Annotated in this window: 89 protein-coding genes, 1 tRNA gene, 4 pseudogenes and 1 riboswitch (1 of these 95 cut by a window edge); of the genes and pseudogenes, 16 read left to right on the top strand and 78 right to left on the bottom strand. The window is 47.3% G+C overall.

All coding sequences use genetic code 11. The features are described from left to right. Together DWZ45_RS09935 and DWZ45_RS14445 are read right to left on the bottom strand one after the other, a co-directional pair. Positions 1-1,950, bottom strand: partial view of a hypothetical protein gene (locus tag DWZ45_RS09935; protein ID WP_118468916.1) — the 5' portion only. The gene continues 657 nt to the left of window position 1, outside the view; the window shows 1,950 of its 2,607 coding nt (coding positions 1-1,950); the start codon lies at positions 1,948-1,950; the stop codon falls past the left edge of the window. Positions 1,951-2,320: 370 nt separating this feature from the next. Beyond that, positions 2,321-2,929 (bottom strand): hypothetical protein, encoded by a 609-nt coding sequence (locus DWZ45_RS14445; RefSeq protein ID WP_147353108.1) that lies wholly within the window; start codon positions 2,927-2,929, stop codon positions 2,321-2,323. Positions 2,930-3,703: 774 nt separating this feature from the next. Between DWZ45_RS14445 and DWZ45_RS09940 the strand changes: the two genes are divergently transcribed. Continuing rightward, entirely contained in the window at positions 3,704-7,090 is a 3,387-nt protein-coding gene (locus tag DWZ45_RS09940) for a hypothetical protein (RefSeq protein ID WP_147353109.1), read from the top strand. A gap of 74 nt (positions 7,091-7,164) precedes the next feature. Here the strand turns inward: DWZ45_RS09940 and DWZ45_RS09945 are convergent, their stop codons facing one another. From DWZ45_RS09945 to DWZ45_RS10000, 12 genes are all read right to left on the bottom strand, one after another. Continuing rightward, positions 7,165-7,758, bottom strand: a complete 594-nt coding sequence (locus tag DWZ45_RS09945; RefSeq protein WP_118468920.1) for a YHYH domain-containing protein — start codon at positions 7,756-7,758, stop codon at positions 7,165-7,167. A 155-nt stretch (positions 7,759-7,913) separates the two neighbouring features. Then, entirely contained in the window at positions 7,914-8,597 is a 684-nt protein-coding gene (locus DWZ45_RS09950) for an RloB family protein (RefSeq protein WP_118468922.1), read from the bottom strand. A 2-nt stretch (positions 8,598-8,599) separates the two neighbouring features. After that, the gene (locus tag DWZ45_RS09955) at positions 8,600-9,793 is read right to left on the bottom strand and encodes an ATP-binding protein (protein WP_118468923.1); all 1,194 of its coding nucleotides are present in this window, start codon (positions 9,791-9,793) and stop codon (positions 8,600-8,602) included. Positions 9,794-10,151: 358 nt separating this feature from the next. Then, positions 10,152-10,838: a bifunctional phosphoribosyl-AMP cyclohydrolase/phosphoribosyl-ATP diphosphatase HisIE gene (gene hisIE, locus DWZ45_RS09960; protein ID WP_227589461.1), complete on the bottom strand. Its 687-nt coding sequence runs from the start codon at positions 10,836-10,838 to the stop codon at positions 10,152-10,154. A gap of 270 nt (positions 10,839-11,108) precedes the next feature. Then, complete coding sequence (gene hisF / locus DWZ45_RS09965) at positions 11,109-11,867, bottom strand: imidazole glycerol phosphate synthase subunit HisF (protein WP_117796566.1); 759 nt, start codon at positions 11,865-11,867, stop codon at positions 11,109-11,111. 84 nt (positions 11,868-11,951) lie between these two features. After that, a complete protein-coding gene (gene hisA, locus DWZ45_RS09970) occupies positions 11,952-12,662 on the bottom strand; it encodes a 1-(5-phosphoribosyl)-5-[(5-phosphoribosylamino)methylideneamino]imidazole-4-carboxamide isomerase (RefSeq protein ID WP_022360500.1) in 711 nt (236 codons plus the stop codon). A 78-nt stretch (positions 12,663-12,740) separates the two neighbouring features. Then, a complete protein-coding gene (gene hisH / locus DWZ45_RS09975) occupies positions 12,741-13,358 on the bottom strand; it encodes an imidazole glycerol phosphate synthase subunit HisH (RefSeq protein WP_022360499.1) in 618 nt (205 codons plus the stop codon). Between the two features lie 108 nt (positions 13,359-13,466). Then, complete coding sequence (gene hisB / locus DWZ45_RS09980) at positions 13,467-14,063, bottom strand: imidazoleglycerol-phosphate dehydratase HisB (protein WP_022360498.1); 597 nt, start codon at positions 14,061-14,063, stop codon at positions 13,467-13,469. 109 nt (positions 14,064-14,172) lie between these two features. Then, positions 14,173-15,288 carry a histidinol-phosphate transaminase gene (gene hisC, locus DWZ45_RS09985; protein ID WP_118468925.1) on the bottom strand — a complete coding sequence of 372 codons (1,116 nt, stop codon included), beginning with the start codon at positions 15,286-15,288 and terminating at the stop codon, positions 14,173-14,175. 6 nt (positions 15,289-15,294) lie between these two features. Next, the gene (hisG, locus tag DWZ45_RS09990; RefSeq protein WP_118468927.1) at positions 15,295-16,002 is read right to left on the bottom strand and encodes an ATP phosphoribosyltransferase; all 708 of its coding nucleotides are present in this window, start codon (positions 16,000-16,002) and stop codon (positions 15,295-15,297) included. Further along, complete coding sequence (locus DWZ45_RS09995) at positions 15,996-17,168, bottom strand: ATP phosphoribosyltransferase regulatory subunit (RefSeq protein ID WP_118468929.1); 1,173 nt, start codon at positions 17,166-17,168, stop codon at positions 15,996-15,998. The genes hisG and DWZ45_RS09995 overlap by 7 nt, the downstream gene beginning before the upstream one ends. Positions 17,169-17,429: 261 nt before the next feature. Next, positions 17,430-18,197, bottom strand: a complete 768-nt coding sequence (locus tag DWZ45_RS10000; protein ID WP_107000889.1) for an NAD(P)-binding domain-containing protein — start codon at positions 18,195-18,197, stop codon at positions 17,430-17,432. A 364-nt stretch (positions 18,198-18,561) separates the two neighbouring features. Between DWZ45_RS10000 and DWZ45_RS10005 the strand changes: the two genes are divergently transcribed. From DWZ45_RS10005 to DWZ45_RS10025, 5 genes are read left to right on the top strand one after another with little or no spacing between them, the layout of a single operon-like run. Beyond that, positions 18,562-19,902, top strand: a complete 1,341-nt coding sequence (locus DWZ45_RS10005; protein ID WP_118468931.1) for a potassium transporter TrkG — start codon at positions 18,562-18,564, stop codon at positions 19,900-19,902. A gap of 13 nt (positions 19,903-19,915) precedes the next feature. After that, positions 19,916-20,563 (top strand): TrkA family potassium uptake protein, encoded by a 648-nt coding sequence (locus DWZ45_RS10010; protein ID WP_118468933.1) that lies wholly within the window; start codon positions 19,916-19,918, stop codon positions 20,561-20,563. A gap of 17 nt (positions 20,564-20,580) precedes the next feature. Continuing rightward, on the top strand, positions 20,581-20,865 hold the full coding sequence (locus DWZ45_RS10015) for a hypothetical protein (protein ID WP_147353110.1): 285 nt from the start codon (positions 20,581-20,583) through the stop codon (positions 20,863-20,865). A 51-nt stretch (positions 20,866-20,916) separates the two neighbouring features. Next, complete coding sequence (locus DWZ45_RS10020) at positions 20,917-22,899, top strand: DUF4118 domain-containing protein (protein WP_243023470.1); 1,983 nt, start codon at positions 20,917-20,919, stop codon at positions 22,897-22,899. Next, complete coding sequence (locus DWZ45_RS10025; protein ID WP_022360489.1) at positions 22,892-23,593, top strand: response regulator transcription factor; 702 nt, start codon at positions 22,892-22,894, stop codon at positions 23,591-23,593. The genes DWZ45_RS10020 and DWZ45_RS10025 overlap by 8 nt, the downstream gene beginning before the upstream one ends. A 176-nt stretch (positions 23,594-23,769) precedes the next feature. On the opposite strand, the gene DWZ45_RS10030 is transcribed toward DWZ45_RS10025, so the two are convergent. The 25 genes from DWZ45_RS10030 to DWZ45_RS10155 all read right to left on the bottom strand — a co-directional run bounded on the left by DWZ45_RS10030 (position 23,770) and on the right by DWZ45_RS10155 (position 54,997). Next, on the bottom strand, positions 23,770-24,258 hold the full coding sequence (locus DWZ45_RS10030) for a MogA/MoaB family molybdenum cofactor biosynthesis protein (protein ID WP_118468937.1): 489 nt from the start codon (positions 24,256-24,258) through the stop codon (positions 23,770-23,772). Positions 24,259-24,287: 29 nt separating this feature from the next. Further along, positions 24,288-24,725, bottom strand: coding sequence for an MOSC domain-containing protein (locus DWZ45_RS10035; RefSeq protein WP_022360487.1), 438 nt, complete (start codon positions 24,723-24,725; stop codon positions 24,288-24,290). Positions 24,726-24,857: 132 nt separating this feature from the next. Then, the gene (gene moaA, locus DWZ45_RS10040) at positions 24,858-25,838 is read right to left on the bottom strand and encodes a GTP 3',8-cyclase MoaA (RefSeq protein WP_118468939.1); all 981 of its coding nucleotides are present in this window, start codon (positions 25,836-25,838) and stop codon (positions 24,858-24,860) included. Further along, entirely contained in the window at positions 25,835-26,311 is a 477-nt protein-coding gene (gene moaC / locus DWZ45_RS10045; protein WP_022360485.1) for a cyclic pyranopterin monophosphate synthase MoaC, read from the bottom strand. Before moaC ends, moaA begins: the two co-directional genes overlap by 4 nt. After that, positions 26,286-27,275 carry an NTP transferase domain-containing protein gene (locus DWZ45_RS10050; RefSeq protein ID WP_182426659.1) on the bottom strand — a complete coding sequence of 330 codons (990 nt, stop codon included), beginning with the start codon at positions 27,273-27,275 and terminating at the stop codon, positions 26,286-26,288. The genes moaC and DWZ45_RS10050 overlap by 26 nt, the downstream gene beginning before the upstream one ends. A gap of 22 nt (positions 27,276-27,297) precedes the next feature. Then, complete coding sequence (locus DWZ45_RS10055; protein ID WP_118468943.1) at positions 27,298-28,386, bottom strand: sulfate/molybdate ABC transporter ATP-binding protein; 1,089 nt, start codon at positions 28,384-28,386, stop codon at positions 27,298-27,300. Continuing rightward, positions 28,383-29,162, bottom strand: coding sequence for a molybdate ABC transporter permease subunit (gene modB / locus DWZ45_RS10060; protein ID WP_118468945.1), 780 nt, complete (start codon positions 29,160-29,162; stop codon positions 28,383-28,385). The genes DWZ45_RS10055 and modB overlap by 4 nt, the downstream gene beginning before the upstream one ends. A gap of 263 nt (positions 29,163-29,425) precedes the next feature. Next, positions 29,426-30,286 (bottom strand): molybdate ABC transporter substrate-binding protein, encoded by an 861-nt coding sequence (modA, locus tag DWZ45_RS10065; RefSeq protein ID WP_118468947.1) that lies wholly within the window; start codon positions 30,284-30,286, stop codon positions 29,426-29,428. 390 nt (positions 30,287-30,676) lie between these two features. Further along, the gene (locus DWZ45_RS10070; RefSeq protein ID WP_182426660.1) at positions 30,677-31,753 is read right to left on the bottom strand and encodes an XdhC/CoxI family protein; all 1,077 of its coding nucleotides are present in this window, start codon (positions 31,751-31,753) and stop codon (positions 30,677-30,679) included. A gap of 69 nt (positions 31,754-31,822) precedes the next feature. Next, positions 31,823-32,842, bottom strand: coding sequence for a molybdopterin-binding protein (locus tag DWZ45_RS10075; RefSeq protein ID WP_118468950.1), 1,020 nt, complete (start codon positions 32,840-32,842; stop codon positions 31,823-31,825). Positions 32,843-32,863: 21 nt separating this feature from the next. Further along, positions 32,864-34,549: a DVU_1551 family NTP transferase gene (locus DWZ45_RS10080; RefSeq protein ID WP_118468952.1), complete on the bottom strand. Its 1,686-nt coding sequence runs from the start codon at positions 34,547-34,549 to the stop codon at positions 32,864-32,866. Between the two features lie 11 nt (positions 34,550-34,560). Next, positions 34,561-34,962, bottom strand: coding sequence for a NifB/NifX family molybdenum-iron cluster-binding protein (locus DWZ45_RS10085; protein WP_022360477.1), 402 nt, complete (start codon positions 34,960-34,962; stop codon positions 34,561-34,563). Between the two features lie 130 nt (positions 34,963-35,092). Continuing rightward, positions 35,093-36,982, bottom strand: a complete 1,890-nt coding sequence (locus tag DWZ45_RS10090; protein ID WP_118468954.1) for a DVU_1553 family AMP-dependent CoA ligase — start codon at positions 36,980-36,982, stop codon at positions 35,093-35,095. Between the two features lie 29 nt (positions 36,983-37,011). Then, positions 37,012-38,538, bottom strand: coding sequence for a radical SAM (seleno)protein TrsS (gene trsS / locus DWZ45_RS10095; protein WP_207663862.1), 1,527 nt, complete (start codon positions 38,536-38,538; stop codon positions 37,012-37,014). 168 nt (positions 38,539-38,706) lie between these two features. Beyond that, a complete protein-coding gene (locus DWZ45_RS10100; RefSeq protein ID WP_022360474.1) occupies positions 38,707-38,943 on the bottom strand; it encodes a DVU_1557 family redox protein in 237 nt (78 codons plus the stop codon). 5 nt (positions 38,944-38,948) lie between these two features. Then, positions 38,949-41,243 carry a pyridine nucleotide-disulfide oxidoreductase/dicluster-binding protein gene (locus DWZ45_RS10105; RefSeq protein WP_182426661.1) on the bottom strand — a complete coding sequence of 765 codons (2,295 nt, stop codon included), beginning with the start codon at positions 41,241-41,243 and terminating at the stop codon, positions 38,949-38,951. Positions 41,244-41,657: 414 nt separating this feature from the next. Next, on the bottom strand, positions 41,658-44,579 hold the full coding sequence (locus DWZ45_RS10115; protein WP_022359117.1) for a molybdopterin cofactor-binding domain-containing protein: 2,922 nt from the start codon (positions 44,577-44,579) through the stop codon (positions 41,658-41,660). Between the two features lie 85 nt (positions 44,580-44,664). Beyond that, positions 44,665-45,105 carry a DVU_1555 family C-GCAxxG-C-C protein gene (locus tag DWZ45_RS10120; protein ID WP_118468960.1) on the bottom strand — a complete coding sequence of 147 codons (441 nt, stop codon included), beginning with the start codon at positions 45,103-45,105 and terminating at the stop codon, positions 44,665-44,667. Between the two features lie 193 nt (positions 45,106-45,298). Then, a riboswitch (molybdenum cofactor riboswitch) is annotated at positions 45,299-45,418 on the bottom strand. Between the two features lie 585 nt (positions 45,419-46,003). Continuing rightward, positions 46,004-46,711, bottom strand: a complete 708-nt coding sequence (locus DWZ45_RS10125) for an FCD domain-containing protein (protein ID WP_118468962.1) — start codon at positions 46,709-46,711, stop codon at positions 46,004-46,006. Between the two features lie 257 nt (positions 46,712-46,968). After that, entirely contained in the window at positions 46,969-48,657 is a 1,689-nt protein-coding gene (locus DWZ45_RS10130) for a peptide ABC transporter substrate-binding protein (protein WP_227589458.1), read from the bottom strand. A 193-nt stretch (positions 48,658-48,850) separates the two neighbouring features. Beyond that, the gene (locus DWZ45_RS10135) at positions 48,851-49,789 is read right to left on the bottom strand and encodes an ATP-binding cassette domain-containing protein (RefSeq protein ID WP_118468966.1); all 939 of its coding nucleotides are present in this window, start codon (positions 49,787-49,789) and stop codon (positions 48,851-48,853) included. Continuing rightward, positions 49,786-50,865: an ABC transporter ATP-binding protein gene (locus DWZ45_RS10140; protein ID WP_118468968.1), complete on the bottom strand. Its 1,080-nt coding sequence runs from the start codon at positions 50,863-50,865 to the stop codon at positions 49,786-49,788. Before DWZ45_RS10140 ends, DWZ45_RS10135 begins: the two co-directional genes overlap by 4 nt. Before the next feature lie 11 nt (positions 50,866-50,876). Next, complete coding sequence (opp3C, locus tag DWZ45_RS10145) at positions 50,877-52,001, bottom strand: oligopeptide ABC transporter permease (protein ID WP_227589457.1); 1,125 nt, start codon at positions 51,999-52,001, stop codon at positions 50,877-50,879. An 11-nt stretch (positions 52,002-52,012) separates the two neighbouring features. Then, a complete protein-coding gene (locus DWZ45_RS10150) occupies positions 52,013-52,948 on the bottom strand; it encodes an ABC transporter permease (protein ID WP_022359124.1) in 936 nt (311 codons plus the stop codon). 105 nt (positions 52,949-53,053) lie between these two features. Next, the gene (locus DWZ45_RS10155; RefSeq protein ID WP_118468970.1) at positions 53,054-54,997 is read right to left on the bottom strand and encodes a beta-L-arabinofuranosidase domain-containing protein; all 1,944 of its coding nucleotides are present in this window, start codon (positions 54,995-54,997) and stop codon (positions 53,054-53,056) included. A 446-nt stretch (positions 54,998-55,443) separates the two neighbouring features. Here DWZ45_RS10155 and DWZ45_RS10160 point away from each other — a divergent pair, with 446 nt between their 5' ends. Beyond that, the gene (locus DWZ45_RS10160; RefSeq protein ID WP_118468972.1) at positions 55,444-56,361 is read left to right on the top strand and encodes an AraC family transcriptional regulator; all 918 of its coding nucleotides are present in this window, start codon (positions 55,444-55,446) and stop codon (positions 56,359-56,361) included. Positions 56,362-56,578: 217 nt separating this feature from the next. Next, positions 56,579-56,818, top strand: a complete 240-nt coding sequence (locus DWZ45_RS10165; RefSeq protein WP_022359127.1) for a helix-turn-helix transcriptional regulator — start codon at positions 56,579-56,581, stop codon at positions 56,816-56,818. 194 nt (positions 56,819-57,012) lie between these two features. Here the strand turns inward: DWZ45_RS10165 and DWZ45_RS10170 are convergent, their stop codons facing one another. The 3 genes from DWZ45_RS10170 to nrdD form a co-directional block, all read right to left on the bottom strand. Continuing rightward, positions 57,013-57,987 carry a hypothetical protein gene (locus tag DWZ45_RS10170; protein ID WP_118468974.1) on the bottom strand — a complete coding sequence of 325 codons (975 nt, stop codon included), beginning with the start codon at positions 57,985-57,987 and terminating at the stop codon, positions 57,013-57,015. A 209-nt stretch (positions 57,988-58,196) separates the two neighbouring features. Continuing rightward, positions 58,197-58,694 carry an anaerobic ribonucleoside-triphosphate reductase activating protein gene (gene nrdG, locus DWZ45_RS10175; protein WP_118468976.1) on the bottom strand — a complete coding sequence of 166 codons (498 nt, stop codon included), beginning with the start codon at positions 58,692-58,694 and terminating at the stop codon, positions 58,197-58,199. Positions 58,695-58,741: 47 nt separating this feature from the next. Further along, entirely contained in the window at positions 58,742-60,931 is a 2,190-nt protein-coding gene (nrdD, locus tag DWZ45_RS10180) for an anaerobic ribonucleoside-triphosphate reductase (RefSeq protein ID WP_118468978.1), read from the bottom strand. Positions 60,932-61,666: 735 nt separating this feature from the next. Here nrdD and DWZ45_RS10185 point away from each other — a divergent pair. Next, positions 61,667-61,739 (top strand) — tRNA-Lys (locus DWZ45_RS10185). Positions 61,740-61,999: 260 nt separating this feature from the next. Here DWZ45_RS10185 and trxA read toward each other — a convergent pair. From trxA to trmB, 3 genes are all read right to left on the bottom strand, one after another. Further along, positions 62,000-62,317: a thioredoxin gene (trxA, locus tag DWZ45_RS10190; protein ID WP_118468980.1), complete on the bottom strand. Its 318-nt coding sequence runs from the start codon at positions 62,315-62,317 to the stop codon at positions 62,000-62,002. Positions 62,318-62,378: 61 nt separating this feature from the next. Further along, positions 62,379-62,522: a hypothetical protein gene (locus tag DWZ45_RS14520; RefSeq protein ID WP_182426662.1), complete on the bottom strand. Its 144-nt coding sequence runs from the start codon at positions 62,520-62,522 to the stop codon at positions 62,379-62,381. A gap of 217 nt (positions 62,523-62,739) precedes the next feature. Further along, positions 62,740-63,375 (bottom strand): tRNA (guanosine(46)-N7)-methyltransferase TrmB, encoded by a 636-nt coding sequence (trmB, locus tag DWZ45_RS10195; RefSeq protein WP_118468982.1) that lies wholly within the window; start codon positions 63,373-63,375, stop codon positions 62,740-62,742. A 576-nt stretch (positions 63,376-63,951) separates the two neighbouring features. Here trmB and DWZ45_RS10205 point away from each other — a divergent pair. After that, positions 63,952-64,854: an SH3 domain-containing protein gene (locus DWZ45_RS10205; RefSeq protein WP_118468986.1), complete on the top strand. Its 903-nt coding sequence runs from the start codon at positions 63,952-63,954 to the stop codon at positions 64,852-64,854. A 139-nt stretch (positions 64,855-64,993) separates the two neighbouring features. On the opposite strand, the gene DWZ45_RS10210 is transcribed toward DWZ45_RS10205, so the two are convergent. Further along, a complete protein-coding gene (locus DWZ45_RS10210) occupies positions 64,994-65,656 on the bottom strand; it encodes an HAD family phosphatase (protein WP_107000922.1) in 663 nt (220 codons plus the stop codon). Between the two features lie 440 nt (positions 65,657-66,096). On the opposite strand from DWZ45_RS10210, the gene DWZ45_RS14825 reads away from it, so the two are divergent. Continuing rightward, positions 66,097-68,466: a TIGR01906 family membrane protein gene (locus tag DWZ45_RS14825; RefSeq protein ID WP_338126547.1), complete on the top strand. Its 2,370-nt coding sequence runs from the start codon at positions 66,097-66,099 to the stop codon at positions 68,464-68,466. A 158-nt stretch (positions 68,467-68,624) separates the two neighbouring features. On the opposite strand, the gene DWZ45_RS10225 is transcribed toward DWZ45_RS14825, so the two are convergent. Continuing rightward, positions 68,625-69,608 (bottom strand): 3'-5' exonuclease, encoded by a 984-nt coding sequence (locus DWZ45_RS10225; RefSeq protein WP_022359138.1) that lies wholly within the window; start codon positions 69,606-69,608, stop codon positions 68,625-68,627. Positions 69,609-70,021: 413 nt separating this feature from the next. Here DWZ45_RS10225 and DWZ45_RS10230 point away from each other — a divergent pair, with 413 nt between their 5' ends. After that, positions 70,022-71,311 (top strand): RelA/SpoT domain-containing protein, encoded by a 1,290-nt coding sequence (locus tag DWZ45_RS10230; protein ID WP_118468988.1) that lies wholly within the window; start codon positions 70,022-70,024, stop codon positions 71,309-71,311. Positions 71,312-71,501: 190 nt separating this feature from the next. On the opposite strand, the gene DWZ45_RS10235 is transcribed toward DWZ45_RS10230, so the two are convergent. Continuing rightward, a complete protein-coding gene (locus DWZ45_RS10235; RefSeq protein WP_118468990.1) occupies positions 71,502-72,692 on the bottom strand; it encodes an iron-containing alcohol dehydrogenase in 1,191 nt (396 codons plus the stop codon). 489 nt (positions 72,693-73,181) lie between these two features. Here DWZ45_RS10235 and DWZ45_RS10240 point away from each other — a divergent pair, with 489 nt between their 5' ends. Together DWZ45_RS10240 and DWZ45_RS10245 are read left to right on the top strand one after the other, a co-directional pair. Then, positions 73,182-74,990, top strand: coding sequence for a phosphatidylglycerol lysyltransferase domain-containing protein (locus DWZ45_RS10240; RefSeq protein ID WP_118468992.1), 1,809 nt, complete (start codon positions 73,182-73,184; stop codon positions 74,988-74,990). A 71-nt stretch (positions 74,991-75,061) separates the two neighbouring features. Further along, a complete protein-coding gene (locus DWZ45_RS10245) occupies positions 75,062-76,015 on the top strand; it encodes an alpha/beta hydrolase (RefSeq protein ID WP_118468994.1) in 954 nt (317 codons plus the stop codon). Between the two features lie 135 nt (positions 76,016-76,150). Here DWZ45_RS10245 and DWZ45_RS10250 read toward each other — a convergent pair whose 3' ends face one another. From DWZ45_RS10250 to DWZ45_RS10390, 29 genes and pseudogenes are all read right to left on the bottom strand, one after another. Further along, positions 76,151-76,987, bottom strand: a complete 837-nt coding sequence (locus DWZ45_RS10250; RefSeq protein WP_118468996.1) for a Tim44-like domain-containing protein — start codon at positions 76,985-76,987, stop codon at positions 76,151-76,153. 26 nt (positions 76,988-77,013) lie between these two features. After that, positions 77,014-77,499, bottom strand: a complete 486-nt coding sequence (locus DWZ45_RS10255; RefSeq protein ID WP_118468998.1) for a YbaK/EbsC family protein — start codon at positions 77,497-77,499, stop codon at positions 77,014-77,016. A 308-nt stretch (positions 77,500-77,807) separates the two neighbouring features. After that, positions 77,808-79,448: a hydroxylamine reductase gene (hcp, locus tag DWZ45_RS10260; protein WP_118469000.1), complete on the bottom strand. Its 1,641-nt coding sequence runs from the start codon at positions 79,446-79,448 to the stop codon at positions 77,808-77,810. Positions 79,449-79,479: 31 nt separating this feature from the next. After that, positions 79,480-79,653 carry a hypothetical protein gene (locus DWZ45_RS14525; RefSeq protein ID WP_182426663.1) on the bottom strand — a complete coding sequence of 58 codons (174 nt, stop codon included), beginning with the start codon at positions 79,651-79,653 and terminating at the stop codon, positions 79,480-79,482. 74 nt (positions 79,654-79,727) lie between these two features. Further along, positions 79,728-80,960, bottom strand: coding sequence for an ATP-binding protein (locus DWZ45_RS10265; protein ID WP_117796787.1), 1,233 nt, complete (start codon positions 80,958-80,960; stop codon positions 79,728-79,730). A 151-nt stretch (positions 80,961-81,111) separates the two neighbouring features. Continuing rightward, entirely contained in the window at positions 81,112-81,333 is a 222-nt protein-coding gene (locus tag DWZ45_RS10270; protein WP_227589456.1) for a calreticulin, read from the bottom strand. A 120-nt stretch (positions 81,334-81,453) separates the two neighbouring features. Then, entirely contained in the window at positions 81,454-82,515 is a 1,062-nt protein-coding gene (locus DWZ45_RS10275) for an FUSC family protein (RefSeq protein WP_118293334.1), read from the bottom strand. Between the two features lie 31 nt (positions 82,516-82,546). Continuing rightward, a complete protein-coding gene (locus tag DWZ45_RS10280) occupies positions 82,547-83,590 on the bottom strand; it encodes a HAMP domain-containing sensor histidine kinase (protein WP_118469002.1) in 1,044 nt (347 codons plus the stop codon). Then, on the bottom strand, positions 83,590-84,261 hold the full coding sequence (locus DWZ45_RS10285) for a response regulator transcription factor (protein WP_118469004.1): 672 nt from the start codon (positions 84,259-84,261) through the stop codon (positions 83,590-83,592). The genes DWZ45_RS10280 and DWZ45_RS10285 overlap by 1 nt, the downstream gene beginning before the upstream one ends. Before the next feature lie 18 nt (positions 84,262-84,279). Next, on the bottom strand, positions 84,280-85,713 hold the full coding sequence (locus DWZ45_RS10290; RefSeq protein ID WP_118469006.1) for a phospholipase D family protein: 1,434 nt from the start codon (positions 85,711-85,713) through the stop codon (positions 84,280-84,282). Between the two features lie 116 nt (positions 85,714-85,829). Next, positions 85,830-86,102 (bottom strand): annotated as a pseudogene (locus DWZ45_RS10295) (antirestriction protein ArdA); the annotation flags it as partial. 573 nt (positions 86,103-86,675) lie between these two features. Next, positions 86,676-86,834 (bottom strand): rubredoxin, encoded by a 159-nt coding sequence (locus DWZ45_RS10305; RefSeq protein ID WP_107000935.1) that lies wholly within the window; start codon positions 86,832-86,834, stop codon positions 86,676-86,678. A 90-nt stretch (positions 86,835-86,924) separates the two neighbouring features. Then, positions 86,925-87,299: a desulfoferrodoxin family protein gene (locus DWZ45_RS10310; protein ID WP_107000936.1), complete on the bottom strand. Its 375-nt coding sequence runs from the start codon at positions 87,297-87,299 to the stop codon at positions 86,925-86,927. 27 nt (positions 87,300-87,326) lie between these two features. Then, positions 87,327-87,626: pseudogene (locus DWZ45_RS10315) on the bottom strand (L-lactate dehydrogenase); the annotation flags it as partial. Between the two features lie 16 nt (positions 87,627-87,642). Then, on the bottom strand, positions 87,643-88,824 hold the full coding sequence (rbr, locus tag DWZ45_RS14750; RefSeq protein WP_107000937.1) for a rubrerythrin: 1,182 nt from the start codon (positions 88,822-88,824) through the stop codon (positions 87,643-87,645). After that, positions 88,817-89,224: a transcriptional repressor gene (locus DWZ45_RS10325; protein ID WP_107000938.1), complete on the bottom strand. Its 408-nt coding sequence runs from the start codon at positions 89,222-89,224 to the stop codon at positions 88,817-88,819. Before DWZ45_RS10325 ends, rbr begins: the two co-directional genes overlap by 8 nt. 127 nt (positions 89,225-89,351) lie before the next feature. Beyond that, positions 89,352-90,101 carry a peroxide stress protein YaaA gene (gene yaaA / locus DWZ45_RS10330; protein ID WP_107000939.1) on the bottom strand — a complete coding sequence of 250 codons (750 nt, stop codon included), beginning with the start codon at positions 90,099-90,101 and terminating at the stop codon, positions 89,352-89,354. Beyond that, positions 90,101-90,556: a thioredoxin-dependent thiol peroxidase gene (gene bcp / locus DWZ45_RS10335; protein WP_118293336.1), complete on the bottom strand. Its 456-nt coding sequence runs from the start codon at positions 90,554-90,556 to the stop codon at positions 90,101-90,103. Before bcp ends, yaaA begins: the two co-directional genes overlap by 1 nt. Before the next feature lie 3 nt (positions 90,557-90,559). After that, complete coding sequence (locus DWZ45_RS10340; protein WP_118293337.1) at positions 90,560-90,769, bottom strand: DUF6219 family protein; 210 nt, start codon at positions 90,767-90,769, stop codon at positions 90,560-90,562. A 264-nt stretch (positions 90,770-91,033) separates the two neighbouring features. Further along, positions 91,034-91,336, bottom strand: a pseudogene (locus tag DWZ45_RS10345) (NifB/NifX family molybdenum-iron cluster-binding protein); the annotation flags it as partial. After that, positions 91,330-91,665, bottom strand: a pseudogene (locus tag DWZ45_RS10350) (AAA family ATPase); the annotation flags it as partial. The pseudogenes DWZ45_RS10345 and DWZ45_RS10350, both read right to left, overlap by 7 nt. Further along, a complete protein-coding gene (locus DWZ45_RS10355) occupies positions 91,583-92,197 on the bottom strand; it encodes a ParB/RepB/Spo0J family partition protein (protein WP_227589455.1) in 615 nt (204 codons plus the stop codon). The gene DWZ45_RS10355 and the pseudogene DWZ45_RS10350, both read right to left, overlap by 83 nt. Positions 92,198-92,948: 751 nt before the next feature. Further along, positions 92,949-93,254, bottom strand: a complete 306-nt coding sequence (locus DWZ45_RS10360; protein WP_002304425.1) for a hypothetical protein — start codon at positions 93,252-93,254, stop codon at positions 92,949-92,951. An 85-nt stretch (positions 93,255-93,339) separates the two neighbouring features. Then, positions 93,340-94,713, bottom strand: a complete 1,374-nt coding sequence (locus tag DWZ45_RS10365; RefSeq protein WP_002304423.1) for a site-specific integrase — start codon at positions 94,711-94,713, stop codon at positions 93,340-93,342. Positions 94,714-94,717: 4 nt separating this feature from the next. Further along, entirely contained in the window at positions 94,718-95,341 is a 624-nt protein-coding gene (locus DWZ45_RS10370; RefSeq protein WP_002304420.1) for a helix-turn-helix domain-containing protein, read from the bottom strand. 117 nt (positions 95,342-95,458) lie between these two features. Next, positions 95,459-95,695 carry a helix-turn-helix domain-containing protein gene (locus DWZ45_RS10375; protein WP_002304418.1) on the bottom strand — a complete coding sequence of 79 codons (237 nt, stop codon included), beginning with the start codon at positions 95,693-95,695 and terminating at the stop codon, positions 95,459-95,461. Positions 95,696-95,701: 6 nt separating this feature from the next. Next, positions 95,702-96,109: a type II toxin-antitoxin system PemK/MazF family toxin gene (locus tag DWZ45_RS10380; RefSeq protein ID WP_002578938.1), complete on the bottom strand. Its 408-nt coding sequence runs from the start codon at positions 96,107-96,109 to the stop codon at positions 95,702-95,704. A gap of 514 nt (positions 96,110-96,623) precedes the next feature. Further along, the gene (locus DWZ45_RS10385) at positions 96,624-96,929 is read right to left on the bottom strand and encodes a helix-turn-helix transcriptional regulator (protein WP_002304413.1); all 306 of its coding nucleotides are present in this window, start codon (positions 96,927-96,929) and stop codon (positions 96,624-96,626) included. Positions 96,930-97,191: 262 nt separating this feature from the next. Further along, positions 97,192-97,755 (bottom strand): hypothetical protein, encoded by a 564-nt coding sequence (locus DWZ45_RS10390; protein WP_002304412.1) that lies wholly within the window; start codon positions 97,753-97,755, stop codon positions 97,192-97,194. Positions 97,756-98,041: 286 nt separating this feature from the next. On the opposite strand from DWZ45_RS10390, the gene DWZ45_RS10395 reads away from it, so the two are divergent. Together DWZ45_RS10395 and DWZ45_RS10400 are read left to right on the top strand one after the other, a co-directional pair. Then, complete coding sequence (locus DWZ45_RS10395; RefSeq protein ID WP_002304411.1) at positions 98,042-98,491, top strand: helix-turn-helix transcriptional regulator; 450 nt, start codon at positions 98,042-98,044, stop codon at positions 98,489-98,491. A gap of 51 nt (positions 98,492-98,542) precedes the next feature. Continuing rightward, a complete protein-coding gene (locus DWZ45_RS10400; protein ID WP_002304410.1) occupies positions 98,543-99,097 on the top strand; it encodes an ImmA/IrrE family metallo-endopeptidase in 555 nt (184 codons plus the stop codon). Positions 99,098-99,259: 162 nt separating this feature from the next. On the opposite strand, the gene DWZ45_RS10405 is transcribed toward DWZ45_RS10400, so the two are convergent. After that, positions 99,260-99,637, bottom strand: coding sequence for a helix-turn-helix transcriptional regulator (locus tag DWZ45_RS10405; protein WP_002578940.1), 378 nt, complete (start codon positions 99,635-99,637; stop codon positions 99,260-99,262). Positions 99,638-99,858: the final 221 nt, after the last annotated feature.

Here is a 99,858-nt window from a genome sequence, read left to right on the forward strand (position 1 = left end):
CCTATGAGCAATATCCCTTTGTATTTTTTTACCAATTTCCTCTTCATTAGTCTCATAATTTGCTTGTGATTCCATTGCTGATCTAAGACGTCTTTCTTTATGCTTTTTCTTAACCGCCTTTTCAAAGCTATCATACATCAAATTGACCTCTGCTTCTATCTGTTCATCCACCTTGTTTTCCATATAAATCATTTTAAATAGTTCAGTAAACATTTCCTTCGTCGTTTTTTCATTCGCTTTAGAAACATACCAAATCATTCTGCTTTCATCAACATTTCTTTCCAATAATTCCGGCAAGTTAAATTCACAAGACATAAACACCACAAAAAATATATAAAACTCTGATATCACAGATTCAATCATCATCACTTTACTCGTTCCATTTTGGGAAAATAACTCGTACCCGTTCATTACATTTTCCATTTGTCTTAATATATCCAAGTTTATCCATTGTGAATTTTCAGCAAGAATATTCAAATAGTCTAGGAATGCATCTTTTATCTTCGGATCTTCCCAAATATTCCTTGCTGAATGTCTGATTTTTTCCGTAACACAATCATCATTTTCTCGTACTGCCAAGTAATATACATAGCAATGTACCGTCAGATAAAGCAGAAACTGGTATTTATTCGACGTAAGAACTTGTTTCATCCCCTGAAGATATAAACCTTGTTTTACAACCTCCTCCTGTCCATTCACCAGCATTCCATAACAATATCCAAAATATATCGAAAGCTTTGATTTTAAGTAAATCTCCTGTCGTTCTTCTGGAATGTTATATGCAGAAAAAAGATTCCTGTATTTTAAATCCACCGACCACAAACGATAATTCACAGTATTATTTTTGTTTTGCTGCTTCCCCAAATAATATCCCACATATCTGGCAAAGGAATTCAACTCTATAATCTCACTAGAAAACTTATATTCTAACCGCTTGTTCTTGGTTTCATTCTCACAATCCTTATTCTCTTCTTTATTCCCAAGCCATAGTGCAACTCTTTGTACTGTATCTGTAAAATGACCGAACATCATTCTTCTTTCAAGACTTTCAATGCTCAGCTCATCCATATTTTGCATTAAATCGGCACCTATTTGTGAAAATAGCGAGAATTCTTTTCTATATTTTCCCGAAAAGCCTTGATTCTTTACGTTACATTTATAAATACATCCCCAAAGTATATCATACACATCTTGTATAAACTCAATTCCTCTTTCTTTAACAAGCACCTTCTCTGACCCCAGAAGACTATATGCCATATTATAAGACTGCTGCTCTATTGCTGACATGCATTTATCCATTCCACAGTCCCACAAAACCAACATGCATCTTTTAAAGATTTCATAATACTTTTCATAACTTTGTTTATCCTGGGAATCTAACTCCCTCTTCCAATCAAGAACAAACTTTTGATATACATCTAATTTACAATCTATCTTTGTATCGCTATCCAACACATAGTTGATATATGCTTCTATATCCTGATTCTGTTTATTTCTTCCCTCAAAGGCAGAGTACATTTCTAGTATAGATAATAATATTACTGCTAACGTAGCCACAAAGACGCCAAATACACAGTTATACAGTTTGAGCACATGAAAAAGTGCTCCTATCAATTCAAATCCAAGCAGAATGAAAATAAGCATTTTTTGCTTCAATTTCCACGGTTTTATGTTTAAATAAAAATCACTTACGGATACTCCCATATACGAATCAGAAATATTTCCTGTTATTAATGCAATTATTGCAATTATCAAGGTTGCCGTAGATGCCTGTATCTGTAATATAGTTAACGAAAATGCATCTATATCATTTATAAAAATCCAGGCTTTTTCTTTTACAAGCGCATTCCAGTCACACCATCCACCCAACAAAAAACAGGCTGCTATGATTATCAATATCATACTCTCAAGGTTCCTATTTTGTTTACGCATTCTATTCCATTCACTCATAAGCCGTTCCTTCTCCATGTCTTTCCATTCTTAATTCAATCTGCATACTATTCAAATTTAGCTGTCAGGCACCTCGTGGATTCCCGTATAATTATTATTTACGGCCGCTAATATTGACTATACTTATTCTCTGTAATACTACAATTCTACAATACAATAAACAGCATATATCAGCAACATAGAAATTCATTTTTCCTCATGAAGAATTCCTTGCCTTTGTCAGTAACCGTAAAAATTTGAAAGAAGGCAAAGCAATCGGTGCTTCATCCAAAGACAAAACACCGTTCTCTATTATTGATTCAACCATTCCCCTTCCTCTCCCCCTCTCCCTATGCTACAATACCCTTATCACACCACCCAAAGGAGGCTCTCACCCCTGATCCCACAAACATCCGTCAACTGGAACGCATTTAACTATAAATACTCCACCAATCCCCAACACGCCTTCGAATCCCTCACCTACTATCTCTTCTGCCATGAATTCCAGCAGCCCTACGGTATTTTCCGCTACTTCAACCAGCCCCATATTGAAACAAATCCCATTCATGTGGGCGATCGCTATATTGGCTTCCAGTCGAAATACTATGCGGACAGTGTTACCATGTCTTCCAAAGAACAGGAACTGATCGGTGCTGTCAAGGGAGCCGTACAGAGATATCCAGGTATTACAACGCTTTATTTTTATATCAGCCGTGAGTTTTCTCCCAGTTCTAAAACGGACGATATCATGCCCTCCTATCAGAAAAAGGTGGAAGCGGTCGCTGAAGAGCTTGGCATTGAACTTGTCTGGCGGGTTCCCAGCAATCTGGAAGCGCAGCTGATGCAGGATAAGCAGCTTACCATTTGCCGCAATGTGTTTTTTCAGGTGGACTCTGCCGTACAGACCTGCTGTGAAAATCTTGTAAAACATAAAAGAGAGATATTTGATCACATTCACACCAGCGTAAGATATAGAGAAAACGATATTACTCTGGAACATATCCAACTAGACCTTAACTCGTTTCTAAATTCTGATGCGGTCATTTTGCTCATTGACGGAGCTGCCGGTTCCGGAAAATCGGCTCTGGTAAAACAACTTACGGATGGACTTACAAATGACTGCGCATTCCTCGCTTTTAAAAGTACCGATCTGGATGTGAATGATATCCTAAATTTTTTAACCCCTTATGGCGAATTAAATTTGGATGAAGTGATCGATGTATACAAAATGGCTGACACCCGTGTGCTCTATATCGATGCAGCCGAAAAGTTTTTTATTTGTGAATATCAGGAAACGTTTGAGGATATCCTGAACCGCTTTATGGCGGCTGGATGGAAAATCATTCTGACACTCCGAACCGCGTACCGGGATTCTTTTCAAAACTCCCTATTACACGGCAGCAAGGTTCAGACCTATCATGTCGAACCGGTTGACTCTGATAAACTGTCCACTTTATCCCATACCTATGGTTTTCAGCTGCCACAGGACAAGCGGCTGCTAGATCTGCTCTGTGCGCCTTTCTATCTGGGCTTATATCTGGCTCTGGGAAACCTCGAGGATGAATCGATGCGTTCTTTGAACCGTGAGGCATTCGAGGAAAAGATCTGGAATGATATCATCCGTAACAACCGGAAGCGGAAAGACAATCTGCCAACCAGAAGGGAAACGGCTCTTATTTCTTTGACCACGAAAATGCTTCAAAATGAGATTTATTATTATGAGATTCTCGCAGAGGATGATTCCGAGGCACTTTCTGAGCTGGAGAAAAGTGGTGTGCTGTTCCAGAGCGACGATGCCAGAAGATATTTGCACAGCCATGATGTATTTGAAGAGTTGGTTGTCGGTCATATTTTTACTGAACGCTACCGGCATGATACCCTGAATGAGCAGTTTTTTGCCGATTTCCACCCTTCTCTCCGCATCCGAAAGCTATTTCGCGGATGGCTGGCTGATTTTGCCGCTGTTCCAACCCATCAGGAGCTTATTTTCCACCTTCTCGACTGCGAACAGGTAGAGCGGATATGGAAAGATGAGATTCTCTTAACGGTTATCAGCACGGAATCTTTAAAAGAAGTTTATCAAAAGCTGACACAAAAGATGGCTGCAAACAACTATGAGCTGTTACGAAAACTTGCCATTTTAATCAACACCTGCTGCCGCGCCGCAGAAAACTGGGAACAATACTGGAGTACTGGAAATCTGATTCCGTTTCGCCTTTCCAAGCCGTCCGGCTATGCCTGGCAGGCTTTGTTTGCTTTTTTGTTAGAGCAGAAAGAGACAATCCTCTGGGATGAACGTCTGATTTCCACCATCATTGAGGTACTGGATTCCTGGACCAAACACCTGGATCATGCCAAATCAGAAAATACCCGCATGGCGGGAGAAATCGGAGTATTTTTGTTTCAAAAAATAGCCAATGACAAGGATCTGCGGTATACCTTTGAAAAAGGGCAGGCAGAAAAGCTGCAGGATGTATTGGTAAATTCTGCATGGATGATTCAGGAACCCTTAAAATCCCTTTTTCAAATGGTAATAGATGAAAAAAAAGGCGATGAAAATCATCCTCCTCTTCCCCGTATGTATACGGACCTGGCAAAATGTGCTGTATCGGATATTTATCATTATGGAATGGTTCCAGCTGCAATGCCTGAAATCACGCTTCATCTGATGGCAAAATTGTGGGTTCGCTCCAATATGACTCTTCGTACCCATTACGCCCATCCTGATGTTGAAGAAGATTTCGGTTTAAATCCTCATCTGGACTTTTGGTATCAAACCGCAAGCGCTTATGCAACACCAATTATCCCATTACTGCAAGCCGAACAAAATCTTGTAACCGATTGGTTAATTGATTTTTGCAATCAAGCTGGTAATTCCTACGCACATTCATCTTTAAATGAGGATTATGGGGAATGTACAAACATTACTATTTATGTAAACGATATACCTGTAGAACAAATTGCATCTGACCGACTCTGGAAAATGTACCGCGGAACTTCGGTTGGTCCAAATCTTCTGATTAGTCTCTTGATGGGGTTTGAAAAATGGCTTCTTATGGTTATCGAGCATTCAGAAACTCATATTGTTGTTAATTATTGCCGCTATATCCTGCAAAAGTCCCGCAATGTTATGTTGACTTCCGTGATCGTCAGCGCCGCAGAAGCTCATCCAGATAAACTATTTGAGATTGTCTGCAAGCTTCTTCGCACAAAAGAGCTGTTTCATCTGGATTCACATCGATTCACCGCCGAATCCTCCGCTTCCTTTTTGCTGTCGGGAAAAGATCTTCTTGAAAAAGAACGGCTGGAGAGTAACCGCCTTTCCTTCAGAAAAAAGCGGCTGGAAGAGGTTATTTTATCGTATCAAACCAACGCCAGCGGTCTATCAAAAGAAGCCCTCGACTTGCGGAAGCAAACGCTGTATCAGGCGATTGACCGAGCGGCTGCCGATATCGATACCTGGTCATCCAATGACAAATTTGCCTATTACCGGATGGATTTACGGCGTTATCAGGAAATTGTTGATGTTCGGGAAAATGAGCACGGGCAGACACTCTGTACGGTTCTCCCTGATTTTACAGAAGACATGAAAGCATTAAGCCAGAAGAGCGTTGTCGCCTATGAACCTCATCTGAAATATATGGATTTACAGTTATGGAGCGATTATAAATTCCACCATGATGTTAAATTCCGGAAATATAAAAAGTATGAGAATGTCCGCACCATTTGCTCAGAGCTGAACGAAATCTGGGCATATATTGACGCTGAAGTTCGCAATGAGGAACTCTCTTCCGACGATATATCTGTGATCGTGCACCGCTTTACCGCGATCGCATCTTACACCAGTGCTGTTTTACTTCGGGATTTTAAGGAAACATTGTCACATGAAGATCAGACATTATGCGAAAGTATCATTTTCTCTATTGGCGATTTATTTGCACACGCTTCTCACTTTGAAATTGTTCAGGCTGGCAATGGGATCGATGCGGTTGCCGTTGGACTGGTTCTTTTAAGCAATGAAGATAATATAAAAACTGCAAATGACGGAAATCCTCTGTACCTGCTTCTTAAACTGGCACTGAATGACCGGAGTTACAACAGCCGTATCGTGAACGGAATCGCGTCAACCATCTGGGCGCACAGCCAGAATGCTGCGTGGCATTTCCTGTATCTGTTTTCACTCCTCGCCGATTCTTATGAAGACGCGCTTTTGAAAAATGAGTCATTTTCCAGCGATGACTTTTTCAAGCGGAATGAGGATGTGATTGCCCGTGCGCTTGCGAAAGACTCAGTTGATATAACCGACTTTGATTTTTCCAAGCTCCAGAATATGACGATTTTCACGCTTCTTTCCTTGGTCTCTCCCCAAGCAGCAGAGGCATTTAAATTCGCGGACGCAACGAAAGCTCTTGTCATGGAACTTGTTTTTACAGATAACAGGGATTTACGCGCCGAACGCAGGGAACTTTCTGGATATACAATAAACTATGTTTCCTGGCTGGCAGATGTTCTGCTTCATTGTGAACAGGCAGAACAAGCAGGTCTGATCGATGCATTTTTCCAATATGCAGATTTGACTCGAAATGATAACTCAGGATATCTGCTCACCGAGCTCATCCGGATACAGGATATCAACGGGAAAACAGATGCTTTCTGGAATGTATGGGAATTACTGAAACCTTACCTTCTTGCATTAAGCAGCAAACCACAGGGTTCTTTTGATGACCGCCATCCTTATGGACTGGACAAGGTGATTATCAGCTATTTATTTGGCAATTCTCCCTGGAGATCCGATGTTCACCGATGCGCCTTCCTTCCAGAAGGAAACGCGGCTTTCTTTGACGATTTTATCGACAAATCAGGAAGTCTCAAAGCCCTGTTCTACGCGATTTCCCGGCTGCTCTATACCGTTGGGCGGGAACCTTATCTTGAAAACGGGATCGACTGGATGTATAAACTGGTCACGCGCGATCCTGACTGCCAGTTACCGCTTTATCAGCAAACCTTGTATTATATGGAAGAGTACGTCGGTCTTTTTGTATCACGCCATCGCATGGATTTCAGGAACGATGTGGAACTGGCTATGAAGACTCAGACGGTGCTGGAGTATATGGTAAATCGGGGATCGCAGATTGCTTTTTTCTTGCGGGAGTTGATTTAGAAGGATGAGGCGAGAAAAACCATGCAATTGTCTTTGTGAGACTAATACATGGTTTTCTCTTCCATCACCTATTTTTATTTACAAACCCGATTCTCCAACTGCCCACTCTGCACATAATGTGTATAATAAGCCTTCAAATCATCTCCAAACACTGCCACCAGATCCGGGTTATTTGCCTTATACACACTAACATCGAAGTTCTCCGATGCCCTACGTCCTTCTGCCATACCACATGTATAGAAATGCTCAAATAACTTCTGCGAATCAGAGCCAACGACCGACTGCAAATCTGGATTATTCATATAATAATAATTTGCATCAAACACCGGCTGATACGTGTTCATCTGTTCCGTTACCTGATTCTGATTACCTGCGGACTGTGTCTGAGTCTGCGTCTGTGTCTGACCGGACGTATTTTCATTCGAAACCGCCCCATTCTTATACGGGCAGACTCCATTTGGATGAAGATGTGCCTCATGGTCGCCACAATGATAATGATAACTTCCCAGACCGCTCTTATTCTTGTAGTCATGATGTCCGCCCTGTGCATCCGTCCGTCCCGGATGCGCCTCAACTGTAATCATCGTCATGTTTGAGACAGTCGCGAACGATGCCGTCAGCATCATGCAGGATAAAAGCGCGGTTCCAAACTTTTTAAAACGTTTCATAATAACTCCCCCTTGTAACTGTAAAATGAAATGCTCTCCGTTTTGATTGTAACATTTCCATACAGAAAACACAAGGAAATCACCCTCATATCGTGTTTATTTCGTCATACAACGCAATGCAATTGCTATCACACAGTCGGCACACAGCTTGTCCCTCACTCCTCCAAATACCCCATCAACTCCTCAACCACCTTATACACCGTCGTCCCCGGATCATACTCTGATGGCACATCTTTCCCCTCACGAAATCCATCCATACGTCTCTTAGCATTTTTGATCGCTATATTGACGCCGTCATATTGATTTACTAAATCGAAAATCTCTTCACAATTTTTATGGTAGGTTCCATCCCCCAAATTATATTGCTTGAATATCTCATTGAGTTTTTCACACCAATCATCCCTATGAAGCGCAGTATCCGCATAATTGAAATGTAAATAAAGCCAATATTCGAATGACTGATTGCTCCAAGCAATTTTATATCCCTTTTCTTTTCCCAGCCGGATTGCCTCATCAAAATCTTTAAAATCGTCTTTATCAAAAACCACCCATATATTCTGATAAAACACCTTTGAATCTTTTACTATCTCTTCAGTTGCTTCTATCAACCGACTGGTGCTGCACCCTTGTCCGAATATATCTATAACCGGACTTTCGACGATATCAATTCGACCATTTACTTTTTCGTTAATTTTCTTTTGCAAGCCTTTAAAATAAAGTGGCTCTGTTTTTTCACCTTCTGTAACAATTAAAAACGAATTTGTATTAACCGATTTAAATTCATGCTTTCTCTTTTGTCGCTCTGCCCTGCGTTTCTTAAATAAATCATCCGTTCCCACACCTACTCACCTTCTTTCAAAGAAAACTCCTTAAGAAATGGAATTCCTCCATATACCCCCGCCAGATAATCCTTTTCAAATGACGCATCGGAACGTACCTTAAAATCCGAAAGCGCACACAACTCCGAGTGTCCCAGCTCATCTTTTTGTACAAACCAAATCTGATCTCTTCGAAAGAATTTCTTATCCATTAATGTCGTATCATGTGTGGTATAAATCAACTGAGCCATTGAGTCGTTATTATAGAATAAGTCGATAAAAAATTTCAACAGCAGTGGATGTAATTTTACATTTAATTCATCCATCACCAGTACATAATTGCTGATAATCGCCATATGAGCATGAATATAAAGCATGATACTTTTGATTGTACCTTCTGACTCATCGTATAAATTTAAAGGATATAATTCCCCATCTTCTCCCTTATGAAATGTAAAAAATAGCGTTTCTTTTTCTTTTTTCTTATACGTAATATCCTTTATTCCAATATCAATTGCAGCGAGAAACTCCAATAATTTTTCTTTTTCGTTATCAATAATTCTAGGCAGGATGGCATCCAGGAAGTTCGTATTTTCACAATCATCCGATGTAAAAACTAAAATATCCATAATCCCTGAATATACGGTTTTAAAAATATCTGTTTTTAAATTAAGTTTATTAAAGAAGGATAACACAAGTGTCTCCGACGGAATTTGTTCTTTATAAGCCTCACATTTTTTTCTGACAGAAGCCCCAAGATTCACTTCCTGCATCGCTCTCTCAAAAATCATCGCTTTTCGGTTTGCCTTTAGGTTCTTTCTGTACAGCCATTCCGTCACAATTTTCTCAGAATTATACTCAAAACCATACTGATACTCCTCATCCCCCAAAATCAGTACAATTTCAAACTCTGAATTTCCCTTATTTTCTTCAAAAGAAAATGGTCTGCTGTATTTTTTGAGTACCGACTCTGTTTCATCATCAACATTGTTCAACGACTGGGAAACAATTCGCCTAAAAAGCTTCAGGGCCCACACGAAATTGGACTTTCCGCTGGCATTCGCACCATAAATAGCCGCTACCCGCAGAAATTTTTCTTTTTTATCTATATCAATCAGGTTCGATGGATGTTCCTTATAAGCGCTGATTGCTGTCATATCAAAAATCGTTTCTTCTTTAAAGGAAAGAACATTTTTCATTTTAAATTGGACCAACATATTTTTGTACCTCCTTTTTATATAATATACGAATTCTTGATTTTTATGTCAATGTTTTTACGGATTTTTCGTAATTTTATTGTTCTAACATCATCTTTTTGACATAATCTTTCCATCCTTCCATCTTTCGCTCAAAGGTTATTCTTTCTTACTCAAGTAAGAATTTCTGAATATCACATCTTAAGCAAAGTCTGCAACCAGAACTGTATCGTACGGAATTTTCAGTTCAGAAAATTCCTACCTGTGAACAGTTATAAACTCTCATAATAAAAAAAGGAAACCATGCAGCTATCTGTGAACCTCTGCATGGCTTTCCCTCTAACCTTTTTCAATTTCAATCGTTCTAATTTCGCCCGCTCTACCGCATATACTCCTGCTTCACCTTATGATCCACCACATGCCGCTTCGCCAGCTCTTTCGTCACATCCTCTACGCTGATGCCCGCGTCTGCCATCAGAACCATGGCATGGTAACACAGGTCTGCCAGCTCGTAGATCGTTTCGTCCTTGTCTTTCTTCGCTGCCGCGATGATAACCTCGGTACACTCCTCGCCGACCTTTTTCAGAATTTTGTCCAGACCTTTGTCGAACAGGTAGGTGGTGTAGCTTCCTTCCTTCGGATTCGTCTTACGTCCCATAATGAGGTCGTAAAGTCCCTCATAGGAAAACGGCGTGATCTCCTCGTTCTGGTAAACCGGATCAAAGAAGCAGCTCTCCGCGCCCGTATGGCACGCCGGACCTTCCTTGACTACCTCGACAATCAAGGTGTCCTTATCGCAGTCCGCATAAATACTGGAAATATGCTGCACATTCCCGCTCGTCTCACCCTTTCTCCAGAGTTCCTGACGACTGCGGCTGTAAAAACAGGTTTTCTTCTCACGAAGGCTGATCTCCAGACTCTCCTTATTCATCCAGGCCATCATCAGAACCTTTTTGCTATAATGATCCTGCACAATCGCCGGAATCAGACCTTTCTCATTAAACTTTAACTCATCCATCTTAAACGACGGCTCTACGCCTGCAATCTCGTTGATATTCTCACTCATACTCTCATCCTGCCTTACCACTAAAATTTTTTATATACATTCCCCGCGTCCAACGCAGCGCCGACGCCCACTCCCGCGATCCTCAGGAAAACAGGTGCCCAAAAACTGTAGAAAACATCGCATACGCCGGTGCTTAGTGAGGTCTTTTCGAACTTAGCACCGCTGCGTAGGCGCAAGAGCGCAAGCGTTTTTCGGAAGTTTCTGGACGCCCGTTTTCCGTCCTACTCACGAAAAAGCACCGCCCTCTAACTTTTTGGGAATCTATGCGATTTAGATCAACCGCATCTCCACCCCATTCTCCGCCAAATACTGCTTGAGTTCCTTAATATTTACTTCCTTCCGGTGGAAAATACTCGCCGCCAGTCCCGCGTCGATCTGCGGATACTGGAAGAGATCTAAAAAGTCTTCTTTCTTTCCCGCGCCTCCCGATGCAATAATCGGCACATCGACACGCTTCGCGATCTCCAAAAGCATCGGAATGTCAAATCCCTGCTTCACACCGTCCGTATCGATACTGTTGACCACCAGCTCTCCTGCGCCGCGTCTGACGCCGGATTCTGCCCATTCCAGCGCATCAATGCCTGTATCGACACGCCCGCCCTGCTTAAATACGTGGTATTCGTCTCCAACACGTTTAACATCCATCGAAAGCACCACACACTGATCGCCGTAGCGGTGTGCCGCCTCGGTAATAAGCTCCGGATTTTTGATCGCGCCGCTGTTGACGCTGACCTTGTCCGCGCCGCATTTTAAAACGCGGTCGAAATCATCCAGCGTGCTGATGCCGCCGCCGACCGTCAGCGGAATGAAAACCCGTTTTGCCGCCTCAGTCAGGATGTCGGTAAAGATTTTTCTTCCTTCTACACTTGCCGTAATATCATAAAATACCAGCTCATCCGCGCCACTCTGGTTGTAAAATTCTGCCATCTCGACCGGATCCGCCACATCCTGGATTCCCTCGAAGTTGACGCCTTTCACGACACGCCCGTTCTTTACATCCAGACACGGAATAATACGTTTTGAAATCATGCCGTTCCCTCCTGATTTCTTTTTCTGATTATTCATTCGAATCGTTCGAATGATTTTTTTGCCGCTTTTTATACGGCGCTTCTCCTAAACGGAATATTTCAGTGCTTCCTTTAAATCAATCGCACCCAGATACAGCGCTTTTCCTAAAATCGCACCATACACCTCATTTTTCAAGATCTCAATCTCCTTGAGGCTGCTGATTCCACCGGACGCCACGATATCCAGCCCTTCAATCTGCGATAATTCTTTATAAAGCTCCAGGTTCGTTCCCTGCATCTTTCCATCGCGGGAAATATCGGTGTAAATGACCGTTTTCACTCCCGTATCGCGCAGGCGGCGGCAGAAGTCAACGCCTCTTACCTCGCTCGTCTCAAGCCACCCGTGAGTCGCCACAAAACCGTCCTTCGCGTCCACACCGACTGCAATTTTATCGCCGTATTTGCGGACCATTTCTTCGACAAATGGATAATTTGTGACCGCCACCGTGCCGAGAATCACGCGTCCGGCTCCGAGCGACAGGTATTTGTCGATGGATGCCTCGTTGCGGATGCCGCCGCCGACTTCTACAAATAATCCCGTTGTCTTAATCAGCTTCTCTATCGTGTCAAAATTTGCCAGCGCCGCGTCTTTCGCGCCGTCCAGATCGACCACATGCAGGTTTTTCGCGCCCTGCTCCTTGAATCCCAGCGCCACCTCTTCCGGTCGGTCGCTGAATACTGTCATCTGGTTATAATCGCCCTGCACCAGGCGCACCGCCTTGCCGTCCCGCAAATCAATCGCCGGAAATAGCTCCATGTCCGTTTCCTCTCCATAACTGTTTAAATCCAATCTACAAACCTGAAAAAACAGTTACCTTTCTTGTTTTTCTATTAATTATATCTCCGAAAACGCTTTCAGAATCCGCAGTCCTACTTCCCCGCTCTTCTCCGGATGGAACTGGCAGCCCATGACATTTTCATTTGCCGCGGACGCCGTGACCGGAATGCCGTACTCCGAGGTTGCCAGCAGACTCTCATCACAATCTTTTCCATAGAAGCTGTGGACAAAGTAGACGTAATCGCCTTCTTTGCTGTATTTAAACAGTGGATGCTTCTTTCCTTTTTCCGTCAGATGCAGGCTGTTCCAGCCCATGTGCGGCACTTTTAGGTTTGCCGGAATGTCTTCTTTTAAGTCTGCCATCACGCCCGGAATCAGTCCCAGACCCTGATGCTCGCCGTATTCATAGCTTTTATCAAAAAGAAGCTGCATTCCGAGGCAGATTCCCATGATCGGTTTGCCTGCTTTTGCTTCATCCAGCAGCGGCTCTGCCATTCCGGATCCGCGCAGTTTCGCAATCGCATCACCATACGCACCGACGCCCGGTAAAATGATGTGATCCGCTTTTCTTAAATCTTCCGGATCGCGGCTGACTTTATTTTCCAGTCCCAGGTAACTGAGGGAGGAACTGAGGGAAAACAGGTTTCCCACGCCGTAGTCAATAATTGTTATCATTTGCAGCCTCCTATATCAATTCATGTATGTTCCCGCAGTCAACGCAGGAACCCGCTGAATCATTATAAACCCATTAAATAGATTTGTTATACTTACTTTTATCTTAGATCATAATACCCCTTTTGTCGATGGAATCTCGTCCCGGTACCTCTCGTCAATCGACACCGCCTCGCCGAGCGCGCGTCCCAGTCCCTTGAACATCGCCTCGATGATATGGTGGCTGTTTTCGCCGTGGAACATTTTAAAATGCAGCGTCATCCGGCTGTTGGAGGACAGTGCAATCATAAATTCCTTTACAAGCTCGGTATCAAAATCGCCCACTTTTTCGGTCGGAATCTCCACATCCATGACCAGATAGGAACGTCCGCTTAAATCGAGCGCCGTCATTACCAGTGTTTCATCCATTGGAAGCAGGAAACTGCCATAACGGCGGATGCCCTTTTTATCACCCAGCGCCTCTAAAATTGCCTGTCCCATGGCGATTCCGATGTCCTCTGTCGTATGATGGTAATCGACCTGCGTATCTCCGTCACATTTCAATGTGAGGTCAAACCGTCCATGTCTGGCAAAGAGCTCCAGCATATGGTTTAAAAATCCGCAGCCCGTATCGACCTGATATTTTCCCGTTCCATCTAAATCAATCGACAGGCTGATTTTCGTCTCTGCCGTGTTTCGTTCTAATGAAATCTTGCGTTCTCTTGACATTTCTTCCAGCCTTCCTTTCTTATTCACAGCTGCCCCATCTACAAAAACCATGCTGCCAGCATTTTCATACGGTTCCCACAGTAAATGCGTGAACCTATTGAATTCCAGCCTATCTTACAACTGCACTTCTCGCCGCTTCCACCAGCTTCTTCGTCTCCTCAACAAACGTTTCCATCTCTTCCTCGGATCCGATGGAAATGCGGACGTAATCTTTGATCCGCTCGCTGTCCCAGCGTCTTACCAGGATTCCTGCCTCGCGCAGTCCGTCAAAATAGACTTTTCCCGGCATATCGCCGCTCTTGGCAAAAATGAAGTTGGTCTTCGAATCCAGTACAGTAAATCCAAGTGCCCGGAGCGCCTCGGTCGTTTTTTCACGCGTTTTGCAGATGCGCCCGGTACATTCTTTCGTGTAGTCCCAGTCGCGCATCGCCGCCGCGCCAGCCAGAATCGACAGGCGGTTGACGTTGTACGGGTTAAAACTGTATTTGATCCGGTTCATATCCGCGATGAGTTCCGGGTTTGCGATCGCAAATCCGACACGCGCGCCGGCTAAGCTGCGGGATTTGGAAAAGGTCTGGATAATCACCAGATTTTCGTATTTCGGAAGCAGTGATACACACGATTCGCCGCCGAAATCCACATACGCCTCATCCACCATCACAACGCGGTCCGGGTTGGACGCCGCTACTTCCTCAATCGCAGAAAGCGGCAGGTTCATGCCTGTCGGGGCGTTTGGATTGGCGATGATCACATTATTTCCGCAATTTTTATACGGTTCGATATTTAAGGTAAAATCTTCCTCCAGCGGAACTACCTTGAACGGGATTCCATAGAGCCCGCACAGTGCCGGATAAAAGCCATACGTCAGATCCGCGAACTGAAGCGGCGCGTTCTGGTCGCAGAATGCCCGGAATGCAAAACCTAAAATCTCGTCGGAACCATTGCCCGCGATGACCTGGTTTGTTCCCACGCCGTAGTGGTCGGCGATCGCCTCGATGAGGACGCGCTCTTCCGGATCCGAATAAAGGCGTAAATTTGCAAGTTCCAGCGGCATAATTTTAGAAGAATTTTCCTCATACCCCGCTAGAATCGCCTCCGCAACCTTCGGGCTTGGCGGATACGGGCATTCGTTTGTGTTCAGCTTGATAAATTTCCGCCCCTGCGGCTGCTCACCCGGTGTATACGGAAGAAGTGATTCGCTTGCTTTGCTCAAAAAACGGCTCATATCTGCCTACGCCTCCTTTTTATCTTCTGCTGCGGTTTCTTTCTCCGCTTTCTCTTTTGCTTCTTTTTCTTTCTGTTCCTTTTTCTTCTGGTGTGCTTCCACCGCGCCCTTCAGCTTCTCCGCCATCTCGGTGATCTGCTTGTTTTTAAACTCAAAGCTGCTCTTGTTGGCGATGAAACGGGCGCTGATCGGCAGGAACTCTTCCAGCACTTTCAGGTGATTTTCACGGATCGTGCTGCCCGACTCTACAATATCCACGATGACGTCCGAAAGTCCCAGAATCGGCGCCAGCTCAATGCTTCCGTTTAATTTGATAATATCAATATCGCGTCCCAGCTTCGCGTAATGCTCTTTCGCAATATTCGTAAATTTCGTTGCCACGCGCACCGGTCGGTCTTTGTCCTCGACGTAATCCTCTTTTCCAGCCACGCACATCCGGCATTTTCCAAGTCCCAGATCCAGAAGCTCGTATACATCCGGGTTGCTCTCCATCAGAATGTCTTTTCCAACGATTCCGACGTCTGCCGCATGGTGCTCGACGTAGATTGCCACATCACTCGGCTTTACGAGCAGGTAGCGGACACCCGTCTGCGGGTTCTCAAACACCAGTTTTCTATTTTCGTCGTAAATACTCTTGCAGTCATATCCGACCGACGCCAGAAGCTCATACACCTGATCGCCCAGTCTTCCCTTCGGCAGTGCTATGTTTAACATCTCGCACCCTCCTTTCCATTCTCCTGAAAGGCAGTTTCCCGGTCCTCTTCCAGGGAAAGACGTCCGTCATACCGGTACAGATAGCAGTAACGCAGATCCTCCGGCACAGCTTTCTCCACCCGCACACGCAGTCCCTGACGGCGCAGGCTTTCAACCGCCTGGCACAGGCGCACTACATCGACATCCGGCTCATAGAGCACCAGCGCATCGACATCGTAGCGGATGCTCTTTTCCGGCAGGCGCTCCAGCTCTTTTAAATAGATGGCAAATCCGATCGCATCGGCTTTCTTTCCTAATTTTGCCATCATGCCGTCGTACTGGCCGCCGGAAAGCACCTGGCGTGCCAGACCATCTAAGAATCCCTGGAAAATAATACCGTTATAATATTCAATGTCATTGATCATCGAGAAGTCCAGCCGCACCTTGTCAAGCTGTCCGCCCAGTCCCATCGCCTCCAGAACCTCATACAGACGGGATAAAAGTGCAACCGCCTCCTTCATTTTCGGTGTATCCGCGATCACACCTGCCTCTGCCAGCACACGCCCAAACTCTCCGTACAGCCCGGAAACCTTCATCAATTTCTCTGTATCGCCCTCCGGCAGTGCCAGATCCGCGCACAGTTTTTCCAGCCCGCTGCGGTTTTTCGTCCGGATCAGCCCTAAAATGATATCTTTCTGATCGGCATTGACCGGAAGCTCTTCCATCAGTCCCACCACGAAATCCATGTTGGAAATCTTGAGCACATAGTCCGTCTCAAAATCCGCCAGACTCTTGAGCGCCAGCGCCAGCACCTCCGCGATCACGCAGTCATCCACGCCGCCCATGCACTCCAGTCCCATCTGGCTGATCTCTTTGTAAGTGTGGCTTTCCTTGCTCTCACGGTACACACTCTCCAGATAATAGACCTTCTCGCACGTATTTTTATCTGCCTTGGTGTTCTTCGCGATACTCAACGTCACGTCCGGCTTGAGAGCCATCAGGCGTCCGTCCAGATCCGTAAATGTCGGCACATTTTCCCCCAGCAGGAAACTTTTATTCGCTGCATACAAACTATATTCCTCAAACCGCCCCATCCGGTACTTGCGGTATCCATAGCTCTCATAAAGACCTCTCAGGCGAAGCGTCGCCGCCTCCGCCCTCCGAAGGCTCTGAATCTCTAAATTCATGCTCTATCTCCTCTCAACTGCCGCCGCAACCGCCCCGCCTCAACAAAATCTGCCGGACAATCACCCGCTCGTCTATATCCTGCCGTTATAGCTCCCATCACTTTTGTTTATCTTGCTATCATGGTAGCGTACTAAAGTGTTTTCTATATACTATCATTCCTTCTTAAAAAAAGCAACTACTTTTTTAGAATACTCACACTTTAATTAAAAGAAAAACTCGGGGCGTGAGAAATGTGCGCCCCGAGTTTTTCCACCTCGACTCTATTCTTTTATAACCTTCTCCAAAATCGGCCCCAGAATCTCCGTCCAAGGCGTATACGCATCCTTTTCCTCCAGATGCGTCAGCGCCATCCAGTTCAGTCCTCCCGGTGTCATTTCTCTGGCAAGGTCTTCCAGATCCCCGTCCCACGTCGCTGCCTTGCGGGACAGCGCCCCAGTAAATTCGGTGATGTATGCCCGTGCGGATGGCTCATCCAGCCCGTTTCTCTCACACCACTGGATAATGACGGTCAGAAGCATATAGTAAGCGCTCATCAGGCCCGTCGTGCTCCTAAGGATCGCGATCTGCTTCGGCGTATCGACCGGAACCGGCTTGCCGACGTGACTCATCAGATCGACTACCTCCGGGATATCCGGGTAAATCACCACCGGTCCGAATCGGTTCGCCGCGAAGGTCAGAGGCACAACATCCGCCAGAATCTCTCTCGGTCCAAACATTTCCTCGATGCGCTTTAAGCTCAGCGTTGCAACCAGATTGATAAACTTCTTCTCCGGTCCGATATGAAGCGGTTTTAAGATATCTTCCGCCGCCTTCGGAAGGAGCGCCGCAAAGACCCAGTCCGACCGGTCCACAACTTCCTGGTTATCCGCCGCGACCGACACGATCTCCGGGTATTTCTCATGCAGCATCTGCGCCCGTTCTTTATTTCTCGGCGATACAACGATCTGCAGATTCTCCATTCCGCTCTCGCAGAATCCAGTCACGACGGACGTCGTAATGATTCCCGTTCCAATAAATCCCAGTTTCATAAACTTCTACCCTCTCTTTCTCCTCTCCGTTTACCCGAAATTTTTCCAGACGATTCCGAGCGAACTTTTCTGATAGTTACTCCCCCGATTTTATTCACATACACAGTATACAACCAAAAACACATATTTTCCAGCATCCTACTCATATCTCGGCGCACTTTTCCGGGTTTTCATCGTAATTCCTCCCTCAACCTTCGCACCTCACTTCCGCAAATAAAGCGATTGAAATAAACCATCTTGCCCAATCTGCACAAGCAATCTCCTCATCTTTATTCAATCTTAATACATCGTTAAATCTCCCTTATCCGCTCTTAAAATCTCCAGCTGTATAATATGACCATCACAAAAATAAGGAGCTGCCTTTATGCCGGAAGAGCTTATTCGACGAAAGCGCCGTCTTTCGTCTTTTCAAATTATCACCTTGGGTTTTGCCGGGGTCATTCTACTCGGAGCGCTACTGCTGATGCTGCCGATCTCCACGACTGGAGAGAATGTAACTCCATTCAATGAAACGCTGTTTACTGCGACCTCTGCCGTCTGCGTGACAGGGCTTGTAGTACAGGATACAGGTTGCTACTGGTCAACCTTTGGGCAGGCGGTTATTCTGGCACTGATCCAAATTGGTGGTCTTGGTGTCGTAACCGTAGCAGCATCGTTTGCGTTGTTGTCCGGGCGAAAAATTTCTCTGATGCAGCGCAGCACCATGCAGGATGCAATTTCAGCACCAAAGGTCGGCGGAATCGTCCGTCTGACACGCTTCATCCTGCGAGGGACGTTTCTGATTGAGCTGCTGGGAGCGCTTGCCGTGCTGCCGGTATTCTGCCGGGACTATGGATGGCGCGGCATCTGGATGGCGGTATTTCATTCCATATCCGCTTTTTGCAACGCCGGGTTTGACATTCTTGGGACAGAAAGCAACCACTATCCATCTCTTACCGGCTACGCGGACAGCCCGGTAATCAATATCACGATTATGCTGCTGATCGTGATCGGCGGTATTGGATTTCTGACGTGGGATGACATCTTTGAAAACAAGTGGCGGTTTCATCGCTACCGAATGCAGAGCAAGGTGATTCTGGTCACGACAGGTTTTTTAATTTTTCTGCCTGCTATGTTTTTCTTCTTTTCAGACTTTTCCGCGCTTCCCGCCGGAAACCGGCTGCTGGCATCCTTTTTTCAGTCTGTCACGCCGAGGACAGCGGGCTTCAACACGGTAAATCTTTCCACGATGTCCGGTGCATCACAGGGCGTAATAATCCTTTTGATGCTGATCGGCGGTTCTCCAGGTTCTACAGCAGGCGGTATGAAAACAACGACACTGGCGGTTCTGCTTGCCAATGCCACTGCAACCTTCTGCCAGCGCGATAGTGCCCGATTTTTCGGACGCAGAGTCGATTGCAGCGCCGTCAAGACCGCCGCGACCATTCTGACGATGTACTTGATGCTGTTCTTTGGCGGTGCTGTCTTTATCAGCGCATATGAGAATCTTCCGCTGTCTGTCTGCCTGTATGAAACGGCATCGGCGGTCGGGACGGTGGGATTGACACTTGGTATTACACCGCAGCTGCACATTCCATCGCAGATGGTGTTGATCACGCTCATGTATCTGGGCAGAGTCGGCGGTCTTACCCTCATTTATGCGACATTTTCCAGCAAAAAGGTGGGGAATGCAAAGCTGCCGCAGGAAAAAATCACGATTGGATAAGGAGTCTTTTCACATGAAAAACATTCTATTGATTGGCACAGGCCGCTTCGGACGGCATATTGCAATACAGCTTTCTCAGCTGGGGCATCAGGTCATGGCGGTCGATACAAACGAGGAACGAATCAATGATGTGCTGCCATATGTCACCAACGCACAAATTGGCGACAGTACAAACGCGGAGTTTCTTCGCTCTCTTGGCATCGGAAATTTTGATGTCTGCATCGTAACCATCAGCGGAAACTTTCAGAACTCGCTGGAAACCACCTCGCTGCTGAAAGAGCTGGGGGCGAAGTGCGTGGTGTCGCGTGCCGAGCGTGATGTGCAGGCAAAGTTTCTGCTTCGCAACGGTGCCGACCAGGTAGTCTACCCGGAAAAACAGGTGGCAAAATGGGCAGCGATCCGATACACTGCCGACCATATTTTCGACTACATAGAGATCGACGAGCAGCACGCCATTTTTGAAGTAGAAGTTCCGGCCGGGTGGATCGGCAAAAGTGTTGGTGAACTGGATATTCGCAGAAAGTATGGCATTAACATTCTCGGCATCAAACATTCCGGAAAAACCGACGTTTCCATTACGCCGGATACAGTGCTGTCCGGGGAAATAACGATTTTAGCGTTGGGCGAATACAAAGCGCTGCAAAAGTGCTTCCGAATCTGAACGGACGGTAAGGGTATATGGAAGATAGCGTTTTGATCGCTGGGACGGCGCTAATGTTCCTGTTCGGCTGGTTTTTGATGAAACGGCTGGATCGCTTTCTGGACGAAAATCAGAAGCGCATCAAAGAATCGTCTGAACAACAGCAGGCTGAACCGTGCGTACATCTAGTCGGAAATATTTCTCCTGACGAACTTGAGGAAACATTTTCTCAGTTTCGCAATAGTCATGCCCATGCAGAAATCGTGATCTATGATTCAGAGCAAATTTCTTTTCCGGTCAACAAATCCAATTGGGCGCAGTAGAAACCTTCACATTTTGGTGCTATAATATTTGTTTAAGAGGGGGGTGAAAATGTGCAGAATAAAGGAAGCGAAATGCCAAAAGAGCATATTCTTGTGTGCCTGTCCTCGTCTCCATCCAATGAACGCATTGTACGAATGGCAGGGAAAATGGCACAGGCATTTTGCGCCAGTCTTACCGCACTTTACGTGCAGACCCCCGGAGACGCTGATATGAACGCGGAAGATACCGTCCGCTTGCAGGCGAATATGCGTCTGGGGCAGCAGCTTGGCGCAGAAATTGTCACAACGCATGGTGAAGATGTGGCGACACAGATCGCGGAATATGTGCGGCTCTCTGATGTGACCAAAATTGTGATTGGGCGAAGCGGCGTACAGCGGCGGCATTTCTGGAGCGAATCGACGCTGACAGAACAGCTCATTACGCTTGCACCGGAGGTAGATATTTATATTATTCCGGATGTGGAAGCCTATAAGAACTGCCGCAGAAATCAGCCGCTTACTATCCGCCCGGCGTTTCCGACCGCCCGGGAACTACTTCTGACCATCGGAATTCTGGCAGTTACGACGGTCATCGGATGGATTTTTCTGCGGCTCAGCTTTGCAAATGACAATATCATCATGGTTTACCTGCTGGGTGTGCTTCTGACTTCCACTTTTACCAGCGGATATACCTGCGGTGTGCTGTCCGCTTTTTTGAGTGTTCTCCTGTTCAATTATTTTCTGACGGAGCCCCAGCTGTCTTTGGCAGCCTATGGCAGCAAATACCCGATAACCTTTGCCGTCATGTTCGCGGCTGCACTTTTGACAAGTACACTTGCGGCCAAGCTCAAAGCCCACGCACAGCTATCCGCACGGGACGCTTATCGCACGAAGCTCCTTTTTGATATGAACAGACAGCTCCAAAAAGCGGAAACGCCGGAGGAGGTCTATCGGATGACCGCGACGCAGATACAAAAGCTCATGCAGCGAGACGTTCTGATTTACCCGGCACAGGGCAACGCTCTGCTGGATGGGAACATTTATCCGGCTGACGGAAGTAGTCCATACAGCATCCCAGATACCGACCGGGAACAGAACGTGGTTCAATGGGTCTGGCAAAACCGCAAGCGCGCCGGAGCAACGACGCAAAACTTTCCAAAAGCAAAACGGCTGTATCTTGCCATCCGTACCGGGCAGCAGATTTACGGTGTTGTCGGGATTCCGATGGAAAAGCAAACGCAGCCTGACGCATTTACATCCAGCGTTCTGTTCTCCATCCTCGGCGAGTGCTCTCTGGCGCTGGATAACCTGCGAAACGCCAGAGAAAAGGAAGAAGCTGCCGTTCTTGCAAAGAACGAACAGCTTCGCGCCAATCTTTTGCGTTCGATTTCTCATGATCTCAGGACACCACTGACCTCGATTTCCGGCAACGCAGATACGCTGCTGCACAGCTATGACGTGTTGGATGAGCAGACACGGAAACAAATTTTTACGGACATTTATGACGATGCACAATGGCTGACGGGACTGGTTGAGAACTTGCTTTCCATTACGAAAATTGTAGACGGCAGCGTAAAGCTGCACCTTTCTGATCAGGTCGTGGATGACATCATATCGGAAGCACTCAGGCATATTGACCGAAGAGCGGCAGAACATCACATCGCAGTAGATTGCGGAGACGTACTGTTGCTGGCACGGATGGACGCAGGACTCATCATGCAGGTGCTCATCAATCTGGTGAATAACGCAGTCAAATATACTCCAGTTGGCTCGAACATCCGGATCACGGCAATCCCGCGAGAAAATATGGCTGAAATATGTGTCAGCGATAACGGTCCCGGTATTCCGAATGAACTGAAGGAACGTGTTTTTGAAATGTTCTTTACTGGGGGCAATCCAATTGGCGACAGCCGCCGAAGTCTTGGACTAGGACTTACGCTCTGTCAAACTATTGTTCATGCACATCATGGTGAAATGACGTTGAAAGACAATTCGCCGCATGGCTGCATCTTTTCCTTTACAATACCACTTAGTGAGGTGAACTTAAATGAATAAGCCGCTCATCCTCGTTGTAGAAGATGATACCCCGGTGCGAAATTTAATAACGATGACACTAAAAACTCACGAATATAGATATCTTTCGGCGCAAAACGGCGCAAGTGCCGTGATGGAAGCGCTGTCTCACAACCCGGACATTGTACTGCTTGATCTGGGGCTGCCGGATATGGACGGTGTGGAAGTCATCCAAAAAATCCGGTCGTGGTCGAATATGCCGATCATTGTGATCAGCGCCAGAACAGAGGATTCCGATAAAATCGGGGCGCTGGATGCTGGGGCGGATGATTATCTAACGAAGCCTTTTTCCGTGGACGAACTGTTGGCACGACTGCGGGTGACGCAGCGGAGACTGTCGATGATGAAAACAGACTCCGTGCAGGATTCTCCGATTTTTACGAATGGTGCGCTGAAAATCGACTATGCGGCAGGCTGCGCATATCTTGACGGCACAGAGCTGCACCTGACACCCATCGAATACAAGCTGCTGTGCCTGCTCTCCAAAAATGTTGGTAAGGTTCTGACACACACCTATATCACGCAGCAGATTTGGGGCAGCAGTTGGGAAAACGATATCGCTTCTCTGCGGGTGTTCATGGCAACCCTGCGCAAAAAGCTGGAACGCGGAAAAGACGGGCAGCAATACATACAAACACACATCGGAATCGGCTATCGGATGCTCCGCATCGAGTAAGTAATTCCTGAACTGAACATTCATGACTGAATGGAGTAGATTTCTTGTGGTCATTCCATTCTGCCCCAAATAAGCTGACCATCGTTGAAATAGCGAGGACTTGAGAGTCCTCGCTATTAGCATACATCGTCTTATATATTATATCTGTTTTTCCATCTTCGTTTTTGCTGCTTTCCCTACTTTCTAGCACACTCCCCATCAAGCCCCAAAAGGATTTTTAATCCATGATCCAGCTGCGGCAGAATGTATTCCAGACACTCCCGCACCGCCTTCGGACTGCCCGGCAGGTTGACGATCAGCGTGCGTTTGCGGATCCCGCTTGCCGCTCGGCTTAACATCGTCCGCTTTGTAAATTGTAAGCTGTATGCCCGCATCGCCTCCGGGATACCCGGAACCATCCGTTCCGCGACCGCCAGCGTCGCCTCCGGCATCACGTCGCGCGGAGAAAATCCCGTTCCGCCCGTTGTTAAGAGCAGATCGGCCTTTCCCTCATCGCAGATCTCCTTCATCGCCTCTTCCAACATCGTCTGGTCGTCCGGCAGCACCTTCTGCCAGACCACCTCATAACCAGCCTCTCTCACCATTTCTGCGATTACCGGACCACTCACATCCTCCCGTTTTCCCGCGTACCCAGAGTCACTGGATGTAATAATTGCTGCTCTCATTGGTTTCCCACCTCTCTTTGATCTCTTTCCTACGCTTCTTCCAGAATCTCCAGATTATCTCCTTCTTTGATCACGCCGCCGTGCAGCACCTTCGTAAATACGCCCTCGCGCGGCATGATGCAATCGCCCATTGCCTGGAAGATCGCGCATCCATGGTGGCATTCTTTTCCGATCTGTGTCAATTCCAGCACGACATCGTTGCATTTAAATTTTGTCCCGATCGGGAGCGTCTTGAAATCGATTCCTTCCACGACCAGATTTTCACCGAACGCGCCGTCCTCGACCTTCGCGCCGCGCGCGCGGAATTCCTGAATCCGATCATATGAAAGAAGGCTGACCTGACGGTGCCATTTGCCCGCATGGGCGTCACCCTCGATTCCATAGTCCTCGATAAGACAGACCTGATGGACATTTTTCTTCTGAACACCTTTGATTTCACTGGTACACGTTGCGATTACTTTTCCCATGATTGTTTCTCCTTTTCTTTATCCACAAATTTTCCGATTTCATATTTCATATACGATATTTCACTTGTAACATTCCGCCGGCTCACACTTTCACCGCAGAAACCATAATCATAATCCTCACAAACACCCTGCTTATCCGCCTATCTGGGACATTCCCCGGTGTTCCCGATCCGTAAATTCCGTCTTTTTCTCAAAACTATGTCCCTTCGGCTTTTCCGCAAGCGCCTGTCCGATCGCGCGGCGCAGGTCTTCATCGGTACCGCCGCCGCGCAGAATGGTCTTTAATTCTACCCCATTGTCATACTGGAGACAGGTCTTCAAGAATCCTTCTGATGTCAGCCGGATCCGATTGCATTCGGAACAGAATTTATGGCTGACCGCGCTGATAAAACCGATCCGCCCCTGAAAGCCAGGGACTGCGAAATAATGGCACGGGCCATTTCCTGCCACGTCCCCACACGGGGTAAAGGTTCCAAATGCCTCTTCCAGCGCATGCTTCAATGCATCTTCTTTCACAAAGGCAAACTGCGTTCCCATGCCGATCGGCATCATTTCGATGAAACGCACGTGCACGTTATGGTTTTTCGCCAGTTCCGCCACCTCTAAAAGCTTTTGCTCCTCGATCCCAAGCACCGGCACACAATTTATCTTGATCTGCATCCTGCCTTTCTGGATCGCCGTCCGAAGGCCGCGTCTGACCGCTTCGATCTCATCCCGGCGTGTGAGCTGCCGGTACACCGACGCATCCAACGTATCCAGGCTGATCGTGACTGAATCAACCCCCGCGTCCGCCAGCGCATCGTACATTTCTTCTAATAAAACACCGTTCGTCGTGATCGTCAGGCTCTTGATTCCCGGAATCCGTTTTAACGCTGCTGCTAACTCCGGCAGTCTCCGGCGCACCAGCGGTTCGCCTCCGGTCAGCTTGATTTTCTGAATGCCGTTCTCTGCCAGAATCTGGCAGACCCTCTCGATCTCACCAAACCGCAGGATCTCTTCATGGGAAATGCTGCCGACGCCTTCCTCCGGCATACAGTACACACAGCGCAGGTTGCATCGATCGGTCACGGAGATCCGGACGTAGTCGATCGTTCTGCCGTATCCGTCTATCATCGCACAAATTCCCCGCTCTTTCCTCCCGATTTTGCATCGAGATGTATCTCTCCGATCTCCATCCGCTTGTCGATCGCCTTGCACATATCATAAATGGTCAGAAGCGCCACGCTGACACCGGTCAGCGCCTCCATCTCGACGCCGGTCTTTCCTTCCAGCTTAGCAGTACAAAGTGCCTTGATCGTCAGCTCTTTTTCATCCACCTCAAAATCCACGCTGCATTTCGTGATGAGAAGTGTGTGGCACATCGGGATCAGGTGTGCGGTCTGCTTCACCGCCATGATTCCCGCCACGCGCGCCACCCCCAACACATCGCCCTTGGCAACCGTTCCCTCCAGAACCGCCTTCATGACAGCTTCATTGACGTGAATCTTGCCGGATGCCGTCGCCGTCCGGCTGGTAATCTTCTTTTCCGTTACATCTACCATGATCGCATTTCCCTTTTCATCAAAATGCGTTAATTTCTCTTCCATCTGTATCCTCCTTTTCCTCTTCTTCCGACTTCAGAAAGATTTTCTCAAATGCTGCTTCTGCTGCCGCCTGCACTGCTGCTTCCATCCGGCGAAATTTTTCTAAAAACGCCTTTCCCTCCGGCGTCAGCACAGAAAATCCGCCCTTGCTTCCGCCCGTCTGACGCTCTAAAAACTGGATTCCCAGCTGCGCCTCCGCGATCTTGAGCATTTTCCAGCCCTTGCTGTAGGAAATATCCCGAATCTGACAGGCACCGAGCATTGAACCGCTCTCAGCAACTGCCTCCAGAAAATCCGCCGTCAGCGCGCTGAAGCATTCTTCCTCGCGGCTCAGCGAAATCGACGCCCGAAATGCCAGCTCCCCGCGCTTCTGCCTGTCTTTTTCGTAGGCAAGCAGCGATTCGTAGTCCATTTTCGTGTTGGTGTCCAGTAAAACACCCGGATCTTCAACCTCGATCTCCCGGACACCTTCGCCCCACGCATCCATTGCGCCGCGGAGTCCTTTTCCGCCCCGGTACGTTAAGATATGTCCAAACACTTCCTTCGACAACATGACCGGGTGTCCTTTTTTTCCTTGACAGACTGGTACTGCCATGCTTCCGGGCGCCTGCGCCATCTTCTCGATTGTGTCCGCCGTGATCATCGGCACGTCGGCAGGGAACAACAGCACCCGATCGGCTTTTTTCTGGATATGGCGCAGTCCCATGCAGATTGAGCCGTACATCTGCGATGTCTCATACCGCTTGTTTCGGATACAGACCGCACCGCGGTGTGAAATATGACGTTCCAGCACATCTGCCTGATACCCGGTCACGACGACGATCGGCGAGATCCCCGCCTGCCGGATCGTGTCGATCTCCCTCTGTATCATCGTGGTCTGCCCCATCCGAAGCATCGGCTTTAATTCTTCCATGTGCGCCGACCGCCCTGCCGCCAGGATGATCGCGCCTGTTTTCCCATCTGCCATACATATCCCCTTTTCTATCATTCTAACCTTCTTTTAAAAGCATGATATCTCCCGGTGCAATTCCCAGCCGGACGCGGTCTCCGCGCTGATACTGGTTTAGTGAATCACTCTGCTTATAGTCTACCTTCCACCAGATCACCTCGCGTTCCAGTGCATTTTCTTTGTCACCCGCTGCCCCTGCATTTTCCACCGGACGCAGCAAAACATCCCACTCAAATGGCTGGCAGAGTGTGTCCCCCCACTCGCACGTAAATTCATTCGCACTGCCGCGCGCCGGATAAAACTGATGCGCCCGGATGCCGATATAGGCATGCTCCGCGGCAACTGCTTCTTCGGTCTGAAACGTGAGTCCCCAGTCGAGCGCCTCCACCTCATATTCGCCGATCCGCCGGATCCGGCTAAAGTTTTTACAGCCTGTCAGGCGTGCCGCAGTGACATTTTCCGGTTTCTGGAAAATCGCCCGCGTCTCTCCCTTCATCGCCACCTGTCCGCGGTTTAAGATGATGCTCTTCTCGCAGAACCGATAGACCTCGTCCCGGCTGTGGCTGACCATCAGCACATCGCCCGTGTACCCGCGGAGTACCTCGCGCACCTGGAACTGCAGTTGTTCCTTCAGATAATAATCAAGCGCCGAAAATGGTTCATCCAGCATGATCACATCCGGCTCATAGACGAGAATGCGCGCCAGCGCCACACGCTGCTGCTGTCCGCCGGAAAGCTGGGACGGATACCTTTTTTCAAGCCCTTCTAATTTAAAGAGACGGATCATGCGGGCAACTGCCTCCTGTTTTTCCTCCTTGCTGCCCGAAAGCCCCGCTGCAATGTTGGTTTCTACGGTCATATTCGGAAACAATGCATAATTTTGGAATAAATAACCGACTTTCCGCTTCTGCGGCGGCAGGTTGATGCGCTTTTCCGAATCAAAGAGCACCCTGCCGTTTAACACGATCCGCCCTTCGTCCGGCGTCTCAATTCCGGCGATACACTTGAGCGTCATGCTCTTGCCGCTTCCGGAGGCGCCGAGAATGCCCATGACGCCGCCATCGGTGTTAAGTGATACGTCCAGCGAAAAGCCGGAAAATCTCTTTTTGATTGCCGCCTGCAGGCTCATCGCGCGCCTCCCTTCTGTGCATCCGCTTCCCTGTCCGCAAACAGTTCCACCGAAACCTTTGCATCCTGACCGCCCGCTTCCACACTGTTATCTTTCTTTTTATGATTGCTGCTTCCGCGCATATCCCGCCGCGACAGCACATTCATCAGCACGACGACCAGGAAGGAAATCACCACGATGATCCACACATACTGGTATGCCATCGACATTTTTCCAGCCGCCACCTGTGAATAGATGGCAAGCGGCAGTGTCTGCGTCTTTCCGGCGATATTGCCCGCCAGCATCGCGGTCGCACCGAACTCGCCCAGTCCTCTCGCAAAGGCAAGGATCGCGCCGCTGAGGACGCCCGGCATCGCCGACGGCAGAATCACCCTCCAGAAAATGCGGCTTTCGGAAAATCCCAGCGTCCGAGCCGCATAGATAAGCGTCACATCGACCTGTTCAAACGCGCCGCGCGCTGCCCGGTACATAAGCGGAAATGAGATCGCCACCGCCGCGATCACCGTTGCCACCCATGAAAATACAATCTTGACGCCAAACAATTCCAGAAACAGCTGTCCGAGCGGTCGTTTTACACCAAAAATCATCAGCAGGAAGAAGCCTGCTACCGTCGGCGGCAGGACCATCGGAAGCGTCAGGATGCCGTCCAGCACCATTTTCACTTTCTCAGAGCGTGCCGATACCACCAGCCGCGCCATCCAGACTCCCAGAAAAAACGTAATAATGATCGACAGCGTTGCTGTTTTCATCGATATCCATATCGGAGACCAGTCCATCTTTCTTCCCCTCCTTTCCTATGAATCAAGTCGAACGTCCGTGAGACCCAACTCCCACTGAGACAAATTTGCTATTATTCGCCACCTAAAGAGGTGGGAGTCTTCTCGACTGAGATAAAAACTGCCGCAGAACACCTGGTTTTCAACGGACCCTGCATTCTGCGGCGGATTTTATTCCATACATGGTTCACTGTCTGTCCTTCGCTGTCCTGCTTTCTATTCACACAGTCGGCTGCATATCCCAGACAGTCATCGCTCCCGGCTTATTTATTTGCTGTGAAGCCATACTCCGCAAAGAAGGAGAGCGCATCATCGGTTCCCAGATAATCTACAAACTTCTGTGCTGCATCTTTCTTTGTGCTTGCGCTTACAACACCAACCGGATAGATAACCTTCGATACGCTTCCTTCCGGTGCATATCCGATAACCTTTACCTGGTCAAACTGATCGCTGGTGGTTGCATCGGTCAGGTATACGATACCTGCATCTGCGCTTCCGGCTGCTACCCAGCTTAAAACCTCGGTTACGTTGGTACCAAAGCTTGTCTTAGCCTCTACATCATCCCACATACCCAGGTTCTCAAAGGCTTCCTTGGCGTACTGTCCAACCGGAACACTCTCCGGATCGCCGAGTGCAATCTTCTCTGCCTTTGTGATATCCTCAAAACCGGTAATTCCCAGTGTGGAATCCTTCGGAACGATCAGGGCGATCTTATTTTCCAGAAGCTCTACGACAGAATCTGCATCAACCAGTCCCTCGTCCTCCAGCGCGTTCATCTGCTTCATCGCTGCGGAGAAGAATACGTCTGCATCCGCGCCCTCTTCGATCTGGGTCTGCAGCTTTCCTGAACTGTCAAAGGTAAAGCTCAGCTTGATGTCCGGATTCTCTTTCTCAAATGCCGGCTGAATCTTGTCTTCCATAACGTACTGAAGGCTAGCTGCTGCCGCTACCAGAATCTCCTGCTGGTCGCCGGTTGCCTCTGCTTCTGCTTCGGTCTCTTCTGTCTCAGCTGCCTCTGCCTCCGTTTCCGGTGCTGCTGTCTCAGCCGGTTTGCTGGATGAACATGCGGTCAGGGATGCTGCCGCCATCGCTGCTGCCATTACAAGTGCCCACGTTTTTCTCATATCTTGGTTTCTCCCTCATTTCACGCACACGTTTCCGGCATCCTCCTCGTTTCGATTCCTTACGCCATAGCAATGTGGTTTTTACCCTTCCGTTATTTTCGGAAAATTATAATGATATTTGCTAATCAAATAGTAGCACGTGGCACTTTTTTTGTCAATCTTTACAATGATTCTTATTGAATGCACATGGTCATTATGTGCACCAAAAAATAACGTGGCTTTTTTCTGCATTTTCCCTTTATTCTTATGAATTTTCCAGTTGTTCTTTCCAAACCCTTCCGTCTATTTTCGTGAAATTATTATGATGATTTTTCATATATTTTATTTTTATCTTTTTATTTTTCATTTATTTGAAATTTTGTATCCAAATACACCGGTGCTTCGGTTTCCTTACCGGTCACACGGTTCCCGATCCGTGGCAAAGTCTTCCACCAGCACATCCATAATGCCGCCGCAGACCATTCCTTCATCTTCCGCCGCCTCGCCGGTCAGATCTACATGAACTACTTTGTACCTGCCGCTTCCGATCAGAGAACGTGCCTCGCCCAGCACGGCCGCCTCGCTGCAGCCGCCGCCGATGCTGCCGAGAATCCGTCCGTCCCGGTAGACAATCATCTTCGCGCCTGCCCCGCGCGGGGAGGAACCCTTTGATTCAATCACCGTGACCACTGCTTTCGGCTCATCCGGCTCCTCTGCCAGGCGTTTCAGCACATCAAAATCCAGATCGGAACGGTTTTTCACACGTTTGTCTTCCCGATCCATGCGCTTTACCTGTATGATCTCCGCCAGAATCGAGATCGCGATCTCCTCCGGTGTCACACCGCCGATCTTTAAACCGATCGGGCTCTTTAAACGGCTCATCCGCTCTGGATCGTAACCTTCTTCCAGAAGCTCCTGTTTCACGATACCGACGCGGCGTCTCGAACCAATCATGCCGAGATACGCCGGTTCTTTTCCTTTTCCAATCATCCGCAGGCAGTCCGCATCGTGGCGGTGTCCGCGCGTAACGATACAGATATAGTCGCTCTCCTGAATCTTGAGTTCTTTGATCGCATGCCCAAAGTCATCACAGATCACCTTCTCTGCCATCGGGAAACGTCCCGGATTCGCGAAGGAAAGGCGGTCGTCCACCACAGTTACCAGGAATCCGACGCGCGCGCCAAATTCTGCCACTGGAAGAGCCACATGGCCGCCTCCGAGAATAATCAGGCGCTCTTTCGGGAAAAATGGTTCCGCCACATTCCAACTGCTTCCGGCGCGCCCACAGACCGGCTGCCCCTGTGTCAGGGCTTCTTTTCCAATCTCCGACGCCTCTGCGCCTTCTTTCAGTTCACAGCGCATATCTGTGAGATTTCCCTCTTCTCCCACAAAGCTTCTCTCGAGCGCCAGACACGGCGTCCCTTCCAGTTTTTTCAGAATCTCCCCATACAGATTCATATCACGCACTTCCTCTCTTTTATACTGCATGAGCCATCCATTTCTCATTTCGCAGTTGTGCCATCGCGGTTGCTGCCTCATCGCCTCTCTCTGGCTCGATTATTTACCAAAACCGCAGTTCGGGAAAATACAGGTTGGACAATTTAAGCACAGACCACCTGCGCCCATTTTCGCCAGATCCGCTTTTGTCACTGGCACATCTGCCATCACACGCGGCAGCACCAGATCAAAGATGGTCCTCTTCGCATACATCACGCAGCCCGGAAGTCCCATGATCGGCTTTCCGTCCTTCGTATATGCCAACAAGAACATCGCTCCCGGAAGTACCGGCGCGCCGTAGGAGACAACCTCCGCTCCGGTCTGCTTGATCGCGCTCGGTGTCGTATCATCCGGATCGACGCTCATGCCGCCGGTACAGACAACAAAATCGGCGCCCTGATCCAGCCATTCCTGGATTGCCTCCGTGATTTTATCCGGATTGTCCCCTATAATCTTCTGTCCCAGAACTTCCACACCAAATTCCTGAAGCTTTTCCCGGATGACCGGGCCAAATTTATCCTCAATCCGTCCATAGAACACTTCATTTCCGGTCGTCACAATGCCTGCTTTCTTATTTTTATACGGAAGCAGCTTTAACAGCGGCTCTGAACCCGCTACCTTCTTCGCCTCTTCCATTTTTTCTTTTTCAATTACCAGCGGGATCACACGGGTTCCGGCTAACTTATCACCTTTTTTTACCGGGAAATTCGTCCGGCGGGTCGCGATCATCATCTCCGGCAGGCTGTTGACCTTTAAGAGGCGTTCTTCATCGACCTGAAACAGACCGTCCGACTCCGCAATCAGCTCAATCTTGCCTTCCTTCGGATCGGTTGCACGCATATACTCATTCTGGCAGATGCCGCGCAGAATGTCCGCCGCCTCGTCCTCATGATATTTTGTATCGTCCTTTTCCCAGACATAAATATGATCTTTTCCAATCGAAAGCAGTACCGGGATGTCCTCCTCACGCACGATATGTCCCTTGCGGAATACGGCGTCCTTCGTCACGTCCGGAATAATCTGCGTCATGTCATGGCAGAGTACCTGTCCGACTGCCTCGGTTGTTTTCATTAATTTCATATGATTTTCCTCTTTTCCTTTTTACAGTAATGCCTCCGCACGCTTTGCCAGCTGATACCGCCGTTCCACGCCCTCCAGCGCCTCCGGGTTATCCTTAAATTTCTCCCGTTTTGCCGCAAACCGTTCTTCGATCGTTACACGCCGTTCTCCCTGTACCTGCTTGTCCGCCAGGTACACAATCAGGCTTTCATTCAGATATCCCAGCTTTTCTTCCGGCAGATCCATATGATCCGCAACGATATCCGCGATCCCGGTATGTCCCAGAAGCCGCAGCCATCTCGCCCCTGTTTCCGGATGTTCGGGATATGCTTTGGCGATGTCGTGAAGAAGCGCCGCCGCGTAGATTTTATATTTATCAATTGGGGGGCTTTTGTATGTCATCTCCACACACGTTTCCGCCCTATGCTTTAGAACTCTATCTGCCAATTTCACGGCCAGCTCCGCAACCACCCGGCTATGGCGCACCGTCGCCTCCGGCGTGCGGAACCATGCAAGCAGACGTTCACACTCCTCTTTGTCCGGGACAGGTCGTTTTCTCTCCCAGTCACGCAATTTCTGAAACTCTTCCTGGGTATCCGCATCAAACGCGCAGCCCGGATCCGGCACATCCAGGGAAATCCGGCGGATTCCCGGCTGTTCACAAGCACCTTTAAGCCCCATCGTCCCGTCATGCTGCAGCAGTTTTGCGATCACATCTGCACGGATCAGAAGCGGATGCCCCGGTGTTTTCTCATACTCCGGGAGATAGACATCCCAATCGCCCTCCGCAAACCGGTATTTTTCATATTCCAGCGTAAATGGCGTAAACAGCGGCACATCCACCGGGAAAAAGAAAATGCCATCCAGCGTCTCTTTTCCTGCCGTTTTCCGCTTTTTCTCATAATAGGAAAGCCCCAGGCAGACGGAATCAAACATTTTCGTCTCCGCATACGCCGGATTGTGGATGAAATGGATTCCCGGTCCCGCAGCCGCCGCGCGTATATCTTCCGCCCGGCGTCCGGTAATGATCGTGATTTCATGTACGCCGCACGCCCGCAGCGTCTGTATCTCACGTTCCAGAACCGTCTGGGCGCCGAGCTTCATGAGCGGTTTGAAATCCCCCATCCGCGAGGATCGCCCCGCCGCCGAGATCAAGGCGTCAAATACATAATCCTTTCTTTCATACACCTGTCCGTAGCCAAAGGGAATCTGCAGAAGTTCTGCCTTTTTCCGCTTCTCCCAGCCGCTGATCAGTGTCCGGAACCAACCCGCGTGCCCGATTACCAGAATATCGCCCCGGCTCTTCATCCGGAGTTCATTCCAGGTTGTCCTGGCGCGCCCTGCACAATCTGCAAAACTCTCTCCCTGCGGCGGTCGGAAATCGTACATATCTGCCCCTCGTGCCACATACTCCGCTGGAAACTGTTCCCGGATTTCATCGAAGGAATGACCATCCCATTCCCCCATGTCAATCTCCGCCAGACCATCTACGACCTCAATCGGAATACTTCTGTCAATCACTTCCTGCAGGATCGCGGCTGACTCCCGGCAGCGCTTTAACGGGCTGGTATAAATCTTTTCAATTCTGCGTCCCGCAAATGTCTCCCCCAGCGCCCGAATCTGTGTCCGCCCTTCCTCTGAAAGCGGCAGATCCGTCCGCCCGATGCAATATTTCCGTTCATCTGGAAATTCCGGCTTTCCATGCCGGATCATATAAATCGTCCGCATTCTATCCTTTCCTAGTGCTCGTGTTCCTCTTCTTCCCCACACTCGCAGCTGAAATCATGGCTGTGTCCAAATGGTCCCGGTCCGCCGATGTAATCGCGGATCAGCTCCAGTTTATAACGGTTCATATAGCTATATGCCTTCTGAACCGTATGCCCGCTTCCCAGATAACGGGTCACGCCCGCCTTTACCAGTATCTCAAACGGTTCTTTCTCGATCGGTCCGCAGATGACTGCCTCACAGTCATGTTCTACCACCTTCTTCGCAAATACCAGATTGTCCGGATCCTGTTTTCCATAGACATGGAAAATCTGGTTCTTGTCCGCGTCAATAATCATCAAAAACGGACTCTCCTTAAAAGTCGCCGGCACCAGTCCGTCGATCTCCTCTGTCTCTGATGCAATCGCTATGTTCATTTTTTTCTCCTTGTTCTTGTCAAATTTTACTGATTTTTTTCAAAATTTCTCGATTATTTTTAATTTTATGATACTGCAATTAAAACTTATCGTCAAGTTTTTCATGATATTGAATTTTACCACTCATTTTTCATTTTTCCTCGATGATTAGCCGCCTTTTTCCCGAACCGATATAGGGGGAAATTTCTTTTTCTATCACTGAGACGGTCAGGCAGTTCCCAAAGTATTCCGTTAATGCTGCTTTGACATTTTTCACTCTGCTTCCTACCGTATCTGCATAACCCGCTTTCTTCATAACAGCCACCGTCAGATGCTTCTGCGCCGCATTGTAAGATGCCTGAAAATCTTCCACCTCATCCAGGGCAAATAAAAGCTCATCTAATAGGTGCATGGAAAGCACCTTGCCGCCGGACAGCCGGACGCTGTCATCCAGCCGTCCCTCAACCTTATCAAGTCTAGGCTTTAAACATCCGCAGGCACACGGTTCTGCAATCATCCGCCCCAGATCGCCGGTCCGATAGCGCACAAGCGGCATTCCCCGCCGCCGAAGCGTTGTCAGAACCAGCTCGCCGTATTGCCCTTCCGGAACCGGCTGTCCCGTCTCCGGATCCAGAATCTCAATCAAAAGGTCCCGGTCCCGCATATGGTAACCCGCGCGCGCCCCACACTGTACGCCGCCGCCGTAACCAGTTTCCGTCATACCCCAGTGCGTAAAGACCCGGCAGTTCCAGGTTCTTTCCAAAAAACGCTGCACGCTGACCGGCACATAATCAGCACTTAAGAGCACTGTTTTCGGGCGGAGTCCCGGCGCATGGGCTGCCAGCGCATACATCTGGCTTGGGACACCGATCAGGCAGTCTGCCCCCTCGCCGTCCCGCGCTGCCGCTTCCATATCGTGAATCAGTCCGTGAACCTTCGTCTCCACCCGGATGCGCCCCAATCCCTCTTTTAAAAGTCCTCCAATCGAAAAAAATCCCGGTCCTTCCATATAAACCGTGACCCGATCGCCCGGCTTTACCATGTACTGCATCCCTGTTTCAAAGAAATCCGCCGTCTGCATCAGATCATCTTCGGTAAAAAACAGGCGCTTCGGTGCCCCTGTACTGCCGGAGGTTTTCAGCGTGATGATCCGCGCGATCTCCTTGGCTGGAACACATAAAAATGTTTCCGGCTCCGCTTTCAGTTCCTCCGGGGTTGTGAGGGGAAGTGTGCGGAAATCCGCCCATGAAAACGAATCCGGCGCGAGCCGTACATCGGAACCTGCCATTTCCCCAAGCTGTCCCCAGACGGATGTAAATTTCTTCTGATAAAATGGACTTTTCTCCTTTACATACGAAAGTGTCCGCCATAACCCGGACGGCTGCGCCGCTGCAATAAAATAACCGCAGCCCGCTTCTTTTAAAATCTTCCGTTCCGCCCCCAGCGCCGCGCAGACGGATTCCAGATTTCCATCGAAGATCTGCTGCCCGATCCACTCCGCCAATGTTCCCGACGCGTCCTGCATCTTTGCAAGCACAAATCCCGCCTCCGCCAGCCGGTCACGGATTGTTTTAGCAGACTCCAGCCGTCCCAGCATCCCGTCTAAGAAAAGCTCTTTCTTCCGGGCATACATATCGCTCATCAAAAGCCATCCTTCCGGTTTTAACACCCGGTACGCCTCCCGGAGCGCCGCCGCCGGTTCCGCAGCCTTGGAACAACTGCATTCCATCAGAATGATATCCGCCGTCTGATCTGGATATGGCAGTTTCTCCGCACATCCAGTCTCTATCCAGCCAGGTTCATGCACATCCGGATTCTTATCCAAGCCGGAAATCTGCCAGTCTGGGAAATGCTCAGAAAGCCATCGCATCGTGCCGCCGGTTCCGCAGCCGATGTCGATGACGCGAAGCGGCACTACAGGGTCTGTAGACTCCGTCTCTGCCGCTCCCGCCTCCGGTATCTCAATTCCCGCAAACTGGAACATCTGCCTCGTCAGCGCAAATCCGCCCGGTCGGCAGAGACTGCTCTCATTTGTATCCATTTTTTGCACCTCTCCTTTCTGCGCTTCTATTATCTGCCTCTTTCCATCGGAGACAAGTAGTATGCACAGAACGGAATCTTCTTCCCGTCTTTATACACATGCAGGCTGCACTGGCGCAGGCGCTCGATATCGAGATTTCCGGCATCCTGAAACGCCATAGATGTGATCGTGAAGCCATGGCTTTTTGCACGCTTTAAGAAGTCCTCCATATTTGTTATGTCAACCGACTCTTCTTCACAGCAGCAGGATTCTGGTTCGGGCTGAGTTCCGCCACAACAACAGTTTCCTGGTTCCGGCTGTGCTTTCTCCAACAGATACGCATCTGCATTGGCATCGCAGCAGCAGCTTTCTTTTTCCGGTTGACTTTCTCCACAACAGCAAGCCTCACTCTCCGGCTGTTTTTCCCCGCAGCAGCAGGTCTCTTCCAAATCGCGCCGTTCCCAGCGGCGTCCGACAAATTCTCGGTTCTTCTCCGCCGGATCCGGACCGCAGCAGCAGCCTTCGCCCTCCGGTTCTGTCTCGGTTTTTCCACTATAATTTGTCAGCGGCATCAATTTATCCCCAGGCATCACGATGAAATCCCCGTGGAACCCACACATCGGGTGATCGCAGCAGGATGGCGCGATCTGTTCCTCTTTGATAAGACCGCCGCTCTGGCTGACAACCGCCTCCAGAAGCTCATCCAGCGTATAGCGGTCATCATCCGCCGGAAGCTCCGGGATACGTCCAAAATAGCTGACCGGCTGGAAATGCACACCGCGCACATACGGCGACCGCTGAATGGCAAACCGGATGATGTCCCCGATCTGCTCCGTATTGACGCCCGGAACAATGACCGGAACAAGCGTCACGCCGATTCCATACCGGCCGCACTGCTCGATCGCCCGTTTTTTCACTTCCAGCATCGGGCGGCGGCGCAGTTTTTCATATACGGCATCGTCCACGCCGTCAAACTGCATAAATACAAACGAAAGTCCCGCATCCGCCAAACGCTTTACAAACGCCTCGTCCTCCGCCAGGCGCAGACCGTTGCTGTTTAACTGCACATATTTACAGCCAACCTGCTTCGCATACGCCACGATCTCCGGCAGATCGTCCCGCACTGTCGGTTCCCCGCCGGAAAGCTGCAAAAGTGTCTTTCCCGGCTCCGTCAGATCGTCGATCCAGCGTTTTACCGTGTCTAAGGACGGATCCTGCGCCCCGTCCGGCTCCGCAAAACAGAAGGTACAGTTCATATTGCACCGCGCTGTGATCTCCAGCAGGGTACAGCAGGTGGCGCGCCTGTGCTCCGCACACAGACCGCAGCCCGCCGGGCAATTTAGATTTTCATTTTCTCCCACCGCCGGACGTTCCCCGCGCCAGTCGGCAAACTTGCGCTTATTTCTCCAGATTACACTGGAAAATGTCCCGTGATCCGGGCAGGTTTTTACCAGATATATCTGCTCGTCCCGCTCTTCCCGCTTTGCCGGAATGCGTTTTAAACAAACCGGGCAGACACTGTATGTATGGCGCATTTCTTCTGGCAGGAGGGCTCTGTCCTGTACGTTCATTACCATTGTCTTTCATCCCCTTATCTCAATTCATTACAGTTCTCCCATGATGAACCAGCCGCAGATGGGCTGTGTTCTCATGTTCACACATGGCAAATCCCCGCAGCCAGACTGTCTCACCTATCCTTTTCAGATCCAAAAGCATCTCTCATGAATCATACTTATATCTACTATCTACTTATCTTCCAGCTCTCTCTCCACATCCGCCATACGCCCTTTTACCAGCGCTTCCGGCAGATATACCTCGCCGCACTTCGGGCAGCACAGGATCTCGGTGTGGAAATTGTGCCCCAGATAGTCAAAAAATGTGGATTTCGGCACCATCTCCACCTGACACCGGCGGCAGATGACTTTTTTCTCCAACGCCTCTTTGATCCGCTGATCTCTTCCGCCTCCATCGATCGTCGGCATACTCATCACTCTCCTTCCAGATTCATGCGGTGGCTGTAGCCATTCCAGAGCTTATAACCGCCGTCCGGCAGCACCTCGTACTCTGCCCAGTAGGTCATATGCTGGATCTTCAGATGCCCGATCCGATGTCCTGTCTCCGGGTCGATAATACCGCGATCTTCCCGCTCACAGTGTTCAATGACCTGCTCCATATCTTCGATCAAAATCTGACCCGCTGACAATTTGCGTTCCAGCTCCTTCTCAACTTCTAATTTCATATGTGTTTCCTCTTCGATCGTCTCATTCCAGTACGTCTTAAGCAGTTCCCGTTTCGCCGCCAGGCGGTTGTGCCAGCGCTCCGTCACCGTCGCCGCCGGGCGTCCCGCGCCATTTAACCCAAACAGCAGATCGAGGATATGAACTGCCTCCTTGCCCTGTCCGGCAAAGGACTCCCGGCAGTTGACGCAGTAGGTCACATACGGCAGTTCCTCCTCTTTTGCACGGGAAGTTGTCATATAGCTTGTGTGGCTCGGAGAAGCAATCCCGATATGCCCGCCGTATCCGCAGCAGCGCGCCTTTTTCCCGTCATACGGCAGATTTTCCCACGTAATCCCCGCCGCATCCGCCAGATGGCGCACACTCTCCTGCAATTCCGGGTAATAGCGGCTGGCGCAGGGATCAAACAAGGCATACGGCTGCGCTTGCTGGGTACTTCCTGCTTCCATTTCACCCTTTTCAGCATTGTCCGGTTCCAAAGCAGCATCTTTCTCCACGCCCCACTCTTCCATCACTTCCGCCAGAAAGACAACCGGAAGCTCCGGCAGGTATTCTTCAAACATCTTCCGGCAGTTCGGGCATGCTAAAACCACTGTCGGTTCGCCAAGCTCTCTCCACTGCCGCCGCATTTCCTCCAGATGTGCCGCGTGGATGTCCACTTCGCCTGCCCACTCGGCAGGCGCACCGCAGCAGGTCATCCAGATCGCCGCATCCGGCTTTTTGGAACGCAGCCACTCATACGTCCGCGTCACATAGCGCGGATCCGAACCGGCGAGCTGACATCCCGGAAAGAATGCATAGGAACTCTTTTTAACATTCTCCGGTTTCCGCGTAAGCCCCGCTTTTCCGGAGGCATACGCCATGTCACGCAGCCAGAAATCGTGGAATGGCCACGGCATCGCGCCTTTTTTTTGCATTGCCCGCATACTGTCAAGCAGAAACTGGCTGAAATCGATATGCTGCGGACAGACTTCCTTGCAAAGCCCGCAGTGGTCGCAGGTGCTGATCAGTCTGGTCGCCCACGTACCATCGCGCGATAACGTACCGGGATGGATTGTTATGTAAACCTCTTCATACAAACGGCGCGGTGTTTTCTCATGCAGGCGCATCAGATCACAGGCACGCATACAGGCATCACACGAACACTTCTGGCAGCGCGTGATCTCCTGCATCGCCTCTTCCTCCGTATACGATTCCCCGTTTGCCGGAACCACCCGATCGGCACGCTCGATCCCATTCGTTTGAAGCTTTAAAAGTGTCCCTTCCTTTCGAAATGGCTCATTCATGCCGCCCGTTTTCAGATACCGTTCGATCGCAAGCGAAACCGCCAGCCCATCTGCCAGCGCCTTCATGCTGTCGCCGCCTGTCAGGGAACCTCCAATGAAAACGCCCGGTGTCCGGGTTGCAAATGCACCGTCCGGGTCCATTTCCAGACCAAAGTCCGCGCCATCTGCCCCAGTTGCCACATACACAGCATCATAGTCCGCCCGGAGTGCCTCCAGATCCGTTACCGTTTCACCGAGATGGCGTGAAAATTCCTCAAACTGGAACTGTGCCTCGATCTCCGCATCAAATTCCGCCGGATCCATCTGGTTTCTCGCCTGACCGCCCAGAACCATTTCCCGCTCATAAACCGTTACCTCGTACTTTTTATTGCAGAGACGCAGTGCACAGCCAAGCCCCGAAAGACCGCCTCCGACGATCGCGATCTTTTTTCCTTTCGACGGCAGGTTATACGCATTCGGTGCCTTCCGCTTCGCGTACTCGACAGTCGCCCGCTCTAAAAGCCCGATCGCGATTCCCCCGTCCAGCTTCGCACGCAGACATGCCTTCTCGCACGGATGGCTACACAGCTTCGACACAATATCCGGAAATCCCACCGTATTCTGATAGGTCCGGTACGCCGCGTTGAAACGGCCCTTTTTCCACTTTTCTTCCAGCCCCTTGATATCCAGCCGGAACGGACAGGCTGCCTGGCAGAACGGCGGCTCGTTCTGATGGCATTTCTCCGCCAGCGTCTTCTCAAAATCTTCCAAATAGCTCACAGGGCGGACCTCCCTTCTTTTCTCCTGCATTTATCGTTACTGTTCACGCATACGTGCCCAGTAACGAAATTTGCCGTGGCTTCGCATTTAAATACGGCAAATTCCTGCTGCCACCACGTTTTCTTACGGCACTTTCGGTTCCAAAAGTGCCTACCCGTGAACAGTAACCATTTATCCTCTCCCAGAATCATTTATCCCGTCCTCCATCGATAAGTAAAAATTCTAAGAGCCAACTTTTAATACTTTTTATTATATACCATAATTACAAAAAAGCCGCTGCAAAACCTACCTCTCTAAACATAGATTCTGCAGGTTCGCAGCAGCTTTTATTTAATTCTTATTTACAATCACGCGATACGCCTTGCCGCAGCTGCCCGCTTCATGTGCAGCCACGCATTCCTCTTCCGAATCGGATTAGAACGGACGCTCTGCCGTCGGATCATCCAGGGATACGTAGAAGCTCTGGGTTCCTACCTGTACCGGATTCTCTTTGATGTTCTCCAGTTCCTCATACATATCGGAACCAAGGAAGTACTTCTTCGGCTCGTACGGTTTCTCGCCCTTTGCGATTGCATCCAGACCAGCTTTTACCTTCTCCGGAAGTGCCGGGATCTCATGGATACGTACGCCGCAGGCATTGTAGATACCATTCAGAACTGCACAGTGACCAGATGCCTGGAATGCCTCAGAAGCACCTGAAGAACCGAACGGACCATCAGAGATAGCGCCATCGATATGAATCAGGTTGATATCATCCGGAACATCCTTGATGTAGGAAGTACCAGCGCCAAACATGTTCGCATGTTTCTTAACGTCTGCGTAGTCCTCTTTCAGGGCGAAGCCGATACCATGCATGATACCGCTGTATGCCTGACCGTTAACAGCATCGATATTACCGATACGTCCAACGAAGTCAACACAGGTGAATTTCAGAACGGTAGTCTTACCGGTCTTAGTATCAACCTCAACCTCTGCCAGGTTCAGGCAGTATGTGAATGCCGGAGTCGGGTCGCCGATACCGGTATTCGGATCCAGACGGCACAGACCCGGAGTTGTGTTGGTCTCGTAACGGCCAAGATACTTGGTCTCGATGCCTTCTGCCTTCATCTCATCATAGGTACGAAGGGTACCATCTTCTTTTCTCATAGCTGCCAGAAGCTTGTTAGCTGCGATGATGGTTGCATTACCATCCATGTACAGGGAACGGCTGGCACCAGCCATACCGGTATCCGGACAGGTCTTGGTATCATTCTGAATCAGCTGGATATCTTCTGGTGTCAGATGCATTTCTTTCAGAGCTTCCAGTGTTACTACCAGAGAACCGGTTGTAGCACCCTGGCCCATTGCATGCCATGTGTCGTATTTGCGGATCTTGTTGCCCGGCATAAGCTCAAGAGCAACCTCAGCGCTGTCGCCGCCGCCCTCAGTAACGTTGAAGCCGCCCCATGCGATACCAACGCCTCTTCTCTTCTCCGGTGTGTCAGCTGCTTTCGCATCAGCCACTGCCTTCTCATAGATTGGACGCATGGTATCCATGATCTTCTCCATCGGATACTGCGGATATACATAGCTGTTGATATTCTTATCGCCTTCACGGCAGATATTCTTATAACGGAACTCGAACGGATCCATGCCCAGTTCTTCTGCCATCATATCCATCAGCGGCTCGCTGAGTGTATATGCCTGCGGAGAACCGTAGCTTCTGTAAGCAGTACCAAATGCATGGTTTACGTTGGCTACACGAACCAGACCTGCTACGTTCGGTACATTGTACGGGAAGAAGGTGAAACGTGCCGGTTTGGTCATAACGTCGTCACCGCCCCAGGAGTAAGCGCCGTGGTCCATACCGATATCAAACTCAGCAGCCAGGATCTTACCTTCGTTATCACATGCCAGACGGCCATTGGAGTATGCCGGGCAGCGTTTGCCGCTGAAGTGCTGATGCTCTTCATAGGACATGGACAGGGATACCGGCTCGCCGGTGACTACGGTACAAGCTGCACACAGTGCGATATCGCCTGCGTTAGTAGACCATCCAAAGCTTGCGCCGGTCGGGTTCATGATGATACGGTATTTATCCTTCGGTACACCAAGGCAGTTACCCAGACGTCCGATCGAGGAGTATACACACTGGGATTTACACTGAATGGTCAGCAGGCCATCATCGCCCCAATAAGACTGAAGTACACAACCCTCGATGGAAAGATGCGGCTCACGGGAGGAGGAGAAGCTTCCTTCTACTACATGCGGTGCTTTGTCGATTAAGTCTCTTACCTCTTCTGCATCTTCCAGACCTGCTCCCTTTAATACCGGCTGCTCGCAGAAGATGTTCGGAGTATCCTCATGGATACGGATAGCATCCGGCATAACTGCATCCAGATATGTCAGATACTCTGGCAGCTGCTCGTATTCCATCGTAACCTTAGCGGCTGCTGCACGAGCCTGACGATGTGTATGAGCTACTACCATAGCGATAACATCACCGTAACGATAGATCTTCTCATCCTGAAGAACTTTACGGGATGGTGTCATAACAGTACTTCTCTCATGGAACTGACCCTCAGCCATGATGTTAGTTCCGCCTGCTGCGATAAGATCTTTTGCTGTGATAACCTTAACAACGCCCGGCATCTTCTCAGCTTCCTCAGTATGGATAGCCAGAATCTTTGCATGATGGGTAACCTTCGGCTGAACGATAGCTGCATATAAAACGCCCTGCGGCATCTTAAGCGCCTGATCATCGCCGTAGTCGGTCAGGCCACAAACTTTACCAAGTGCATCCTGACGAACAACCGGTTTTCCGTAGTAGTTGCCATCTTCCGGATTGTGGAACTTGATATCTTCGATGCTGCACTCGCCACGCATAACCTTAGCTGCAGCCATAACTGCATCTACGATCTGTTTGTATCCGGTACAACGGCATACGTTTCTTGTCTTCTGGAACCAGTCACGAACCTCTTCACGGGTCGGATCCGGGTTCTGCTCTAACAAAGCATATGCGGAAACGATGAAGCCCGGTACACAGAAACCACACTGTACAGCACCGCAGTTCATCCATGCAACCTGTAACGGATGCAGATGCTGCGGAGTACCGATACCCTCGATGGTGGTAATCTTGGAATACTCTTCTACCTGGCTGATTTTCTTGGTACAGGAACGGATTACCTGTCCGTTCAGAATGATGGAACATGAACCGCAGACACCGGTTCCACATCCAACCTTAACACCGGTCAGACCGATCCGGCGCAGAACATCTGACAGTTTATCGTTTTCCGGATCGCACATAAACATACGATCCACACCGTTGATGTTCAACATCATTTTTCTTAATTTCATTCTGTTTCGTCCTCCTTCTTTAAAATAAATAGAGCCCTGATGCTTCCGACTATCCTTCCGCATCATACCTAATACTTACGATTCCTTAGTCATCCGCGTTTTCCAGCATCTCTGCCAGATCCGCCAGATCCACGCCATAGTCTTCCAGAAGTTCTCTGGCCTTGCGGTAGGTATTCTCTACCACCTGGGGACACCGAAGTGCCTTGTTGGCCATGTTATCTCCTAAAATCGAACGGCAATCACTTCCTCCATAGATTTCACCATAGTTTTCCTGAAACCAGTCTGCCAGTTCCGGTATCATCTCGCTGTATGCCGCTTCCGGCTCAAAGAGCGCCATCATCATCGCCGCACCGGTCAAAGCTCCGCAGGTCAGCCCGCTTCTGACTCCCAGGCAAAGTGATGCAGATGCCTTCAGAAGGCTCGGGTTCTCCTCGCCCTTAAGGGTAAGTCCCAGTGATACAAGTGCCTGACTGCAGCAGCTTCCCGATAAAAGCAGCTGGTTCAGTTTTTTAATATCCGGCTCCATCCGCACCTCCTGTTCTTAGAAACACAAAAAGAAAAGCGGCACCGCCTCTGAAAAGACAGTACCGCCTAACGTATCCGAGTTTGTATATACATCTGCACCTATAGATATGGATACACCTATATCTATACCTATCTGCCAGCACATATATACCCTATCTATACAAGAAGCCTGACAGCTTCCCGTATCCATCGATGTAAAGCGAATCTCTCTTTCTTTTCAAATGCGGAAGGCACTTCCATTTCCAGATGTACCCATTGGCCTGACTGCATACGGTTTCCCGCTTAGCAATTTCGGCTCGAAAAACAGATTGTTTCTATTTTGGTTTTGATACCTCTATGGTACTCTGCTTTTCATCGAAAGTCAATCTCATTTTTCATAATTTTGAAATTTTTACATCGACAGGACACTTGTTCGCCCCTTATTTTACCTCAATACGGGATTTTCAACATGCTATTTTACCCTTGTAATATCTGTTTACTTACAGACTTTCAGCATAACTTCCGTTCAAATGTTGTATTATTTGAAGATTTGTATTCTTCCTTTCTACTATTTGATCGAGTATTTTTTAAAAAAATAACGATCCACACGCTTTCATAATTTTTCATTTTCATTTGTTTGAATGTGAATTTTGTTCACTTTAACTTCATTTATATGAATTTCATATCTTTTCAATTCATAATCAAACATGAATACCTGTTATTTATCCGCTATAAATCCTCACATTTTTAAGTATCTTTTTTTCATTTTCTTTTTCTGTTTTAAATTTTATTCTGCAGACCATTATTTTTTATTTCAGATAACGCAAGCATATTTAAGAACAGAATTCATGCACATACAAATTCCGCATCGAAGATGTGATTTGCATAAATTTTTTCTTAATTTATAATCCGTACAAATCCTACTTTCTCCCCGCAAAATACGCCTGCAGGTTCTCCCCTACATGCTCCAGATGCCGCTCCATCTCCCGGCGCGCCAGTGCCCCGTCTCCGGCTTCAATCGCTGCCAGAAGGCTTTCGTGTTCATTTTCCCGGACTTCGTCAGAGCGGACTGCTGCCTGGTTGAAGCGCGCATAAGCGTCCTGGTCGGTCAGGATGAGCTTTAACATCCGCAGGATAGACGGACTGCCTGAGAGATGCGCGATCTTCAAATGGAACGCCAGATCTTCCTCGCTCCCCGCCCTTCCATGGCGGATTGCATAGAGATAGTCTGCCTGCAGATCTTTTAATTTCTGCAATTCCTTCGGATCAATCCGCTCCGCACACACCTCCGCCGCATATCCCTCCAGGAGTTTCCGCACCAAAAGAATATCCTCCAGCCCGCTTTTTGTCTCCATCGATGCCGCCTCAATAAGCTCATTCGCCGCCTTCATCTTCTCCCGGCGTGACCGTTCTTCTTCCAGAAAGCGTTCGCCCTGCGGCGTCAGGATCCGCCCCTTGTTCTGCACCTTGACAAGCAGCCCTGCTTTCTCCAGCTCCAGAAGCTCCCGCCCGATGCTGGCGGACGGAAGATGCAGGATCTGCGCCAGCTGGAGTGCTCCCGCCGGGGTGTTTAAGTCCTGCATGGCTGTCAGTATTTCAAAGCTGCTGTTTCGTTTTTTCCCTGCCATTTTTCCACCTCAATACTCTGTACTATTTCTATGATTGTATCATCATTTCCGATTCGTGTAAATCATCCCTTACTGTATCGTACGGAATTTTCAGTTCAGAAAATTTCTACCTGTGAACCGTTACAAGCAGGCTGCAGTTTGACAGCGAAAATGCCATAAAATAACAAAAAAAGCGAACCGCAGGGTACATTTTCTCACTCTGCGGTCCGCTTCGAATCTAAAATCATTTCAGATTTTGATCCATCTGTTTTTATTTATTACTTTTTATCTACATTGATGAACAGATAAGGAAGTCCTACGGAGTAGTACTGGATACCGCTTACATCCGGATTGGTCATAACGGCTACAGACTGTCCGTAAATCGGGAACAGAACACACTGATCTGCCAGCGTCTTCTCACAGCCAACTAAAGCTTCCCAACGAGCATCCTGGTCGAGTGCCAGATCGCCCTTCTTTGCGGACTGGATGGTTGCATCGTAGTCTGCATCGGAGAACTGGGAGTAGTTGGTGGAGCTGCCGGTTATCCACATATCCAGATCAGTCATCGGATCTGCGTAGTCCGGACCCCAGCGGGTAAGACCGATATCATATTCACCTTTCTGCATGTATTCCAGACGGGCTTTCTTCGGAAGTACCTGAAGTTCGATGGTCAGACCCGGCAGGTTGTTCTGCCACTCGCTCTGTAAGAACTGTGCAACAGCCTGTGCAGAATCAGTATCTTCACACATTAAAGTGAAGGATAAGGAATCTTTGCCAAGCTCGCCAAGGCCTGTCTTCCACAGCTCTTTTGCTGCCTCTACATCGTAGGTCCAGCTGTCATATGCGCTGCCTGCTGCCTCACGGAAATCTTCGCCCTTTTCATTGGTTGCAAGGCCCTGCGGTACGAAGTAATCCATCGGTGTTGAACCATCCTTCAGAACACGGGTTGTGATCGCTTCTTTGTCATACGATTTTGCCAGTGCCTTACGGATATTTACATTGTCAAGCCCCTCTTTCTTCATGTTCGGGGTCAGATACCAGTTGTAACCGTCACTTCTGGTGGAAAATCTCGGATCATCCTCATACTGCTCTACCAGGTTACCGCTTAAGGTTACAACGTCCAGATCGCCATTCTCAAAAGAAAGGGCTGCTGTCTGGCTGTCGGTAATGATCGAGAACTCAACACCGTCCAGTTTGACATCGGATGCACCGAAGAACTGATCATTCTTTACTAATTCTACCTTCATGGCAGACGGCTCATAGGAAGATACCTTGAACGGACCATCTGCTAACAGGGTATCTGCGGAAGTTGCAAAGTTGCCGCCGCAGCTCTCTACAAATTTCTGATTTAAAGGCAGGAAGCATGCGCCGGATGCCATCAGGTAATCAAAGATAGCACACGGAGAGCTCAAAGTTACGACTAATGTCTTATCGTCCGCTGCCTCTACCCCCAGTTCCTCAACCGGTTTTTCACCTGTTGTTACCTCTTCTGCATTTGCGATGCAGGCGGTTGTGATAAAGAACTGGTAATCACTTGCAGTTGCCGGATCGGCTACTCGTCTCCATGCGTAAACGAAATCGTTTGCCGTTACCGGATCGCCGTTGGACCATTTTGCGTCGTCACGGATCTTGAAGGTCAGGGTCAGACCATCCTCGGACTTCTCCTCACTCTCCGCCACGCCGTAAACCGGAGCACCTGACTCATCCTTGGTCATCAGGCCCATCATAAACTGGGAGATAACACCACTGGATGTGTAGTCGTTGGAAAGTGCCGGATCCAGGGAGTCTACCAGAGTGCTTGCCTGATAGCGAAGCACCTTGCCGCCCTCAGCCGAGCTGCCGCCCTCTTCGCTTCCAGATTCAGCCGCTGCTGTCTCTGTTGTCTGGGTCGAGCCGCCGCAGCCTGCCAAAAGTCCAGCAAACATGGCAGAAGCCAGCGTCCACGCCATTACTTTTCTTAGCTTCATAATACTTCCTCCTTTTTTGTTTTTTTAATAAAACCAAACCATTCCCGTTTCATGCTGCATTTCCTGGTCCCGGCTGTCTATCCTCAGTTGTCTGCTGGTTCGGCTCATCTATAAAATCACCCGCTAAACAGGTCATTTTATCACATTTATTATGGTTGATTTTGTGCCGGAATGCATCGGCTTTCTTTTAAATCTACACCCATTTTTCCAAATCTGCATCGGTTCCACGCACAAAATGTGTGCCCTCAATCTGATGCATCGTACCTGCGCCGTAATCCAGACCGCTCGTCTTATAATCATAGTGCAGTGCAATCCGGCTGCGCTCTACCACCGGGTTCGGGTTCGGGATCGCCGAAATCAGGCTTCGGGTGTACGGATGTACCGGATGGGAGAAAATCTCCTCCGTCGTGCCCGTCTCCAGAAGGTAGCCCAGATGAAGAACGCCGATGCGGTCGGAAATATATTTAACCATCGAGAGGTCGTGGGCGATGAAGAGGTATGCAAGCCCCGTCTCGTCCTGGATGTCCTTCATCAGGTTGACAACCTGCGCCTGGATGGACATATCCAGCGCCGAGATACACTCATCGGCAATGATCAGCTTCGGGTTCATGACAAGCGCCCGGGCGATGCCGACACGCTGCCGCTGACCACCGGAAAACTGATGCGGGTACCGGTTTGCATGTTCCGGCGCCAGACCTACCTTGTGGAGGATGTCTGCCACCATCTCGGTCCGCTCTTTCTGGGAATGGTACCGGTGATGGATATCCAGCCCCTGTGCAATGATATCCGCTACTTTCTGGCGCGGATTTAAACATGCCATCGGATCCTGGAAAATCATCTGCATATCACTTCTGAGTCTCGCCTCTGTCTGGCGGCTCATTTTTCCGGAAATATCCATCCCGTCAAAGGTAATTTGTCCTGCGGTCGGATCGTAGAGGCGGATCAGCGCCCGCCCGATCGTCGTCTTTCCCGATCCGGATTCCCCCACAAGACCATAGGTCTCACCCGGATTGATATAAAAACTGACATCCTCAACCGCTTTTACGGTAAATTTCCGGCTGACCGGAAAGTATTGCTTGAGTCCTTTTACTTCCAGAAGGGGCTTTTTGTTTGTCTCTGCCACTGTACTCATGCGATTCCCCCCTCTTTCTTCATTCTCTCAATTCGATCCCGAAGCTCCGGCGGCATATCGACCTTCGGCGCCTTCGGATGCAGCAGCCATGTCGCGGCGCTGTGTGTCTCCGATATCTTGAACATCGGCGGCTCCAGACGACTGTCAATGTTTAACGCATATTTATTCCGCGGTGCAAACGCATCGCCCGTTACCTTGTGAAGCAGGTTTGGCGGGCTGCCCGGGATTGTGTAAAGACGTTCGTCGTCCGTTCCCAGATCTGGCATTGCGGAGAGAAGTCCCCATGTGTACGGGTGGCGCGGATCGTAGAATACATCCTCGACCGTGCCGCTCTCGACGATCTTGCCTGCATACATGACGTTGACATAATCGGCGACCTTCGCAACGACGCCCAGATCGTGCGTGATATAGATAACCGACAGCTGCCGTTTTTTCTGAATCTCCTGAATCAGCTCCAGAATCTTCGACTGAATCGTAACGTCCAGCGCCGTCGTCGGCTCGTCGCAGATTAAAAGTTCCGGATCGCAGGCCAGTGCGATCGCAATGACGATTCTCTGGCGCATACCACCGGAGAGCTGGTGCGGATAGTTTTTGATTCGCTTCTCCGCGTCGGTGATGCCGACCAGCTTCATCAGCTCCATCGCCTTCTCATATGCCTCTTCCTTCGGTGTATGGTAATGCCAGATCATGCCTTCCATGATCTGTTTCCCAACCGGCATCAGCGGGTTTAAGGAGGTCATCGGATCCTGGAAGACCATCGCGATCCGTTTTCCGTTGATATGGCGGCGGATTTCCTCTTTTTTCATCTGCAGAATTTCTCTGGTGACCCGTTCCTCCGGGTTACGGTAATATGAAAATGTGATCTGTCCGCGGTCGATTGTTCCGTTCTTTGCCAGGATTCCCATGATCGCCTTCGCAGAAACCGATTTACCGGAACCGGATTCCCCAACGATTGCAACCGTCTCGCCCCGGTTTACCGTCAGGTTGACGCCCCGGACGGCATTGACCACTCCGGCTGTCGTCTCGAAGGAAATGTCCAGATTCCGCACTCGTAAAATTTCTTCTTTTTTCTCCATGCCATTTCCTCCTACATATCCTTCATCTTCGGATCCAATGCATCACGCAGACCATCCGCCAGCATGTTAAAGCACAGCATCAGAAGTCCCATGACAATTAACGGGAACACGATCATGTACGGATGGCTTGTAAAGTTCTGATATCCACTCGAAATCAGGGAACCCAGCGAAGCCATCGGCTCCGGCACACCCAGGCCAATAAAGGCTAAGAATGCCTCGGTAAAGATCGCATGCGGGATCGAGAACATCGTCTGTGTAATCAGAGGACCAAAAATATTTGGTAAAATCTCTTTGAAAATAATGCGGAAACTCTTTGCTCCCAGCGTCCGGGAAGCAAGCACATATTCCTGCTCTTTCAGCTTTAAGACCTCCGCGCGGGCGATTCGGCTCATGCCCAGCCACCCGGAAAACATCAAGGCGAACGTGATGGACATAAGACCCGGTTTCATGACTAACAAAAGCAGGGTAACCGTAATCAGGTACGGAATACTGTTTAGTATCTCGACGATACGCTGCATGATCATATCGACTTTTCCACCAAAATATCCGGATACAAGTCCATACGTCAGACCAAACGCAAGGTCGATGAATACCGCCAGCACCGCTACATAAAGGCTGATCCGCGTTCCGCTCCAGGTTCTGGTCCAGAGGTCGCGTCCCAGCGAATCAGAACCAAACCAGTAGTAGGTATCGGTCAGATCGTTGCTCTCATAATAGTTGATTTCTTTGCTTCCGGTGGATGTACGGATCGTCTCAGAACCATCTAAGATACCCATATTTTCCAGCCCCGGCACTCTCGGCGCCATGTTCTGGTTGGTAATAATCTGCTGATCGTAGGTAAACTGGTTCATGTGAGGTCCGACAAGCGCCATCACAATCAGAAACAGAATACAGACAAAGCTGAACATTGCGCCCTTATTTTTCTTAAACCGTGCAATTGCCTCTTTCCAGTAGCTCTGGCTTGCAAAGTTTGTATCGACATGTTCAAATCCGTCTTTGTGCTGGAATTCAAAATCATCGTCCAGAAATTCGATCTGGCTTAAATATTCTTCGGGTGATAACACATGCTCCCGAACGGAAGCCGCATCCCCGCCTGTCATTTTCTCATCTGTCTTTTCGTCACTCCGTTTTTTCATGCCATCACCTCTCAATCCGATTTCTTCGCCAGACGGATTCTCGGGTCGATAATTCCGTACAGGACGTCAACCACCAGCATCAGGACAATGTACATGACACTGTAGATAAATGCCAGCGAAATCGTCACGTTGTAATCGTTGGACTGAATTGCTGCAATCATTAAACTTCCGATGCCCGGAATCGAGAAGATCTTCTCGATAACCAGAGAACCAATCATCAGATCGACAACCAGCGGCGCCAGTACCGTAATGATCGGGATCAGCGCGTTTCGAAGTGCATGGCGCACCAGAAGCGGGCGTCCCGTGATTCCCTTGCTCTCCGCAAGCAGCATGTAGTCGCTGTCCAGCACCTCCAGAAGGGAGGTTCTCGTAAATCGAGCCACCGTCGCTACCGTAAACATCGACAGCGCCAGCATCGGCATGATCGACGATGCGAAGAACTTCTTGCCGTCAAACAGAAGCGGCAGCCACTGTGCCTTGTAGCCGATGAAATATGCCATAACCAATGCAAAAACATAGGACGGAAGGCTGACGCCCAGAACTGAAATCACAGTACAGATGGTATCAAGCCAGCTATTTTTCTTGAGCGCTGCCAGAATACCTAAAATCAGTCCGACTACCGCACCGAAGGAAACTGCCTCCAGTCCGATTCCAAAGCTGACCGGCACACGGTTCTTTAACAGAACCGAGATGGAGGTATCCTTGGAGATAACATACGATACACCAAAATCGCCCTGCAGCAGGTTCTTCACATACGTGAAAAACTGTACGATCAACGGTTTGTCCAGTCCATATTTCTTCGACATCATCGCAATCTGATCCGCGGTCAGCTTTTCATCGTTGAACGGAGATCCCGGCATCAGCTGCAGCAGCATAAAAAGTACCAGGATGATGATCAGAAGCGTGACAAGAGAAATCATGATACGTTTTCCGATATATTTCTTCATGTCCGTACTCCCTTCTTTCTTATATAATACGTCTCTCTCCTTCTCCTATAGCCCGGATATTCTTTCAACTCCGAAGTATAAAATAAGACAAACGGTTTTATCTCTCTATTCCTGCATCCACACGCGCATATGCGTCATGCCGCGGTTGCACCATGCATAGTACGGAATTGCCTGCAGGGTTACCATCTCCTCCGGTGCCGCATCTTCTGCATAAAGCGCCGGATTAACCGCCGTTTTCTTCCGGCAGCCCGTCACACGCAGCGCCACGATACCTTCCAGCAGATCCGCCTGATACGGAAGCGCTTCAATCTTCGCCTCCCGCGGAATCCGCAGTGTCTGAAGATCCTCTCCGTTGTCCACGCCCTCAAAGGTGTAGATGATTGGTCCACGTCTGAGTGCCACGCATCCGGCATCCGTCCGCACCATCGGGTGTGCATAGACCCGCTCCGGCTCCATCTCCATCTCGCAGGAAACAGTATCACCAGGCTGCCAGCTTCTCTGGATCATCCAGTAGCCCTTGTCTGTCTTGACTGCCTCGGAAACCGGTATGCTATTGACCTTCACCTGCATCTGATGGCACCAGCCCGGATAACGGACTGCCAAAGTAAATTCTGCTCCCGCCTGCTCCGGTTCTACCGTGTAGGTAACGGAGCCGTTCCACGGATATTTCGATGTAAGCGCTATCTTCACGCCGCCCGCTGTTTCAAAGGAAGCCGTTCCCCCGACAAACAGGTGGGAATAGATCGTATCTTCACTTGAAGACCATACATAGGAACCAAGTGAGGTCATCAGACGCGCCAGGTTCGGAGGACAGCATGCACAGTCATACCAGCCGATCCGCTCCGGTGTGTATTCTTCTTCGCCATATGCGTTGGTCGGCATGCCCGGATTGGCTTCAAGCTGATTGATATAAAAGAATTTCGTTCCGTCTAACTGCATGCCGCTGATAGTTCCGTTGTAAATCTCCCGCTCCAGAATATCTGCATACCGCGCGTCCGGATCCGCCTCCAGCATCTGTTTCGCGAAGAAGCAGACCCCCACCGCCGCACACGTTTCCGCGTAAGCGGTGTCATTCGGCAAATCATAATCCACGGTAAATGCCTCGCCGTAATAGGTGGAACCAATTCCACCCGTTATGTACATCCGCCGGTCTACCATGTTATCCCACATCTTCCGGCAGGCTGCCATCAGCGCCTCATCATGATTCTGCGCTGCCAGGTTTGCCGCCGCCGTCAGAAGATACATACAGCGGACCGCGTGTCCTTCCACCGTATCCTGCTCACGCACCGGCTTGTGGTTCTGCATGTAGGACGGCGGCTGCTTGTCCATGTAATCGGTGCGGCTCCAGCTTCTAGCCGCCGCTTCTTTATGGAAGAACTCCGGATCCCGCCCGCGCTCATCGATAAAATATGCCGCCAGCTTCCGGTATCTCTCTTCCCCGGTTGCCTGATAAAGCCGCATCAGCGCCAGCTCGATCTCCTCATGTCCCGGAATGCCGGTTACTTTACCTGCTTCCCGTCCGAACCGCCGATCGATATGATCGCATAGCTTGCAGCAGATATCTAAAAGCTTCGTCTTTCCCGTCGCCTGATAGTACGCGACGCCTGCCTCCGTCATATGTCCGGCACAGTACATCTCATGGCAGTCCGTCAGGTTCTGCCACTTATGTTCCGGCTCCGCCGCAATGAAATAGGTGTCCAGGTAGCCGTCCGGCTGCTGCGCCCGCCCGATCAGGTCGATGATCGCATCGGCACGCGCCTCCAGCTCTGGATTTGCCTCGACGGTCAGCGAGTACGCCACCGCCTCCAGCCATTTCGCCAGGTCGCTGTCCTGAAATACACGCCCGTAATACGTTCCTTTCTCATCTCCCGCTGCAATGCGGAAGTTTTTAATCACATGGCTCTTTCGGATTCCGGACACCTCATCGTGAAGCACCCGTTCCTGATACGGAAGCATCGTGTGAATTACCACATTCTGTACCCGCGAAAAGAACGGGTCGTCTATCTTTACCTGTTTCAAATCAATGAAACTTGTCTCCTTTTTTATCATTCACAGAAAACCTCCTGATTTATTATTCACTTATCCGTAAGCGCCTATCAATAATCTGAAAAAGACTTCTTTTTTTGTATGTTTTCTTATAAGTATACCATTCAAATAGCGGAAAAGCGATCTAACACATTTTGCATATTATAGAAAAGAATACGCGTATTTTTATAGAACAAAATCAGCCTGATTTCATTCCTTCTTTTTTTCTGATTTTTCTTTATTCTTCATTCATCCCCTCTTATTTTCCCAAGTAGAGTGTTTTGTTTCTGCAAATATAAGAGATTTTCCAAACAGATTCTTGCTGTTTTTCTTTCTATTTGATATAATAAAATTGATATTTTAAATTTGTTTAACAACCTGACAAAGTTGTCCTGTTTTTCGTTTGCTTCTCTGCGGTTCAGACAGGATTCCTGTTACGTGGCTGTTTTTTTAACGGGAGTACATACATCATGAATTTTATTAATTTAAACTGTCCGCCCCTTCCTTATTTTATCGTCGGAGGCGGATGTGTTTACCGCCCCGGCGATATCCATGAGCGCCGGACGATCCGAAATGTCTTTGATCTTATCTATGTTCACAGCGGAACTTTATATCTCGAACAGGATCCGTTCCGCGTTGAACTGAATGCCGGGCAGTTTTTTATCATTACCCCCGATACCCCGCACCGCGGCAGCCGCGTCTGCCAGGAAAAGACCACGACGAGCTGGGTGCATTTCTATACCAACGGCAAATACAGCCTGTCCGATGAATTTTACCCGGACAACGTAACCCGGCGCGCCGCGCCGAAATTTTACTATTCGCCGCAGAATTTCATTCTCTCCCTGCCGCGCACCGGCACCGTGCCGGAAGCCAACCGGGAGAAGCTGGAAAAGTATCTGCAGCGGATGAACCTGGTTTCTTTCAGCAAATACACACAGAAAAAGAGCTTTCCGTCCTCCGTGCGGACGCCGTTTGAGCTCCAGAATGATTTCATTGAATTTCTCCAGGTTCTCTATGCGCCGTACTGCTACAGTCGCGAGAAGGAAAGCATCGCCCGGACGCTGCGCGACTACCTGGATGCCCACTACACGGAGGAGATCTCCTTAAACGATCTGGCGCGCCAGTATTCCTACAGCCCGTCCCACTTAATCCGCAGTTTCCACCAGGCATACGGCGCCAGCCCGATGCAGTACCTGAAAAAACTACGCATCGAACACGCCTCCCAGCTTCTCCTCCACTCCGACGCCACGATCCAGTCGGTCGGTGAGATGGTAGGACTGCGGATCCCCTCCTATTTTATCCGCGTATTTAAGCAGGAGATCGGCATCACCCCGGCGCAGTACCGGATGTTTTACGCAGAAGAGAATGGGGGGAGTGAGACGCCTTAGAGGCGATTCACCGCTGATGTTTTTTTACTATACTATTTGTTTTCGTAAGAGCTGTCATGAGCATGGCAGTTCTTTTTTTATACCCAAACCAGTGAATCGTTTCTAATGTATCTATAAGTTCCTCTACATCAGCTATTGTTTAAGCCAGTTATCCGCACATTGAAAATCCTTTATATTTAAGGTAACACTGTGTGTATACAAAGGAGGAAATTCCGAATTGAAAACTGTCACGATTAAACTTCGCATTCATAAACTTTTGGCTGAAAAGCGTCTGACGAAATACCGTTTTATCGCCATGACCGGGCTTGGCTATAAAAATGCCAGCCGAATTCTGGACAATGAAACTGAATCCATCCGCTTCAGCACCATCGCCCGCATCTGCTCCGCACTGGACTGTACGCCCGGCGATCTATTTGAAGTTCATGAGGAAGAAGATCCTTACGATGGAATGTATTAAACATTCGGAAACAAGTGATTTCATGTGCGGATCGCACGCCAAAAAAGAGCTGTCAACCGACGGTTTGCACCGGCTTTTGTGACAGCTCTTTTTGGTGATCCTATTTTTAAAAACAGAAGCGGTACCACCTCTGAAAAGACAGTACCGCTTAACCTATCCGAATATTATATATAAGTGTCCACCAGCAAGATACCTTACCAGTCATCCCGTCCATACTCTTCCCGCTCATCCAGGGCATCATCTACACCATCGGCATATTCTGAATCCCGGCGGTAGCGATCCCAGTCATAATCATCGCCTTCCATAACATCATCATATCCCGCATCATACGCTGCATAGGGATTCTGGAGCTTCTTTTGCACCGGTGGTATTCCCCTCTGCGCAGGTGTGTTTTTACGGCTCCGTTGTTTCAGTTCCCACAAGGGATCCTCTTCTATCCGTTTAAGATATTCCTCATGGCTTCTGGATTCCTCTTCTTCTTTTTTCTTCTGTAATTCTATCAGCTCAGCCCGTTCTCTTTTTTTACGTTCCTCTTCTTCCCGTTTACTTTCTTCTATCTTCTCTGCCCAGTGCTGTTCACAGTATAAGTCATCGAAAGCCAGATTGTAACATCCTTCCTCCCGGCACTTATACGGATATAGCAGAACCATGAGAAGTCCACAGCCCATCGCACAGATAAGCAGCGTACAGAGAGTCTGGCGATGCTTTCCAAACCAGTTTTTCATTCCTGCTGCCAGGCGGTTTTCTTTTTTCTCTGTTTCCTTCTCAGATTCAGGACTCTCTTCTTTCTTTTTCTTCCGGGACTCCATCCACCAGGTCAGTTCGGCATCCAGCAAAAACAACGGTATCAGACATGTAAAGGTGCCAACAAACAGCATCAAAGCATTGCCCGAATCTCCATGCACGCTTCTCGCATACTGGTAATGGCACTCTTCGTCATACCAACTATACAGACTCCAGGCATATGCCCCCAGAATGCCGATCAGAACTATCCATTTTATCTGCTTTTCTTTCCGCAGGATTCTCATGACGAGAAGTGCTCCTGCCATCGCAAACAGGAAACCTATCTTTAGATACACCGGTGCCGCCACCAGAGAAATCCAGGCTGTATATACCGGATAAAAGACACCAATAACCACTATCACAATCATCAGAATTCCAGACTCCATAGCTATACCCCCTATTAAGTCCATCTTACCACAAATACGGATGCTTAGGTGGGTTATTTATGCCCCTTGAAGCAAATATCCACTTATGATAGCCTGCCCCGGATTACAAAGGCACGTATATGCTTGCTGTATCTCCCTTGTAATGCAAAAAGCTGCCGCAGATCAGAAAGTTTTTTTCCGATCTGCAGCAGCTTTTTATCTCATTCTTATTATTTTCTTCCTATTCTCTTAAGCTCCAGAATCCTCTGGTTCCGGCTTCCGCGAAACTGCAGGGTCAGATCCTTCTCCGCTTCCACGAACTCTCCGTCCACCAGCACATCCACGTAGGACAGCATCTCGTCTGTCACCTCTGTATGGACCACGCCGCCGGCTGCCAGATCCCGATCCCAGAGATAGCCGCTATAGCACCAGATATCCTTCTCCGGATACGTCTCGCGCACTTTCCGGAGTAAATGTACCAGTTCCATCTGGTTTTCTGGCTCAAACGGTTCTCCGCCGAGCAGCGTAAAGCCCTGTATATATCCCGGCTCCAATGCCGCTAAAATCTCTTTCTCCGTCTCTTCTGTATATAACCGTCCATATCGGAAATCCCACGTCTCCGCATTGAAACAGCCCTTGCAGTGATGGCGGCAGCCCGACACAAACAGACTGACACGCACGCCAGGACCGTTGGCAATATCATACTTTTTGATGGTTCCGTAATACATATCTTCCTCCCCTAGACCAATGTACTCTCGGAGGCTTTCACCACATCCTACAGATGCAGCACCCGATCGCGGATCTCCTGGGTACGTCCCTGATTCCAGAACTGGGTTCCGATATAGCCGCAGGTACGGCGTGCGACAAAGAGCTTGTTCTGGTCGCGGTTGCCGCAGTTCGGGCACTCCCACACCAGCTTGCCAGCCTCATCCTCAACAATCTTGATCTCGCCGTCATAGCCACACTTCTCACAGAAATCACTCTTGGTGTTCAGCTCCGCGTACATAATGTTATTGTAGATAAACTGCATCACAGAGAGAACTGCCGGAATATTAGTCTGCATATTCGGCACCTCGATGTAGCTGATCGCACCGCCCGGGGAGAGCTTCTGGAACTCTGCCTCAAATTTCAGCTTACTGAACGCGTCAATCTTCTCGGATACGTGTACATGGTAGCTGTTCGTGATATAGTTCTTATCCGTAACGCCCGGAATGATACCAAAGCGCTTCTGCAGGCATTTTGCAAATTTATAAGTCGTAGACTCCATCGGCGTGCCGTATACAGAATAGCTGATGTTCTCTGCCTCTCTCCACTCTTTGCATTTATCATTCAGACGCTGCATAACTTTCAGTGCAAATGGCTTCGCCTCCGGATCAGTGTGGGATTTTCCTAACATCCGCATACACATCTCATACAGACCTGCATATCCCAGAGAAATCGTAGAATAGCCGTTGTACAGGAGTTTGTCGATCGTCTCACCCTTTTTCAGGCGGGCAAGCGCACCATTCTGCCACAGAATCGGCGCCACATCGGAGATCGTGCCGAGCAGCCTCTCATGACGGCAGCGGAGCGCACGATGGCACAGTTCCAGTCTCTCATCGAGAATCTGCCAGAAACGGTCCATATCTCCCTCCGAAGAACAAGCCACATCGACCAGGTTAATCGTGACAACACCCTGGTTGAAACGTCCATAGAATTTATGCTTGCCGTTCGGCAGCATCTGGGAATCCTCTACCGTCAGGAAAGAACGGCAGCCCATGCACGGGTAAACCTCGCCCTTCTTTAATTCTTTCATAATTTTAGCAGAAATGTAGTCCGGAACCATTCGTTTCGCGGTACATTTCGCTGCCAGCTCAGTCAGGTGCCAATATTTCGAACCTTCCGTAATATTGTCCTCATCCAGCACATAGATAAGCTTCGGGAACGCCGGTGTGATCCAGACACCCTTTTCATTCTTGACGCCCTGCATTCTCTGCAGCATCACTTCCTCGATGATCATCGCAAGGTCATCTCTGGTCCGTCCCTCCGGAACCTCGTCCAGATACATAAATACCGTGACAAACGGAGCCTGTCCGTTACAGGTCATCAGGGTGATAAGCTGGTACTGGATCGTCTGGATGCCGCTCTTAACCTCCTCGCGCAGACGGCGTTCGGTCACGCGGTTGATGATATCCTCATCCAGTGCCTCGCCGCACTCGGTACGCTCTGCAATCACGTTCTTGCGCAGCTTCTGACGGCTGATGTCCACAAACGGTGCCAGATGCGCCAGAGTAAAGGACTGTCCGCCATACTGGTTGCTGGCTACCTGCGCCACGATCTGGGTGGTCACGTTGCAGGCCGTAAAGAAACTGTGCGGCTTCTCGATCATCGTCTCACTGATCACAGTGCCATTCTGCAGCATATCCTCCAGATTGATCAGGTCGCAGTTGTGCTCCTTCTGTGCAAAATAGTCGGTATCATGGAAATGGATGATACCTTCCTCATGCGCGCGGACGATCTCCTCCGGCAGCAGCACACGCTTGGATAAGTCCTTGCTGACCTCGCCCGCCATGTAGTCACGCTGGGTCGAGTTGATGACCGGGTTCTTGTTGGAGTTTTCCTGATTCACTTCTTCATTAATATGGTCCAAAAGTGCCAGGATGCCGTTATCGGTCGTGTTGGACTTGCGTTTTAACTCCCTGCGGTAGCGGTAGCGCACATATTTCTGTGCAACCTCATAACCACGCATCTCCATAATGCTGGTCTCTACCATATCCTGGATGTCTTCCACATTCACCGCGTGCGGCGTCTCCTGTACCTGCTCGGCGATCGTATCTGCAATCGCTTCAATCTGGTACGGGTTCATCTGGTGAATACGCTCCACATTGCCGTTCGCTTTCGTGATCGCATTTACGATCTTCGCCCGGTCAAAATGTACTTCTTCTCCATTTCGTTTGATTACATTGGTTGTTACTGTGTCTTCCATCCCTGTTCCCTCTCCTTACCCTTAAGCCCGTTTTATGACTTGTCTTCTATAATCTATAAATTGACTCGCCGGTTCCTGTTTCTGTGATTTCTCTTTCTACTTTTATGGCATACATCGAACATCCATCTGTATCCATTTCCCGTCCCCCAGCTTACTCTCATTTCCTCATTCATGAGAGCAGCGCCTTCTTCTGACAGGCTATTTTTCATGTCCGGATGCCTTCACTGACAGGATTCTTTTCCGTTCCGACTTGTCTTACGATTGGCTTTATTTTTGATTTGTATTTAGGTAATTTTTAGAATTACACACAAAATATTGAACTCGTTTTCTTTCATAACACAATATATAGTGTGTTCGTCGTGACGTATTTAAGCATACACCAATTAGATTAAAAATGGAAGAGGATTCCCCTATATTTTTTCGAATCAGAATTTTGCACAAAAATCATTTTCTCCCTTTACAAACACCCAAATCTGTGATCCCCTTTCCACGACGCTCTTTCCAGACTTATCCACCGTCCCATGTGCAAAACCCACCTCGTCATTTCTCCCATGGCTGCATCCCATATACCCTCTGAGTCTCCTTCGCCCATACCCTTATCTGTTTTAAAAATACCGAAAATAATGCTTTTTAAAATATTTTTAAAAATATTTAAAAAACTGTTGACATTTTATTCTGGATGGAGTAGAATAACTCATGTCTTACGGATGAGGCATCCGCAAGAAAACAAAATAAGCGCCTTTAGCTCAGTTGGTAGAGCAGTAGACTCTTAATCTATTTGTCCAGGGTTCGAGTCCCTGAAGGCGCACTATCAAGTGCTTGTTTCGCAGACCGAGAGCTGTGGGGCAGGCACTTTGTGCGTTAGCAATGAGGCGTGCAAAGAAAAAAAGAGATGGCGGATGACGCGTTGTGCTTGCACATAAGCAGCATCCGTTATCTCTTTTTTTCTTTATAGGGCGAATGCCCGACAGCGAGGAAAAGCGCCAGCTTTTTCGAGCTGCGCACGCCGGGACTCAAAGACGCAACCTTTTTTACCCTGCCCCACGCCATACTCCAAAGACGCAGCTTTTACAGCGCCCGCCCAATTGCCTTCTCCACTTCCTTCTTTGAACTAGCGCCGACTTCCTTGCTGAACACTTCCCCATTCCGGAAAATAATCATCGTCGGGATCGACATAACCTTATACCGGACTGCAATATCCGGGTTCTCATCGACATTCAGCTTGCCAATCTTCACTCTTCCCTCATACTCGCCCGCCAGCTGCCCGATCACCGGCGCCATCATCTGGCACGGACCGCACCAATCTGCATAAAAATCAACCAGTACCGGGATCTCCGATTTCAGTACCTCTTCCTCAAAATTCGCAGTTGTAAACTTCATTTCCATCACTCATTTTCTCCTTTCGTTCTATCCATACAGGCAGTCAACAGAAGTGTCCTGTTTCTCTTTACGACGGCTTCTTTTTACCGCCTCCCAGTGCCTTTGCTGCCTCTTCCATCGATTTTTTCCATTTTAACGCCTGTTTATTCAGTTCCACCTTATCGCTGGTCGCCTGAACAAGTTTCCGTGTAAGCTGCTTTTTAATATCCATTCCTGACTTCTGGCAAACGCTCTGCGCGCCTCGTTACCATTCATGTGAGTCCAGTTTTCTCACAAAAAGCACCGCCGCGCATCCAGCCATCCTTCTTTATATTATAGTAAATATATGCAGCTTTTATTTTCTTTATTCCGGTTCTGCCAGCTCAGATAACCGTCAAATCCTGCCCGATTTGTTACTGTTCACGCATACGTGCCCAGTAACGATTTTCCTACCGCACTGCCACCAGCTTGCAGATCGGCTTCCCCTGCGCCGAGAACTTTGCCTCGTACTCGGTCATGACGTTGCCCTCTGCCATCTCGCTGTGGTGCAGGTCACGGGTATATTCTGTGATGTGCCAGCCCGCCTCCGGGATGGCTTCCAGGGAATAGGAAAATAAATCCTGGTTGTCCGTCTTGAACTCGACTCTTCCATCCTTCTGGAGAATCTGATCGTACACTGCCATAAATGGCGGCGAGGTCAGTCTCCGTCTCGCATGTCGGTCCTTCGGCCACGGATCCGAAAAATTTAAATAAATCCGCTCTACTTCCCCCGGTCCAAAAATCTCTGCCAGTTCTCTGGCATCCTCACATAAGAAATAGATATTGGACAGTTCCATCTGTTCTCTCTTGCGGATCGCCTTTAAAAGAACCGTCGAATATTTCTCAATACCCACAAAATTCACATCCGGGTTGCGGGACGCCTGCTCCAAAATAAACTGGCCTTTACCCATACCCACCTCGATGCGGATCGGATGGTCATTTCCAAAAATCTGCTGCCAGGTTCCCTTCTTCTCCTTCGCCCCATGAACCACATGCGGGTTTTCTTCTATCATCTGCTCTGCGCCCGGTATATGGCGTAATCTCATCTTCGTTCCTCCTGCTGTCTACAATCTGCGCCGCCCCGGATGGACTTTCTTCCGTACCGTATCATTCCGTTGAGACGCCCCGGCTTACCCGCCGGATCTATCCTTATCTTACCATTGAAGCCCCCATTTCGCAAGCAAAGGTGCTCTATTTTCACACCATTTTACGATCCCCGTGTTACTGTTCACGCATACATGCCCAGTAACGGAACTTGCCGTGGCTTCGCATTTAAATATGGCAAATTCCTGCTGCCACCACGTTTTCTTACGGCACTTTCGGTTCCAAAAATGCCTGCCCATAAACAGCCTCCACTCTCCTCCATGCCGTCCTTTCTAATCCGTCCGACTTTGTGTCCTTTTCTTACAAATTTCATAACTTTTCCAATTTTTATCATTTTATAGATGAATAATTCAAGCGATTATATTATAATAATTTTAGGACAAAACCAAACATACGGTCACGAAATGGATGCCGTCTTTTCACCCGTTTGCCGGACATTCAAAAGTCAGTATCCGTCCGGGAACAGCCGCCGGCACGCCGGTTTCGGACCTGCATCATATACACAGGAGGATATGCCTATGGGAACAACAGCTAACACAGGTCAGAGCACCTGGGAACAGATCCACGGCGGGGTCCGCGAGACCGAGCGCCTGATCGGACAGAAGAATTATAACCTGGCGATGGTGAAAGCCCGCCAGACCCTTGAATACATGGTCAAATGCCTCTGCGAGCGGTATGGCATTCTGGAAACCGGTCTTCTGGAGATGATCGACGCCCTCTACAGCGCCGGAAAAATCAGCAAGACCACCTGCGAACATTACCACAAGATCCGCACGATCGGCAACAAGGCGATCCATGAGGGAGACAACAGCGCCTACAACGCCAATCAGGCGCATCACCTTCTGTCGCAGGAGGTCTACACCTTCGCAAATGACTATAATGACACAAAAAAATCCACCCGGGCTTCCCGAAGTGCAGCTCCAACCTCCGCTTCTTCCCGCCTTCGCGGGAACAGCCGCCATCCCTCTGCCGGCTCTGGAAACGGAAAACCTGCCGGCACACGTTCCGGCAGCTCCGGGGGACGCCGTCCGCGCGCCTATGCAGGCGGTCCGTCTTTTGAATTTCGAAGCATTATTAAACCAGTGCTTCTGATTATTATTATCATCCTGCTGCTTTTGATCATCAAGATGATACGCCCTGCGACGGATGCCAAACCGGATTCTACTGCAGCCGTCAGCACCGAATCGCTGGCTCCAGAAACCGAGGCAGAGACCGTTGCTGCAGAATCGACCGTTTACCGGACCACCGACACAGTCAATGTCCGTCCGGAGCCATCCACCGACACCGACAGGATTGGCGTTCTGGCACCAGATACCGATGTGGAATATCTCCGTGATTACGACGAAAAATGGGCGGTAATCAGCTACAACGGACAGGAAGCCTACGTTTCCAGAGACTTTATCCGGCAGGTTTCGCAGTAATCAGCCAAAAAGGAACCATACATGCAGTGATTCTTCTCCCTGACATACATGGTTCCTTTTCATTTTCTTTGTACAATGGTTCATCACTTTCGCAATTATACTTTCCGCAATGAATCCCTGAATTTACTCAACTCAAATTTTACTTCAAATCCCGAATTTTCTCCGCCAGCGGCACAATCTCCTCCAGCGAATTTAACTCATAGTCCGCCAGACTCCGGTCAAAGGAAAAACGGTTATCGATGAGCGCCGCCACTGTCATTCCCGCGCAGTGCCCCGCCGTGATGCCGACCGTCGAATCCTCAATCACAAGGCACTCCTCCGGCTGCAGGCCCATCTGCTCCGCCGTATAGAGGTAAACCGCCGGATCCGGCTTGCTGCGCTTGAACGTACTCGCACTGATCATCCGCTCCAGACGGGACGCCACGCCATTTTCCTTTAAAATGCGCTCCACCTGCTCAATATTCGTCGCGGATGCGACCGCCAGCCGGAAGCCCTCTGCTTTCAGGCGATCCATCACATCCAGAATCTCCGGGCGGAAGATCGAGAGATAATCAATCGAATTAAAAATGTCCGTCCAGCGCCCCAGATACTCGTCATGCAGCTCCTGCCAGGTCTGACCATTGTGGATCGCCTTCTCCACAACCATCCAGCAGTCCTGCTTCGTCGTCCCCACCGTTCCGTGCAGACTCTCCAGAGTCACCTCCGGATTTTTCGTTTTTGCATATTCATACAGATAATTCAGATAAATTCCTTCACTGTCAATGATGACCCCATCCATATCAAAGATGACTGCCTTTATCATATTCGTATCCTCTCTCTTTCTGCTCCAGATTATAACATCTTCCCCCAGTATACAGGAATCCCCCGCCAGCTGGCAAGCCCCTATTCCACCCTCCCGCCATTCTTTCGAAAAATTTATTACTGTTCACGCATCGTGCCCAGTAACGGAATTTGCCGTGGCTTCGCATTCAAATATGGCAAATTCCTGCTGCCACCATGTTTTCTTACGGCACTTTCGGTTCCAAAAGTGCCTACCCGTAAACAGTAACAAAAATTTCACATATTTTTCCATTTCGCGCCTTTTCATGCTTCCCCGAAACTGTTATACTGGATAACGAAACGGAAACTTTAACATACAGAGCCGTTTCAAGGAAAATAGAACAAACGACCTCTTTACAAATTTATCACATAAAATGAAAGGCTGCAGCTGTACCACAATCTGACAGCCGCGAAAGGTTTTATATGACACAGAAAAAAACATATTTAAGCTGGCTTCTGGGGCTTATCTGTGCTTTCAGTCTGATGATCGTGTTTCTGATCACCTCGGTGGAAGCCGTCGCCTACTGGACGCCGCATTATTATGAAAATGAATACACCCGCTACCAGGTTGCCGATGATGTCCATATGGAAATGGACGACCTGCTTTACGTGACGGACGAGATGATGGCGTATCTGCGCGGCAGCCGCGACGATCTGAACATTGACACCGTCGTAGACGGGACGCCGCGCGAATTTTTCAACGCCAGGGAGAAGGCGCACATGGCGGATGTCCGCAACCTCTTTCTCGGAGGACTGGCGCTGCGCCGCCTCTGCCTGTTTCTGGCAGCGGCATCGGTTGCACTGCTGGCACTTTTCAAGGTTCCGTTAAAACACCTGCTGCCACGGATGCTCTGCGCCGGGACGGTTTTATTTCTGGGCGTGACCGCCCTGCTTGCCGGGATCATTTCCACTGATTTTACGAAATATTTTATTATTTTCCACAAAATCTTCTTTACCAACGATCTCTGGCAGCTCGATCCACGGACCGATCTTCTGATCAACATCGTGCCGGAACCATTTTTCATGGACACCGCCGCCCGGATCGGCATCACCTTCTGCCTGATGACCGGCGCCCTGTTTCTTCTCTGCCTTGCATGTATCCTGCGGGAACACCGCAGGGGCAAATCAGGGGCAGAAAATTCCGGAAATTCCGGAGGCGGCAGCTCTCCAGGTAGTTCCAGCCACCCGGCTGCTCCGGATTTGAAGACGAAAATAGCTGGCAGCACAGGCAGCAAGTTGTCCTTGTTTTTAATTGGTACACTTTTGCTGTCCCTGCTCGCCGCCCCGATGCAGGCGCTTGCCTCCACCGACTGGCCAGCGGACATTTCCATTGACTCCGATGCCGGGATCGTCATGGACGCCAACACCGGAGTCGTTTTATATGGAAAAAACATCCATGAAACCTACTCTCCCGCCAGTATCACGAAGGTTCTGACCTCCCTCATCGTTCTGGAGCACTGTTCCCTCGATGAGACAGTCACCTTTTCCGAGAGCGCGGTCTACAACGTGGAATCCAACAGCAGCAGCGCCGGATACGATACAGGCGATACTGCCAGCGTCAAGGACTGCCTCTACGCCCTGCTTTTAAAATCAGCCAATGAGGCTGCCAACGCCCTCGCCGAGCACGTTGCTGGCTCCGCTGATGCATTTGCTGTTTTGATGAATGAAAAAGCCGCCGAGCTTGGGTGCCAGGATTCGCATTTTGCAAATCCGAGCGGTCTGAATAACGAGGAACACTATGTCAGCGCCTACGACATGGCGCTCATCACGCGGGCGGCATTTGAAAATCCTACGTTTGCCAAGATCGTCGAGACAACCTACTATAAACTGCCGCCGAACCAGAAAAATCCCGAGGGACAGGGCATCTCCCCGGGCAATAAGCTGGTCAAAAAGAACTGGCCGCAGTACTACCGTCCGGACGTCCTCGGCGGCAAAACCGGTTATACCTCCATCGCCCTCAACACACTGGTCAATGGTGCCAGACAGGGCGATACGACACTGATTACCGTCATCCTGCACAGCAACAACACGCAGTATGAGGATACCAGCCGGCTGCTCGACTTTGGATTTAACAATTTCCAGTCAGTCAAAATTGCAGATTATGATCAAACTTTTTCAAATATCGGAAAAGATTTGAAAATTGCAGATGTATCTACCGCCGGGGGCGAATCCATGTCCATCGACCCAGATAGCCGCGTGGTACTTCCAAAAACAGCGGATTTCTCGGAGACAACGACCTCCTTCGACTATGAGATCCCGTCTGGCGCACCGGACGGCACGATCGCCTGTGTCACTTATTCGCTCGGCGATCACAAGGTTGGCCAGGCATATCTGACCCTCACCGACAGCAGCCAGACAGCGGCAGATATTCCCGAAAAGCTTGTATCCCAGGCGGCAACAGCTACCGCGCAGGACAGCTCCGACACTGCCCTCTCAAACGGCTCCTCGGAGGCCTTGCCGCTCTCCAATCCGCCCGAATCGGCTGCTAATCAGGAAAATAGTTCCACCGGTAAATCCTTTGGACAGCTGTTTCATATTTCCGTCCGCGTTCCACCGGCATTCATCGCCGCACTGACCGCCATTCTTGTCGTGATTGGCGCGGTCACCGCCGGCATCCGTTTTCTCCAGATGCAGCGCCGCCAGGAGGAGGACGCCCTCGCAGAACGCCGCAGACGGCGCGCAGAACGTCTGCGCGACAGCGGAATGTCCGAAGCAGATTTCGACCTGATGATGCAGAACCGCCGAACGGCGCTGGCGAAAAAAAGGAAGAAACGTTCGCATAAAATCCCATAACTGACACAAAAAGAGTTACCAGATGTGGAAATTCTCTTCTTTTACCTTACTCTAAACAGGCAGGAGAAACATTTCCATATCCAGTAACTCTTTTCTATGAATTTTTTCTTTTCTCTAATTCCTATTTCATACGCTCCATCCGCTCGGTTGCCTTTACCCTACTCGGCTGCTTCTGCCGCCTTTCCAGACTTCTTCGCCTTGTTGCGTTCCGCGCGCTTCTTCTTCGTTTCCTCCTTCTTCTGCTCCACGTAGGCCGCTCCCTCTTCACCGACCAGCTTCGTCGTCTTAACAGCAAAGAACGATCCGTCCTCCGACTTCTTCATCCGGATCTTTCCCTTCATATAACCGTGCTCCGGGCAAACCGCCAGACAGAAGTAAAATTTCTGGTTTGAGGAAAACCAGCGGATCTTTTTCCGCAAGGTCCGGCGGCATTTGTAACAAACCATCTCCGCCACACGCCGTTCCTCCAAAATCTCTTCCTTCGTCTCATGCTCACGCGACACAAATTTCGCATATTCTGGAAATTCCAGGTAGATCTCTTCCTCCTCCGTCAGCGGCGGCTGGTAATAATCCACTGAAACATACTCCATCATGCTGTAAAAGTCCATCTCACTCATGACACGCCCCGTGTAGTACGCATCATCCAGCGCCCGGTGGAACGGACGGTCTTCCGTGAGGTGCAATTCCTCTACCACGGTATCTAACGACTCCTTTTGCTTGGTGCCGTGGATCAGGGCATAGATTTTCTGCAAATCATAATAGAGAAGCGGCGATGGAAACTGCAGTTCCATCCCGTGATATACCATATTCCGCTGCAATTCGGTCAGATCCATCGAGCCCCACGTACAGAACCGGTAATCATCCCCGCACCATTCTAAAAATTCGGTCATCGCACGCACAAAATCCTCGCCTTCTGTGTCAAGCTGCTCGATCGACATATGCGTCACTTCTGATATCTTATAATGCATCTGCCGGTACACCCGCGGGCGGATCAGACGGCGAAATTCCGAAATGATTTGAAGATTTTTATTTAATTTTACCGCGCCTATCTCAATAATCTCAAATGGAAGCCGGTTCATCGAGCCTTCCTTGCCCGCCGGACTCTGGTTCCATTCCAGATCCAATACTATAAACTGTCCCATAATTCTCGTCTCTTTGTAACGGTTCCGTTTTCTCTGCGTTACCTCTTACTTTTCTTTCTTCACGTTGTCACTGTCCATAACTTTACCACAAATCTGTGTATAAGTCCATATTAGGTTACCGGGCACACATGCGGGGACAGTAATATTTTTGTTACTATACACGGGTAGGCACTTTTGGAACCGAAAGTGCCGTAAGAAAACGTGGTGGCAGCAGGAATTTGCCATATTTAAATGCGAAGCCACGGCAAATTCCGTTACTGGACACGTATGCGTGTACAGTAACATATTTTTTACATAGAACCACTGGCAGAGTGCTTCCATCTTTGCTATACTTCATGATAGAAAGAAGAAGCATTTCTTTTATCAGAATGCTTTCTTCTAAGCTTTATTATGCACCTTGGGAGGGGCTGCTTATGGATTTAATACAACAATTTATCGATACATACAAGATGAAATGGACATTCTACGACGCAGCCGGGCGGCTCGCGGCAGAGAAACTCCAGCTCGCCCTGCAAAATGCCGGTATCCGGGCGATCGTGACCTCTCGCGCCAAGAATCCCGCCAGACTCCGCACAAAAGTGCAGCGGCGCAATTCCAGACGTGAAGAACCATACCAGACACTCGAGGAAATCTACGACGACATTGCCGATCTGTCCGGTGTACGCGTCTCCCTGTATTTCCCCGGTGACCGCGGCAAGGTAGATGCGATCATCTCGGAGCTTTTCAACATCCTGGAATTTAAACAGTTCCCGGAACAGTCGAAACCCCCGACTTACCACAAACGGTTTTCCGGCTATTGGGCGAACCATTACCGCGCGCGGATGCGCGATGAAATTTTGAATGAATCACAGAAAAAATACGGATCGGCGCGCATCGAGATCCAGGTGGCGTCCCTGATCATGCACGCCTGGTCCGAGGTTGAACATGATCTGATTTACAAGCCAATGCAGGGAACTTTATCCGAGGAAGAGCTGTCGATCTTAGATGAGTTAAATGGTCTGGTCCTTGCCGGCGAGATCGCGCTGGAACGCCTACAGGCAGCCGGAAATGAGCGGCTCCGCAGCCGCAATGCCGCGTTTGGAAGCCAGTACGAGCTGGCGTCCTATCTCTATAATTTCCTGAGCAGCCATCTCAAAACCGAGGACATCGAGCTTCGAATGGGAAATATTGCCTTGCTCTACCGGCTTTTGCAGCGTTTACAGCTTACCGGCCTCAAAGATATTACCCCGATTCTGCGGTCTGTCAAATTTGAAAAGGATCGGCGCACCATTTCCCAGCAAATCATCGATCAGATTATCTCCGGCAATGAAAAGCGCTACCAGTGCTACCAGGAGCTGCGGACGGAACCGGAGACCGCCTCACCGGAAACCCTGCAGGCAGTCAACCAGTTCCTCGAGGAGTGGGTACCATTAGAGCGCTTGCTCAACAAGACTGCACGGCGCACCTCGACGCGTTCCCGCGGTGCCTTCAATATCAATACACTCAAGCGGATGGATCTCTTTGACAAAGAAATGATCAACCAGATTGTCCAGCTCCGCAAGCTGCGGAATGTCCTGATCCACGACATCGAGCTGCCGGACCAGGCACAGATTCTCCGCTGTACAGAGGAAGCGAAAGCACTTCTGGCACAGCTGACCGGACAGCATGACGCAATGGCAGACGGAGAAAACGGTGAGAAAAACAGCCACGCAGAAAACACATAGGACACAAACGCGCCATTCACCAAAAATGCAAAACACCAGCTAACAAAAAACACAACGATAAAAGCCATCCAGTTTTTAGCCGGATGGCTTCTTTACTTTACATATTTGATTCTTTTCAGAACCGCTTCCAACATCGAAACACGATGTTTTACATTCTAATTTTGCATTCTAAATTCAGAAGCTTCTTAAATTAGAAATCAACCTCTGTATCATAGAAGCAGCAGGTCAGAAGTTTCGCCATCTGCTCCGGATTGATCGAACGCGGGTTGGAACCGGTACATGCATCGCCAACTGCCAGCTCTGCTACGGTTGCCAGTTTATCATTGAATTCTTTCTCGTCAATGATTCCGCCCTCATAGAGCTTAATGCTCGGAGCGATATTTAACTGCTTGTTCATCTCTTTGATCTCAGCGATCAGAGCGTCAACCAGAGCCTCGTCGCTGTCTCCCTGTAAACCGATGAACTTCGCGATATCTGCATAACGGGAAGCTGCCTCCGGTTCCTTGGAGTTAAATTTAATAACCTTCGGAAGATACATCGCATTCGCTGCACCGTGAACGATATGTCCGCCGGAGTAAGCTGCACCTGTCTTGTGTGCCATGGAATGGACGATACCAAGCAGTGCATTGGAGAATGCCATACCTGCCAGGCATTGTGCGTTGTGCATACATGCTCTCGCTTCTTTGTCGCCATTGTAAGATTTAACCAGATAGGTATGAATCATCTTGATTGCGTGAAGTGCCAGCGGGTCGGTGTAATCACAATGAAGTGTGGATACATACGCCTCGATCGCATGGGTCATCGCATCCATACCAGTGTTTGCGGTCAGCTTCTGCGGCATGGTCTCAGCCAGCTCCGGATCCACGATCGCTACATCTGGTGTGATATTGAAATCTGCTAACGGATATTTGATACCCTTATGATAATCGGTAATAACGCTGAATGCCGTAACCTCAGTTGCTGTACCAGAAGTAGACGGAATCGCGCAGAATTTTGCTTTTGTACGCAGTGTCGGGAAATTGAACGGAGTGATCAGATCCTCAAACTTGGTATCTGGATACTCGTAGAATGCCCACATCGCTTTCGCTGCATCAATTGGAGAACCACCGCCGATCGCTACGATCCAGTCCGGACCAAATTCCTGCATAAGCTTTGCGCCCTTCATAACGGTCTCAACGCTCGGATCTGGCTCTACTCCCTCAAACAGAGCCACTTCCATGCCAGCTTCTTTCAGATAATCTTCTACTTTCTGAAGGAAACCGAAGCGTTTCATGGAACCACCGCCAACGACAACGACTGCCTTTTTGCCTTTCAGATTTTTCAGTTCCGCTAAAGATCCTTCTCCATGATAGAGATCCCTCGGTAATGTAAATCTAGCCATATTGATACTACCTCCTGTTAATTTTTTAACCACCCTATACCCAGATTATAGCACGCATTCTGGTGGATTTCAACTGTTTTAACTATTCACTTTTGATATATTTGTGTATTTTTCAAAAATTTTACATTTTATTACTTTGATTTCCATAGAAACTGCGTTCCTCGCTTGTCAATCATCCAACAAACTGCTTCTTTTCTCCATTTTGAACCGTTCCTTTTCTGTCTGCATAATCCCCCTGTGCCTTTGCCTCTATCACAAAGAATTCCTGCTGCCACCATGTTTTCTTACGGCACCTTCGGTTCCAAAAGTGCCTACCCGTAAACAGTAACGGAATTTCTCCACTCCTATTTCCATGCAAAATCTTATCTTGACATCCCTGTTTTTCCGTACTATAACAAGGGCAAGCATAAGCCGCCTGTGCGCTTATGCCCGTTTCATAGCACCTTACAGATTATATCTGTACAAGACTGACACGGAGGACATTATAATATGAAACAGAACTCACGAATCCAACTGGAAAACACCTTGATCGGCGCACTTGGCGTTCTTTCCCTTGTACTTTTTATTCTCAGCTTCCTGCCAGGGCTGGGACTGGCAAACCGCGTCGGTATCCTTCTGGAAATGGGGCACATGGTACAGCGTGCCTTTTCTGTCGTGCTCTTCATCCTGACCTTCCAGCTTTGGAAACGGAAGCGCGCCGCCTGGAACATTGCTGTTATCCTGCTGTTTTTAAGCTTTTTACGCGGGCTGACAGCACTTTCTTCGCCTTTGTATCTTCCGTTCCACCTGGCAGAAGCCGTATTATTTCTGCTTCTCCTGTGTTTTCGGAAGGACTTCTGCTGCCCGTCTGACCGGCGCAGCCTCGGACGCTCTCTCCTATTTCTGCTGCTGGCACTGGCAGGCATCATCGTCAATGCCGGTATCAGCTATCATTTTTCGGTAAAACCGCTGGGAGAAACCTCTCTTGACTCGCTGATGGATAGTCTCATTCAGGGAACTGCCATGATTTTCGGCATGGGAAATCCGAGCAATGTTTCACGTGAAACACATGTAGTCGAACTGGTTACATTCTGGTTCAGTTGGGGCTGCATCCTCGCCTCCATTCTGTATGCGGTCCGCCCATGGCTGCTGCATCCAGTCAGCCATGCTTCGGATTTGATGCATGCCCGCACCCTCGTCAACCTGTACAGCCAGAATCCCAGCGCCTACCTGACGCTGGAGGATGACAAACTCCTATATTTCGGTCAGAAGGTAGACGGCGTCATCCCCTACGGAGTCGTCGGCAGCACCATCGTCATCAACGGCGATCCCATCTGCGCGGACAGCGATTTTCCGGTTCTCCTGGCAGAATTTAAAGAATTTTGCCAGCGCAGCGCTCACAACTTGTTTTTTATCAGCGTCACTGACCATTTTCTGGAAGAATATAAAAAGCAGGGCTTTGGATGGGTCAAAAACGGGGAGGAAGCCCGTTTCCACCTTGCGGACTATGAAATCTCTGGCAAGAAAGGCGCCAAGATGCGGATGAACATCAACCACGCCCGGAAAGCCGGGGTCGTCGTCCATGAATACTGCCCGCTGAAACAGCGGGATGCACAGATTGAGGCAGATCTGAACCGCATCACGAACGAATGGCTGCAACAGAAAAAGAGTTCGATGCTGACTTTCGTTATGGGAACTGTCGGGCTGGAAAATCCGATGGACAAGCGTTATTTCTACGCCACCGACGCCGACGGAAAAATCGTGGCATTCATCGTGTTTGTCCCATTTCTCGGCAAAAGAGGCTACATGGCGGACGTCACCCGCCACGGAACCGGCGCACCGAGCGGCGTGATGGAGACGATTCTTTACGACGCATTTCAGGTTTTCAAAGACGAGGGCATTGAGTATGGCAGCCTCGGTGTTGCCCCGCTCGCTGGCTTGAAAAATGACAGCTCTAATCCGGTCGAAAAGCTGCTCTGCTTCGCTTACAACCACCTGAATGACTGTTATGGATTCCGCGATCTCTACCGTGCCAAGGAAAAATACAGCCCGACCGAATGGGTTCCTTCTTATTATATTTACCTGCCGAAGATTCCAACACCAGACATGTTTTATGCCCTTGTGACGATTCAGAATCCGCATCAGATCCGCGAGGCAGCGGAGGATCTGGTAAAAGGATGCGCGCAGCGACTGAGAAACAAGAGGACTTCCCCGACACATCAAAGTAAACCATCTCGCCAGGTAAGTTGGACTGCTTCTTCCAGCACGAAGCAGCCCGACACAAGAAAGCAGACAGATGCAGATAAAAAGGCCGACTAAACTTAGCTTTTATCATGCTGGATGCAGCCTGATAAATTTCATTTTTTTACCAGAAAAGAGGCGCTCTTACGATGAAACATTCCGGTTATCTTACCACCTCCGGCGCAGAAATCTACTATGAACAGTACGGCAGCGGCACACCGCTCCTTATCCTGCATGGAAACAGCCAGTCCCTTGCCGTCTTTTATCCATTTCTGCGCACGTTTCTGCCCGATTTTCAGGTGATTCTGATGGACAGCCGGGGACATGGGCGTTCCCGGCTGTCTGTCCACACAGCGCTCCACGGGTTCTCTACAGAGGATATGGCAGACGACGTTATCGCCCTGCTTAACCACTTACATCTTTCCTCCGTCCACCTGCTGGGATTCAGCGATGGTGCCAATATCGGGCTAGAGATTGCATGCAAATACCCGGAGCGGCTGAAAAAGCTCATCTGTATCAGCGCCAACGCCTCACCGGACGGGCTGCTCACGCCGCTGCACCTTGCCGCCCAAATGCTGCACAGCATTTTAAATCTCCTGGGGAATCTCCTGCTGCCTGTTTTAAAATGCAGCTTCTCTTCTGCCTCTGCATCCTCCGGGTCCTCTGTGGTCTCTGCACTGTCCACCCCGAAAGTTTCCCTGCCATTTCAGAAGAATTTCTCTGTTTCCGCCACATCCGCAGTTTGTGCCGACAAAGAAAGGCAATGCCATTTCGGGTCAATTTTCCCCCGGATTCCGGCAGAACAAAAAAAGAAGCCTGACTTTCTTACCCGGCTGACGCACCGCGTCCTCCGCCGCCGAAATCTGACTTCTCTTTTACTTCACTCGCCCCGTTTAAGTGCCCGAAAATTGCAAACCATCTCCGTTCCTGTGCTGCTGATCGCCGGAACCCGGGATCTCATTAAGCCCTCACACTCCCGCTGGTTAGCAAGGCAGATTCCAACCAGTCGGCTTCTTTTAATGACCGGGGGACGGCATACTTCCATATTCCGTACACCGGCACCTTATCTGCGCGCAATTCTGTCATTTCTGTGCCGCAGCTAAAGTCTCCTCACTCTTCCTGCTGCTCCGCTTTCCTTGCTCCATTCACTTTTAGGTTCTATACTTTTCCTCTTCAAACATCTCTACCGGACAGCATCCGCAGCTACCGTGTTTCGAGCACTCAACTCAAAGCACCTCTCAGCACAACTTCCGCCCATTATCCACTTCTTCCTTCTGGCAGATCTCATCCAGCACCCAGTTTCCATCTTCCAGAACAAACCTCCAATATTCGAAGAAATCTTCCATTTTCCGGGATCCCTTCAAAAGTTCTCCGGTTTCTTCGTGATACACATAGTCGATCATCTTTCCATGGATCAAATACCAGATATAGTCGCGGTCGTCGCCGTCCTCATTCTCCGCTTCCACCAAAATCGCATCCAGAAGCTGGATCCCTTCCATGACAAACACCTCATGGCGCATCCTGCTCCACTCAAATTTCGTCTGAAACTCCTGCTGCATCTTCTGGCTCAGGTAAGGATGCCCTTTTTCCAGATCTCGATCCCGCCAGCATTCCTGAATCCGGTAATATGATTCCCGCACCCGCTCCTGTATCTCACTCCGATCCCAATGATCTTCTCCGATGGAAAATTCTTTCAATTTTTCACGGGCTGCCGCCTGTTTCTTTTTTGCCCGGTGCAGGTATGTAATAGTTCCGGCACTTCCCAGAATCACAAAGGTTCCCGTAAGCAAAAGCGCCTGAAACGCACCCGCCCGTCCGCCTTGTCCCCGGCTGCTGCTTGTATGATGATGGGAAGAACCACCTCCACCACCTCCGCCGCCTCCGCCGCCGGAAGCACCTCCCGCTCTGGCAAAGGCGGTAAAAGATCCAAGAACCATCATGGCTGCTGTCAGGCAAAGCAGGCGGACGAACGTTTTCCGGCACAGGCGACCTTTCTTTCCCAATCTGGAACCCACCCTGATTCCGCCGTTTTCATTTTCTCCCCTGCTTTTCCCCGTTGCTTTCACATCTCTCATATGAATTCTCCTAAAATCTCCCACATCTACTCGTGCTGCTGATCCTCCGGCACCCTGCAGACATCCACCCAGCCTTTCGCTCCGGACACTTCTTCCAACTCCGGGATCGTGAGACGTACCGCACTGTGGTCGTCTCCCGCTGCCGGATAAACCGTCTCAAAACGCTTCAGGCTCTCATCCAGATACACTTCAATTCCATCCTTGATACCAAACGGGCAGACCCCACCCGGCGCATGACCGGTAACCTCCTCCACCTGCTCAAACGGGATCATCTTTGCTTTCACGTGAAACGTATCTTTATATTTCCGGTTATCCACTTTCGCAGTACCTTCTGTCAAAATCAATACCGGCTGTTCTCCCTGCAAAAAGGACATCGTTTTCGCAATCATCCCCGGCTCCACGCCTAATGCCTCCGCTGCCAGCGCAACCGTCGCTGTGGACTCTTTTAACTCAATAACATGATCCAAAAATCCGGCTTCCTTTAAGTAACTTTCTGCTTTTTCCAGTGACATGGCTGTTTTCCTCCCGCATCCTCTATCGATTGATCTGCCGTATCAATTTCTTTTATATTTTAGAACTCATTCATCTTTCCCATCATATCACACTTTCATTTTCCATATCAATATTTCTATAGACGAAAAAAGACGGTTCCCTGCATTTGCCAGAGAACCGCCCCCTATTTCATTAATTCCTATTTTCAAGATCGTTCCGACCGCTTTTTGTAAAACCAACACAGATTTTTTGCAAATCTATCTCCAGATTTCAGATCCAAATCCCGGCTTTGTTCGATTCCCTCTTATCCAGTTCCGTCCTGTATTTATCACTTCTCCCCGAAAAATAATTCCACATCGCTCTCCACGCTGTCAATCCCCGCGATTCCAAACTTTTCCACCAATACATTTACCACGTTCGGACTTAAAAATGCTGGAAGCGTCGGTCCAAGATGGATATTCTTGATACCGAGTGAGAGAAGCGCCAGAAGAACAATGACCGCCTTCTGCTCATACCATGCAATGTTGTAAATAATCGGCAGGTCGTTGATGTCATCCAGCCCAAAAATCTCCTGCAGCTTCATCGCAATGACCGCCAGGGAATATGAATCATTGCACTGCCCCGCATCCAGGACACGCGGAATTCCTTCAATATCGCCCAGATTCAGCTTATTGTAGCGGTATTTCGCACAGCCAGCCGTCAGAATTACCGTGTCCTCCGGCAGCGCCTTTGCAAAATCGGTGTAGTAAATGCGGCTCTTAGCACGCCCATCACACCCCGCCATGACGACAAACTTTCGGATTTTTCCCGATTTGACCGCATCCACTACCTTATCTGCCAGCGCCAGCACCTGTGCATGGGCGAAGCCTCCGACAATCTGCCCCTGCTCAATCCCGGTCGGCGGCTCACAGCGCTTCGCATGCTGGATGATCACTGAAAAATCCTTCTTTCCTCCGATTCCACCGTTGATATACGTGCAGCCCGGATATCCCGCCGCACCGGTTGTGTAGAGACGATCCTTGTAGCTATCCTTCGGCGGCACGATGCAGTTCGTCGTCATCAGGATCGGTCCGTTGAACGTCTCAAATTCCTCCTTCTGACGCCACCATGCATTGCCGTAATTACCCTTAAAATTCGGATATTTCTTAAATGCCGGATAATACTGCGCCGGAAGCATCTCTGAGTGTGTATATACATCGACGCCGGTTCCCTGCGTTTGCTCCAGAAGCATTTCCATATCGCGCAGATCATGTCCTGAAACAAGAATGCCCGGATTACTTCCGACACCGATATCAACCGTAGTAATCTCCGGATTTCCATAAGTCTCGGTGTTTGCTCGATCCAAAAGCGCCATTCCCCGGACACCATATTCGCCGGTTTCCAGCGTCAGGTGAATCAAATCATCCACACTCAGACCGTCATCCAGCGTCGCCGCAAGCGCCCGCTGTAAAAATGCATCCGCCTCCCGGTCCTCCTGCAGCAGGACGTTCGCATGCCGGGTATAGGCAGACAAACCTTTCAAGCCATACGTAATCAAGCTGCGAAGGGAAATAATATCCTCGTTCTGCCCGATCAGAACGCCCGCTTCCGACGCTTTTTTTATAAATTCAGACGGCTCACCTGTCCAGCCAGCCGCCTCCGGCAGATTGTCCCGACGTTCCAGCTGCTCCCACAGTGCCGTCTTCATTTCCAGCGTCTTTTCAATTCTTTTTTCAATCGCCGCCTTATCAAAATTGGCATTCGTGATCGTCGTAAACAGATTTTCGGTAACCAGATGGTTGACCTCATCTGCCACCGCACGTCCCTCCTCTCGAAGCCGTGTCGTCACCGCGCAGATACCCTTCGTCACCCACACAAGCAAATCCTGCATTGCCGCCACATCCTGCTGCTTACCGCAGACACCGACCACCGTACAGCCCTTGCATCCGGCCGTTTCCTGACATTGATAACAAAACATTTTCTGGTCCATTGTTCACTCCTCCTATCGCATCTATCATGTCTTATATAATCTGCATTTCTCGTGATTTATATTCTTGATAGGGATAGATAACGAAGCTGCCTTCCATATTATCAGCGCCATGATTAGCGCCATCAGCGTCAAGAATAGCGTCATCCGTGGTGCTATTTGTCATCTGATTTAAAAGTTCCGGAGGGATTTTTGCAGCCTGATACAATTTTCTGTAATCTCCGCCATAATAAAAATATCTCCATCATTTCAAAAGAGAATGACGGAGATATTTCGCCCTGCTTATTCTTGTAGCAACCAATCGGCTATATCATGGATTTCGATTCCTTCATAACTATATTTTGGATGTTTGGTTCTGGCAATAATCATTTTCGGATAAGCATCTCGGATCTGAAGCAGAGAAGAGCATTCTCTCTCAAATGTTTCCTGCCCGGAAATGTTGTCACTGACCTGAATATAAATCTTCTCGCTGCCTCTCTGAGCAACAAAGTCGATCTCCTTTTGATAGAGCTTGCCGACATAGACATCGTATCCACGGCGAAGAAGTTCGATGCAAACGATGTTTTCATATACTCTGCCATAATCCATATTTCTGCTTCCCAGTATTGCATATCGAATACCGCTGTCACACAAATAGAACTTTTCAGAGCTTTCAAGGTATTTCTTGCCTCGGATGTCGTATCTCTTAATATCATAAAATACAAAAGCATTGCACAAATACTTAATGTACTTGCCGACGGTTACATGATTGGTCGGAGTCTCATTTGCTGTCAGTAGCTGACTGACCTTATTAGGAGAAGTCAGGTTGCTGATATTATCCATAAGGAACTCGCTCAGACGCTGTAAAACCAAAGTGTCCGGGAGCGCATATTTCTGCACCAAATCCCTTGTTACAATCGTTTCGTAGACCTCTTTGATATAGTTTGTTCTGTCTTTTTCGGTTCTGTAAGCGTAAGAACCTGCTAAACCGCCCTTGATAGCGTAATCATCAAAGAGCTTATCTTTATCACTAACATCATCATAATACTGACAATATTCTTGGAAGCTGAAAGGAAACACATGAATTTCAATATAGCGTCCGGTAAACAGAGTTGCCAGATCCGCACTCAACAGGAAAGCATTGGAGCCGGTTACATAGATGTCGTATTTTCCCTTAGAGTACAGGCTGTTGATTGCCAACTCAAACTTGGGACACATCTGAACCTCGTCTACAAACAGGTAGTTCGTTTTACCTTCCTGATAATGTTCTTCCACATAGGCGTGTAAGGCATGGTATTCCTTGATTTCCTCATACGCCAAATCCATGAAGTCAATGAATATGATATTGATGTTTTCAAAATGGCTTTTCAGATACTCAATATACGCCTGCATCAGCTTGGACTTACCGGATCGACGAATGCCCGTGATGATCTTGATGTCAGGAGTGTCATTCAGTTCAATGATTCTATTGAGATATTTTGCTCTCGTAATTGTTTTCATATCGTCACCCGCTTTCAAAAATTGAAATTTTTTCATTTCTCGAAACCGCTTCACTGTACTTATTATACTGTCTGCTAATAGTATATGCAAGATGTCGCTTTCAAAAACATAAAATTTTTTATTTTTTGAAAGCGGAAATTATGTAAAGGCAACCCGAAGGCTGCCCCAGGCATCAAGCCTATCCTGTTTACACAGGTTCATTATCATCTTCATCGACAGAGCTATCTGCATCATCGTTCTCAAACTCCGGATCGTACCCATAGTCCTCGTCATCGTCCACATAATCAGCATCCGGATCAGGCTTTGCCGCTTCCTGTTCCTTCTTCTTTTCCTGGACTTTCTTAAATACGAAGAATACCTTTGTGTTAAAATGAAGGAAGATAGGCAGGTATAAAAAAAGATCTGTCACCCTTAGGATTCTTCCCAAAGCCAACAGATCTTAAATTTTCCCTTACATCTTCATACTCTTCGCCAGACTCGTCAGCAAAGCTGCCATTTCCGGATTAACCCTTTTTCTTTCCATCCCACGTTATTCTGCATCTACGGTTACCACGTTTCCTTTTTTTGACATAAGCCAATAAAACACAGCACAAAATATTAATGCAAATACAACGCCAAAAACATTCTGAATCACTCTAAGACCAACTGCTCCTTTTAGTCCATAACTCTCTGTAGCAATGGCCAAAGCACCAAATGTGTTAAATACTGCCTGCCAGCCATATTTTGCAGAAAGTCCTACACCGATTCCACCAAGAATTCCTATATATGCATAGATTGACGAAGGAAGCAGAAAATATAATACTGTAAAACATATAACACCTGCAATATTTCCGACAATCCTTTTACGGACTCTGTAGTGCATATCTTCCATAAACGGCAAAATCGCGGACATGGCCGCAATACCAGCCCACATTGCACGTGGCATATTACAAAGTTCTGCAATGCAAAGGACAATCGGTACGCATAAAATCTGACATATCTGCCATTTTGTTCTGGAAGAAGTGATATCAAATTCTTGTATCAGATCTTTCAGATTTCTTTTATAAGTTCTGTTTTTATGATTTCGATAAAATACGAAGCAGGTAAGTGCTGCACCTAAAGCCATTCCAACTAATCGCATCTGATAGCTTTTTCCCGTAACATCATAACCATATAGCAGCAGATACCCAAGAACCAATGTAGATTGATTAAACATGAATGGATTATGGCATCCGAACAGAATCAACACAGCCAGTGCCGCAATATTTAACAGCATTCCCAATACCGGTGAAAACTGATTTGCTAAATGCGGACATACAGTCATAATTACAAAGAACAAAGCCAAAAGCATCGTAGATTGTCCGGTGTGGATCCCCAGATCCGCATTCCGAAATACCATAAGGCATAATAAAACTACTACACCCACAATACTATTCTCATTTCCAAATAAGATACTGAAAATAGTAACAAATAAAAAACAAAATGCCATTGTAACAGCTATCTTCACCAGATATACCCACATATGATATAATTTTTCTTTTAGTGTTTCACTCTTTTTCAACAGGTTTTTAGAACCTGCCTGATTTAACTGCAACTCCTGATAAAATGTCATGTAATTCCTCCTCTATCTGTTTTTCTTAAACTTATATGGCCTCATTTTTCTGTATTGGAAGCTCTACAACAAATCTGCATCCACCATATTCACGGTTTTCTGCTTTGATTGTTCCTCCGGCACTATCTACGATCCGTTTCACAAGTGCAAGGCCGAGACCATTTCCTTCTGCTTTGTGAGAACCGTCTGCCTGATAAAATTTATCAAATATTCTGGTTTTCACATCATCTTCTATTCCCGGTCCTTCATCTTCCAGAATAAACATTACAGAATCCTTTTCCTGCTTCAGAAACATCATAATTGTCCCCTTTGCAGGACTGAACTTAATCGCATTATCTAAAAGATTCATCCATATATGCATAAAAAGTCCTTCATTCCCAGTATATTTAACTTCCTCCAATTCTACCTGAAAACCAATTTCTTTTTCTGTCCATTTTGTCTCCAGGGAAAGAAATGCCTGACGGATCTGTTCATCCAAACGATATTCTGTTTTTTTCATTGGTATGTTCTGATTCTCTAACTTGGATAACAGCAAAATATTACCAACCAATCCAGAAAGTCTTTGGGTGTTAAATAAGATTTTTTCTACATATTCCTCTTGATCCGGAGACAGTTCTTCTCCCTGAAGCAGCATTGTATATCCTTCAATGGCATTGATCGGGGTCTTAAACTCATGAGAAACATTGGAGACAAAATCCATCTGCAGTACTTCTGTTGCACGAAGCTCTTTTGTCATCACATTAAAACTCTGGTAAGATTCTCCAACTTCTGCGATACGGCTGTTCGTTTCCAAGTGCTGTTCAAAATCTCCCTGCGAAACTTCCTTCATTGCTTTACTGAGTCTGGTAATTGGTTCCAGCAACCTTGCATTGATAAAGGAAGTAATCAGCCCTGCAATCAATGTATTAAAAATCAAAAGCCAGCCAAGCACAGGTATGCTACCAGGCAGATTAAAAAAATGATTCAAAAAAACAACTAATAACGCAGATATGACTGTTGAAAATACAAGTGCCAGCCAGATTGCACCAGTCAGACAGGATCGGATCCGCAATCCTTTTTCTTTCTTTTGTTCCATTATTTTTTCACCACCTTGTATCCAATTCCACGCATTGTTACGATTTCAAAATCAGGGTTATCTTTCAAACGCTCCCTGATTCTTCCTATATGTACCTCTATCGTATGTGGGTCTGCCTCCGTCTCGTATCCCCATACTTCATCCATCAACTGTTGTTTTGTAAATGTTCTGCCTGGCGAAGCTGCAAGCTTATATAAAAGCAGGAATTCTTTTTTAGGCAAAACAAGACTTTCCTTATCAGTTGTAACCGTCATTGCATCATAATCAAACTCTGTTGAACCGATCACAATTTTGTGTTCATTCAGTATCTGTGCACGGCGAAGCAGTGCTCCGACTCTTAAAACCATTTCATTCACATTTACCGGTTTTACCATATAATCGTCACTTCCCGAAAGAAATCCCTGGCGCATATCATCAAAGGAACCTTTCGCAGTGATCATAAGTACCGGTATCCGATATCCTGCTGAACGGAGTTTCGACACCAGTTCATAACCATCCATAACCGGCATCATAATATCGGAAATGATCAGATCAATATACTCTTTATCCAATATTTCTAATGCCCGTGCTCCATCCGATGCACTTTTGACCTGATATCCATTCTTCTCAAGCACTTTTTGGAATAGCTGGCTTAATTCTTTATCATCTTCTACAATTAATATTTGAAACACGATCTTCTTCCTCCTTTATCAGAACAGATATCTTGCCCATCCAAGCAGATGCTGTACCAAAAGTACGTTTCTCTGACGCTTCTTTGTCAATTCAATTGGCTCTACATGATATGGATCACGATAGGTTCCATCTTCCAATACCTGTCGGGACACTCTTTCATATTCCATCATGTCTTCTTCCAACTGTTTATTAATCTCTTTGCTACGTATTACAAGCATCAGTTCCGTATCCAGATACGTGCTTCTCATATCCATGTTAAAGGAACCGATTACGGATAGATCATCATCGATCAGGATGCTTTTTCCGTGGTAAGAATAGCCGCCTTCATACTCCCAGATATCAATTCCTGTATTTAAAATTCTGTTTCTGTTTCTCGCATAATCAGCAGAACCAAACGGATTTCCATTGTTGGCAACCGAATTGGTCATGATAGAAAAATCCGGAACTCTCTCCGCAATCTCTTTCCATGTATTATACATCATATCATTGCAGATAATATATGGTGTATGAATTTTCACGCGCTCTTTTGCATTTTTCATTAGTTCTCCCAGTTGATACCAGACTACTGGTTCCTTGGGACCTGTGTGGATAGGATTTGACACTAATGCAATCTTTTCTGTCTCAAAAGTTTCGTCCGTGTAATCGGTATCGCAGATTCTTTCCTTATTCTCTTCAAAATATTTCTGATAGCCGTTCTGCAGCTCTAAAACTGCGTTCTTTACAGATTTTCTATTTGCCAGTTTTTTATTGTCATGAAAATAACCACTGTCTTCTTGTTCCCATATCGTTTCAAAATACTCTAACAACTGGTTAACTGAATTTTCTTTCTCAGGTTCATTGCAAACCACTAACACATCTCTGTCATAGTTCTTATGTCCCGGAAAATCACCCAGGAAATAATTGTATGTATTTCTTCCACCAAGAATATATGTCTTACCATCTGCAATCAAATATTTATCATGCATTCTCCCCATCATCTTCCATGGTTTCAACGGATTGGCCTTATTATACAGTTTAATTTCAACATTCTCATGGGAAGATAATCCATAGAAATACGGATTTCCTTCCATATCAATCCAGCTCTCCATTCCATCTACTAACAGACGAACATGCACACCTCTGTCTGCCGCATCATGCAGTGCTCCTAAGATCAATTTTCCACTTTCATCGGATTGAAATGCAAAAGTAGAAAGAATAATTTCCTTTTTTGCATTCTTGATCAAACGCACTCTTTGTAAAAGCGCTTCTGGATTCTTTTCTATGATTACTGCCCGTTCTGTATTTTCACTGCATTCGTTCCATGACCCATTTTTTGTTTCTTTTTTGGTTGTATTGGACACTTCCGGCTGCTTTTTATATGCAACGCAGATTCCGAGCAATTCATAAAAAGCCACACATAAAAAAATTGCCAGTATAACAAGAAGGATTTTACATATTTTATGCTTTTTCATTGTACAGCACCTGATTCCTTTTTATTTCATACTTATACAATACAAAGTCAATCTCAATTTAACCTCAACAAAATTTATTTTTCATAAAAAAATATGACCGGCTTCTTTTTAAAGAAAGCCAGATAATTGAGTTCATCCAGACTTTCGTATTCTCCCAGCATTTCATACAGCCCATCGACATAACAGTCATAATCACTTATGAACCATTCTTCATAAGGATTACCAAAGTCATCTTTTGAACCGATTCCAATTCGTTCAAATACTTTTTTCAGATCTTCTGATGTGGTAGGAAACTTTACCCATTCGCCTACCAACTCCCCTTCGTTATATTTTCCGAGATTCGTGATGTAAGCTTCAAATGGGCAATCGTGGCCATATTCATATGCCATGCTATTTCCTCCTGTTTCATTTTTCAGGTCATCACCCGGTTTTCGGCATCAAAAAAAGCGCCATACTCATCACCATTCCGGCAATGAGCAGACGCTTTATATTTTGTCCGTATTCTTTTGCAAAAGAGAAACAAATGAAATGTAAGTTTGTAGCTCATGTCTCATTTGTCTATGATAATATTAGCACAGGTCAATTCTGAAAAAAAGAGGTAGAATGGTAGCAAAAGGATAGCAATTGGTAACAACATGGGAGTAATACGGAAACATGCTGCACATTCCCCTATCCTCTATCCGCAGACTCTACACATATAACCATAATCTGTTCATCTTGATCTTCTATCTCATCATTATGATGTTCTATAAATTCATCAAGTTTGTGTATAAATTTCAGATGTTGAACTTTCTGTGTAAATAACTTCTTATAATTAATAGATTCCATATACTGCTCTTCATCAGTAAAGTGTTTTACTGTATAATCACGAAGATTTTCCAATATTATGTCAATTCTATCATATTTATTCCATTATAATATTCTGGTTTCATTTCATACATCCATTAGTCCTGCTTTCATTTTTATTCAGCCTTTGAAAACTGGTCTTTGCCTACAAAACATAACGGACATTCAAAATCTTCCGGAATATCCTCCCACTTTGTACCAGGTGCAATACCACCTTCTGGATATCCCTTCTCCTCATCGTATTCCCATCCGCAAACATCACATACATATTTCATTTGTTGTTCCTCCTTGTAAATACATTAATACACAGCCTATATTACGGTTATATTTGTGTTGTTCTTAAATCTTAATATGTATAAATGCTTTTAGCATTTCCATAATCCATGCAGGTTACAATATGCATATACTTCTTCTACCTGTTCACCATCGCAAAGACAAAAATCTGCTATCGGCTCCTGCCCTGGATTTAACTGTTTTCTGTATATTCCCTGATTGGTATTTAATGTAATCCACTCAATGAAATGTTCTTCAAGCATTGGATGTTTTGTCTCTCCGACCACGACATGAACATAATTGCCTTCCACTGTATATACAGGCACGTGCTTCTCAACAGCCGCATCTGTCACACCGGCTTTTAATTCCTGCATAGGTTCTCCGCAACAAATTACAGGAACACCTTTATCCTTTACCTTTTCAACAATGTTTCCACAATGCTTACATATATAATACTTTACTTCCATGCTTTTATCTCCTTCCATGTGTATAATTTATAGTTCAATCGTCTCTATAATCTTTTTCAAAGAATCTGCAGATTTCTTAAGCTTTAATGCTTCCTCACCACTTAAATTAATAGGTATATTAGACTCAATACCATCAACACCTACAATAACTGGCATACTTAACGATACTCCGTCAATATCATATACGCCATGAATTATGTGCGATACCGGAAGTATTGATTTTTCATTTCTCATAATTACTTCACAGATTCTTTTTACAGACATTGCCATTCCATAATATGTAGCGTGCTTTTTATTTATTATTTCATAAGCACTGTTCTTGACTGCTAATAATCTTATCTCCTTAATAATTCTCTTCATGTACTTCAAAATAGCTTTGTGGATGGTTACATACCGGACATACCTCAGGAGCCTTTGTTCCTACCACAATATGTCCGCAGTTACGGCATTCCCATACCTTAACTTCGCTCTTTTCAAATACCTGTGCAGTTTCAATATTCTTAAGAAGTGCACGATATCTTTCCTCATGGTGCTTCTCAATCTCACCTACTGCCCTGAATTTTGCTGCAAGCTCAGGGAATCCTTCTTCCTCAGCTGTTTTAGCAAAGCCGTCATACATATCTGTCCACTCATAATTTTCGCCTTCTGCCGCTGCCGCCAGGTTTTCCTTTGTATCACCAATTCCTGCTAATTCCTTGAACCACATCTTTGCATGTTCTTTCTCATTATCTGCAGTCTTTAAAAACAATGCTGACATCTGCTCGTAACCTTCCTTTTTCGCTACAGAAGCAAAATAGGTATACTTATTTCTTGCCTGTGATTCCCCCGCAAATGCCTCCTGTAAATTCTTCTCTGTCTGTGTTCCTACATATTTGTTTTCTGCCATCTCTTTTACCTCCGTTTTCTTTACTACTTTTTCAAAATCTGATGCCGGGTGCTTGCACAAAGGACATATAAAGTCATCCGGTAATTCCTCGCCTACATATTCATATCCGCAAATTCTGCAACGCCATATTGTCTGACTGTCCTCTGTTTTTCCAACCTCCTGTGGCTTAGGCTTAATGTTATTCTGATAATAATCATATGTTACTGAAGGAACATTGCTTAAAACTTCCATATCGGTTATCTCACCGATAAACATCGTATGTGAACCTAAGTCCTCTGTTTTAGTAACTGTCACAGAAATGTATGCATTTGTACCTTCTGTAATATAATAAATACCATTCGTGCCCCTGGCACACTGCTCAAATGCTTCAAACTTATTGGTATCCCTTCCTGATTGGAAGCCAAAATGTTTGAACAATTCAAATTGTGCCTTCTGACTTAAGACTGATACAGTAAATTTTCCGGTTCTTTGAATCATATCATGCGTATAATTTGCCTTATTTACACAGATACTTAACTGGTTTGGTTCCGAAGCTGCCTGAATGGCTGTATTAATGATGCATCCGTTATCTTTTTCTGCTTCTTTAGCGGTCAATATAAACAGTCCATAACTCAACTTATACATTGCTTTCCTATCCATGCTGTTCCTCCTTTACCTTCTCCCTGCATTTCGGGCAAATGCCTTTAAATGAAATATCGTAATCCACAAATTCAATTCCATGAGTGTTATGAATTCTTTCCAGCAAATCCGGTATTTGATCCATATCCACATCAAAAATTTCACCGCACTTTATACATCTTACATGGTAATGATTTTTCAATGTAAAATCAAATCGGTTCGGTCCATTCGGAACTTCAACCTTTCTTAATGCACCTTCCTCTACCAATATATCAAGATTTCTATATACAGTTCCTTTTCCAATTGATGGATATGCTTCTTTTATAAATTCATACACTTCAATTGCCGTAACGTGTCTTCTCATTTCGTATACGGTATTTCTTACGAGATCTTTTTGAATGGTATTTCTCCTACTTGTCATCCGTCCTCCTTATTAGGATTAGTTCTTAATAAGGATTATATACCACTATTATCCTGTTGTCAATAAAAATAGTAATAATTCTCATTATTATAAAAGGTGCTAAACTGAGCATCTTTTACCTGAATAACTATTTTATTTTGCGTTCAAATACATATTCTGAATCTGAAGATAAATCAGACCTAAACGAATATCCGAGTCTGTCAAATTTCTGAATCTCCACCGGATTTTCAATATTATTTTCCGCTATGAATCTGACCATTTCACCACGAGCCATCTTGGCATAAGTACCTTTTGTTACCAATTTATCTCCGGATAACTCACAAAATACAATCGTAATATATCTGTCCTGTGGTGTCAGATACTTTTCTATACATTTCGAGTATTCTTTTGATGCAAGATTAATGATAATCCTGCTGTCATCAATTACTGAATGATATAACCGGTCCCCCCAGTAATCATATAGATTTGTTGTTTCTTCAATCTCAGCTTTTGCCTGCATTTCAAGGCGATAAGGAGTCACACCATCCAGTGGTTTTAAAATGCCATAAAACGCAGACAGGATTCTTAAATGATTTTGCAGATACTCAAACTGCTGGATTTCAAACACAGCTGGTGCCATATATTGAAATGCAATTCCTTCATATGCTAAAACAGCCGGAGTAAGTCTGTTATAAAGATCCATATTTTCCAATCTGTTAACGTTCTGCTCTGCAATCTTGTCATTACATTTCCAGATAGCTTTCAGTTCCTCTTTTGATTTGCTTTTCATCCAGCTTAATATCTCTGCTGTCTTATCAATAAAGGCAGGCAGTTCAACCGGTGCTATGTTATCTGTATCTACAATCATCTTTTTTGCAGGTGACAATATAATCTTCATCAATTTAATTCCTTAAGCATATTTTCAGGATCATCTGCCGCCTTGACTTTATCATTTGCCTTTCTAATGATTCCCTGCTCGTCAATAAGATATGTGGTTCTTACCACACCCATAGAAACCTTGCCATATTTTTTCTTTTCTTTCCAGACATCATATGCTTCGATCACCTTACGCTCCGGATCTGCCAAAAGTGTAAATGCCAATCCATATTTTTCCTCAAATTTCTTGTGAGAGGCTACAGAATCCTTACTGACTCCAAGGATCACCGCACCTTTCTCGGTGAATTGTGGATAACGCTCAGAAAAGCCACATGCCTGCTTCGTACATCCTGGTGTATTATCCTTTGGATAAAAATATAAAATTATTTTTTTACCTAAATAATCACTTAATTTATGCACTTCTCCGTTCTGATCCGGCAATTCAAAATCCGGTGCTTTTGTTCCTATCTCTAACATTTACTATTCCTCCGCTTTTGTATTTTCCACCTGTTTTCTTGTTCTTTTATTACCTGAAATCATTTTATGACCAGAATAGACTGCCATAATCATGCATATCAGAGAGCCAAATGCAAAGTATTTGTGTGCTTCTTTTAACCCTTTATATCCTGTATAAAAAGTTCCAACCATTGTAACTATTGCTCCGATTGACCAATATTTATGTGCTTTCATTTTATACCTCCAAATTGATTAAGCTGTTTCCAAAATAAATATCTCTGGATCATTAACAATATTATACCTTCCATTCATCACTTTCTACAAGTAAGAAAAGAAAAATACTCAATCCATGTAGAGATCGATGTAGCATTCACAGTTTTTAACCGCCTTATTGAAAATGTAATCTGCCATCTTATCAAATAATACAAAAGGATGTATCACGATAATTCTCCCATTACCTTGACGCATCCTTTCGTATTGTATTTTTTTCTATTCTTCTTAATGACAGCTATGGTTTCCACATCCATGTTTACCACATGTATGTCCCTCTCCGTGGCTGTGCTCATGGTGAGAACACTTAACATCTGGATTATAATCAAGTGTATCATTGATAAAAGCTTCTACTGCTTTATCTGCATCTCCTGAAACTCCGCCAAAAAGCTTAATGCCTGCTGCCGCTAACGCAGTCTGGGCACCTCCTCCTATTCCGCCGCAGATCAAAACATCGGCATTTAATGCATTAAGAACTCCTGCCAATGCACCATGTCCGCTTCCATTCGTATCTACTACTTCTGAATACAATCTATAATGATAAAATCATAAAATTCCCTTAATCTCTCAATAAGTGACCTCATAATCAGTTCCCTGCTCATTGCGTTTACCAAAGATACCTCAATCGCTGATAATTCTATATTGGCCGGTATCAGATCCACACCTTCCTTATGATGAAGGATTGTTTTTTCCATGTTCAGTTTTTCATCATTCACAATATTTAGCATCAGCGTTGCAAGAGAATACTCCATTTCATCCGGTTCCTCATACCCTAAACTAATTGTGAGACTGCCCTGCGGATCTGCATCTATCAGAAGAACCTTTTTCCCTTCCTGTGCCAGTCCGATTCCTAAATTCACGCACGATACCGTCTTTCCAACTCCACCTTTTTGATTTGATACTGCCATGCACCTGCTTCGCACTGTCACCACAAAGTTCTCCGATTACGTCAATACTCCTCTTTCCTGTATTGTGGTCAACTTGACTACAATTCTTTCTGCCTGCCTTTTTTTTGATGGCATCATATTTCATCTTATAGGCATAGGCCTTTTCACTTGGTGTAATTTGCTCTCTCTGCAAATTGGAATCGACCATGATCACTACTGCTTCATCATCCTGCAACATACAAATGATTACCGGAATTTTCTTATATCCCAGCTTCTCAGCCGCATATTTTCTTCTGTGACCAGAAATAATTTCGTAGTAGCCTTCAATCTTTGGACGAACAATCAATGGATTCAGTACACCATACTTTTTTATGCTGTCCTGCAGCTCAATCATCTGACTGTCTCCGATCACTTTAAATGGATGATTTGAAAATGCTCTTAACCGTTCCATTTCAATCTCAACAACTTTTTCATCCGGATCTCTTACATCCGTTTTTTTATCCATAAGCTATCCTCCTCTAAAATATCTGTAACGAAAAAATCCGCCCAGAATAGATTCTTAATCTAATCTGAGCGGATAGATCCGTCAGGCCTGTTTTGTTCAGGCAAGAAAACCATATTTACATTCATTGACACCCCAATCCTTATCCTACGCTGTAGTTATCTCCGTTCGGTACCAGGATTGAATTATTGCATTGGTGCCCGTTAAGAAATTTCGGTGCTCAATATCTGCGTTTAAGTGTTCTCTCGGTGCTCACGAGCACCGGAAAAAAGAAAAAGCAGCAATGAACTTTTACGATCATTGCTGCAAAAAATGCACGTTCCCAGGGGGAATCGAACCCTCAACTAGTGCTTAGGAGTAGACCCGATACGACATCGGGAAGTGGCATCTAATGCTTAAAAATGCTTGGAAATACAAGGTTTTTCAGCATTTCAAATCCCATCTGATACTACGCTGTGATAGCTAATTCAGAGGGATTTTACACCGTCCGATTGGCTCGAAATTAGCAAGTCTTTCGATTTTTGGTGGACGTTGCAAGTGCAAGTAAATGTCACTATGTAACTTCTCGTGATGCGAAATGATAGGAAATCCTATTCATTCTCGTGTGAGGGTGCGGGTGTCCTTAGACACAGATTTCAGTCTGTTTTATATATCATTTCAAAATGAATTTTTCAACCAGAATTATTAAGAATTTCAAAGGTTTTTCAGACTCAATGATTCTATGTAATTTAGACCCGCCGAAGCAGGTCTTTTTTTATTTCAGCATAATCTCTCTATCCTCAGCGCCGAGCATATAAGCACCCTTGGCAAAAGCATCCCTTGCAAGAAGCTCTGCTACATCAACCCTATCGAACAGCATCCATATTTCTTTCTCTTTCGGAGTCAGTTCATGGCTATGGTCAAACAAATGCTCAAGTCCCAATCCTTCAAGCAATGCCGACTTTGCTGCTTTGTATTCCTCAGCTCTGCCAACATATTCGTCGTTCCTTTCCTTGGAAAATGCCTCGATATTGTCAGCTCTCAGATGCTCGTAATACTCGTCCATAAAGATTCTATCCATACTCGTTGACCTCCATAACAAAAAAATAAGGGCAGACCCTTTTACAGCTATTGTAGCTATGTAAAAGGATCTGCCCTTGCAGTTACTATAATGTTTTTGCCAGCGACTTCAGGAGTGCTGCCATTTCCGGATTTTGCAGAAGCTTCAGAAGAAGTTCTTTATCATCAGCGGAGCTTTCCGTTGCGGCTGGTTGAACCGGCTCAGGCGTTGCCTGTCTGCCTGAGTAGAACGCAGCTTCCATTCTTTCAGCGTTCAGTCTGCGGTCATCGTCGATGATATGGGAGTAAACATCCGCTACCATCTTGACCTGTGCATGACCGGAATCGCCTTGAACGGATTTCATATCGCCGCCGTTCAGCTTCAGCTTGTAAGTGATACTGGAATGTCGGAGACTATGGAAAACCACTTTCGGCAGTCCCTTCTCCTCAATCAGCTTATTGAAAGCACGGTTGATAACCTGCCCCTCAATCGGCTTGCCATTGGAAGAACAGAAAACCAGATTGAAGTCTACGAACTCGTCACCGAAAAGGTCTTTCAGTTCTTCGATGTCAGCCTTTCGCTGTACCAACATTTCCGCTACGGTTTTCGGTAAGAACACCTTGCGGACACTTGTTTTGGTCTTAGGAGTTTTGAGAACCAATGCGGTATGCGTACTGGCGAAGGTCGGTGGGAACTTGAACATGATGTCCTTACCGTCCAGATCTGCCATCGCTTCACGATTTACTCTCTGCAACTCCTTTTCAACGAAGATGCTTGCCTGACCAAGTTCAATACTGGTGGGGGAAATGTCAATACAGTCCCAGGTAAGCCCCAGAAGCTCGCCCATTCGCAGGGAACAGGAGAAGGCAAGGTTAATAGCCAGACGAAGAATATCATCGTCACAGGCTTCCAGAGCCTTCTGGAGCACTTCTGCTGTCCAGATATCCCTGGTCTTGTGTTCTTCTTTCGGCAGCGTAGCGTGCTCCACAGGGTTTCTGGTCATCAATTCCCACTTGACCGCTTGATTGAAAGCATTTCGCAATGTCTTGTGAACCTCTCGGACAGTATGCGGAGTCAGATATTCTGTACGGGCTTTTACATACTTAGAAGAAACCGCTTTGACAGAAAGCAAATCTCGGTAATACTTGTCCATGATTCTCGGCGTGACATCCTCCAGCTTCATATCACCGATGAGGGGACGAATATAGTTTGCAATCAGGCTCTTTCTGCTTTCATAGGTAGACATCGCCCAGGTGTTCACACCATAGATTGACATATACTCATCCAAAAGATCATTGACGGTTTTAGCAGAAGGGGGAATAAAGGTTCCGGACTCCTGCTCATATTCAACCTGCAACTTCCTTTTCTTTGCTTCGGCATTCGTTTCAAAGGTTTCCCACTTCTGACGCTTGTTGCCGTTCTCATCGGTGTATGTATAAACCACAGAATACTTCTTTTTTCTCTTAACGATAGATGCCATGTAATCAGCTCCTTTCCTGTCTATCTTCCGCTAACTGGTAGCGGGTCTGATTGTGATACCATTTTTCAAAGCTCTCTTTGGTAGCTCGCTTATACCTGCCAACCTTGATAAGCTCAAAATCTTCATTGGCAACGATATAGTAAATGGTCTGACGATGTACCCCAAGCATTCTTGCCATTTCCGGCAGACCGTAGGTGGATGCCATAATATCTGCATCCAGTTCCTGATCCTCTACCGTGCGGTAATCGGTTTGAGAAGCATACCATCTTTCAAAGCTCTCCTTTGTCACTCTGCGCTTGCCCAGGACATCGACCACATCAAAATGCCCTTTGGCAACCAGTTCGTAAGCAGTCGCTTCTTTCAGCCCAAGGCGCTGTCCAAGCTCCTCCATTGAATATGTAGTTTTCTTCAATTCCTCGCCGGGAGGGGTTCCATCGACCTTCTGGTATTTGAACTGATTGGCATACCATTCTTCAAAGCTGTCGATCATCACCCTCATGGTGTTGCCGACAAGAATGGTTTTGAAGTAATTCTTCTTAATGAGCCAGTATGACTCCGTTTTACCAAGACCGAGCATCCTGCCCATTTCCAGAACAGACATACTCGTGCGTTTTCTCATTTCCGCCATCGTACAACCTCCTATGTAAAAAATGTAGCCATGTGTTTCTTGTCATGGCTACATTTTATCGAACTCTCAATATGTTTTGAAGTTTGTCGCCGGGTTGTACGACGCCCTTGACAAATCTTACATTTGATGATCCAACCACTCATCAAAACTCTTTTTGGAGATTCTGATACTGCCACCGATGCGGACGCTATGGAAAACTTTCTTTTTCACAAGGTTGTATGCGCTGGTTCTGCTGATGCCCAGAATATCCTGAATCTCATCAACCGTATAGGTTCTCTTATCAAACTGAACTGCGTTAGCAGCCATCGCTTCTTCGGTGCGCTGATTCATGGCAGCGATTCTTTCTTCAAACATTTATGTTCACTCCTTCGCTCTCTTTGCTTTATGTTTTGGGGAACGCTTTTTCAGCTGTTCCATTGCCAGGCTGACAGATAAGGCTTTCTCAATCGCTACCATTTCACGGGGCGTTACCTTACCTAAGTAATTATCAATCCTGCTTTTATCAATGGTACGAATCTGTTCCAGCTGAACAACGGACGCTTCTTTGAATGCAGGATTGTCGTAAATAACAAAGTGCGTCGGCATATTCGCTTTCTTATGGATTCTGGTGGTGACCGTTGCCACAATCAATGTGGGAGCGTGTTTATTACCGGTATCGTTCTGAATGACGATAACCGGACGGATGCCGCCTTGTTCCGACCCAACTACCGGGTCCAGCTTGGCGCAATAAATATCACCACGGCAATATACCCAATTTTCTTTCATCATGTGCCATGACCTCCTTTCGTTGGCTATGTAATAACTGACTGCCAGAAAGGAATCAGGCAGTCAGTCCAAAAGTCTATGTGTCCCATATTTGCCACGCACCCCTGGGAAAGAGGGCTTACGCCCTCAGGGAATCACCGAACGACTGATTGCGAATCAGTTCCATAGGAATCTAACCTCTGCCGGGTTCTCCGCCAGCTCCGTAGAGAAGTATCTTTAATCCTGTTGCTTTCATGGCCGTATTGGGAGCAACCCAATATTTACAAGCCAGTATTGATCGCTGGCATCGGGAGAGAGACAAGCGCTTAATTTATAGAAGAAAGTCGTTCTGTTTCTCTATCCGATACGTCTCGGCGTACCGCTGATGTGGCTGATGCTCTCGCACCGGCAACAGGAACGTATTCGATGACTGTGTATTCAGTTTTCAAGGATCAAGCAGCCGATTTTCTTTGGCTGTATCTAAATTGTACCTGTTCCTCATGCAAGTTTTTATTGCCTCGTAGGTATAGTTTTGAGGTTATTCACGACCTAAAAATATGTAATCAAGGGTTGTCTCAAAGCGCACAACCAGTTCGATTGCCAAATCAATAGAGATACCTCTGTTGCCGGTTTCAATTCGTGCAATGGTGTTTGCGGCAACACCTAACTGCTCCGCAAGCTGTTCCTGTGTAAGCCCATGTTCCTTTCTCAAGGCTTTAATTCTTTTTCCGCTTTCAACCAAGTCGTAATACATTTTCGTTCCTCCGTGTTTTTGAATTTGTGAAGTTGCAAAATCAAAAACAGCGGGAGGAGATCGTGCCCGATTCTCAATACCCTTTGCCATCTGCCTGTCCTCCTTGCAGGCATAAAAAAAGAGCCGGAGTAAATTACTCCAAGCTCTCGTTCATGCCTTTGTGTTAATTATGGGGGAAAATAGGCAGGTATAAAAAAAGCCCCGTACCCATTACAGGCACGAGGCGTAACTCTCTCTATTCAATTTTATGCCGCTATCTCCCAGCATAGCCATTTTAACACTGGACAAGTCGGACTTTCAGTAGGGGAACCGTCGTATTTTCATCGGATTTTAGTCGGACTAAAATCCTGTCTTAGCATTCACAATAACACAATGCTTCTTCCTCCCGGGCACTTTCCAGGAAATCTTTCAATTTAGGAATGGCTGTTCCCCAAAGTGACAGACCAAATAACAGTATCGCTTCTTTCTTTCGGTCATAGTAGGTGCTGCGTTCCATATTCAAAACCTCCAGCATTTCTGATTCCCTGTACTTGAAGCGGTTGAGATATGCCTTTGAGATAATCTCACAGTACAGAGCGCCTTTATCTGGATATTCTCTGATTTTCAACATAGCCATATCTACCAGTTCAATGATCCACTTTGTCTCAAATAAGCTGCGAATGCGTTCTTCAAATCGTTCTCTCGCTTCATCCGGAGCAAAGTTCTCCAGATAAATCAATGCACCATCTAAGCTGTCACCGTAAGTACAAATAAGGGTATCACATACATCATTCGCACGATCAATGGTAGACCAGCACACCTCTCGATATATGGATAAAATCAGCTTTGCTCTTTCATACAGAACCTTCTCGTCAATGTTCTGCATCCGGCAAAGCATTCGAATACTGCTTAATACCTGTGTATTATATCTGCTCATTCAGAATCTCCTTTCAGCCTAATCCATAAAATAAGAATTCCTTTCTAACTCCTGTCACTTGGCTAAAGGGAAACAAATACCATGGGACAAGAATGACTATAACTTCCGATATTTGATTAAAATAACAGAAGTGAAATCGGAAGTTCTTGACTTTATAAAAGTTCCGATATATAATTAAGTGGAATTAAAACTTCTGTTATGATTCTTATTATAGCATTTTCCAGAAGTTTGTCAACAAATAATCGGAAGTTACGAATAAATATTTTTTGAAAGGAAGGATACTACCATGACATTTGGAGAAAAAATTAAAGAAGCTCGTTTGGCTATGAACCTATCTCAAACGGAGCTTGCCCAGATGACCGGCATTTCCGAAAGATCCCTTTACACCTATGAGCAGCTCGGAACACTCCCCAGAAAAAGCAACATCAGAAAACTTGCTGAAGCACTGCATATCTCTGTGTCCTATCTTTTGGACGAATCTGAAACGGATAGCCAGAGCCATATAGATCAGGATATGTTTATTTTAGAGGCAAAGGAAAACTTCGGTTCAAAAGGAGCAAAAGAAGCTCAGGAAGTGTTGGGTCGTGTAAATTCTCTGTTTGCCGGTGGAGAATTGGACGAGGACGCAAAAGATGTATTCTTCCAGGCGATTATGTCAGTTTATATGGACTCTAAGAAAACAGCACGGGAAAAGTACACTCCGAAGAAATACAGAAAGCATAAAGATAAAGAGTAAAATCCTCAAGCACAGAATATGTTTTCTGTGTGCGATTCGGAGGTGAAGCAAATGAAAACGGCAGAGCATATCATTGAAACTGTCGATAAGCTTGTGCGAAAATATCACACCAGAGACCCTTACGAGCTATGTCAGCTGTTAGGTATCAAAATCCACTATTACGATTTACAGAAGAAATTGAAGGGCTTCTTCTATTACCAGTCCAGACAAAAGAATATCGTGATAGATCACAATGTGAACGGTATCCTGGAGCGTATATTAGTCGCACATGAATTAGGACACGCTGTCCTGCATACAAAAATCGCTATGATGCACGGCTTTCAAGAAATGGAAGTTTTTGATGATAGATCAATCGAAGAAAATGAAGCAAACTTCTTTGCGGCGGAGCTTCTGTTAGAAGATGGGAAAGTCCTGGAATGCCTTTCGGAACACACATTTTTTGAAACGGCTAAAATGCTCTATGTACCGGCAGCATTATTAGACTACAAATTCAGCCTGCTCCACGAAAAAGGAGAGCTGGTAAATTCGATGTATATTCGTAAAGCAGATTTCCTGAAAGAAGATCTTCATGCCTACGATAACGACATTGGTTATGGCGATATATGAATATCTATTTTTATATCTTTACAGAAAAAGTCCACCAGTACGATGCGTAGTGCATCATGACTGGTGGACTTTTTGCTTCTTAAAGAATCAGTATATTGTGCTGCAAAAAAGAACCCCATAGCAGTTCACTCTGTACCGTCAATGGGCTTCTTTTTCATTATATCAATCAAGCTCCGCTTTTTTTATCATCTCTTGCTGGTCAATCAAGACATCAATCAACTTTCCTACGGTTATCAATGTTGTTACATTACACTTTTTCAGTTTTGCAGCAATCTCATTATCAATGATGCTGTCGCATTTTGCATATGGGGTATCCAGTAAAAAATAGTCAAAGTTCTTTTCCAAGACGAATGCCAGTTTTAGAAGCATTGCCAAAGAAACTTTCGTCTGTCCAACTTCAACATGGCTCATATGATTGTTCGAGCAACCAACCAACGCACCCAAATCAGCCTGACTATAACCCTTTTCCAGTCGGGCAGCTCTAATGCGCTGACCAATCTTAACGTAATCAATTTCCGGTTGCGTTTCAATCACCTCCATGCTGTGTATGATTCTGCTATACATTATAAAATGTACCAAAAATCTCAACAACCAACATCGGGTGCAAGTTGCATTTATAAATGCAATATGATAAAATTTTATAGGCAGATTGCATTAAATGATAGAATGAAAAGAACCCCAAGACGACAATATGAGCTATCTTGAGGTTCTTTAAAATAAAAAATTCGTAGAGTACATTACTCCACGAATCGCATTCTTCT

The organism is Clostridium sp. AF32-7AC (assembly GCF_003477925.1).
Taxonomy (GTDB): domain Bacteria; phylum Bacillota; class Clostridia; order Lachnospirales; family Lachnospiraceae; genus Otoolea; species Otoolea fessa.

Bases quoted from the DNA above. Each gene is read 5' to 3' on its own strand.
- DWZ45_RS14445 (WP_147353108.1), bottom strand. From the start codon at position 2,929: ATGTTCCAGAGTAATATCGTTTTCTCTATATCTTACGCTGGTGTGAAT.
- DWZ45_RS09945 (WP_118468920.1), bottom strand. From the start codon at position 7,758: ATGAAACGTTTTAAAAAGTTTGGAACCGCGCTTTTATCCTGCATGATG.
- DWZ45_RS09955 (WP_118468923.1), bottom strand. From the start codon at position 9,793: ATGTTGGTCCAATTTAAAATGAAAAATGTTCTTTCCTTTAAAGAAGAA.
- hisIE (WP_227589461.1), bottom strand. From the start codon at position 10,838: ATGAGTGAGAATATCAACGAGATTGCAGGCGTAGAGCCGTCGTTTAAG.
- hisF (WP_117796566.1), bottom strand. From the start codon at position 11,867: ATGATTTCAAAACGTATTATTCCGTGTCTGGATGTAAAGAACGGGCGT.
- hisA (WP_022360500.1), bottom strand. From the start codon at position 12,662: ATGGAGCTATTTCCGGCGATTGATTTGCGGGACGGCAAGGCGGTGCGC.
- hisH (WP_022360499.1), bottom strand. From the start codon at position 13,358: ATGATAACAATTATTGACTACGGCGTGGGAAACCTGTTTTCCCTCAGT.
- hisB (WP_022360498.1), bottom strand. From the start codon at position 14,063: ATGTCAAGAGAACGCAAGATTTCATTAGAACGAAACACGGCAGAGACG.
- hisC (WP_118468925.1), bottom strand. From the start codon at position 15,288: ATGAGCCGTTTTTTGAGCAAAGCAAGCGAATCACTTCTTCCGTATACA.
- hisG (WP_118468927.1), bottom strand. From the start codon at position 16,002: ATGTTAAACATAGCACTGCCGAAGGGAAGACTGGGCGATCAGGTGTAT.
- DWZ45_RS09995 (WP_118468929.1), bottom strand. From the start codon at position 17,168: ATGAATTTAGAGATTCAGAGCCTTCGGAGGGCGGAGGCGGCGACGCTT.
- DWZ45_RS10000 (WP_107000889.1), bottom strand. From the start codon at position 18,197: ATGAAACTGGGATTTATTGGAACGGGAATCATTACGACGTCCGTCGTG.
- DWZ45_RS10005 (WP_118468931.1), top strand. From the start codon at position 18,562: ATGCCGGAAGAGCTTATTCGACGAAAGCGCCGTCTTTCGTCTTTTCAA.
- DWZ45_RS10010 (WP_118468933.1), top strand. From the start codon at position 19,916: ATGAAAAACATTCTATTGATTGGCACAGGCCGCTTCGGACGGCATATT.
- DWZ45_RS10015 (WP_147353110.1), top strand. From the start codon at position 20,581: ATGGAAGATAGCGTTTTGATCGCTGGGACGGCGCTAATGTTCCTGTTC.
- DWZ45_RS10025 (WP_022360489.1), top strand. From the start codon at position 22,892: ATGAATAAGCCGCTCATCCTCGTTGTAGAAGATGATACCCCGGTGCGA.
- DWZ45_RS10030 (WP_118468937.1), bottom strand. From the start codon at position 24,258: ATGAGAGCAGCAATTATTACATCCAGTGACTCTGGGTACGCGGGAAAA.
- DWZ45_RS10035 (WP_022360487.1), bottom strand. From the start codon at position 24,725: ATGGGAAAAGTAATCGCAACGTGTACCAGTGAAATCAAAGGTGTTCAG.
- moaA (WP_118468939.1), bottom strand. From the start codon at position 25,838: ATGATAGACGGATACGGCAGAACGATCGACTACGTCCGGATCTCCGTG.
- moaC (WP_022360485.1), bottom strand. From the start codon at position 26,311: ATGGAAGAGAAATTAACGCATTTTGATGAAAAGGGAAATGCGATCATG.
- DWZ45_RS10050 (WP_182426659.1), bottom strand. From the start codon at position 27,275: ATGGCAGATGGGAAAACAGGCGCGATCATCCTGGCGGCAGGGCGGTCG.
- DWZ45_RS10055 (WP_118468943.1), bottom strand. From the start codon at position 28,386: ATGAGCCTGCAGGCGGCAATCAAAAAGAGATTTTCCGGCTTTTCGCTG.
- modB (WP_118468945.1), bottom strand. From the start codon at position 29,162: ATGGACTGGTCTCCGATATGGATATCGATGAAAACAGCAACGCTGTCG.
- modA (WP_118468947.1), bottom strand. From the start codon at position 30,286: ATGAGAAAAACGTGGGCACTTGTAATGGCAGCAGCGATGGCGGCAGCA.
- DWZ45_RS10070 (WP_182426660.1), bottom strand. From the start codon at position 31,753: ATGCAGTATAAAAGAGAGGAAGTGCGTGATATGAATCTGTATGGGGAG.
- DWZ45_RS10075 (WP_118468950.1), bottom strand. From the start codon at position 32,842: ATGAAATTAATGAAAACAACCGAGGCAGTCGGACAGGTACTCTGCCAT.
- DWZ45_RS10080 (WP_118468952.1), bottom strand. From the start codon at position 34,549: ATGCGGACGATTTATATGATCCGGCATGGAAAGCCGGAATTTCCAGAT.
- DWZ45_RS10085 (WP_022360477.1), bottom strand. From the start codon at position 34,962: ATGAACATAGCGATTGCATCAGAGACAGAGGAGATCGACGGACTGGTG.
- DWZ45_RS10090 (WP_118468954.1), bottom strand. From the start codon at position 36,982: ATGGATACAAATGAGAGCAGTCTCTGCCGACCGGGCGGATTTGCGCTG.
- trsS (WP_207663862.1), bottom strand. From the start codon at position 38,538: ATGGTAATGAACGTACAGGACAGAGCCCTCCTGCCAGAAGAAATGCGC.
- DWZ45_RS10100 (WP_022360474.1), bottom strand. From the start codon at position 38,943: ATGCCGACGATCGATGGAGGCGGAAGAGATCAGCGGATCAAAGAGGCG.
- DWZ45_RS10115 (WP_022359117.1), bottom strand. From the start codon at position 44,579: ATGAAATTAAGAAAAATGATGTTGAACATCAACGGTGTGGATCGTATG.
- DWZ45_RS10120 (WP_118468960.1), bottom strand. From the start codon at position 45,105: ATGGAGCCGGATATTAAAAAACTGAACCAGCTGCTTTTATCGGGAAGC.
- DWZ45_RS10125 (WP_118468962.1), bottom strand. From the start codon at position 46,711: ATGGCAGGGAAAAAACGAAACAGCAGCTTTGAAATACTGACAGCCATG.
- DWZ45_RS10130 (WP_227589458.1), bottom strand. From the start codon at position 48,657: ATGAAGCTAAGAAAAGTAATGGCGTGGACGCTGGCTTCTGCCATGTTT.
- DWZ45_RS10135 (WP_118468966.1), bottom strand. From the start codon at position 49,789: ATGAGTACAGTGGCAGAGACAAACAAAAAGCCCCTTCTGGAAGTAAAA.
- DWZ45_RS10140 (WP_118468968.1), bottom strand. From the start codon at position 50,865: ATGGAGAAAAAAGAAGAAATTTTACGAGTGCGGAATCTGGACATTTCC.
- opp3C (WP_227589457.1), bottom strand. From the start codon at position 52,001: ATGAAAAAACGGAGTGACGAAAAGACAGATGAGAAAATGACAGGCGGG.
- DWZ45_RS10150 (WP_022359124.1), bottom strand. From the start codon at position 52,948: ATGAAGAAATATATCGGAAAACGTATCATGATTTCTCTTGTCACGCTT.
- DWZ45_RS10155 (WP_118468970.1), bottom strand. From the start codon at position 54,997: ATGATAAAAAAGGAGACAAGTTTCATTGATTTGAAACAGGTAAAGATA.
- DWZ45_RS10160 (WP_118468972.1), top strand. From the start codon at position 55,444: ATGAATTTTATTAATTTAAACTGTCCGCCCCTTCCTTATTTTATCGTC.
- DWZ45_RS10170 (WP_118468974.1), bottom strand. From the start codon at position 57,987: ATGGAGTCTGGAATTCTGATGATTGTGATAGTGGTTATTGGTGTCTTT.
- nrdG (WP_118468976.1), bottom strand. From the start codon at position 58,694: ATGTATTACGGAACCATCAAAAAGTATGATATTGCCAACGGTCCTGGC.
- nrdD (WP_118468978.1), bottom strand. From the start codon at position 60,931: ATGGAAGACACAGTAACAACCAATGTAATCAAACGAAATGGAGAAGAA.
- trxA (WP_118468980.1), bottom strand. From the start codon at position 62,317: ATGGAAATGAAGTTTACAACTGCGAATTTTGAGGAAGAGGTACTGAAA.
- DWZ45_RS14520 (WP_182426662.1), bottom strand. From the start codon at position 62,522: ATGGATATTAAAAAGCAGCTTACACGGAAACTTGTTCAGGCGACCAGC.
- trmB (WP_118468982.1), bottom strand. From the start codon at position 63,375: ATGAGATTACGCCATATACCGGGCGCAGAGCAGATGATAGAAGAAAAC.
- DWZ45_RS10205 (WP_118468986.1), top strand. From the start codon at position 63,952: ATGGGAACAACAGCTAACACAGGTCAGAGCACCTGGGAACAGATCCAC.
- DWZ45_RS10210 (WP_107000922.1), bottom strand. From the start codon at position 65,656: ATGATAAAGGCAGTCATCTTTGATATGGATGGGGTCATCATTGACAGT.
- DWZ45_RS14825 (WP_338126547.1), top strand. From the start codon at position 66,097: ATGACACAGAAAAAAACATATTTAAGCTGGCTTCTGGGGCTTATCTGT.
- DWZ45_RS10225 (WP_022359138.1), bottom strand. From the start codon at position 69,608: ATGGGACAGTTTATAGTATTGGATCTGGAATGGAACCAGAGTCCGGCG.
- DWZ45_RS10230 (WP_118468988.1), top strand. From the start codon at position 70,022: ATGGATTTAATACAACAATTTATCGATACATACAAGATGAAATGGACA.
- DWZ45_RS10235 (WP_118468990.1), bottom strand. From the start codon at position 72,692: ATGGCTAGATTTACATTACCGAGGGATCTCTATCATGGAGAAGGATCT.
- DWZ45_RS10240 (WP_118468992.1), top strand. From the start codon at position 73,182: ATGAAACAGAACTCACGAATCCAACTGGAAAACACCTTGATCGGCGCA.
- DWZ45_RS10245 (WP_118468994.1), top strand. From the start codon at position 75,062: ATGAAACATTCCGGTTATCTTACCACCTCCGGCGCAGAAATCTACTAT.
- DWZ45_RS10250 (WP_118468996.1), bottom strand. From the start codon at position 76,987: ATGAGAGATGTGAAAGCAACGGGGAAAAGCAGGGGAGAAAATGAAAAC.
- DWZ45_RS10255 (WP_118468998.1), bottom strand. From the start codon at position 77,499: ATGTCACTGGAAAAAGCAGAAAGTTACTTAAAGGAAGCCGGATTTTTG.
- hcp (WP_118469000.1), bottom strand. From the start codon at position 79,448: ATGGACCAGAAAATGTTTTGTTATCAATGTCAGGAAACGGCCGGATGC.
- DWZ45_RS10265 (WP_117796787.1), bottom strand. From the start codon at position 80,960: ATGAAAAAATTTCAATTTTTGAAAGCGGGTGACGATATGAAAACAATT.
- DWZ45_RS10275 (WP_118293334.1), bottom strand. From the start codon at position 82,515: ATGACATTTTATCAGGAGTTGCAGTTAAATCAGGCAGGTTCTAAAAAC.
- DWZ45_RS10280 (WP_118469002.1), bottom strand. From the start codon at position 83,590: ATGGAACAAAAGAAAGAAAAAGGATTGCGGATCCGATCCTGTCTGACT.
- DWZ45_RS10290 (WP_118469006.1), bottom strand. From the start codon at position 85,713: ATGAAAAAGCATAAAATATGTAAAATCCTTCTTGTTATACTGGCAATT.
- DWZ45_RS10305 (WP_107000935.1), bottom strand. From the start codon at position 86,834: ATGAAATATGTATGTGATGTTTGCGGATGGGAATACGATGAGGAGAAG.
- DWZ45_RS10310 (WP_107000936.1), bottom strand. From the start codon at position 87,299: ATGGAAGTAAAGTATTATATATGTAAGCATTGTGGAAACATTGTTGAA.
- rbr (WP_107000937.1), bottom strand. From the start codon at position 88,824: ATGGATAGGAAAGCAATGTATAAGTTGAGTTATGGACTGTTTATATTG.
- DWZ45_RS10325 (WP_107000938.1), bottom strand. From the start codon at position 89,224: ATGACAAGTAGGAGAAATACCATTCAAAAAGATCTCGTAAGAAATACC.
- yaaA (WP_107000939.1), bottom strand. From the start codon at position 90,101: ATGAAGATTATATTGTCACCTGCAAAAAAGATGATTGTAGATACAGAT.
- bcp (WP_118293336.1), bottom strand. From the start codon at position 90,556: ATGTTAGAGATAGGAACAAAAGCACCGGATTTTGAATTGCCGGATCAG.
- DWZ45_RS10340 (WP_118293337.1), bottom strand. From the start codon at position 90,769: ATGAAAGCACATAAATATTGGTCAATCGGAGCAATAGTTACAATGGTT.
- DWZ45_RS10355 (WP_227589455.1), bottom strand. From the start codon at position 92,197: ATGGATAAAAAAACGGATGTAAGAGATCCGGATGAAAAAGTTGTTGAG.
- DWZ45_RS10360 (WP_002304425.1), bottom strand. From the start codon at position 93,254: ATGGATAGAATCTTTATGGACGAGTATTACGAGCATCTGAGAGCTGAC.
- DWZ45_RS10365 (WP_002304423.1), bottom strand. From the start codon at position 94,713: ATGGCATCTATCGTTAAGAGAAAAAAGAAGTATTCTGTGGTTTATACA.
- DWZ45_RS10370 (WP_002304420.1), bottom strand. From the start codon at position 95,341: ATGGCGGAAATGAGAAAACGCACGAGTATGTCTGTTCTGGAAATGGGC.
- DWZ45_RS10375 (WP_002304418.1), bottom strand. From the start codon at position 95,695: ATGTTTGAAGAAAGAATCGCTGCCATGAATCAGCGCACCGAAGAAGCG.
- DWZ45_RS10380 (WP_002578938.1), bottom strand. From the start codon at position 96,109: ATGATGAAAGAAAATTGGGTATATTGCCGTGGTGATATTTATTGCGCC.
- DWZ45_RS10385 (WP_002304413.1), bottom strand. From the start codon at position 96,929: ATGGCAAAGGGTATTGAGAATCGGGCACGATCTCCTCCCGCTGTTTTT.
- DWZ45_RS10390 (WP_002304412.1), bottom strand. From the start codon at position 97,755: ATGAGCAGATATAATACACAGGTATTAAGCAGTATTCGAATGCTTTGC.
- DWZ45_RS10395 (WP_002304411.1), top strand. From the start codon at position 98,042: ATGACATTTGGAGAAAAAATTAAAGAAGCTCGTTTGGCTATGAACCTA.
- DWZ45_RS10400 (WP_002304410.1), top strand. From the start codon at position 98,543: ATGAAAACGGCAGAGCATATCATTGAAACTGTCGATAAGCTTGTGCGA.
- DWZ45_RS10405 (WP_002578940.1), bottom strand. From the start codon at position 99,637: ATGGAGGTGATTGAAACGCAACCGGAAATTGATTACGTTAAGATTGGT.